Origin of the sequence: Pseudomonas sp. MF6755 (genome assembly GCF_016405635.1) — a bacterium.
In the GTDB taxonomy this organism is placed as follows: domain Bacteria; phylum Pseudomonadota; class Gammaproteobacteria; order Pseudomonadales; family Pseudomonadaceae; genus Aquipseudomonas; species Aquipseudomonas haemolytica.
In genome coordinates, this window is sequence record NZ_JAEKDA010000020.1 from 1 (window position 1) to 111306 (window position 111306).

115 protein-coding genes, 1 tRNA gene and 1 pseudogene (1 of these 117 only partly in view) are annotated in these 111306 nt (G+C 59.1%); 44 read left to right on the plus strand and 73 right to left on the minus strand.

Annotation, left to right across the window (positions count from 1 at the left end):
- Positions 1-115 precede the first annotated feature (115 nt).
- Together JFT66_RS24000 and leuA are read left to right on the plus strand one after the other, a co-directional pair.
- On the plus strand, positions 116-4045 hold the full coding sequence (locus JFT66_RS24000; protein WP_198860319.1) for a dermonecrotic toxin domain-containing protein: 3930 nt from the start codon (positions 116-118) through the stop codon (positions 4043-4045).
- Positions 4046-4452: 407 nt separating this feature from the next.
- Positions 4453-6132 (plus strand): 2-isopropylmalate synthase, encoded by a 1680-nt coding sequence (gene leuA / locus JFT66_RS24005; protein ID WP_198860320.1) that lies wholly within the window; start codon positions 4453-4455, stop codon positions 6130-6132.
- Between the two features lie 161 nt (positions 6133-6293).
- On the opposite strand, the gene JFT66_RS24010 is transcribed toward leuA, so the two are convergent.
- The 21 genes from JFT66_RS24010 to trmJ all read right to left on the minus strand — a co-directional run bounded on the left by JFT66_RS24010 (position 6294) and on the right by trmJ (position 25156).
- The gene (locus JFT66_RS24010) at positions 6294-7085 is read right to left on the minus strand and encodes an amidohydrolase (RefSeq protein ID WP_198860321.1); all 792 of its coding nucleotides are present in this window, start codon (positions 7083-7085) and stop codon (positions 6294-6296) included.
- Complete coding sequence (locus JFT66_RS24015; protein WP_198860322.1) at positions 7073-8221, minus strand: pyridoxal phosphate-dependent aminotransferase; 1149 nt, start codon at positions 8219-8221, stop codon at positions 7073-7075. Before JFT66_RS24015 ends, JFT66_RS24010 begins: the two co-directional genes overlap by 13 nt.
- 135 nt (positions 8222-8356) lie before the next feature.
- Positions 8357-9826, minus strand: a complete 1470-nt coding sequence (gene der / locus JFT66_RS24020) for a ribosome biogenesis GTPase Der (RefSeq protein WP_034115886.1) — start codon at positions 9824-9826, stop codon at positions 8357-8359.
- Between the two features lie 161 nt (positions 9827-9987).
- Entirely contained in the window at positions 9988-11139 is a 1152-nt protein-coding gene (gene bamB, locus JFT66_RS24025) for an outer membrane protein assembly factor BamB (RefSeq protein ID WP_034115887.1), read from the minus strand.
- Positions 11132-11773 carry a YfgM family protein gene (locus tag JFT66_RS24030; protein WP_003194010.1) on the minus strand — a complete coding sequence of 214 codons (642 nt, stop codon included), beginning with the start codon at positions 11771-11773 and terminating at the stop codon, positions 11132-11134. Before JFT66_RS24030 ends, bamB begins: the two co-directional genes overlap by 8 nt.
- Before the next feature lie 41 nt (positions 11774-11814).
- Positions 11815-13104: a histidine--tRNA ligase gene (gene hisS, locus JFT66_RS24035; RefSeq protein ID WP_198860323.1), complete on the minus strand. Its 1290-nt coding sequence runs from the start codon at positions 13102-13104 to the stop codon at positions 11815-11817.
- 23 nt (positions 13105-13127) lie between these two features.
- Positions 13128-14237: a flavodoxin-dependent (E)-4-hydroxy-3-methylbut-2-enyl-diphosphate synthase gene (gene ispG, locus JFT66_RS24040; RefSeq protein ID WP_034115889.1), complete on the minus strand. Its 1110-nt coding sequence runs from the start codon at positions 14235-14237 to the stop codon at positions 13128-13130.
- A gap of 2 nt (positions 14238-14239) precedes the next feature.
- The gene (locus tag JFT66_RS24045) at positions 14240-15232 is read right to left on the minus strand and encodes a RodZ domain-containing protein (protein ID WP_153839138.1); all 993 of its coding nucleotides are present in this window, start codon (positions 15230-15232) and stop codon (positions 14240-14242) included.
- Positions 15232-15990 (minus strand): type IV pilus biogenesis/stability protein PilW, encoded by a 759-nt coding sequence (pilW, locus tag JFT66_RS24050; RefSeq protein WP_153839139.1) that lies wholly within the window; start codon positions 15988-15990, stop codon positions 15232-15234. The genes JFT66_RS24045 and pilW overlap by 1 nt, the downstream gene beginning before the upstream one ends.
- Positions 15991-16002: 12 nt before the next feature.
- A complete protein-coding gene (gene rlmN / locus JFT66_RS24055; protein WP_005791178.1) occupies positions 16003-17151 on the minus strand; it encodes a 23S rRNA (adenine(2503)-C(2))-methyltransferase RlmN in 1149 nt (382 codons plus the stop codon).
- Between the two features lie 29 nt (positions 17152-17180).
- Positions 17181-17606, minus strand: coding sequence for a nucleoside-diphosphate kinase (ndk, locus tag JFT66_RS24060; protein ID WP_003175956.1), 426 nt, complete (start codon positions 17604-17606; stop codon positions 17181-17183).
- Positions 17607-17698: 92 nt separating this feature from the next.
- Complete coding sequence (gene iscX, locus JFT66_RS24065; RefSeq protein ID WP_198860324.1) at positions 17699-17899, minus strand: Fe-S cluster assembly protein IscX; 201 nt, start codon at positions 17897-17899, stop codon at positions 17699-17701.
- 14 nt (positions 17900-17913) lie between these two features.
- On the minus strand, positions 17914-18255 hold the full coding sequence (gene fdx, locus JFT66_RS24070) for an ISC system 2Fe-2S type ferredoxin (RefSeq protein ID WP_034115893.1): 342 nt from the start codon (positions 18253-18255) through the stop codon (positions 17914-17916).
- A 3-nt stretch (positions 18256-18258) separates the two neighbouring features.
- Positions 18259-20121, minus strand: a complete 1863-nt coding sequence (gene hscA / locus JFT66_RS24075) for a Fe-S protein assembly chaperone HscA (protein WP_034115894.1) — start codon at positions 20119-20121, stop codon at positions 18259-18261.
- 51 nt (positions 20122-20172) lie between these two features.
- A complete protein-coding gene (hscB, locus tag JFT66_RS24080; RefSeq protein ID WP_034115895.1) occupies positions 20173-20694 on the minus strand; it encodes a co-chaperone HscB in 522 nt (173 codons plus the stop codon).
- A gap of 8 nt (positions 20695-20702) precedes the next feature.
- Complete coding sequence (gene iscA / locus JFT66_RS24085; RefSeq protein WP_003175963.1) at positions 20703-21026, minus strand: iron-sulfur cluster assembly protein IscA; 324 nt, start codon at positions 21024-21026, stop codon at positions 20703-20705.
- 28 nt (positions 21027-21054) lie between these two features.
- Positions 21055-21441 (minus strand): Fe-S cluster assembly scaffold IscU, encoded by a 387-nt coding sequence (gene iscU / locus JFT66_RS24090; protein WP_003175965.1) that lies wholly within the window; start codon positions 21439-21441, stop codon positions 21055-21057.
- Positions 21442-21540: 99 nt separating this feature from the next.
- Positions 21541-22755 (minus strand): IscS subfamily cysteine desulfurase, encoded by a 1215-nt coding sequence (locus JFT66_RS24095; protein ID WP_034115896.1) that lies wholly within the window; start codon positions 22753-22755, stop codon positions 21541-21543.
- A 50-nt stretch (positions 22756-22805) separates the two neighbouring features.
- Positions 22806-23297 (minus strand): Fe-S cluster assembly transcriptional regulator IscR, encoded by a 492-nt coding sequence (gene iscR, locus JFT66_RS24100; RefSeq protein WP_003194020.1) that lies wholly within the window; start codon positions 23295-23297, stop codon positions 22806-22808.
- A 300-nt stretch (positions 23298-23597) separates the two neighbouring features.
- Positions 23598-24383 carry a serine O-acetyltransferase gene (gene cysE / locus JFT66_RS24105; protein ID WP_034115897.1) on the minus strand — a complete coding sequence of 262 codons (786 nt, stop codon included), beginning with the start codon at positions 24381-24383 and terminating at the stop codon, positions 23598-23600.
- Between the two features lie 2 nt (positions 24384-24385).
- Positions 24386-25156, minus strand: a complete 771-nt coding sequence (trmJ, locus tag JFT66_RS24110) for a tRNA (cytosine(32)/uridine(32)-2'-O)-methyltransferase TrmJ (protein WP_198860325.1) — start codon at positions 25154-25156, stop codon at positions 24386-24388.
- A gap of 145 nt (positions 25157-25301) precedes the next feature.
- On the opposite strand from trmJ, the gene suhB reads away from it, so the two are divergent.
- The gene (suhB, locus tag JFT66_RS24115; RefSeq protein WP_198860326.1) at positions 25302-26117 is read left to right on the plus strand and encodes a type III secretion system regulator SuhB; all 816 of its coding nucleotides are present in this window, start codon (positions 25302-25304) and stop codon (positions 26115-26117) included.
- A 145-nt stretch (positions 26118-26262) separates the two neighbouring features.
- On the opposite strand, the gene JFT66_RS24120 is transcribed toward suhB, so the two are convergent.
- From JFT66_RS24120 to queA, 6 genes are all read right to left on the minus strand, one after another.
- Positions 26263-26805: a glycine zipper 2TM domain-containing protein gene (locus JFT66_RS24120; protein ID WP_034115899.1), complete on the minus strand. Its 543-nt coding sequence runs from the start codon at positions 26803-26805 to the stop codon at positions 26263-26265.
- Positions 26806-26928: 123 nt separating this feature from the next.
- On the minus strand, positions 26929-27843 hold the full coding sequence (gene secF / locus JFT66_RS24125; RefSeq protein ID WP_034115900.1) for a protein translocase subunit SecF: 915 nt from the start codon (positions 27841-27843) through the stop codon (positions 26929-26931).
- Positions 27844-27852: 9 nt separating this feature from the next.
- Complete coding sequence (gene secD / locus JFT66_RS24130; RefSeq protein ID WP_034115901.1) at positions 27853-29721, minus strand: protein translocase subunit SecD; 1869 nt, start codon at positions 29719-29721, stop codon at positions 27853-27855.
- 62 nt (positions 29722-29783) lie between these two features.
- On the minus strand, positions 29784-30122 hold the full coding sequence (gene yajC, locus JFT66_RS24135; protein WP_003175975.1) for a preprotein translocase subunit YajC: 339 nt from the start codon (positions 30120-30122) through the stop codon (positions 29784-29786).
- A gap of 43 nt (positions 30123-30165) precedes the next feature.
- Positions 30166-31281: a tRNA guanosine(34) transglycosylase Tgt gene (gene tgt / locus JFT66_RS24140; protein WP_198860356.1), complete on the minus strand. Its 1116-nt coding sequence runs from the start codon at positions 31279-31281 to the stop codon at positions 30166-30168.
- A gap of 5 nt (positions 31282-31286) precedes the next feature.
- A complete protein-coding gene (gene queA, locus JFT66_RS24145; RefSeq protein WP_153839144.1) occupies positions 31287-32336 on the minus strand; it encodes a tRNA preQ1(34) S-adenosylmethionine ribosyltransferase-isomerase QueA in 1050 nt (349 codons plus the stop codon).
- Positions 32337-32444: 108 nt separating this feature from the next.
- On the opposite strand from queA, the gene JFT66_RS24150 reads away from it, so the two are divergent.
- Both JFT66_RS24150 and JFT66_RS24155 read left to right on the plus strand, forming a co-directional pair.
- Positions 32445-32529, plus strand: a tRNA-Leu gene (locus JFT66_RS24150).
- Between the two features lie 83 nt (positions 32530-32612).
- The gene (locus JFT66_RS24155) at positions 32613-32942 is read left to right on the plus strand and encodes a hypothetical protein (protein ID WP_153839145.1); all 330 of its coding nucleotides are present in this window, start codon (positions 32613-32615) and stop codon (positions 32940-32942) included.
- A 7-nt stretch (positions 32943-32949) separates the two neighbouring features.
- On the opposite strand, the gene JFT66_RS24160 is transcribed toward JFT66_RS24155, so the two are convergent.
- On the minus strand, positions 32950-33585 hold the full coding sequence (locus JFT66_RS24160; protein WP_198860327.1) for a LysE family translocator: 636 nt from the start codon (positions 33583-33585) through the stop codon (positions 32950-32952).
- A 156-nt stretch (positions 33586-33741) separates the two neighbouring features.
- On the opposite strand from JFT66_RS24160, the gene JFT66_RS24165 reads away from it, so the two are divergent.
- On the plus strand, positions 33742-34113 hold the full coding sequence (locus JFT66_RS24165; protein ID WP_034115905.1) for a PH domain-containing protein: 372 nt from the start codon (positions 33742-33744) through the stop codon (positions 34111-34113).
- A 356-nt stretch (positions 34114-34469) separates the two neighbouring features.
- Here JFT66_RS24165 and JFT66_RS24170 read toward each other — a convergent pair whose 3' ends face one another.
- Complete coding sequence (locus JFT66_RS24170; protein WP_153839146.1) at positions 34470-34982, minus strand: type VI secretion system amidase effector protein Tae4; 513 nt, start codon at positions 34980-34982, stop codon at positions 34470-34472.
- A gap of 242 nt (positions 34983-35224) precedes the next feature.
- On the opposite strand from JFT66_RS24170, the gene JFT66_RS24175 reads away from it, so the two are divergent.
- From JFT66_RS24175 to JFT66_RS24190, 4 genes are read left to right on the plus strand one after another with little or no spacing between them, the layout of a single operon-like run.
- Positions 35225-36388, plus strand: a complete 1164-nt coding sequence (locus JFT66_RS24175; protein WP_198860328.1) for an S-type pyocin domain-containing protein — start codon at positions 35225-35227, stop codon at positions 36386-36388.
- A gap of 15 nt (positions 36389-36403) precedes the next feature.
- On the plus strand, positions 36404-36691 hold the full coding sequence (locus JFT66_RS24180; protein WP_034115909.1) for a colicin E3-like toxin immunity protein: 288 nt from the start codon (positions 36404-36406) through the stop codon (positions 36689-36691).
- A 4-nt stretch (positions 36692-36695) separates the two neighbouring features.
- Complete coding sequence (locus tag JFT66_RS24185; RefSeq protein ID WP_152612273.1) at positions 36696-37157, plus strand: hypothetical protein; 462 nt, start codon at positions 36696-36698, stop codon at positions 37155-37157.
- A 30-nt stretch (positions 37158-37187) separates the two neighbouring features.
- A complete protein-coding gene (locus JFT66_RS24190) occupies positions 37188-37472 on the plus strand; it encodes a barstar family protein (RefSeq protein WP_034115910.1) in 285 nt (94 codons plus the stop codon).
- A gap of 88 nt (positions 37473-37560) precedes the next feature.
- On the opposite strand, the gene JFT66_RS24195 is transcribed toward JFT66_RS24190, so the two are convergent.
- The gene (locus JFT66_RS24195) at positions 37561-37935 is read right to left on the minus strand and encodes a c-type cytochrome (protein WP_034115911.1); all 375 of its coding nucleotides are present in this window, start codon (positions 37933-37935) and stop codon (positions 37561-37563) included.
- Between the two features lie 193 nt (positions 37936-38128).
- On the opposite strand from JFT66_RS24195, the gene JFT66_RS24200 reads away from it, so the two are divergent.
- From JFT66_RS24200 to JFT66_RS30060, 7 genes are all read left to right on the plus strand, one after another.
- Positions 38129-38509, plus strand: a complete 381-nt coding sequence (locus tag JFT66_RS24200; RefSeq protein WP_034115912.1) for a response regulator — start codon at positions 38129-38131, stop codon at positions 38507-38509.
- 195 nt (positions 38510-38704) lie between these two features.
- Entirely contained in the window at positions 38705-39319 is a 615-nt protein-coding gene (locus tag JFT66_RS24205; RefSeq protein ID WP_034115913.1) for a biliverdin-producing heme oxygenase, read from the plus strand.
- A complete protein-coding gene (locus tag JFT66_RS24210) occupies positions 39316-41559 on the plus strand; it encodes an ATP-binding protein (protein WP_034115914.1) in 2244 nt (747 codons plus the stop codon). The genes JFT66_RS24205 and JFT66_RS24210 overlap by 4 nt, the downstream gene beginning before the upstream one ends.
- A gap of 277 nt (positions 41560-41836) precedes the next feature.
- Positions 41837-42046 (plus strand): hypothetical protein, encoded by a 210-nt coding sequence (locus JFT66_RS24215; protein WP_034115915.1) that lies wholly within the window; start codon positions 41837-41839, stop codon positions 42044-42046.
- 164 nt (positions 42047-42210) lie between these two features.
- Positions 42211-44109 (plus strand): alkaline phosphatase D family protein, encoded by a 1899-nt coding sequence (locus tag JFT66_RS24220; RefSeq protein ID WP_198860329.1) that lies wholly within the window; start codon positions 42211-42213, stop codon positions 44107-44109.
- Positions 44110-44246: 137 nt separating this feature from the next.
- Complete coding sequence (locus JFT66_RS24225; RefSeq protein WP_034115917.1) at positions 44247-45260, plus strand: diguanylate cyclase domain-containing protein; 1014 nt, start codon at positions 44247-44249, stop codon at positions 45258-45260.
- Positions 45261-45293: 33 nt separating this feature from the next.
- Positions 45294-45419: a hypothetical protein gene (locus JFT66_RS30060; RefSeq protein ID WP_267911023.1), complete on the plus strand. Its 126-nt coding sequence runs from the start codon at positions 45294-45296 to the stop codon at positions 45417-45419.
- Here the strand turns inward: JFT66_RS30060 and JFT66_RS24230 are convergent.
- The gene (locus JFT66_RS24230) at positions 45416-47431 is read right to left on the minus strand and encodes a c-type cytochrome (protein ID WP_034115918.1); all 2016 of its coding nucleotides are present in this window, start codon (positions 47429-47431) and stop codon (positions 45416-45418) included. The genes JFT66_RS30060 and JFT66_RS24230 overlap by 4 nt on opposite strands.
- A gap of 250 nt (positions 47432-47681) precedes the next feature.
- Here JFT66_RS24230 and JFT66_RS24235 point away from each other — a divergent pair, with 250 nt between their 5' ends.
- The gene (locus JFT66_RS24235; RefSeq protein WP_034115920.1) at positions 47682-48398 is read left to right on the plus strand and encodes a hypothetical protein; all 717 of its coding nucleotides are present in this window, start codon (positions 47682-47684) and stop codon (positions 48396-48398) included.
- A 46-nt stretch (positions 48399-48444) separates the two neighbouring features.
- Here JFT66_RS24235 and JFT66_RS24240 read toward each other — a convergent pair whose 3' ends face one another.
- The 3 genes from JFT66_RS24240 to ptaA form a co-directional block, all read right to left on the minus strand.
- A complete protein-coding gene (locus tag JFT66_RS24240) occupies positions 48445-49644 on the minus strand; it encodes an MFS transporter (RefSeq protein ID WP_198860330.1) in 1200 nt (399 codons plus the stop codon).
- A gap of 175 nt (positions 49645-49819) precedes the next feature.
- A complete protein-coding gene (locus tag JFT66_RS24245; protein ID WP_325167997.1) occupies positions 49820-50527 on the minus strand; it encodes a helix-turn-helix transcriptional regulator in 708 nt (235 codons plus the stop codon).
- An 85-nt stretch (positions 50528-50612) separates the two neighbouring features.
- Positions 50613-51704, minus strand: a complete 1092-nt coding sequence (gene ptaA / locus JFT66_RS24250; RefSeq protein ID WP_034115923.1) for a pyoverdine biosynthesis transaminase PtaA — start codon at positions 51702-51704, stop codon at positions 50613-50615.
- Positions 51705-51917: 213 nt separating this feature from the next.
- Between ptaA and JFT66_RS24255 the strand changes: the two genes are divergently transcribed.
- Both JFT66_RS24255 and JFT66_RS24260 read left to right on the plus strand, forming a co-directional pair.
- Positions 51918-52523 (plus strand): helix-turn-helix transcriptional regulator, encoded by a 606-nt coding sequence (locus JFT66_RS24255; protein ID WP_080752845.1) that lies wholly within the window; start codon positions 51918-51920, stop codon positions 52521-52523.
- Positions 52510-53379 carry a queuosine precursor transporter gene (locus tag JFT66_RS24260; RefSeq protein WP_034115924.1) on the plus strand — a complete coding sequence of 290 codons (870 nt, stop codon included), beginning with the start codon at positions 52510-52512 and terminating at the stop codon, positions 53377-53379. The genes JFT66_RS24255 and JFT66_RS24260 overlap by 14 nt, the downstream gene beginning before the upstream one ends.
- A 115-nt stretch (positions 53380-53494) precedes the next feature.
- Here the strand turns inward: JFT66_RS24260 and queC are convergent, their stop codons facing one another.
- From queC to hmpA, 8 genes are all read right to left on the minus strand, one after another.
- On the minus strand, positions 53495-54193 hold the full coding sequence (queC, locus tag JFT66_RS24265) for a 7-cyano-7-deazaguanine synthase QueC (RefSeq protein ID WP_198860331.1): 699 nt from the start codon (positions 54191-54193) through the stop codon (positions 53495-53497).
- 104 nt (positions 54194-54297) lie between these two features.
- Positions 54298-55185 (minus strand): heme o synthase, encoded by an 888-nt coding sequence (gene cyoE, locus JFT66_RS24270; RefSeq protein WP_003176002.1) that lies wholly within the window; start codon positions 55183-55185, stop codon positions 54298-54300.
- 11 nt (positions 55186-55196) lie between these two features.
- A complete protein-coding gene (gene cyoD, locus JFT66_RS24275; RefSeq protein ID WP_034115926.1) occupies positions 55197-55538 on the minus strand; it encodes a cytochrome o ubiquinol oxidase subunit IV in 342 nt (113 codons plus the stop codon).
- Positions 55538-56164: a cytochrome o ubiquinol oxidase subunit III gene (locus JFT66_RS24280; protein ID WP_034115927.1), complete on the minus strand. Its 627-nt coding sequence runs from the start codon at positions 56162-56164 to the stop codon at positions 55538-55540. The genes cyoD and JFT66_RS24280 overlap by 1 nt, the downstream gene beginning before the upstream one ends.
- A 3-nt stretch (positions 56165-56167) precedes the next feature.
- Entirely contained in the window at positions 56168-58186 is a 2019-nt protein-coding gene (cyoB, locus tag JFT66_RS24285) for a cytochrome o ubiquinol oxidase subunit I (protein WP_034115928.1), read from the minus strand.
- A gap of 3 nt (positions 58187-58189) precedes the next feature.
- Positions 58190-59131, minus strand: a complete 942-nt coding sequence (gene cyoA / locus JFT66_RS24290; protein WP_034115929.1) for a ubiquinol oxidase subunit II — start codon at positions 59129-59131, stop codon at positions 58190-58192.
- 794 nt (positions 59132-59925) lie between these two features.
- Positions 59926-60432 (minus strand): disulfide bond formation protein B, encoded by a 507-nt coding sequence (locus tag JFT66_RS24295; RefSeq protein WP_198860332.1) that lies wholly within the window; start codon positions 60430-60432, stop codon positions 59926-59928.
- A gap of 165 nt (positions 60433-60597) precedes the next feature.
- A complete protein-coding gene (hmpA, locus tag JFT66_RS24300; RefSeq protein WP_198860333.1) occupies positions 60598-61779 on the minus strand; it encodes an NO-inducible flavohemoprotein in 1182 nt (393 codons plus the stop codon).
- A gap of 146 nt (positions 61780-61925) precedes the next feature.
- On the opposite strand from hmpA, the gene norR reads away from it, so the two are divergent.
- Positions 61926-63470 carry a nitric oxide reductase transcriptional regulator NorR gene (norR, locus tag JFT66_RS24305; RefSeq protein WP_198860334.1) on the plus strand — a complete coding sequence of 515 codons (1545 nt, stop codon included), beginning with the start codon at positions 61926-61928 and terminating at the stop codon, positions 63468-63470.
- 96 nt (positions 63471-63566) lie between these two features.
- On the opposite strand, the gene JFT66_RS24310 is transcribed toward norR, so the two are convergent.
- Positions 63567-64469 carry a DMT family transporter gene (locus JFT66_RS24310; protein WP_034115933.1) on the minus strand — a complete coding sequence of 301 codons (903 nt, stop codon included), beginning with the start codon at positions 64467-64469 and terminating at the stop codon, positions 63567-63569.
- A gap of 136 nt (positions 64470-64605) precedes the next feature.
- On the opposite strand from JFT66_RS24310, the gene JFT66_RS24315 reads away from it, so the two are divergent.
- A complete protein-coding gene (locus JFT66_RS24315; protein ID WP_153839210.1) occupies positions 64606-65481 on the plus strand; it encodes a helix-turn-helix domain-containing protein in 876 nt (291 codons plus the stop codon).
- A 332-nt stretch (positions 65482-65813) separates the two neighbouring features.
- Here the strand turns inward: JFT66_RS24315 and JFT66_RS24320 are convergent, their stop codons facing one another.
- The 5 genes from JFT66_RS24320 to JFT66_RS24340 form a co-directional block, all read right to left on the minus strand.
- Positions 65814-66725: an SDR family oxidoreductase gene (locus JFT66_RS24320; RefSeq protein WP_034115934.1), complete on the minus strand. Its 912-nt coding sequence runs from the start codon at positions 66723-66725 to the stop codon at positions 65814-65816.
- A 120-nt stretch (positions 66726-66845) separates the two neighbouring features.
- Positions 66846-67748 (minus strand): alpha/beta fold hydrolase, encoded by a 903-nt coding sequence (locus JFT66_RS24325; RefSeq protein WP_153872403.1) that lies wholly within the window; start codon positions 67746-67748, stop codon positions 66846-66848.
- On the minus strand, positions 67748-68530 hold the full coding sequence (locus JFT66_RS24330) for a class II aldolase/adducin family protein (protein ID WP_198809862.1): 783 nt from the start codon (positions 68528-68530) through the stop codon (positions 67748-67750). Before JFT66_RS24330 ends, JFT66_RS24325 begins: the two co-directional genes overlap by 1 nt.
- 138 nt (positions 68531-68668) lie before the next feature.
- Entirely contained in the window at positions 68669-69355 is a 687-nt protein-coding gene (locus JFT66_RS24335; RefSeq protein ID WP_034115937.1) for an LrgB family protein, read from the minus strand.
- Positions 69345-69731, minus strand: a complete 387-nt coding sequence (locus tag JFT66_RS24340) for a CidA/LrgA family protein (RefSeq protein WP_198860335.1) — start codon at positions 69729-69731, stop codon at positions 69345-69347. The genes JFT66_RS24335 and JFT66_RS24340 overlap by 11 nt, the downstream gene beginning before the upstream one ends.
- Before the next feature lie 99 nt (positions 69732-69830).
- Between JFT66_RS24340 and JFT66_RS24345 the strand changes: the two genes are divergently transcribed.
- Positions 69831-70727, plus strand: a complete 897-nt coding sequence (locus JFT66_RS24345) for a LysR family transcriptional regulator (protein ID WP_198860336.1) — start codon at positions 69831-69833, stop codon at positions 70725-70727.
- Here the strand turns inward: JFT66_RS24345 and JFT66_RS24350 are convergent.
- The gene (locus JFT66_RS24350; protein WP_034115940.1) at positions 70708-71163 is read right to left on the minus strand and encodes a flavodoxin; all 456 of its coding nucleotides are present in this window, start codon (positions 71161-71163) and stop codon (positions 70708-70710) included. The genes JFT66_RS24345 and JFT66_RS24350 overlap by 20 nt on opposite strands.
- Positions 71164-71292: 129 nt before the next feature.
- Between JFT66_RS24350 and JFT66_RS24355 the strand changes: the two genes are divergently transcribed.
- Both JFT66_RS24355 and JFT66_RS24360 read left to right on the plus strand, forming a co-directional pair.
- A complete protein-coding gene (locus JFT66_RS24355; RefSeq protein ID WP_034116006.1) occupies positions 71293-71760 on the plus strand; it encodes a PAS domain-containing protein in 468 nt (155 codons plus the stop codon).
- 58 nt (positions 71761-71818) lie between these two features.
- A complete protein-coding gene (locus tag JFT66_RS24360) occupies positions 71819-72424 on the plus strand; it encodes a hypothetical protein (protein WP_198860337.1) in 606 nt (201 codons plus the stop codon).
- A 2-nt stretch (positions 72425-72426) separates the two neighbouring features.
- On the opposite strand, the gene JFT66_RS24365 is transcribed toward JFT66_RS24360, so the two are convergent.
- A complete protein-coding gene (locus JFT66_RS24365) occupies positions 72427-73383 on the minus strand; it encodes a MerR family transcriptional regulator (RefSeq protein WP_198860338.1) in 957 nt (318 codons plus the stop codon).
- A 216-nt stretch (positions 73384-73599) separates the two neighbouring features.
- Here JFT66_RS24365 and JFT66_RS24370 point away from each other — a divergent pair, with 216 nt between their 5' ends.
- Genes JFT66_RS24370 through JFT66_RS24395 form a run of 6 tightly spaced genes read left to right on the plus strand, consistent with a single transcriptional unit; the run spans position 73600 to position 76533 of the window.
- Positions 73600-74157, plus strand: a complete 558-nt coding sequence (locus JFT66_RS24370; RefSeq protein ID WP_034115943.1) for an antibiotic biosynthesis monooxygenase — start codon at positions 73600-73602, stop codon at positions 74155-74157.
- A 56-nt stretch (positions 74158-74213) separates the two neighbouring features.
- On the plus strand, positions 74214-74924 hold the full coding sequence (folM, locus tag JFT66_RS24375; RefSeq protein WP_034115944.1) for a dihydromonapterin reductase: 711 nt from the start codon (positions 74214-74216) through the stop codon (positions 74922-74924).
- 20 nt (positions 74925-74944) lie between these two features.
- On the plus strand, positions 74945-75505 hold the full coding sequence (folE, locus tag JFT66_RS24380; RefSeq protein ID WP_034115945.1) for a GTP cyclohydrolase I FolE: 561 nt from the start codon (positions 74945-74947) through the stop codon (positions 75503-75505).
- Positions 75506-75507: 2 nt separating this feature from the next.
- Positions 75508-75879 (plus strand): dihydroneopterin triphosphate 2'-epimerase, encoded by a 372-nt coding sequence (folX, locus tag JFT66_RS24385; RefSeq protein WP_034115946.1) that lies wholly within the window; start codon positions 75508-75510, stop codon positions 75877-75879.
- 23 nt (positions 75880-75902) lie between these two features.
- Positions 75903-76199 (plus strand): DUF1244 domain-containing protein, encoded by a 297-nt coding sequence (locus tag JFT66_RS24390; protein ID WP_032879544.1) that lies wholly within the window; start codon positions 75903-75905, stop codon positions 76197-76199.
- Positions 76192-76533: a HopJ type III effector protein gene (locus JFT66_RS24395; protein ID WP_034115947.1), complete on the plus strand. Its 342-nt coding sequence runs from the start codon at positions 76192-76194 to the stop codon at positions 76531-76533. The genes JFT66_RS24390 and JFT66_RS24395 overlap by 8 nt, the downstream gene beginning before the upstream one ends.
- Before the next feature lie 183 nt (positions 76534-76716).
- Here the strand turns inward: JFT66_RS24395 and trxB are convergent, their stop codons facing one another.
- Positions 76717-77679, minus strand: a complete 963-nt coding sequence (trxB, locus tag JFT66_RS24400) for a thioredoxin-disulfide reductase (protein ID WP_003194076.1) — start codon at positions 77677-77679, stop codon at positions 76717-76719.
- Positions 77680-77972: 293 nt separating this feature from the next.
- On the opposite strand from trxB, the gene cysZ reads away from it, so the two are divergent.
- The 3 genes from cysZ to JFT66_RS24415 all read left to right on the plus strand — a co-directional run bounded on the left by cysZ (position 77973) and on the right by JFT66_RS24415 (position 80302).
- On the plus strand, positions 77973-78737 hold the full coding sequence (gene cysZ, locus JFT66_RS24405; RefSeq protein WP_198860339.1) for a sulfate transporter CysZ: 765 nt from the start codon (positions 77973-77975) through the stop codon (positions 78735-78737).
- 54 nt (positions 78738-78791) lie between these two features.
- Positions 78792-79970: a glycosyltransferase family 4 protein gene (locus JFT66_RS24410; protein WP_198860340.1), complete on the plus strand. Its 1179-nt coding sequence runs from the start codon at positions 78792-78794 to the stop codon at positions 79968-79970.
- A 152-nt stretch (positions 79971-80122) separates the two neighbouring features.
- On the plus strand, positions 80123-80302 hold the full coding sequence (locus JFT66_RS24415) for a hypothetical protein (protein WP_034115950.1): 180 nt from the start codon (positions 80123-80125) through the stop codon (positions 80300-80302).
- 49 nt (positions 80303-80351) lie between these two features.
- Here JFT66_RS24415 and JFT66_RS24420 read toward each other — a convergent pair whose 3' ends face one another.
- From JFT66_RS24420 to rplU, 7 genes are all read right to left on the minus strand, one after another.
- The gene (locus JFT66_RS24420; protein ID WP_153839168.1) at positions 80352-81455 is read right to left on the minus strand and encodes an NADH:flavin oxidoreductase; all 1104 of its coding nucleotides are present in this window, start codon (positions 81453-81455) and stop codon (positions 80352-80354) included.
- A 219-nt stretch (positions 81456-81674) separates the two neighbouring features.
- Positions 81675-82157, minus strand: a complete 483-nt coding sequence (locus JFT66_RS24425) for a glutathione peroxidase (RefSeq protein WP_034115952.1) — start codon at positions 82155-82157, stop codon at positions 81675-81677.
- A gap of 101 nt (positions 82158-82258) precedes the next feature.
- The gene (locus JFT66_RS24430; protein ID WP_034115953.1) at positions 82259-82723 is read right to left on the minus strand and encodes a CreA family protein; all 465 of its coding nucleotides are present in this window, start codon (positions 82721-82723) and stop codon (positions 82259-82261) included.
- A 16-nt stretch (positions 82724-82739) separates the two neighbouring features.
- Positions 82740-83858 (minus strand): glutamate 5-kinase, encoded by a 1119-nt coding sequence (proB, locus tag JFT66_RS24435; protein WP_034115954.1) that lies wholly within the window; start codon positions 83856-83858, stop codon positions 82740-82742.
- A gap of 111 nt (positions 83859-83969) precedes the next feature.
- Positions 83970-85193: an Obg family GTPase CgtA gene (gene cgtA / locus JFT66_RS24440; protein ID WP_005791308.1), complete on the minus strand. Its 1224-nt coding sequence runs from the start codon at positions 85191-85193 to the stop codon at positions 83970-83972.
- A gap of 193 nt (positions 85194-85386) precedes the next feature.
- Positions 85387-85644, minus strand: a complete 258-nt coding sequence (gene rpmA / locus JFT66_RS24445; RefSeq protein WP_003176049.1) for a 50S ribosomal protein L27 — start codon at positions 85642-85644, stop codon at positions 85387-85389.
- Between the two features lie 34 nt (positions 85645-85678).
- Positions 85679-85993, minus strand: a complete 315-nt coding sequence (gene rplU, locus JFT66_RS24450; protein ID WP_003176051.1) for a 50S ribosomal protein L21 — start codon at positions 85991-85993, stop codon at positions 85679-85681.
- A gap of 239 nt (positions 85994-86232) precedes the next feature.
- Between rplU and JFT66_RS24455 the strand changes: the two genes are divergently transcribed.
- The 3 genes from JFT66_RS24455 to JFT66_RS24465 all read left to right on the plus strand — a co-directional run bounded on the left by JFT66_RS24455 (position 86233) and on the right by JFT66_RS24465 (position 88187).
- Positions 86233-87201 carry a polyprenyl synthetase family protein gene (locus JFT66_RS24455; RefSeq protein WP_034115955.1) on the plus strand — a complete coding sequence of 323 codons (969 nt, stop codon included), beginning with the start codon at positions 86233-86235 and terminating at the stop codon, positions 87199-87201.
- A gap of 227 nt (positions 87202-87428) precedes the next feature.
- On the plus strand, positions 87429-87770 hold the full coding sequence (locus tag JFT66_RS24460; protein WP_034115956.1) for a zinc ribbon domain-containing protein YjdM: 342 nt from the start codon (positions 87429-87431) through the stop codon (positions 87768-87770).
- Between the two features lie 159 nt (positions 87771-87929).
- Positions 87930-88187 (plus strand): PA4570 family protein, encoded by a 258-nt coding sequence (locus JFT66_RS24465; RefSeq protein ID WP_005791321.1) that lies wholly within the window; start codon positions 87930-87932, stop codon positions 88185-88187.
- Between the two features lie 60 nt (positions 88188-88247).
- On the opposite strand, the gene JFT66_RS24470 is transcribed toward JFT66_RS24465, so the two are convergent.
- Entirely contained in the window at positions 88248-88865 is a 618-nt protein-coding gene (locus tag JFT66_RS24470) for an FKBP-type peptidyl-prolyl cis-trans isomerase (RefSeq protein WP_034115957.1), read from the minus strand.
- A 415-nt stretch (positions 88866-89280) separates the two neighbouring features.
- On the opposite strand from JFT66_RS24470, the pseudogene JFT66_RS30300 reads away from it, so the two are divergent.
- Positions 89281-90162: pseudogene (locus JFT66_RS30300) on the plus strand (methyl-accepting chemotaxis protein); the annotation flags it as partial.
- 198 nt (positions 90163-90360) lie between these two features.
- The gene (locus JFT66_RS30305) at positions 90361-91065 is read left to right on the plus strand and encodes a methyl-accepting chemotaxis protein (RefSeq protein ID WP_370874670.1); all 705 of its coding nucleotides are present in this window, start codon (positions 90361-90363) and stop codon (positions 91063-91065) included.
- Positions 91066-91705: 640 nt separating this feature from the next.
- On the opposite strand, the gene JFT66_RS24480 is transcribed toward JFT66_RS30305, so the two are convergent.
- Genes JFT66_RS24480 through JFT66_RS24495 form a run of 4 tightly spaced genes read right to left on the minus strand, consistent with a single transcriptional unit; the run spans position 91706 to position 95805 of the window.
- Entirely contained in the window at positions 91706-92074 is a 369-nt protein-coding gene (locus JFT66_RS24480) for a glyoxalase superfamily protein (RefSeq protein WP_034115959.1), read from the minus strand.
- 29 nt (positions 92075-92103) lie between these two features.
- A complete protein-coding gene (locus JFT66_RS24485) occupies positions 92104-93567 on the minus strand; it encodes an N-acyl-D-amino-acid deacylase family protein (protein ID WP_198860341.1) in 1464 nt (487 codons plus the stop codon).
- Position 93568: 1 nt separating this feature from the next.
- Positions 93569-94429: a MurR/RpiR family transcriptional regulator gene (locus JFT66_RS24490; protein ID WP_034115961.1), complete on the minus strand. Its 861-nt coding sequence runs from the start codon at positions 94427-94429 to the stop codon at positions 93569-93571.
- Positions 94430-94455: 26 nt separating this feature from the next.
- A complete protein-coding gene (locus tag JFT66_RS24495) occupies positions 94456-95805 on the minus strand; it encodes a GntT/GntP/DsdX family permease (protein ID WP_152612274.1) in 1350 nt (449 codons plus the stop codon).
- A gap of 246 nt (positions 95806-96051) precedes the next feature.
- Here JFT66_RS24495 and JFT66_RS24500 point away from each other — a divergent pair, with 246 nt between their 5' ends.
- On the plus strand, positions 96052-96432 hold the full coding sequence (locus JFT66_RS24500) for a lysozyme inhibitor LprI family protein (protein WP_034115963.1): 381 nt from the start codon (positions 96052-96054) through the stop codon (positions 96430-96432).
- A gap of 2 nt (positions 96433-96434) precedes the next feature.
- Here JFT66_RS24500 and JFT66_RS24505 read toward each other — a convergent pair whose 3' ends face one another.
- The 4 genes from JFT66_RS24505 to JFT66_RS24520 all read right to left on the minus strand — a co-directional run bounded on the left by JFT66_RS24505 (position 96435) and on the right by JFT66_RS24520 (position 100798).
- Positions 96435-97880: a SulP family inorganic anion transporter gene (locus tag JFT66_RS24505; RefSeq protein ID WP_034115964.1), complete on the minus strand. Its 1446-nt coding sequence runs from the start codon at positions 97878-97880 to the stop codon at positions 96435-96437.
- A 207-nt stretch (positions 97881-98087) separates the two neighbouring features.
- The gene (locus JFT66_RS24510) at positions 98088-98981 is read right to left on the minus strand and encodes an NAD-dependent epimerase/dehydratase family protein (protein ID WP_034115965.1); all 894 of its coding nucleotides are present in this window, start codon (positions 98979-98981) and stop codon (positions 98088-98090) included.
- 103 nt (positions 98982-99084) lie between these two features.
- Complete coding sequence (locus JFT66_RS24515; protein WP_198860342.1) at positions 99085-99981, minus strand: LysR substrate-binding domain-containing protein; 897 nt, start codon at positions 99979-99981, stop codon at positions 99085-99087.
- A gap of 52 nt (positions 99982-100033) precedes the next feature.
- Positions 100034-100798: a sulfite exporter TauE/SafE family protein gene (locus tag JFT66_RS24520; protein ID WP_198860343.1), complete on the minus strand. Its 765-nt coding sequence runs from the start codon at positions 100796-100798 to the stop codon at positions 100034-100036.
- A 154-nt stretch (positions 100799-100952) separates the two neighbouring features.
- Between JFT66_RS24520 and JFT66_RS24525 the strand changes: the two genes are divergently transcribed.
- Positions 100953-101843, plus strand: coding sequence for a LysR substrate-binding domain-containing protein (locus JFT66_RS24525; RefSeq protein ID WP_153872391.1), 891 nt, complete (start codon positions 100953-100955; stop codon positions 101841-101843).
- Here the strand turns inward: JFT66_RS24525 and JFT66_RS24530 are convergent.
- Positions 101789-103195: an amino acid permease gene (locus JFT66_RS24530; protein WP_198860344.1), complete on the minus strand. Its 1407-nt coding sequence runs from the start codon at positions 103193-103195 to the stop codon at positions 101789-101791. The genes JFT66_RS24525 and JFT66_RS24530 overlap by 55 nt on opposite strands.
- Before the next feature lie 162 nt (positions 103196-103357).
- The gene (gene kynU, locus JFT66_RS24535) at positions 103358-104608 is read right to left on the minus strand and encodes a kynureninase (RefSeq protein WP_198860345.1); all 1251 of its coding nucleotides are present in this window, start codon (positions 104606-104608) and stop codon (positions 103358-103360) included.
- 144 nt (positions 104609-104752) lie between these two features.
- On the opposite strand from kynU, the gene JFT66_RS24540 reads away from it, so the two are divergent.
- Positions 104753-105226, plus strand: coding sequence for an Lrp/AsnC family transcriptional regulator (locus JFT66_RS24540; protein ID WP_003194103.1), 474 nt, complete (start codon positions 104753-104755; stop codon positions 105224-105226).
- 131 nt (positions 105227-105357) lie between these two features.
- On the opposite strand, the gene catA is transcribed toward JFT66_RS24540, so the two are convergent.
- From catA to JFT66_RS24555, 3 genes are read right to left on the minus strand one after another with little or no spacing between them, the layout of a single operon-like run.
- Entirely contained in the window at positions 105358-106287 is a 930-nt protein-coding gene (gene catA, locus JFT66_RS24545; protein WP_198860346.1) for a catechol 1,2-dioxygenase, read from the minus strand.
- Positions 106288-106326: 39 nt separating this feature from the next.
- Positions 106327-106617, minus strand: coding sequence for a muconolactone Delta-isomerase (gene catC, locus JFT66_RS24550; protein WP_034115972.1), 291 nt, complete (start codon positions 106615-106617; stop codon positions 106327-106329).
- Positions 106618-106629: 12 nt separating this feature from the next.
- On the minus strand, positions 106630-107757 hold the full coding sequence (locus JFT66_RS24555; protein ID WP_198860347.1) for a muconate cycloisomerase family protein: 1128 nt from the start codon (positions 107755-107757) through the stop codon (positions 106630-106632).
- A gap of 114 nt (positions 107758-107871) precedes the next feature.
- Here JFT66_RS24555 and JFT66_RS24560 point away from each other — a divergent pair, with 114 nt between their 5' ends.
- Positions 107872-108747: a LysR family transcriptional regulator gene (locus JFT66_RS24560; protein WP_198860348.1), complete on the plus strand. Its 876-nt coding sequence runs from the start codon at positions 107872-107874 to the stop codon at positions 108745-108747.
- A gap of 133 nt (positions 108748-108880) precedes the next feature.
- Here the strand turns inward: JFT66_RS24560 and JFT66_RS24565 are convergent, their stop codons facing one another.
- Entirely contained in the window at positions 108881-109873 is a 993-nt protein-coding gene (locus tag JFT66_RS24565) for an AraC family transcriptional regulator (protein WP_198860349.1), read from the minus strand.
- 311 nt (positions 109874-110184) lie between these two features.
- On the opposite strand from JFT66_RS24565, the gene antA reads away from it, so the two are divergent.
- Positions 110185-111306: the 5' portion of an anthranilate 1,2-dioxygenase large subunit gene (gene antA / locus JFT66_RS24570; RefSeq protein WP_198860350.1), read on the plus strand. It continues 270 nt past the right edge of the window; only the first 1122 of its 1392 coding nucleotides appear in the window; the start codon lies at positions 110185-110187; its stop codon lies beyond the right edge, outside the window.

The following is a 111306-nucleotide window of genomic DNA, read 5'->3' on the forward strand; positions in this document are numbered from 1 at the left end:
ACCTACGCCCCCCATCCTCCTCCAGCAGCCAACCTCCCCCCCGCTAACCGCCGCTCCAAGCTACGCCCCCGACAATCCAGCTGCTCCCACCGCGTTCGGCATCGCCCCCGCCAGAATGCGCTACCAGCAACTTTTGAAGCAATTCAAACCGACCCAACAATTAGCGTTCACCGTTGAACACGCGCTTCTGACTGAAGACATGCAACGCCTGCACAGCCAGCAACCCAGCTTCAAAGCCTTTGTACAGGCGCAACTTGAAGCGGCGTTCCCCGCTATCAGGCCGCTCAATGCCGAACAGATAAGTTTCAATCGATACCGTGTCGACGATGACGGCGAATCGCTGGCGTCTGCAGAACCCTTGATGACCGCGCTGGCGCGGATGATTCGTGATATCCAGGCCAGCCCGAATACGCTGAGACGCCCAGAACGCGGCATACGCACCGAATTCAGTCACGCACAAACGCCGGCCGTCACCGAAGGCTCGTTGCACTCCATTGCCCGCAACATAGCCACGCAATACCCGCAGGCCCTTGAAGAATACTGGAGCACGCAGCAGCCGGTTGAGAATCAACCATCGGTGCAAATGTCGCCGCAAAGCCAATTATTGACCCTGCACAAACAGCAGCTGTCGATCCTGGCGGCACTGCGTGTGAGCGATGGCACCCTGAGTGCGGCCGGCAAAGAGCTGATCGACAATGCGCTGCGCTATCCCACCCTGGAAGCCCGGGAAAAAAAATTCGCCGATGGCGACCGCCTGGGTGTGTATCCCATCACCGTCGATGACAAAACGGAACGCGGCGCCATGCTGCCGGGTGCGTTTCTCATCACTCGTCAAGACGGCTCAAGTGCCACGCCACCCACCTGGCCGAAGGGCCGCACCCTTGAGCTCAACGATAAGAATGGCCCCGTGGTGATCTACACGCCAAGCGAAGGGTTCGAGGAGTTCGCAACGCCCGCACAGGCGCTCCAGGCATTGGCCAATAGCCTGAATCAAGGCGCAACCAGGGCCAAGTTGTTAGTGCAGGCCCTATCACCTCACCTGCAGAACGGACCTGACCCCATCACTGGGCAAGACCTGATGTCCAGTGTCGAACCGTCTTCCGGGGATGTATTGGCAGAAGCCATGTCCTGGATGCTCAGGCGCCAACATGCAGATATCAACACCCACCTGAGCACAGCGCTGAAGCCAGCCGACACCGTAAACCCACTGCTCGACAGCACGTCACTCCAAGGCATCGATAATGCAGCCGATTGGTCGTACCTGCTCGATGGCAGCAATGCCATGCTGGCCCGGGACGCCAAGCTGGTCGACAAAAACCAGCCCGAGTGGTTAAAAAACCTGACCCCCATTCAAGAAGCTGTATTTATGCAGCTGGAGCAAACGCAGGAAAGTAGCCTGGATACGCTGGCGCCATTGCTTGAAAAAATTCCGTCCCTGGGTAGTTTCTCCCGCGACCGTCTGAATGCCGCCATCAAGAAGCGATACCCGAACGCGCAAGTCGATGCAGACAAACTCATGGTGCAGGTTCACACCCGCACCGGTGTACATGGCGGACGGGGAACTGGCCAACCTCTCTATTCCCGACAAGATCCTGTGTCCCTGACCGACCTGGCCTTGAAGAACCCAACGGGTTTTCCAGCCATCGAGAGGGGCACGTTCACTGATATAAAAATGACCCTGGCGCTGGTCGACACGCAAGGCAGGCCCGTCCTGGACCCGAGCGGCGAACCGGTCTCCCTGGACACTGACACCCTTAAACAGCTGGTCAATGCCGCCGATGTCGGGGGTGAATACACCAAGCTGCTGAAACAGGAGATGGACCCCGACGCCGTATCGGGTAGCGCTGCGCAATTGCGCACAGCGTGGAAGGCCAACCTGAGAGATGCCATGGAGCAAGAAGCCTATCTGGCAGAGCTCAACCCGGATGCCTACAAAGAACAAGCCACCGAAAACCCCACCACCAAACGTGCGGCCCTATTGGTTGACGCGGTGCTCAGTAACCCCGACCCTGCCACCCGCTCCCAGGTGGAGGGCAAGACAGTAGTTGCCCACAGCCTTATCCATCGAGGGCTAGCGGTACAGGGCGTGATGGTGATCGGCAATCAGACGGACTCGTCGCTGGCGCTATATACCCCCAAGGCCCCCGATGGCGTCACCTTTCGCGAAGTGGCGGACCATAAAGCGCTTGATGCCCTGCTGGGTAAAGAAGGATGGGCAGCCTATATTGCGAAAAGAAAGTCGCCGGTCAGCAAGGACGATGTGGCTGAGTTCAAGGACGCGATTAAAAGCAACCTTTTCAACCCGATGAAGCTGTTGTCCTCCGAAGTGCTAGTTTCATCGGTCAAGCTACTGGGTGGTGCTACAAGTCTTAAGCCAATAGAGGGAAATGTTCAGGATCACTTGTACAAACAACACGTACAGATGGTGATCGACCGAGCTGATCACCAGTCCGTGAGCAGTGCCGAAGTTGCACGGCAATCGACCCTCAACAAAATCGAGTTCGGCGTTGAAGTGGCCTTGATCTTTGCAGACCTGGTCCCTGTGCTCGGCAAAGGCGTTTCAACCGGTGTTCGCCTGGGCAAAGCCGGCGTTACCGCGCTGCGCGCCAATAGTCGAATCTTGCCGCACCTGATCAAAAAACCTGGCCTGGCACGCGCCGTCTATAGTGATTTCACGCTGGCTGCATCGGGCATCTCCAATGTTCGCGCCGCGCCAATGCGCCCGGTATTCAAATCGTCAACGGTCGGCGCGCTGACACCACGCCCAGGGCCCAGAGCGTTACCGGCGCCTGATAGTCTGCCCCCGGCGATCGCCTCAACCAGTACGGGTGCCAGCGCTGTCGCCACGCCCCGCTTGACCAATCTCACCCCCCCAACCCGCGATCTCAGCGCCTACGCCGTATCCGAAGAAATAATCAGCGGCCAGCCCTTACGGTCGAACGGTACCTATAACGTCGACGGCAATTCGTACATCCGCTTTACCGACAGTACCCTTGTGAGCAGGGTTTATCAGATCGATTCGGCCTTTCACGCACGCAGCGGCTGGGTCAATATCCTGGACCCCACTATCCCGTCGACTGCGCCCAGAAGCAGCAGAATCGTGGCGTCTGTGCAACACGCAGGAAAGGGTGAGTGGCGACTGAATCAACTGCCGGGCGGTATGCCGACACGGGTAGCGGTGCCAGGAGCGCCCTCGGCGGGGGCAGAAGCACCCGCCGGGAAAAGATTACCCGACGCCGAGTATCTCAGCATGAATAACGGTCGGTTGGTCGAGGCTGACTTCACCACGAAAAACTTGCCAGTGGCCAGGGCTTGGTTCAGGCGGGATCTTCATCGTTTTTACCAAAATATGATCACAGGAGGGCAGATGCCGCCACGCCCGCCTCGGCTGGAGATCGCCCCGGGTACATCTCCCGCCGACCTTTTGCGTAGGGCCTATGAAATCAGCGACGTCGTCGTACTGGGCGAGTCCCACAACGAAATCGCCAGTTTCCAGATGATCAAAGAGAACATGCAGGCCCTTAAAGAGGCCGGTGTGACCACGTTCTATATCGAAAACACCGAAACCAACGCCACCGGCCAACTTCGAGATGCCGGCATGGGCGCTTACCGACCATCGGGCGCGTCTCCCACGCTCTCGGAGCTGGTTCAACTCGCCAAGGCCAATGGCATAACCGTCAGGTCCCTTGAACATCGCTATTTGACACGGCACGCAGATATGCCTGACTTCCTCAAGGGTGTCGGCGACAACGACAGGGGCATTACACGCCTGCAGGAAGTCAACTACTACGCAACCCGTATCCTGCAAAACCGCAAGCCAGGCGAAAAAGTACTGGTGCTGGCAGGCAGGGCCCATATGAACACAACTCGAAACGTTCCTGGCCTGGCCGAACTCAATGGTGGCGTTGGGATAGGCGTTTACCCGGACACTGCATTCAACAAGAGTGTTGCCATCAGCGGCCCCTCAGTCCGACGGGATCCCGGCGCAGTCGTAACAGGAAGCCACACGGCAGGGGATTATCAGGTGTTCCAGAAAGTGACTTGAGTGCACCCAGTCGTTCGTTGCTTACGCAATGGTGAGCCAGACACCATTGCGTCCACACTCCCTGAACCTCACTTTAACCCCGGCCAATGAGATTGCGCACCTCACGATACACGCGCAACAATAATCACCAAAAATAGAAAAAACAGCAATAATCGCTCTTAAAACCTGACTTACTCAGAAAATCTATCAATTTTTCCTGAGCTCTTGCCATCTCCCCTGCCCACGGTTAGGGTTGGGCTTATGAAAACCTCTCACACCCTCATTCAGCTTCGCCAGCACCGTAGCCTGTGCCTCGTCAGCGCACGACTGCCAGGCTGAATCGTTCTGCCTCGTCCCTACGCTTTATCCCTAAAAACAGTTCTACGGCAGGCCGCCTTTTCTCGGCCCTTACAACAAAGGATTTCCCGATGAGCATGCTCAAAGACCCGTCTTCGAAGTACCGCGCGTTCCCGACCATCGATATCCCGGACCGCACCTGGCCATCGAAGACCATCACCACCGCGCCGATCTGGTGCAGCTCCGACCTGCGTGATGGCAACCAGTCGCTGATCGAGCCAATGGACGCCGCGAAAAAGCTGCGCTTCTGGAAGACCCTGGTTGCCGTTGGCGTGAAGGAAATCGAAGCCTCGTTCCCGGCCGCGTCGCAGACCGACTTCGACTTCGTGCGCACCCTGATCGAAGACAACCACATCCCCGAGGACACCACCATCCAGGTGCTGACCCAGGGCCGTGAAGACTTGATCGCGCGTACCTTCGAATCCCTGCGCGGTGCCAAGAAAGCCATCGTGCACTTGTACAACGCCACGTCGCCGTCGTTCCGCCGCATCGTGTTCAACCAGGACAAGGACGGCATCAAGGCCATCGCGGTCAACGCGGCCAAGCTGTTCGTCAAATATGCTGCCCAGCAGCCGGAAACCCAGTGGACCTTCGAATACTCCCCGGAGACCTTCAGCGCCACTGAGCTGGAATTCGCCAAGGAAGTCTGCGATGCCGTAATCGAGGTGTGGAACCCGACGCCTGAGCACAAGATGATCCTCAACCTGCCGGCTACGGTTGAATGCGCCACGCCGAACATCTATGCCGACCAGATCGAGTGGTTCGGTCGCCATATCAACCGTCGCGACAGCGTGATCATCAGCCTGCACACCCACAACGACCGTGGCACCGGCGTAGCCGCCACCGAGTTGGGCCTGATGGCCGGCGCCGACCGCGTCGAAGGCTGCCTGTTCGGTAACGGCGAGCGCACCGGTAACGTCGACCTCGTCACTGTGGCGCTGAACATGTACACCCAGGGTCTGGACCCGCAGCTGGATTTCTCCGATATCGACGGCGTGCGCAAAGTTGTCGAAGAGTGCAACCAGATCCAGGTGCACCCACGTCACCCGTATGTGGGCGACCTGGTCCACACGGCGTTCTCCGGCTCTCACCAGGACGCAATCCGCAAGGGCTTTGCCCAGCAGAAAGACGACGCGCTGTGGGAAGTACCCTACTTGCCGATCGACCCGGCCGACATTGGCCGCAGCTACGAAGCGGTGATTCGTGTGAACAGCCAGTCGGGCAAAGGCGGCATCGCCTACCTGCTGGAACAGGAATACGACATCAGCTTGCCGCGTCGCATGCAGATCGAATTCAGCCAAGTGGTACAGGCCGAAACCGACCGCGTCGGCCTGGAGATGACTGCACCGCAGATCTACGCCTTGTTGCAGCGTGAATACCTGCAAGCCAACACGCCGTACGCGCTGGTCAGCCACCGCCTGCAGGAAGAGAACGGCAATAGCTTCGTCGAGGTGGAAGTCTCCGGCAAGGGCCAGGGCGAAACCAACCTGCACTGGAAAGGCAAAGGCAACGGTGCGCTGGAAGCACTGGTGGCGGGCTTGCCGATTGGTGTGGAAATCATGGACTACAACGAGCATGCGATCGGCGCGGGCACCAACGCCAAGGCGGCGGCCTACATCGAACTGCGCGTGAACGGTGAGCGTCCGGTGCATGGCGTGGGCATTGATGAAAACATCACCACCGCCAGCTTCAAAGCACTGTTCAGTGCGCTGAACCGCTCGTTGAGCCAGTTGGAAGCGAAAGCGGCGTAACGTCAGCGCTGAAATGCAAAAGGCCCCTGGATGCGAATCCAGGGGCCTTTTTACTTGGTTTTTGGTGTTGCTGATGCCCTCTTCGCGAGCAAGCCCGCTCCCACATTGATTTGTGAATACGGTCAAAATGTGGGAGCGGGCTTGCTCGCGAAAGCGGTCTATCAGACGAACTGAAAGCTATCGGCATCCAGGTTCGCCGGAAACCTAGTGCGATAAGCAGCCAACTCCGCCGCATCCAGGATCACCTGAAACACCCCGTCCGCCTCCCCGGCACTCAGCAAGGTCTCGCCCTGGAAATCCAGTACCTGACTATCCCCGGTGTAGGCAAAGCCCTTGCCATCCGTGCCCACCCGATTCACCGCCGCCACATAACACAGGTTTTCAATCGCCCGCGCTGGCAGTAAGCGGTTCCAATGCTGACGCCGCGCACCGGGCCAATTGGCGGTGTACAACAGCAGATCGGTGTCCTGGGCGTCACGGCTCCACACCGGAAAGCGCAGGTCGTAGCAAATCAACGGGCGAATACGCCATCCCTTCAACTCAAACTGCACCTGGCGCTCGCCGGGGGTGTAGTGATCGTGTTCGCCGGCCATGCGGAACAGGTGGCGCTTGTCGTAATGCAGCACCTCGCCATCCGGCCTGGCCCACAGCAGGCGGTTGCGATGGCTGCCATCGGCGGCCTGGATAATCACACTTCCAGTGATCACCGCGTTGTATTTCGCCGCCTGCGCCTGGAGCCAATGATGGGTCGGGCCGTTTTCTGGCTCGGCCAGAGAGGCCGATTCCATGGAGAAACCGGTGGTGAACATCTCCGGCAGCACGATCAGGTCGGCGCCGCTGACTTGCTCCAGCAGCAGTTCAAAATGCTCGAAATTGGCCTGGCGATCATGCCACGCCAGGCTGGTCTGGATCAGGGCGATATTCAGGTTCGGTAGTGCACTCAAATCACGCATAGTTTTTCCGCTGCTCGTTGCAGCGTCTCCTCGCGTTTGGCAAAGCACAAGCGCACCAGGCGCTGGCCTTGGGGTGGGTGCTGGTAGAACACCGAGACCGGTATCGTCGCCACGCCGTGCTCGCGGGTCATCCACAGGGACATGGCGACGTCATCCAGGTCCGGGCGAATCTGCGAGTAATCCACCAGTTGGAAGTAAGTACCGCTCACCCGGGTAAAGCTGAAGCGGGACTGCGCCAGCAGGTCGCAGAACAGGTCGCGCTTGGCTTGGTAAAAAGCCGGCAGTTCTTCCACATGCTCCGGGTGTTCGGCCATGAAGTCAGCCAAAGCGTACTGCAAAGGGGTTACGCCGCAGAAGTTGACATATTGATGCACCTTGCGCAGTTCGGCGCTGAGGGCCGGTGGGGCGACCACGTAGCCGGTTTTCCAGCCAGTCACGTGATAGGTCTTGCCGAAGGAGCTGACCACGAACGCGCGCTGATACAGCTCTTCGTGGGCAAGTACGCTGATGTGGGGCACGCCGTCGAATACCAGGTGTTCGTAGACCTCATCGCTGATCAGGTAGATATCGCGGTCGCGGATCAGTTCGGCCAACTGGTCCAGCTCGGCGCGGCTGATCAATGCGCCGGTAGGGTTGTGCGGGGTGTTGAGGATGATCATCCGCGTACGCGGTGAGAGCGCAGCCTTGATATTCTCGAAGTCCAGGGCGAAGCCTTGCAGGCTCAACTGCACATGCACGCAACGGCCACCGGCCAGTTCGACAGAAGGCTCATAGCTGTCGTAACAGGGGTCGAACACGATAACTTCATCGCCGTTGCGAATCACCGCCTGAATGGCGCAGAAGATCGCCTCTGTGGCCCCAGGGGTGATGGTCACTTCGCTGTCGGCATCCGCCGTGGCGCCATAGCTGCGCGCGATCTTCGCCGCCACTTGTTGACGCAGCACCGGCAGGCCCGTCATCGGCGCGTACTGGTTATGACCGAGGGCAATATGCTTGCCCACCGCATCGAGCAAAGCTTGCGGGCCATTGAAGTCGGGAAATCCCTGGGACAGGTTGAGTGCGCCAGTTTCGGCCGCCAGTTGCGACATGGTGGTGAAAATGGTCGTGCCGACGTTCGGCAGCTTACTGGTGATCATGGGAGCCCCCTTCGGCTGAGCTGCAAGTTTTAAGCTGCAAGCTGCAAGCAGGTCAAGCGACAAACTAACGCGCACAAAAAAGGGCTCCAAAGGAGCCCTCTCTTGCAGCGTGTCGCTTACAACTTGAAGCGGCTGCTATTTCTTGTCGCGGCGCTTCTTGTCGGCCTTCTTGTGGTGAGTCATCAAACGACGCTTCTTGTTCACCTGACGGTCAGTCAATGTGTTCTTGTTGCCTTCGTATGGGTTCTCGCCACCCTTGAACTCGATACGGATCGGCGTACCGACCAGTTTCAAGACACGGCGGTAGGTGTTTTCCAGGTAACGCACGTAGGACTTGGGCACCTTCTCGATCTGGTTACCGTGGATCACGATAATCGGCGGGTTGGCACCACCCAAGTGGGCGTAACGCAGCTTGATCCGACGGTTGTTAACCATCGGAGGGGCGTGCTCGCCCACTGCGTCTTCGAGGATCTGGGTCAGGCGGTTGGTTGGCCAGCGGGTGACCGCAGACTTGAACGAGTTCTGTACGGACGCATAGAGGTTGCCTACGCCGGTACCGTGCAGTGCCGAGATAAAGTGGATATCGGCGAACTCAACGAAGAACAACCGACGCTGCAGCTCGATCTTGACGAAATCGCGCTCGCTCGGCGTCATGCCGTCCCACTTGTTGATCGCGATCACCAGGGCCCGGCCAGCTTCCAGGGCAAAGCCCAGCAAGTTGAGGTCGTGGTCTACCACGCCCTCGCGGGCGTCCATCACGAAGATCACCACGTTGGCGTCTTTGATCGCCTGCAGGGTTTTGACCACGGAGAACTTTTCAACTTCTTCGTGGATCTTGCCGCGCTTACGCACACCTGCGGTGTCGATCAGCGTGTACTTCTCGTCGTTACGCTCGAACGGGATGTAGATACTGTCACGGGTGGTACCGGGTTCGTCGTAGACGATAACGCGGTCTTCACCGAGCATACGGTTGACCAGGGTCGACTTGCCGACGTTCGGGCGACCGATGATGGCGATCTTGATACCGTCTTTTTCGCTCGGGCCAGGAATGCGCTTGGCTTCCTCACCTTCGGCAACGATCTCATCGATGCCCTCTTCTTCCTCGACGTCATCCTTGGGGAAGTCGCGCAGGGCGATTTCCAGCATTTGGGTGATGCCACGACCGTGGGCACCGGCGACCGGGATCGCGTCGCCCAGGCCCATCGGGCTGAATTCGGCACGGGCCGCCTCAGGATCGATGTTATCGATCTTGTTGGCAACCAGATAGGAACGCTTGTTGCGCTTGCGCAGGTGCTCGCCAATCATCTGGTCGGCAGCGGTGTAGCCCGCACGGGCGTCTACCAGGAACAACACGACATCAGCTTCTTCAATGGCCAGCAGCGACTGCTCGGCCATCTTTTCGTCCATGCCGTGTTCGTCACCGGAAATACCACCGGTGTCGACAATAATGTAGGAGCGCCCTTGCCACTTTGCCTCACCGTATTGGCGATCACGGGTCAGACCGGACAAGTCGCCGACGATGGCGTCGCGAGTCCTGGTCAGGCGGTTGAACAAGGTGGACTTGCCGACGTTAGGTCGGCCCACCAGGGCGATTACGGGAACCATGCGGCTCTCCACTTCGTTATTTCAGAAAATACAAAAGCCGCTGCAAGGCAGCGGCTGGTGCTCGGGGCGGCATTTGAATGCCACATGCCCTGCTCTGGCGCCTGCAGCAGCAGGCATTGAAACAGGGCCGCCTGGGGGTTACCCCAAGCATAGTCAAAGCTTTACTTGATGGTCAGGGCTTCCAGCGTGCCGCCGTTGCCATACACATAAAGCATGTTACCTACCACCAGCGGACGCGCACGCAGGCCGTCGCTGTCGATACGTTGGCGGCCTACAAAGCGACCGTCCACCTGGCTCAGCAGGTGCAGGTAACCTTCGAAGTCACCTACCGCTACGTAGCTGGAGAAAACTTCCGGTGCCGACAGCTGACGGCGCGCCAGGGAGTCGTTGCTCCACAGTGCCGTGGTGGAACGCTCATCGACGCTTTCAACAGTGCCGGATGCCAGGCTGACATAGACGCTGCCAAACCCTTGGGCGACACCCGCATAGCTGGAAGCATCACGCTGCCAGTTGATGCGACCGCTTTGCAGGTCCAACGCGGCAACACGGCCCTGGTAGGTGGCCACATAGAGGGTTTCACCCGACAGCAGCAAGCCACCGTCGATGTCCACGACGCGATCCAGCTCGGAACGACCTTGCGGGATGGCCACACGGGTTTCCCAGGCCGGCACGCCGTTCTGGGTATTCAGGGCGACCACTTTACCGGTCGACAGGCCAGCAACGGCGAGGTTGTTGGTCACAATCGGACCACTGGTACCACGCAGGGTCAACACCGCAGGGGTGCTGTCGTACAACCAGCGCTGGTTGCCGGTAGAGGCATCCAGGCCAATCACGCGGTCATCCTGGGTTTGCACCACGACGATATCGCCGTTGGTCGCCGGCGCCGAGAGCACTTCACTGGTCACGCGAGCGCGCCATTTCTCTTCACCGTTGCTGGAGTCCAGTGCGACCACGTCACCTTTGAGCGTGCCGATCAGCACCATGCCGTAGCCGACGCCCACACCACCGGAAACCGGCAGCTCGAGGTCTTTCTTCCACTTCACGTCGCCATTCATGCGATCCATGGCAATGACTACGCCAGTGGAGTCGGTGGCCACGATGTTGTCGCCGTCGATTGCCGGCTGCAACAGGTTGTAGAGGTCGCCCTGACCATCACCAACGGAGCGGCTCCACTGCTTTTGCAGGACCACTTCTTCCTTGAAGCTGGTCAGCTCGGCAGGCGGCAGTTCTTTTTTGCTGTTGCTGCTGCAACCCGCGGCCAAAACGGCCAGAGCCAGCAATGCTGCATGTTTCCAACGGATCACGTCACGCATCCCCTTTGGCCAAGTCGTCGAGCTTGATTTGTAAGCCACCGACCGCCGCTTCATCAGACAGCGCCGCCTTGGCTTTTTGGTACGCAGCATGGGCTTCGTCGGTACGACCCAATTGGACCAACAGGTCGCCCTTGAGCTCTTCGCGAGTGGCCACGAATGCCTTGTCAGCATCGCCGTCGAGCAGTTTGAGTGCTTCGTCAGCCTTGTTCTGTGCCGCCAATACCTGCGCCAGGCGCTGACGTGCGATTTCACCCAGGGTCGGGTTGGTCGGCTTGTCGGCGATGGCCTTCAGTTCGGTGGCGGCGTCATCCAGCTTGCCGGTGTCGACCGCGACTTTCGCGACGAACAGGCTGCCGTACTGGGCGTAGGTGCTACCGCCGAATTCGTTCTTCAGCTTGCCGGCCAGGTCTGCAACCTGCGCAGGATCAGGCTTGCCGTCCGGCGTCAGGGTAGTTTCCAGCAATTGCTGATAAACGATCGAGGCGCCTTGGGACTGGTTGGCCTGATACTTGGTCCAGGCTTGCCAGCCGAACACCACCACTAAAGCCAGCAGGCCGCCAGTAACCAGGGGCTTGCCGTTACGCTGCCACCAGTCCTTGAACTCGGCCAGTTGCTCATCATCAGTACTCGACACCCCAATACTCCTTAATCGCTAAATTCGGCTGTTCGACAGCTTCAACCCTGCACGACGCAGGTGGCCAAGTGCGCAGCAAGCGCATCAAAGGCAATGTTCTGTTGTTCGCCCTGGCCACGCAGGGGTTTGAAACCTATCACTCGCTGGGCCAACTCGTCATCGCCGAGGATCAGTGCATACAGCGCACCGCTCTTGTCGGCCTTCTTGAACTGGCTCTTGAAGCTACCGGCGCCGGCATTGATCTGCAGGCGCAGGTTCGGCAACTGGTCGCGCACTTTTTCGCTCAAGGCCAGGGCAGCCAGTTCGGCGGCCTCGCCAAAGGCGCACAGGTACACGTCCACCTGACGAGAAATTTCTTCCGGAACCTGCTCCAGGGTTTCCAGCAGCAGGATCAACCGCTCGATACCCATGGCAAAACCTACGCCCGTGGTCGGCTTGCCACCCATTTGCTCGACCAGGCCGTCGTAACGACCACCGGCACACACGGTGCCCTGGGCACCCAGTTTGTCGGTGACCCACTCGAACACGGTCTTGCTGTAGTAGTCGAGGCCGCGCACCAGTTTCGGGTTGATCACGTACGGAATACCGGCCGCATCCAGGCGAGCCTTAAGGCCCTCGAAGTGCGTGCGCGATTCGTCGTCCAGGTAGTCGGCCATTTTCGGCGCGTCGACCAATACAGCCTGGGTGTCGGCGTTCTTGGTATCAAGGACGCGCAACGGGTTGGTTTTCAGGCGGCGCTGGCTGTCTTCGTCCAACTTGTCCAGGTGGGCAGACAGGTACTCGACCAGGGCTTCGCGGTAGCGGCCCCGGGACTCGCTGGTGCCCAGGCTGTTGAGTTCGAGCTTGACCGCATCGCGGATGCCCAGTTGGCCCCACAGGCGCCAGGTCAGCACGATCAGCTCGGCGTCGATGTCCGGGCCGTCAAGGTTGAAGACTTCGCAACCGATCTGGTGGAATTGGCGGTAACGGCCTTTCTGCGGGCGCTCGTGGCGATACATCGGGCCGATGTACCACATTTTCTGGGTCTGGCCACCACCGGTGATGCCATGTTCCAGAACGGCGCGCACGCATGCGGCAGTGCCTTCCGGACGCAGGGTCAGAGAGTCGCCGTTGCGGTCTTCAAAGGTGTACATCTCTTTTTCGACGATGTCGGTCACTTCACCGATGGAGCGCTTGAACAGCTCGGTGAACTCGACGATCGGCGTGCGGATCTGCTTGTAACCGTAGTTATCACACAGACGCGCGACCGTGCTTTCGAAGTAGCGCCACAGTGGCGTCTGCTCCGGCAGGATGTCGTTCATGCCACGAATGGCTTGCAGAGACTTGCTCACATCAAATCCTTAAATTCGTTCAATCAGCCGCGAGCGATCAGCGCTGCGTCAGCGGCGACCTTCTCGGCCGCTTTCTCGCGGATCAGCTTTTCCAGCTGATCCACCAGATTGTCATTCGTTAGCTTCTGCGACGGCTTGCCGTCGATGTAAATCAGGTTCGGCGTACCGCCAGTCAGGCCCACATGGGCTTCCTTGGCTTCGCCCGGCCCGTTGACCACACAACCGATCACCGCGACATCCAGCGGCACCAGCAGGTCTTCGAGGCGCAACTCCAGGTCGTTCATGGTTTTCACCACGTCGAAGTTCTGCCGCGAGCAGCTCGGGCAGGCAATGAAGTTGATGCCACGGGAACGCAAACGCAGGGATTTGAGAATGTCGTAGCCGACTTTCACTTCCTCTACGGGGTCTGCCGCCAGGGAGATGCGGATAGTATCGCCAATCCCTTCGGCGAGCAGCATACCGAGACCCACGGCAGATTTCACTGTGCCTGAACGCAAACCGCCCGCTTCAGTGATACCCAGGTGCAGCGGTTGCACGATTTCCTTGGCCAACAGGCGGTAGGCCTCTACTGCCATGAACACATCGGAGGCCTTTACGCTGACCTTGAAGTCCTGGAAATTCAGGCGTTCGAGGTGTTCGACGTGGCGCAGGGCCGACTCGACCAACGCCGCCGGCGTCGGCTCACCGTATTTTTTCTGCAGGTCTTTTTCCAGCGAACCGGCGTTGACGCCGATGCGGATCGGGATACCGCGATCACGGGCCGCATCCACCACGGCACGCACACGGTCTTCGCGACCAATGTTGCCCGGGTTGATACGCAAGCAGTCCACACCCAGCTCGGCGACGCGCAACGCGATCTTGTAGTCGAAGTGAATGTCGGCAACCAGCGGCACCTTCACCAACTGTTTGATGCGTCCGAAGGCCTCGGCTGCATCCATATCCGGTACGGAAACCCGCACGATGTCCACGCCGGCCGCTTCCAGACGGTTGATCTGGGCCACGGTGGCGGCCACATCGTTGGTGTCGCTGTTGGTCATGCTTTGCACTGCGATAGGGGCATCGCCACCCACCGGCACCGAGCCGACCCAGATCTTGCGCGATACGCGACGTTTGATTGGAGATTCGCCGTGCATGACTATTGTCCCAACTTGAGGCGAGCAGTCTCGCCACTGGTGAACGGCGCCACGTCTACAGGCTGGCCGTTGTAGGCCACTTGCGCGCCACGGGCAAAGCCCAGACGCAGCGTCAAAGGAGGCTTGCCGCCCTGGTCAAGCGTATCTCCCTTACGCTTCAAACCGCTGAACAGCACTTTGCCGTTGCCATCGGTGACCTGCGTCCAGCAGTCAGCGATGAAGGTAATCTGTACGCGCCCGTCACCGGCGATCAACGCTGGGGTGGTGGGAGGCGACATCGCCGGTGCGGCTGGCGCGGTGGCCGGTGGCGCAGCCGCAGGTGTCGCTGCGGCTGGAGCCTGGGCCACAGGCGCTGTCGTAGTGGCTGGAGCCGCCGGTACCGCTGCAGTCGCAGCCGGTGCCGGTGCCGTGCCGGTTTCTGGCACTGGCTGCTCAGCAGTGGCCGGCGCTTCTGGCGTTGTTTGCCCTTCTGCAACGGCCTGGTCTTCCGGCTCATCCAGCGGATGAATCTGGGTGGTGCCATCGGCGCTTTCGACTTCGACGTGCTCCAGGGCGTTGCTGGTCAGGTCTTTGCTGCGCTGGGAGGCCTGGTCTTGCCACCAGACGAAACCGCCGCCGATCACAGCGATGAGTAGCAACAGGCTGACAATCCGCAAAATCGTGTGGGAAACCCGCGTCGGCTCTTCGATCCGGCCCAGGCCATGGACATTACTGCCCTGGGAGTCGGTACCGGTGAACTGGTCGAACTCCTGCACCAGCACGGTCTGGTCGATACCCAGCAACTTGGCATAGGCGCGAATATAGCCGCGGGCAAACGTGTGCCCAGGCAGCTTGTCGAACGCGCCGGCTTCCAGGTTGGCCAGGGACGTGCTGGTCAAATTGAGCTTGAGGGCCACTTCCGCCAGCGACCAACCATTGCTTTCGCGGGCCTGACGCAAGGTTTCGCCTGGGTTTACGCGATTAGCTGCTACATCTTCCGGGTGCGCGGCTTTCATCATTGCTCCGACAGGTATTGCTGATATTCCGGCGTACCGGGATAGAGTCGTTCGAGTTGCTGGCCAAAACGTGCGGCCGTGTCGTGTTCTTCATGAACCGTCGCCAGGCGCACACCGAGCAATAGACTACGTGCATTTTGCCCACTGAGCAGGCTAAAACGCTCGTAATAGTCTCGTGCAGGCACATAATGCCTGTCTTCGTAAGACAACTCAGCCATTTCGAGCAATGCCCGGGGTTGGCGGTTGTTCAGGTGCAGGGCTTTTTCCAGTTGCTGACGCGCGCTGTTGCGCTGGCCGAGGCGCAGCGAGGTCACCCCGAGGTTCTCGAACACCCGCGAACGCTCTGGGTAGAGGGTATCGGTGGTAGCTTGCTGGAAATAACGCGACGCCAGGTCATAGCGTTTCTGCTCGAACAGGAAACTGCCGTAGTTGTTCAGCAGCCGCGGGTCGGCAGGACGGGAGGCCAGGGCCTTGTGGAAATAACGGTCGGCCAGTTCAGGCTCGGCCTGGGCCTGGAACACGAGGGCCAGTGCGGCATTGGCGTCAGCATCATCGCGGTCCAGCTCAAGGGCTTTTTTCAATGGCACCTTGGCCTGCTCGCTCATGCCTTGGCGCAGGTAACCCAAACCCAGTTGCACATAGGCAACTCGCGCCTCATCACGGCCTTTATCCGTTTGCAAAGGGCTGTCATGGCCCGATGAAACGCAACCGGCCACGAGGCCGGTAACCAGTAAAAGCAGCGCAAGGCGCAAGGGCATAGAGATCCTCTCTCAGATTCGATTCACAGCAATTTGCGGCAAATCTTCAGCGGCGTTAAGTTCGCGCACGGCGATATAACGTTCGCTGCGGCGGGTGCGGTCCATCACCTGCCCTACCAATTGACCACAGGCGGCGTCGATGTCTTCACCACGGGTGGTGCGCACGGTGACGTTGTAGCCGGCCTGGTGCAGTTGATCCTGGAAACGGCGGATGGCGTTGTTGCTCGGCCGCTCGTAGCCAGAATGAGGAAACGGGTTGAACGGAATCAAGTTGATCTTGCACGGGGTGTTCTTGAGCAATTCGATCATCTCGACCGCGTGCTCGACCTTGTCGTTGATGTCCTTGAGCATGGTGTACTCAATGGTCAGCACCCGCTTCTCACCCAGGGTCGCCATGTAGCGCTGGCAAGATTCGAGCAGCATCTTAAGCGGATACTTCTTGTTGATCGGCACCAATTGGTTACGCAATGCGTCATTGGGTGCGTGCAGCGACAACGCCAGGGAGACGTCGATGTGCTTGGCCAGCTCATCGATCATCGGTACCACGCCGGAGGTCGACAGAGTCACACGGCGCTTGGAGATGCCGTAGCCCAGGTCGTCCATCATCAGGTGCATGGCCGCAATCACGTTGTCGAAGTTCAGCAGCGGCTCACCCATGCCCATCATCACCACGTTGGTGATGGCACGGTCGACGGTCGCCGGGACGCTGCCAAAGGATTTGTTGGCAATCCACACCTGGCCGATGACTTCGGCGGCGGTAAGGTTGCTATTGAAGCCTTGCTTGCCGGTGGAGCAGAAACTGCAATCCAGGGCACAGCCTGCCTGGGACGAAACGCACAAGGTGCCGCGTTTGCCCTGGGGAATGTACACGGTCTCGACGCAGCTGCCGGACGCCACGCGCACCACCCACTTACGGGTGCCGTCGCTGGAAATGTCCTCGCTGACAACCTCGGGACCACGTACCTCGGCAATGGCCTTGAGCTTGTCGCGCAGGGCCTTGCTGACGTTCGTCATGGCGTCGAAATCGTCGACGCCAAAGTGGTGAATCCACTTCATTACCTGACCGGCACGGAAACGCTTCTCCCCGATTGAGTCGAAGAATTTCTCCATTTCCGGCTGAGTCAGACCCAGCAGGTTGGTTTTAACAGTCGATGTAGTCATGGATTCACCCTCACTCTTTAAGCCGATGCTTAGCGAGCGGTTACTTCAGTAGCAGCGAAAAAGTACGAGATTTCGCGAGCAGCAGCGGCTTCGGAGTCCGAACCGTGAACAGCGTTGGCGTCGATGGACTCAGCGAAGTCAGCACGGATGGTGCCGGCAGCGGCTTCTTTAGGGTTGGTAGCGCCCATCAGCTCACGGTTCAGAGCGATAGCGTTTTCGCCTTCCAGAACCTGGACAACAACAGGACCGGAGATCATGAAGGCAACCAGGTCGCCGAAGAAGCCACGAGCGCTGTGCTCAGCGTAGAAGCCTTCAGCTTCAGCCTTGGACAGTTGCTTGAGTTTCGAAGCTACAACCTTCAGGCCGGCTTTTTCGAAACGAGTGGTGATCTCGCCGATGACGTTTTTTGCAACTGCGTCAGGCTTGATGATGGAGAAAGTACGTTGAACAGCCATGGTGTAACTCCAGAAACGGTAATTTACGAAAAATTAAACCCGCGAATTATACGCGGGTTATTGGGTATTGCCTAACTGCGTAAAAAGGCGGCTCAGTCTGCTTCTTCGATCCACAGGCCTTGAATCGCCTCCAGAACCTTTTCGCCACCCCGGTCAGGGATGTCGTCGAAGTCCGGCAGTTCCACCACCAGATTGCGCAGCTTGACGAAGTTCACAGTAAGAGGATTGACCTCAGGATGAGCTTCAGCAAGTTGTATAGCGATTTCTTGTACATCAACCCATTTCAGGCTCATGACATTTCCTTGAATCAATGCGGCGCTTCGGCCGCATGGTTGAGCGAATATTTCGGAATTTCGACGGTGAGGTCTTCAGTCCCCACTTTCGCCTGACAACTCAGACGCGACGTCGGCTCCAGGCCCCACGCCCTATCAAGATAGTCTTCTTCCAGATCATCGGCCTCGTTGAGGCTATCGAAACCTTTACGAATGACGCAGTGACACGTGGTGCAGGCATTAACGCCGCCACAGGCACTTTCGATCTCGATGTGGTGGTCATGCGCGACTTCGAGGATGGACTTGCCGGTCTCAGCCTCCACGACCATGCCTTCCGGGCAATGTTCGGCGTGCGGTAGAAAAGTGACCTGCGGCATCAGTTATTCCTCGATTTCATTCAGGTTGCGCCCCGCCAGCGCGGCTTTCACCGTCTGATCCATGCGGCGGGCGGCAAAGGCATCAGTCACTTGCGACAGACGCTTGGTCTGCTGCTCGATGGCATAGCCATCGTTGCCTTTCATCAATTCGGCCAGTTCCTGCATCTGCAGGTCGATGACCATGCGTTCTTCAGCATCGAGCAGACGCTCACCATCGGCTTCAAGGGCGCCCTGCACCGCTTCGAGCAGGCGCTGGGCATCCACTTGCTGTTCACGCAGTACGCGGGCGACCTTGTCGTCACCGGCGTACTGGAACGAATCCTTAAGCATCTTGGCGATTTCACCGTCGGTCAGGCCGTAGGACGGCTTGACCTGAATGCTGGCTTCAACACCCGAAGCCAGCTCACGAGCAGCCACGCTGAGCAGGCCATCGGCATCGACCTGGAAGGTCACGCGAATCTTCGCCGCACCCGCGACCATGGCCGGGATACCGCGCAATTCAAAGCGCGCCAGCGAGCGGCAGTCGCTGATCAGCTCACGCTCGCCTTGCAGCACATGAATCATCATGGCCGTCTGGCCGTCTTTGTAAGTGGTGAAATCCTGGGCGCGGGCGACGGGGATGGTGGTGTTGCGTGGAATCACCTTCTCCATCAAGCCGCCCATGGTTTCCAGCCCCAGGGACAGCGGGATCACGTCGAGCAGCAGCAATTCGCCACCATCGCGCTTGTTGCCGGCCAAGGTATCGGCCTGGATCGCGGCACCGATGGCGACGACTTGATCCGGGTCGATTTCAGTCAGCGGCTGGCGACCAAAGGCTTCGGCCACGGCTTCGCGAACCCGTGGGACGCGGGTCGAACCGCCGACCATGACCACAGCGGCCACGTCTTCCAGCTCGACACCGGAGTCACGCACGGCACGGCGACACGCCTTGAGGCTGCGAGCGACCATGGGCTCGATCAGCGTATCGAAAGCTTCGCGAGTCAGCTGGGCCGACCAGCTACCGTAGGAAACCTCAGCAGAAGCGGCATCGGTAAGTGCTTCTTTGGCCGCACAGGCAGTTTGCAGCAGATTACGCTGCGCGCCCGGGTCCAGGTCGGCAGACAAACCGGCGCTGGTGATGATCCAGCCGGCAATCGCGTGGTCGAAGTCATCGCCGCCCAGGGCAGTATCGCCACCGGTGGCCAGCACTTCGAACACACCGCCGGTCAGGCGCAGAATCGAGATATCAAAGGTGCCACCGCCCAGGTCATAGATAGCAACCAGGCCTTCAGCGTGCTGATCCAAGCCATAGGCCACAGCGGCCGCAGTCGGCTCGTTCAGCAGGCGCAGCACGTTCAGACCGGCGAGTTTCGCCGCATCCTTGGTGGCTTGACGCTGAGCATCGTCGAAATACGCAGGAACAGTGATCACCGCGCCGACCAGTTCACCGCCCAAGGTAGTTTCCGCACGCTGGCGTAGCACCTTGAGGATATCGGCTGACACTTCCACCGGGCTTTTAGGCCCCTGGATGGTGTCGATGAACGGCATATGGGACTCACCGCCCACAAAGCGGTACGGCAGCTGATCGCCCAACTGCTTGACGTCGGACAGACCACGACCCATCAAGCGCTTGACCGATAGCACGGTATTGAGGGGGTCCGAGGACGCTGCCAGCTTGGCCGACTCGCCGACTTCGGTACGATCAGCGTGATAGCGCACAGCAGACGGCAGGATCACCTGGCCATCGGCGTCGGGCAGTGGCTCGGACAGGCCGCTGCGCAAGGCGGCGACCAGGGAATTGGTGGTGCCCAGGTCAATCCCGACCGCCAGGCGACGCTGGTGCGGTTGAGGGCTTTGGCCGGGTTCGGCGATTTGCAGTAGGGCCATGGTAATCAGGTCTTATCTGTCTATCAGGCGTGCATCACGGGCAGCACTGGGTTAATCGTCGAGGCGCTCTTCTAGCTGGCGCACTTCGTAGGTGAGCTTGTCGAGGAACTGCATGCGCCGCATCAGGCGTTCGGCCTGTTCGCGTTGCACAGCATCATCCCAACAGGCTGCGAAGCTTTCGTTGAGCTCATCCTGGGCGTTTTTTAGACGGCGCTTGAAGACCGCGACGCCAGCCACATCGGCTTCGTCCTGCAAATCTTCGAGCTCTTCGCGCCACTGCATCTGCTGCATGAGGAAGTCAGGATCGTGCACCGTGACTTCCAACGGCAACTCACCACCGTTCATCGCGAGCAGGTAGCGCGCGCGTTTCGCAGGGCTTTTGAGCGTCTGATAGGCTTCGTTGAGGCTGGCCGATTGCTCCAGGGCCAGGCGTTGCTCACGCTCGGAAGCGTCAGCGAAGCGGTCCGGATGCACCCCGCGCGCCAATTCTCGGTAGCGCGTGGCAAGCTGCTCGAGGTCCAGCCGAAAGCTCGGCTGCAGCTCGAATAAAGCGAAATGACAAGGAGTACCCACAAGTAGCCTCAGATGTTGAAGCTTTCGCCGCAGCCACATTCACCGCGTACGTTGGGGTTGTTGAACTTGAAGCCTTCGTTCAACCCTTCCTTGACGAAATCGAGTTCGGTGCCGTCCAGGTAGGTCAGGCTCTTAGGGTCGATGATCACTTTTTCGCCGTGACTTTCGAACACCTGGTCTTCCGCAACCACCTCGTCGACAAACTCCAGCACGTAGGCAAGGCCGGAACAGCCTGTGGTGCGAACACCCAGACGAATCCCCTCACCTTTACCGCGCCCATTCAGGGAGCGGCGAATGTGCTGCGCAGCCGCTTCTGTCATGCTGATAGCCATCGTTGACTCCTTACTCGTCGCCAAATGCTTAGATCAAGCCTTTCTTCTGCTTGTAGTCGCGAACGGCCGCCTTGATGGCGTCTTCCGCGAGTACGGAGCAGTGGATTTTCACTGGCGGCAAGGCCAGTTCTTCGGCCAGCTGGGTGTTGCTGATCGTCACAGCCTCATCCAGGGTCTTGCCTTTCATCCACTCGGTAGCGAGGGAGCTTGAGGCAATGGCGGAACCGCAGCCGTAGGTTTTGAATTTGGCGTCTTCGATAACGCCAGCATCGTTGACCTTGATCTGCAGGCGCATAACGTCGCCGCACGCCGGAGCGCCGACCATGCCGGTGCCGACATCAGGGTCTTCCGCGTTCATCTTGCCGACGTTGCGCGGGTTTTCGTAGTGGTCGATGACCTTTTCGCTGTAAGCCATGGTACTGAATCCTCACTCATCAGGGCCGCTCTGGAACCCTGTAAAAACGCCTGCGTTTTCCGCCACGTTCCTACAGAGCTTGGGTGGCGGCTTCTATATTTAGTGTGCCGCCCACTCGATCTTGGAAATATCGACACCATCTTTGTACATGTCCCACAGCGGCGACAGAACGCGCAGCTTGTTGACGGCTTCGCAGACTTTCTGCGCGGCGTAGTCGACTTGCTCTTCGGTGGTGAAGCGGCCAAATGTAAAGCGGATCGAGCTGTGGGCCAGTTCGTCGTTGCGGCCCAGGGCGCGCAGAACGTACGAAGGCTCAAGCGAGGCCGAGGTGCAGGCCGAACCGGAAGAAACCGCCAGGTCCTTGAGCGCCATGATCAGCGACTCGCCTTCGACGTAGTTGAAGCTCAAATTCAGGTTGTGCGGTACACGGGCGGTCATGCTGCCGTTGATGTACAGCTCTTCAAGGTTCTCGACCTGCTTGTAGAAGCGGTCGCTCAGGGCCTTGATACGCACGTTCTCGGCAGCCATGTCTTCCTTGGCTACGCGAAAGGCTTCGCCCATGCCGACAATCTGGTGGGTCGCCAGGGTGCCCGAACGCATGCCGCGCTCGTGACCGCCGCCGTGCATGGTGGCTTCGATACGCACGCGTGGCTTGCGGCTCACGTACAGCGCGCCGATGCCCTTAGGACCGTAGGTCTTGTGGGCAGAGAACGACATCAGGTCGACTTTCAGCTTGGCCAGGTCGATATCAACCTTGCCGGTGGACTGAGCAGCGTCGACGTGCAGCAACACACCTTTGGAGCGGGTCAGCTCGCCGATGGCCGCGATGTCGTTGATGGTGCCGATTTCGTTGTTCACGTGGATCACGGAAACCAAGATGGTGTCTTCACGCATCGCAGCTTCGATCATGGCCGGGGTGACGATACCGTCGGTGGTCGGCTCGAGGTAGGTGACCTCGAAACCCTCACGTTCCAGTTGGCGCATGGTGTCAAGGACAGCCTTGTGCTCGATCTTGGTGGTGATCAGGTGCTTGCCTTTGGTCGCGTAGAAATGCGCCGCGCCCTTGATAGCCAGGTTGTCGGACTCGGTAGCACCGGAGGTCCAGACGATTTCACGGGGGTCGGCATTGACCAGGTCAGCGACCTGACGACGAGCGTTCTCGACCGCTTCCTCGGCTTTCCAGCCGAATACGTGGGAACGGGAGGCCGGGTTGCCAAAGTTTCCGTCAACCAGCAGGCATTCGCTCATCTTTTGCGCGACACGCGGATCAACCGGGGTGGTCGCTGAGTAATCAAGGTAAATCGGCAATTTCATGGACTTTCTCCTAAATCAGGCTGGCTGGCGTGCCGTTAGCTCTGCGGCTGTCACTCGACGGCGGACGCTTCGATCTTGTCCAGGCGCGGCGCCTTGGTGTTGCAACGGCGCTGGTCCTGACGCTGGGCTACTTCTTGCACCTCACGGCGAGTCACAAGATCAGCCAAGCTGATACCACTCAAAAACTCATGGATCTGCAGGCTCAAGTCACACCACAAGTGGTGCGTCAGGCAGGTATCGCCGGCGTGGCAATCACCCAAACCCTGGCATTTGGTGGCATCGACGGATTCGTTGACCGCGTCGATTACCTGGGCTACCTGGATGCCCTGCATATCGCGGGACAATTGATAACCACCACCTGGACCGCGAACGCTGGAAACCAGATTGCTACGGCGCAATTTGGCGAACAGCTGCTCGAGGTAGGACAGGGAAATGCCTTGGCGCTCGGAGATATCGGCCAGGGACACCGGCCCAGTTTGCGCGTGCAAGGCCAAGTCGAGCATGGCGGTTACCGCGTATCGGCCTTTTGTAGTCAGTCTCATGGACAAGTACCAAGGTGTTTCAGAATGGGAGCAAGTATGCGATTCCCGAGTATTTAAGTCAACTATAAGACCTAGTACTTTAGTCAGGATTACCCGTAAAAAGGGCGCGCGAATCATAGCAGGATGGGGTGGGGACGAACAGCAGGAACAGGACCTGGACTTAATCTCAAGACCAATGGAGATCAAATGCAGGAGCTGGCTTGCCTGCGATTACAATGGATCAGCAGCTCAAGGGGTGACCGGCAGACCGCTATCGCAGGCAAGCCAGCCCCCACGGGAGATTGTTATCGGGCTTAAGATCTAGCCAGCCTTGGTGGCAGCACCTTCGCTCTTGATTTCGGCAAAGTCCTCTTCGCGCAGCTCAGGCAGGTCTTTGGCACTGTAGCTGCTGCCCAACTCCTTCAGCGCACCGCACATACCGTCCAGCTTGCCGTCGACAGCTTGCAGATGATCGAGCAACTGGCCGATAGCGCGAGCCACAGGGTCAGGCATGTCCTCGCTGACACCATAGGCATCAAAACCAATTTTCTCAGCCATGGCCTTACGCTTGGCTTCTTGCTCATCGCCAACTTCCGGCTTGACGATGATTCGGCCCGGAATACCCACAACCGTTGCGCCAGGCGGCACAGCCTTGGTCACCACCGCATTGGAGCCAACCTTGGCACCGGCACCAACGGTGAACGGTCCCAGCACCTTGGCGCCCGCCCCTACCACCACGCCATCACCCAGCGTCGGGTGGCGCTTGCCTTTATTCCAGGTGGTTCCGCCCAAGGTCACGCCCTGGTACAGGGTCACATCATCGCCAATTTCAGCTGTCTCACCGATCACAATGCCCATGCCATGATCGATAAAGAACCGACGACCAACCTTGGCCCCCGGATGGATCTCGATCCCGGTCAACCAGCGCCCGAAGTTCGATACCAGCCGCGCCAGCCATTTCCAGCCCATGCCCCACAGGGCACCAGACAGGCGATGAATCCAGATCGCGTGCATACCCGGGTAGCAGGTCAGCACTTCAAAGGCGTTGCGCGCCGCCGGGTCACGGTGGAAAACACTCTGGATATCTTCTCGCAAACGCTCGAACATTTTTAATCCTTCCGCTTTAGAAGCTCACCACGGGCCGCTTTCTGGGTCTCCGTGAGGATGCCACGCAATATATTCATTTCCGCTCGGCTCACCGAGCTTCGGCCGTACAGGCGGCGCAGGCGCGCCATCAAATGCCGTGGTTTTTCAGGATCAAGAAACTCGATGGCTACCAGGGTTTGCTCCAGGTGCTCATAGAACCGCTCCAGCTCGTCCATGGTGGCCAACTCGCCACTCTTGATCGATGCGACCTCATCCTTTTCCATCTTGCTCGGCTGGCCGGCAGCGGCCAGCCAGGCCATGCGCACTTCGTATGTCAGCACCTGCACCGCCGCCCCGAGGTTCAGCGAGCTGAACTCAGGGTCTGATGGAATGTGCACGTGGTAATGACATCGCTGCAGCTCTTCATTGGTCAGACCGGAGTCTTCACGACCGAATACCAAGGCGATTTCAGCGCCGCCGGCAGCCTCTTCCACCACTTTGGTGCCGCACTCGCGCGGATCCAGCAGCGGCCAAGGGATGCGACGGTCACGGGCGCTGGTGCCGAGCACCAGATTGCAGCCGACCAGGGCGTCTTCCAGAGTGGCGACGACCTGAGCGCTTTCAAGCAAGTCATTGGCGCCGGACGCACGGGCATCGGCCTCGTGGTGCGGGAACACCCGCGGCTCTACCAGCACCAGGCGCGTCAGCCCCATGTTTTTCATGGCTCGCGCCACCCCGCCGATATTGCCGGGATGACTGGTATTGACCAAGACGACACGAATGTTTTGCAGCAAGGGAGGCGCTCTCGGACACGGGAAAGGGGAGCAAATCTTACAGAACAGCCTAAGGTTATGCCATGAAAGCTAACGTCATCCTTCACCTGAAGAAAGTTTCTGCTAGAATGCCCGGCTTTCTTTAACAACCTTAGGTGACACATCCATGCAGCCCATGCTGAATATCGCGCTGCGCGCCGCCCGCAGCGCCAGTGAATTGATCTTCCGCTCCATCGAGCGCCTGGATACCATCAAGGTCGACGAAAAAGACGCCAAGGATTATGTATCCGAGGTGGATCGCGCCGCCGAACAGAAGATCATCGACGCCCTGCGCAAGGCCTACCCTACCCACGGCATCCTCGGTGAGGAAACCGGCCTGCACAAAGGTAGCGGCGAAGGCGAAGACTACCTGTGGATCATCGACCCACTGGATGGCACCACCAACTTCCTGCGCGGCATCCCACACTTTGCCGTGAGCATCGCGTGCAAATACCGTGGCCGCCTGGAACACGCTGTCGTACTCGACCCGGTTCGCCAGGAAGAATTCACCGCCAGCCGTGGCCGTGGTGCCCAGCTGAACGGTCGTCGCCTGCGCGTCAGCAGCCGCACCAGCCTGGAAGGCGCCCTGCTGGGCACCGGTTTCCCGTTCCGTGACGACCAGATGGACAACCTGGAAAACTACCTGGGCATGTTCCGCGCCCTGGTTGGCCAGACCGCCGGCATCCGCCGCGCCGGCGCAGCCAGCCTGGACCTGGCGTATGTCGCCGCCGGTCGTTTTGATGCGTTCTGGGAGTCGGGCCTGTCCGAGTGGGACATGGCTGCAGGCGCACTGTTGATCCAGGAAGCAGGCGGCCTGGTGAGCGACTTCACCGGCGGTCATGACTTCCTTGAGAAAGGCCACGTGGTTGCCGGCAACACCAAATGCTTCAAGGCAGTACTGACGGCGATCCAGCCGCACCTGCCGGCTTCGCTGAAGCGTTAAGCGAGCGAGCACAAAAAAGCACCCCAAGGGGTGCTTTTTTTATGCCTGGGATTTAGGAAATACCCAATTCCCACTGACTCAATACAATCCAATGCGGGAGCTGGCTTGGCTGCCCCCACACTAGGATCGAAGCCAGACCTGGGGATTACTGCTGGTTCTGACCCAGGATCAGACGACCCTCTTTGTCGACTGGAATCTGGCCGCCTGGATCACGGTCCATGCGCACCGAACCTTCCTTACCATCCAGGTTGTACCGCACGTCATAGCCGACAACCTTGTCGCTGATGTCGTTGACGGTGTTACAACGAGTTTGTGTGGTGGTGTAGGTATCGCGGTTCTGCATGCCTTCCTGAACCTTGTTACCGGCATAACCGCCACCGACCGCACCGGCCACGGTGGCCAGCTTCTTACCGTTACCGCCACCGACCTGGTTACCCAACAGGCCACCTGCAAGGGCGCCAACCACGGTACCAGCGATTTGATGCTGGTCTTGCACTGGACGCTGCCGGGTTACGGTGACGTCCTTGCAGACCTCACGAGGGGTTTTAATCTGGGTTTTCACCGGCTGCACCGCCAGCACTTGCGCATACTCAGGGCCGCTTTTTACCAGGCTGTAGGTGGCAACAGCGCCCCCGGCAGTCACACCGACAGCACCCAATACCGCACCAACCAGCAACGACTTGTTCACATGAACCTCCTGACCATCACAAGCGGACCGAAACGTCCGCGCTATACCCAGCCTTGGAGCAAAAAAAAAGGCACGAGTTCAATACTCGTGCCTTCTTTGTAACAGCGTATCAACAAGCACCCATCAAGGGCGGTCGTCGACCTCCTTGCCGGTAGCGGCAGGAGGGATCAGGTCTTCGCTGTTGAGGTTCAGCCAGATCAGCACCACGTTGGCGATGTAGATCGACGAGTAGGTACCCGCCAGCACGCCGATGAACAGCGCCAGGGAGAAGCCCCACAGGTTGTCGCCACCGAAGATCATCAGCGCAGCAATCGCCAGCAAGGTGGAGATCGAGGTCGCCATGGTCCGCAGCAGGGTCTGGGTGGTGGAGATGTTGATGTTCTCGATCAACGACGCCTTGCGCAGTACGCGGAAGTTCTCACGAACCCGGTCGAATACCACGATGGTATCGTTGAGGGAGTAACCAATGATCGCCAGCACAGCCGCCAGCACGGTGAGGTCGAAGGTGATCTGGAAGTACGCCAGGATACCCACGGTCACGATCACGTCGTGTATCAGCGACACAATGGCGCCGACACCGAACTTCCACTGAAAGCGGAATGCGAGGTAGATCATGATCCCCGCCAGTGCCATCAGCATGCCGAGGCCGCCCTGATCGCGCAGCTCTTCACCGACTTGCGGGCCGACGAACTCGACGCGCTTGACCGATGCCGGGTTGTCGCCGCCGACCTTCTGCAAGGCCTCGGCTACCTGGTGACCCAGTTGCGGGTCTTCGCCAGGCATACGCACCAACAGGTCGGTGGTGGCACCAAAGCTCTGCACGATGGCTTCGTGATAGCCGGCCTTGACCAGCTCGCCACGCACCAGTGTAACGTCGGCCGGCTTCTCGTAGGTCAGCTCGATGAGCGTACCGCCGGTGAAGTCCAGACCGTAGTTCAGGCCCTTATGGAACCAGCTGAACAGCGCCAGAACGGTAAGGAGCACAGTGGCGCCGAACGCAATATTGCGAACGCCCATGAAGTTGATTGTACGTAACATGGCAGCCCCTTAAATCCACAACTTCTTGAAGTCACGCCCGCCATAGATCAGGTTGACCATTGCGCGGGTCACCATGATGGCCGTGAACATCGAGGTAAAGATACCGAGGGACATGGTCACCGCAAAACCCTTGACCGGGCCGGTGCCCATGGCAAAGAGAATCCCGCCGACCAGCAATGTGGTCAGGTTGGAGTCGAGAATCGCGGTAAATGCCCGGCCGAAGCCTTCGTTGATTGCACGCTGTACGGTCATGCCATTGGCGATCTCTTCACGAATCCGCGAGAAGATCAGCACGTTGGCGTCTACCGCCATACCCATAGTGAGTACGATACCGGCGATACCTGGCAGGGTCAGCGTGGCACCCAGCAGCGACATCAGCGCCAGCAGCATCACCATGTTGCCCGCCAGCGCGACGGTAGCGATGACGCCAAAGAAACGGTAGATGGCGATGATGAACAGCGACACGAACAACATACCCCACAGCGCCGCATCGACGCCCTTGGTGATGTTGTCGGCACCCAGGCTCGGGCCAATGGTACGTTCTTCAGCGAAGTACATCGGAGCCGCGAGGCCGCCGGCACGCAACAGCAGCGCCAGTTCGGAGGACTCGCCCTGGCCGTTCAGGCCAGTGATGCGGAATTGAGCACCCAGTGGCGACTGGATGGTCGCCAGGCTGATGATCTTCTTCTCTTCCTTGAAGGTCTGTACCGGCACGTCTTTCTCGACGCCATTGACCATTTGCTTGGTGTAGGTGGTTACGGGGCGCTGCTCGATGAAGATCACCGCCATGCTGCGACCGACGTTGCTACGCGTGGCGCGGCTCATCAGTTCGCCGCCGTGACCATCCAGACGGATGTTCACTTCAGGCGTGCCGTGCTCGCCGAAACCGGCTTTGGCATCGGTCACCTGGTCACCGGTGATGATCAGGCCACGCTCGATCAACGCTGGAGGACGGTTGCCTTCACGGAACTCGAACTCTTCGGAAGTCGCGCGGGTAGCACCCGGTTCAGCCGCCAGGCGGAACTCCAGGTTGGCCGTCTTGCCGAGAATACGCTTGGCTTCAGCCGTGTCCTGCACGCCCGGCAGCTCAACCACGATGCGGTTGGCGCCTTGGCGCTGCACGATCGGCTCGGCCACACCCAGCTCGTTGACGCGGTTACGTACCGTGGTCAAGTTCTGCTTGATGGAGTATTCGCGGATTTCCGCGATCTTGGCCGGGCTCATCGCCAGACGCAGCACCGCCTGACCATTAAGGTCCGCCGGCACGATATCGAAATCGTTGAAGTTCTTGCGGATCAGCGCACGGGCCTGTTCGCGGGACGCTTCGTCAGCAAAGCCCAGCTGGATGGCACCGTTGAGCTGCGGCAGGCTGCGATAACGCAACTTCTCTTTGCGTAGCAGGCTCTTCACGTCGCCTTCGTAGACTTTCAGCCGCGCGTCGAGGGCCTTGTCCATGTCCACTTCCAGCAGGAAGTGCACACCACCGGACAAGTCCAGACCCAGCTTCATCGGGTGCGCGCCAATGCTGCGCAGCCATTGTGGCGTGGTCTGTGCCAGGTTCAACGCGACAACGTAGTCGTCACCCATGGCCTTGCGCACGACGTCTTTGGCCGGCAATTGGTCTTCTTGCTTGGTCAGGCGCAACAAGCCGCCTTTGGAACCAGCCGCCAAGGTTGCCGCTTTAACCTGGATACCTGCGTCGTTGAGCGCTTTGCTCGCGCGGTCCAGATCAGCCTGATTGACTTGCAGCGAAGTGCTGGCGCCAGAGATCTGGATCGCAGGGTCATCAGGATAGAGATTGGGAGCGGAATAAATAAAACCGATCGCCAGCACCGCCAGGATCAGTACGTATTTCCACAGAGGGTATTTGTTCAGCATCACGCCGCCCGCTTATAACGCGGGGCGCCTTGCGCGCCCCGTCGATTGGTAAAGGTTGTTACTCAGATCGCTTTGAGCGTGCCTTTAGGCAGCGTGGCGGCGATGGCGCCCTTCTGGAACTTCATTTCGACGGTGTCGGAGACTTCCAGTACCACGAAAGCGTCGGAAACCTTGGTGATCTTGCCGGCGATGCCGCCAGTGGTCACGACTTCGTCGCCTTTCTGCAGGCTGCCCAGCAGGTTTTTCTGCTCTTTGGCGCGCTTGGCCTGTGGACGCCAGATCATCAGGTAGAAGATGACCAGGAAGCCGACCAGGAAAATCCACTCGAAACCACCGCCCATAGGGCCGGCAGCAGCAGGCGCAGCGGCGTCAGCCATGGCGTTAGAGATAAAAAAGCTCATTTAGCACTCCAGTTGCAAATAGTGAATCTTAGGGTCGGAAAACTCAGTCCAAGGGCGGCACAGGGAGCCCGCGCTTGGCATAGAAGGCATCGACGAAGGCGGCCAATGTACCCTGTTGAATAGCCTCGCGCAAACCAGCCATCAGGACTTGGTAGTGACGCAAATTGTGGATGGTATTCAACATGCTACCCAGCATTTCCCCACACTTGTCCAGATGGTGCAGGTACGCACGGGAGAAGTTCTGGCAGGTGTAGCAGTCACAGGTGGGATCCAGCGGCGAATCATCATGGCGATGGAACGCGTTACGGATCTTCAGCACGCCTGTATCGATGAACAGATGCCCATTGCGGGCATTACGGGTTGGCATCACGCAATCGAACATGTCCACACCGCGGCGCACACCCTCTACGAGATCTTCCGGTTTGCCAACGCCCATAAGGTAACGAGGTTTGTCAGCGGGCATCAGGCCCGGCAGGTAATCCAGCACCTTGATCATCTCGTGCTTGGGCTCGCCCACCGACAAACCGCCGATAGCCAGGCCGTCGAAGCCGATCTTGTCCAAGCCTTCCAGCGAGCGCTTGCGCAAGCTTTCATGCATGCCGCCCTGAACGATACCGAACAGCGCCGCCGTGTTGTCGCCATGAGCATTCTTCGAACGCTGGGCCCAACGCAGGGACAACTCCATGGAAATCCGCGCGACATCTTCGTCAGCCGGGTACGGCGTGCACTCGTCGAAAATCATCACGATGTCGGAGCCCAGGTCGCGCTGCACCTGCATCGACTCTTCCGGGCCCATGAACACCTTGGAACCGTCCACCGGCGAGGCAAAGGTCACGCCCTCTTCCTTGATCTTGCGCATGGCGCCCAGGCTGAACACCTGGAAACCACCGGAGTCGGTGAGGATCGGGCCTCGCCACTTCATGAAATCATGCAGGTCGCCATGCTTCTTGATCACTTCCGTGCCCGGGCGCAGCCACAGGTGGAAGGTGTTGCCGAGGATGATCTCGGCGCCGGTGGCGACGATATCCCGCGGCAGCATGCCTTTAACGGTGCCGTAAGTACCCACCGGCATGAACGCCGGGGTCTCCACGGTGCCGCGCGGAAAGGTCAGGCGACCACGACGGGCCTTGCCGTCGGTAGCCAGCAGTTCAAACGACATACGACTCATAAAGTCCCCTCTGGGCCGCGTGGCGCCGGGTTACGGGTGATAAACATCGCATCACCGTAGCTGAAAAAACGGTACTCGTTGGCGATGGCGGCTTGATAAGCGGCCATGGTTTCCGGGTAACCGGCAAATGCCGACACCAGCATCAACAGCGTGGATTCCGGCAGATGGAAGTTGGTGACCAGGCAATCGACCACATGGAATGGCCGGCCTGGGTAAATAAAGATATCCGTGTCGCCACTGAATGGCTTGAGCACGCCATCGCGCGCCGCACTCTCAAGCGACCGCACGCTGGTAGTGCCCACCGCCACGACCCGCCCGCCACGCGCCTTGCACGCAGCCACCGCGTCCACCACTTCCTGGCTGACCTCCAGCCATTCGCTGTGCATATGGTGGTCTTCAATGTTATCCACACGCACCGGCTGAAACGTGCCGGCCCCCACGTGCAGGGTCACATAGGCAGTCTCGACGCCCTTGGCGGCAATCGCATCCAACAGCGGCTGGTCGAAATGCAGCCCGGCAGTCGGCGCGGCAACGGCGCCGAGGCGCTGGGAGTACACCGTCTGATAGCGCTCGCGGTCTGAATCTTCGTCGGGGCGGTCTATATAAGGAGGCAACGGCATATGGCCGACACGCTCCAGCAGTGGCAACACTTCCTCGGCAAACTTGAGTTCGAACAAGGCATCGTGGCGCGCCACCATCTCGGCTTCGCCACCGCCATCGATCAAGATGGAAGAACCAGGCTTGGGCGACTTGCTGGAGCGCACATGAGCCAGCACGCGATGGCTGTCCAGCACCCGCTCCACCAGGATTTCCAGCTTGCCGCCGGAAGCTTTCTGGCCAAACAGCCGCGCCGGAATCACCCGGGTATTGTTGAAAACCATCAAATCGCCTGGGCGCAAATGCTCAAGCAAATCAGTGAATTGACGGTGTGCGAGGGCACCGCTCACCCCGTCCAGGGTCAGCAGTCGACTGGCGCGACGCTCGGCCAAAGGGTGGCGAGCGATCAGCGAATCAGGGAGCTCAAAAGTAAAGTCAGCAACGCGCATGATGGGGTTCGTCTAGCAGGGCCGGGAAGTCTAGCGGAAATAGTGAAAATTGACCATGAAACGTGATTGACCAACGGTAATCTCATCTCTATACTTCGCCGCCATTGAGCCCTGATGGCGGAATTGGTAGACGCGGCGGATTCAAAATCCGTTTTCGAAAGGAGTGGGAGTTCGAGTCTCCCTCGGGGCACCATCTTAAAAAAAGACCTTGAAATTCAAGGTCTTTTTTTTCGCCTGTGAAAAAGTGACCGGCATGGCAGTGGAGGTAGCGGGACCATGGAATTGACGCTTGAAGCGGTTGCACTGTTCGCCCTGAAACTGGTGCATGAAACCGAGGACGGCAGCCCGCTGCTGCGCGATGACCCGGTGATGGATGGGTATGAGCGCGAGGTATTTGGGTTGATGGTGCGCCAGGGGGATTTGGCTGGGATTCAGTTGAAGCTTGATCAGTGCCTGACGCTAGCGCTCAACGCCCTGGGCGGCGCCCATACCGTGATGGGGCGCGAGCTGCAGCGGCTTGCGCTGGACGTGCATCAAGCCGCAACACTGGAAGCACTCAATGCCCCGCTCCACGCACTCAAGGATTACCTCAAAGCCATCTTATAGCGCGGACTTATCGCCGCCCCTCCACCACCATACGCACCGCCAACCCCATCAACACCGCCCCCATCACCCATCGCTGCACCACCTGCCAACTCGGCCGGGTGACGAAGAACACTGCGATGGAACCCGCCATGCAGGCAATCACCGCGTTGACGCTCACGCTGATAAAAATCTGCGTGAAGCCCAGCACCAGGGATTGCATCAACACACTGCCATGACCGTTCGGGTCGATGAATTGGGGCAGCAACGACAAATACATCACTGCCACCTTGGGGTTGAGCAGGTTGGTGACTAAGCCCATGGTGAACAGCTTGCGTGGGCTGTCCTTGGGCAAATCCCGCACTTGGAAAGGCGACCGTCCACCCGGCCTGACCGCCTGCCAGGCCAGATACGCCAGATACAGCGCGCCGCCGAGCCGCAACGCGTCGTAGGCAAAGGGCACCGCCATCACCAACGCGGTGATCCCCAATGCTGCACAGACCATATACACCACAAACCCCAGCGCCACCCCGCCAAGGGAAATCAACCCGGCCGTTCGGCCCTGGCAGATCGAGCGGGAAATCAGATAAATCATGTTCGGCCCGGGCGTCAGCACCATGCCAAGTGAAATCAGGCCGTAGGCAAGCAAGCTGGATATATCGGGCATTGTTTCGCTCCTGGGTTTTTACTCTGCCAGCGTGAAATCCTTCGCCAACGCTGTAGTGTTACGCGCCATGCTAGGGCCTTGAAGGCCCGGGCGTTAGATACAGATCCGCGAGCAAAACGTCATACACCGGCGACACCACCGACCCAGGACAGGCACATGATCGACTTCAACAACAAAGGCTTCTTCAAGCTCAAACAAAACAACGAATACGCCGAACGCGTATCGGCCCTATTGCTGGACGGCGAGGAAGTGGTCGACGCTTACAAGGCCTTGCGCGACGGCGTGGTCTTCACCACCAAGCGCATCATCGCGGTGAACGTGCAGGGCATCACCGGCAGCAAGAAGGACTTCACCTCGCTGCCGTATAAAAATATCGTCGCGTATTCGGTGGAAACTTCCGGCACGTTTGACTTGGATTCAGAGCTGGAGATTTACTTTTCGTCGTTGGGGAAGGTGAGGTTTGAATTCACTGGGAAGACTTCGCTTGTGGAAATCTCACGGTTGATTTCCAAGCATTTGCTGGGCTGAACGGCGGATAAAAAAAGACCTTGCCGTTCCAAGGTCTTTTTTACTGCTTACACAATTCAACAGATGTCCCACATCAAAATGCGGGGGCTGAAAAAACTTACTTCACTGGTTCGCAACTGTGAAAACTCATACCCGCCCCCTCCGTAAATATCTGCGATACCAAACCGCTCCCCCCACCATCGCAAACAGCATCACAACCCCATTCCCCACCAACCATATCCCAAAATTCCGATTTTGCTCCGCGTCCCCGTCATAAAACGGCCCAAAGTACGCAGAAACTGCCATCACTATCCCGTTAAAAACCCCAACCGCCACCACAACCACCAAAACCACAAACACTACGCCCTTAAAAACCTTCATATAACCTTCCAAAACCAAACCTCCCTGGACTCGTGGTAATCCGAGAACGTCCCCTCAATCGAAAAACCCAACTGGATACGCGGATAGCTCAGCCAATCCGTCAACCGCCGCCCATTCCAAAGGTCAATGTGGTCACCACTGCGATTGCCAAACGTCTCGTTCCCTCGACGCCAAAAGTCTTTGAAAAAGATAATGCCTTGCTGACCCGCCAACACATCTTCGAAAACTTCAGGTTTTACCTTCTTTACGCGCTGCAAACCGGGGATGTTCGCGTTGCTTAAAGCCTTGGCCATCTCCTCAGCTGCCAACACATGGCCTTCACTTTTGGGATGATGCCAACAATAGCGCACACCTCTCAATCTGCTCAGGTCGGCACCCGATCTGCGCAGTGCTACGCCAAGATTTATAGCGCATTGGTCACTGAAATTCTTGGCGCCGTTGGTTCTGCAAGGCGCTGCATCTCCGAAGATTTCCGGATGGTTTTTCCACAGGGAGTTGAACGTCAGCATTTAGCGTTTCCGTCGCGTATTTTTCACGCGACCGTAGCAAACGCTTTGCAAATAAAGATGAGGTCAGATGGAAATCAGAACAGTCCTACTTACATGCAGGTTGTAACTGCCGGGTAACACACACACTCCAGAGGTCACCACCATAAGCTGACTTTTCCCACGCAGGCCCTAGAACAAAGCCGATATCAGTACCTTAATCCCCCTCGTAGCCTCACTCCCTCGCACAAGGAAGTGAGCCGATCATGTCAGAACGCTTTTATCCACCCACCGAAGCAGAGCTACTCAAACAGCGCATCCTCATCCCGCAGCCGTCACGCGTGCCGTACTCGCCATCTGTTGATTTTTTCGCGCCACCCCCTACTCCAGCTCCTACGCAAGCCAAACCTCCCGGCTGCGTTTTCATCAAGCCCTGCCAACTGCCGGACGGCATCACCCATTACTTCAACCCGGCCGGGTATGTCCCGTTGGAGCTCATCAAAGAGTACGGCCATTTAAGCCTGTTGGGCGGGCGTGAGGTGGATGGCCGAGGCGCGGTTGCCTTGCGCAAGATCAGTGGTAGCGCACTGCCCGCTGGCTTGGGGCAGTTGGCGTTACGCTCGGCGGTTTTGGAGTCGGCAGCCACTGCCGTCGGGTCCGTCGCCGGTGGCCTGTTGGCTGGGTTGGTGGCGCTGGCTTGGCCTTCGGAGCTGGGTGACAGCGCGCTTTATAGCGAGGAGCAGTTGCGCTCGATGCAGCGGGCGCGGTCGCAGATGCGTTTGCATATCGAGCAACGCGAGGACGGCACGCTCACGGGGTATGGGTTTTACACGGGTAACAATGCCGAGTGGCAGATGATTGATGTGGTGCAGTTTCAACGCCGTGGCGATCAGTTCGTGGCGGATCTGGATGAGGGTGTGGAGCTGATCTGGACGCCCGCCGTTGATCGAGGTGACACCTTAGGCATACCGGCATTGGAGGCTGCGCCGCAGGCGCCGGTGATCTGGATTTATCCGCCGACGGAGAAAGCTGCGCAGATTCTGGTGAACCCGATTTATCCGCCGCAGTATCGGGATTTTATTCTGGTGTTTCCGGTGGGGTCGGGGGTTCGGCCGCTGTATGTGGTGGTGAATGAGCCACGCAAGGGCTTGAAGAACCCGGATCATGATTACTTCCCGGCACCCAGGACCGAGGAGATAACGGGCTTTCCAGGTTTGATCCCCCAAAAGCCGTTGACACCGAGACTAGGCGGGGCTGGCTTACGCGAGCGTTGGATAGATGCAAAAAGGAGAAAACTATTTGAATGGGATTCCAAGAAAGGCGAGCTGGAAGTCTATCGAAACAGCGATTTGGAACATCTAGGCGCATTTGATCCTTATACCGCCGAGCGTCGAGGACCGGCGGACCCAAAACGTCGAATTTATAGATAAAGAGGAACTCGGAAAATGGTGATGAACGTCAGATTGCGATGGTACGAAAAGCACAGCAATGACTTGAAGGCGGATGAGTATTCAGCGGATATCGAAGATTCAGACAGTGTTTTTGAAGCGCTGGGTTTAGGCGAGGAGACTGCGATATATGCCGACGTGTTCAACGTGCGCCCTAGCTGGATAAAAATTATTCAGCCATATTTCCAGCACATGATTAAACCCAATGACTTCGACTACCAAATTTCCTTCCGCTACCAAGGCGCCTGGCCCCCACCTCCAAGGCAGCCCCAGAAGGACTCTTGATGCAATGAAACCCGTACTGCAAAAGCCTTTGCTTTATCGCTCAGTCAACACCCGAACCCACGGCGTGTGCCACGGGGGTGGCAACGCCTACAGGTACGAACGACACAGCAAAAACGAAAAGCGCGCGCTATCAACCCGAGGCTCAATGCACAGCCATCAACGACACGGTTTTGATTACACGCCGCTATTCCGGTTTCTGCTTTCCAAGGTTGGCCAGCCATGGGATCAGGTTTACAGCGAAGCCAGCGCACGCTTGGATCGTTCAGAACCGATACTGTGGATGGTTGCGCTACATGAAAAAGACATCAATGAGTATGTGAGAGTGGATGAATCGACTTATTACAGCGGTTTATTCGTCGACGAAGCGGGCCTGCTGAAAAAGGTCAATCCACAGCTAACGCCTGAGCAAATGAAGCCTTTTTGTGACTGCTGCACTCACACCTTCAACGGTGTGGTATTTGCGTAGGCTTTACCTAACTGCATCAACGGTGAATACATGACCAGACCAGCCCTCATCAAAATAGACCTGAGCAGCATCAACAACGCCGAAGAACTCCATTCCACGCTATGCAACTCACTCAATTTCCCCAATTGGTACGGCCGAAACTGGGACGCTTTCTGGGACGCCATCACCGCCTTGGTAGAAATGCCCCAAGCGCTTGAGTTCTCCGGCTGGGACGTCTTTTCAGCACGCATGCCCCACGATGCGAAGATGCTGCAGCAATGCTTGACGGAGCTTGCAAGCAAATTCCCAGAACTTGCGCCGCAGGTTCGCTATTGATGCCCCGCTCGCCTGTCCGGCTGATTGCTTATGCCGGACTCAGCTCAAATGTGGGAGCGGTGCATCAGCTGGATATCTATCCGGCAACTCACTTGGCTTGAAAGGTCTCCAGATATGCCAGGATATTCTCAATCTTCTCCTGATCACTGATGCCCCAGAAAATCATCCGCGTCCCACTCACCACCTTCTTCGGCGCTTCGATATAAGCGGCAAGCTTGTCCCGCGTCCACACCACTCCGGAATTCTTCATCGCATCCGAATACTGATAGTCCGTGGTGGTGCCGGCCGGTCGGCCGATGATGCCGTTAAGCTCCGGGCCAAAACCACCGCGAGCGCCCTCGCCGATGCTGTGGCAACCGCCACAGGTCTTGGTGAAGAGTTTGCCGCCCGCTTCAGCGTCACCGGCGGCGAAGGTCGGGCTGGTGGTGAGCGTCAGGGCGAGGGTGAACAAGGCGTACTTCATCGAGAGCTCCACTTCGGCTATTACCGATAATTATGCCTGTTTAAGCCGGCGTACCCCCAGCGGTTCAATCACGCGCATCCGATGCCCCTAACCTGTGAGTACACGACCACCCATCGCCAAAAAAACATCCAATCGAACCTCTGCGCGCCCCTCCCACTCCACCCTACTGAACCCTGATGGTGGAGTAAGGATCATGGCTCAGCCATCGATTTTGGTATTGGAAGACGACGAGATCATTCGCTCGTTATTGGTTGAGGTACTGGAGGAATTCGGGGCGCATGTGACTTCGTTTCCGTCGGCAGATGCCGGGATGATTTTCCTGGAGCGCGTTGATGAGCAGGTGGACCTGATCGTCAGCGATATCCAAATGCCCGGCCTACTGAACGGCTATGATTTAAGCCGCGTGGTGGCGCATCGTTGGCCGTCCATCCCGGTGTTGCTGACCTCAGGCAACACGGCGCTGGCTTCGCGACTGGGAGGGAACGTCAGGTTTCTACCCAAGCCTTGGAGCACCGAGCGCCTGCTTGAATGCGTACAGTCGGCGTTGAAACACCAGGGCGCACCGATGCATTGATAGCGCCGCGACATCATTCAAACCGAACTTCAACTCCGGCGACGTGGTCATTAACCAGGCAGGCAGCGATATTTCTGATCCACCGGTCAGCCTTTTCGCTTTGAGCGCTCAGCCGACGGCCATGAGTTGTGTAGAATTGTCGCCGACTTTTTCGCGTCATGCATGGCTGAGAAGCCCACAATTCGAGCTCATTGAATGCTTTCACAGGCCCATGACATTGGTGTGCCCTCATTGCTGGAAGCCTTGCGTACAGGCACAGCGTCGCTGCACGTAGCACTGGAAAAGCGCCTGCCGTTTTTCTGCGTACGCCTGGATGCCGATTGGTACCGACGCTTGCTTGAAGCGTATTACGGGTTTTACGCGCCGATAGAAGCGGCGCTTTACGGCAATGGCTTGATCCCCAATGGCTTCGACTGCGTATTGCGTGCGAAAACCCCGACACTGATCCGCGACCTCCACGCCCTCGGCTTGGATGAAAACGCTATACACGCCCTACCGCGTTGCACCCGACTCCCAACCTTTGATAGCCCCGCTGCCTGCCTGGGAGCCCTGTATGTACTGGAAGGCGCCACCCTCGGGGGCCAGGTGTTGCGCAGGGAAATGGCTACACGCCTGGCGCTAGATGGCGACAACGGCGCTTCCTTTCTCAATGTATACGGTGCCGAGACCGGTCGGCGCTGGAAAGATTTTCTCGATTACTTGGGCAGCCTATCGCTGGACATGCCCGCCAAACAGCGCGCGGTGATGGCTGCCCGCTCGACATTCAGCGGCTTTGAGCAATGGCTCGACAGCCAGGAGGTACTGCTGTGAAACCCGAAGATTTTGAAGAGCTGCTTGCCAACTGCGCCGATGAGCCCATCCGCTTTCCGGGGGCGATCCAGCCCCACGGTGTGCTGCTGACCCTGTCGGAACCGGAACTGAAGATCATCCAGGTCAGCGCCAACGTCGGCACATTGTTTGGCCACGCGCCGGAAGCTTTATTGAATCAGCCGCTGCATAAACTGGTCGGCGCCGAGCATGCCCAGGCTGTGCAAGCCATGGCTGAGGACAATACCTTTTTCGACGCGCCATCCCTGCATGTCACCTTCAAAGGTGCACCATTCGAGGGCCTGCTGCATCGCCATCAGGATGTGTTGGTGCTGGAGTTCGAGCCACGGCTAGAGGATTTCAAACCCAGGGCGCGCAATGGCCGCACCAGTGACCTGGGCAAGATGCTGCAACGCTTGCAGTCAGCCAAGACCCTGCAGGCGCTGTACGCCATCAGCGTGAATGAAATCCAGGCCATGACCGGTTATGACCGGGTACTGATCTATCGCTTCGAAGAAGAAGGCCATGGCCAGGTGATCGCCGAAGCGTCGGCACCGTTCATGGAGCTGTTCAACGGCCTGTTCTTCCCGGCGTCCGACATCCCTGAACAAGCCCGCGAGTTGTATCGCACCAACTGGCTACGCATCATCCCGAATGCTTCCTACGAACCGGTGCCGCTGCTGCCTAAATTGCGCCCGGACACCGGCCAACCCCTGGACTTGAGCTTTGCCACACTGCGCAGTGTGTCGCCGATTCACTGCCAGTACATGCAGAACATGGGCGTGTTGTCGTCGATGAGTATTTCGCTGATGAAGGGCGACAAACTCTGGGGCCTGATCAGTTGCGGCAACCGTGAGCCGCTGCTGGTGCCTAACGATTTGCGCATGGCCTGCCAGACCATCGGCCAGGTCCTGTCGCTGCAGATCAGTGCCATGGAAGCCTTGGACCTGAGCCGTCAACGCGAAGAAAAAGTCGAAGCGCTGGCGCTGCTCGACCATGCGATGAAAGCCGCTGAGGACAATGTGTTCGACGGCCTGGCCCAGCAAGGTCAGCTGTTGATGGACCTGACCCTGTCCGGCGGCGTGGCAATCATTGAAGACAAACAAATGCACCGCTACGGCAACTGCCCGGAACCGGCGCAAATCCGCGCGCTGCACAAGTGGCTGCAGGACAGCGGCCAACCGGTATTTTCCAGCCATAACCTGGCCTCGGCTTACCCGCCTGCCGCCGAGTATCAAGCCGTGGCCAGTGGTGTACTCGCCATGAGCCTGCCTAAGCCTGTGGATAACGGGGTGCTATGGTTCCGCCCGGAAGTGAAGGAGAACATCAACTGGAGCGGTGACCCGAACAAGCCGTTGAACCTGGAGACCTCCGACGCCGGCCTGCGCCTTCGCCCACGTACGTCGTTTGAAATCTGGAAAGTGGAAATGGCCGGCATTTCCACCCAGTGGAGCCATGGCGACCTGTTTGCCGCTAACGACTTGCGCCGCTCGGCGCTGGAGAACGACCTGTCCCGCCAAGTGCTGCGCGAACGACAAGCGGTGCGTGCGCGGGATGAATTGGTTGCCGTGGTTTCCCACGATCTGCGTAACCCGATGACCGTCATCTCCATGCTCTGCGGCATGATGCAAAAAGCGTTCAGTTCCGACGGCCCACACACTTCACGACGGATCTCCTCGGCTATCGACACCATGCAACAGGCCGCCGGGCGTATGAATGTACTGCTGGAGGACTTGCTCGACACCTCGAAAATCGAGGCCGGGCGCTATGTGGTCAAGCCGGTGGCGCTGGACGTCAGCCAGCTATTTGAAGAGGCGTATTCACTGCTGGTACCGCTGGCCACGGAAAAAGGTATCGACCTGTCGTTCAATGCCGAGCCTGGCCTGCAGATCAATGCCGACCCGGAGCGTTTGTTCCAGGTGCTGTCGAACCTGATCGGCAACGCGATCAAGTTCACCCCGCGCCAGGGGAACATCGGTATCAGCGCCATGAGCAACGGCGAAGAGATCGTGTTTTCGGTACGCGATTCCGGTGAAGGCATTGCGCCTGACCAGTTGCCCCATGTATTTGATCGCTATTGGACCCAGGCTGAAAACAACCCCACGGGCAGCGGGCTGGGGCTGTATATCACTCAAGGCATCGTCAAGGCGCATGGCGGCAGGATCGATGCACAGAGCCAGTTGGGTCAGGGCAGTGAGTTTCGCTTTACCGTACCGAAGGTGACGGTCGTGGCGAACAGCTGATCCATTGGCCGGCAGGGGCATCCATACGGCCCCTGCTTGTTCATAACCGATAACAGACAACAACCAAATAAACATCAACTAATACACTACTGCATTCCTTTAACCTAGCCTTAACTATTAATCAGCTGGAAAAGCCAATAAGAAACCCTTCCACTCATTACAAGCAGAAACATAGAACGCCTCGCCAAAAATACTAAACCTCACTAACTTAGACTTCGCACTGTTACAGGGAAGAACATGCCATGTAAAACCCAATTATTAATAGTGAGGCATCACCATGTTCAGTCCAATCAGTTTTAACCCCGCCCCCACCTACAGCCCTCTCCTCGATAGTCAAGCCAGCGAGCAGGTCAACTCCCGCTCGAAACGTAGTCTTGATGACATCGCCCCCGATAATTCGATCATTGATAGTGAGCACGGCGCAGACAGTGATCGTAAGCGTAATCGCGGTGGAGTGGACGGTCTCGGCGGCGGCTATCTTCTTTAAATAACCTCTCCCCTTGCATAACTAATAAAGAAGAAGCAGCACTCACTGGGCTGCTTCTTTCTTATTAACAACATGATTTTTTTGCCACCTTAACTCCGTTGACGAAACGCCAACATTCTCTGCGTTATCCTAGGCGCTCGTCTTTATCTTGAGCCGCCTGTTTTATGCCTGAACTGCAGTCACTTCCCCCCGTACTCGCCGGCCCTTTGCTGCGCCGCCTGGAACCCAAGCGTCTGGTGCTCTGGCTGGTGGCGAGCCGGGAACTGAAGCTGACAATACGGCTGCAGCCAGCCCAGGCACAGGCGCTGGATGTCCGCCTGGATGCACATTGTCAGATCGTCCCCGTCGGGCGCCATGCATTTATTCACTTGATCGATGTGCCCCTGACTGACGCCCTGCCTCTGGATGTAAACATCCACTATGACGTGCTTATTGACGGCGACGGGATAGCCCAATGGGCACCCCATCTGCTGTACCCAGGCGCCACGCTGCCCGATTTCGTCGTGCATGGACGCATCCATCAACTGGTCCACGGTTCCTGCCGCAAGCCTCACCATCGCGCTGACGACGGGTTGCTGTGCATTGATCGTCTGTTGGCGCAAGCCCCGACCGTGGCAGAACGCCCTGCCTTGCTGATGATGAGCGGCGACCAAGTCTACGCCGACGATGTCGCGGGGCCGATGCTGCGCGCGATTCATGGGCTGATCGCGCGCCTGGGCCTGTTCGACGAATACCTGGAAGGTGCCGTTGTAGTTGACAGCGCCACCCTCTACGGCCATCACGCCAGTTACTACCACCGGGCAGACCTGCTGCCCGCGCTGGACAGTAACAAGACCTTGCGCGAACGCTTTTTCGGCGGCGCGAAGAAACCAATCTTTACCAGCAGCACCGCCGACAATCACCTGGTGACCTTTGCCGAAGTGATCGCGATGTATCTGCTGGCCTGGTCGCCCACGCCGTGGACGCTGATCACTCCACAACCACCGCAACTGAGCGCGCAGGAACAGCAACGTTATGCCCGCGAGCAGGTGCAGATCGATCAATTTCGCAACGGGCTGCCTGGAGTCGCCCGGGTGTTCGCCCACCTGTCGACGCTGATGATCTTCGACGATCACGACATCACGGACGACTGGAACCTCAGCGCCCAGTGGGAAGAAACCGCCTACGGCCATCCCTTCTCCAAACGCATCATCGGCAATGCGTTGCTGGCGTATCTGCTATGCCAAGGCTGGGGCAACCAGCCGCAGGTGTTTGGTGAACTGGTGAGCCAGACCCAAGCACTTGCCAGGCAGGTACAAGACAACCATCTGGAGGCGACAACGCAGGATGAATTACTCGCCACGCTGCTGAAATTCCAGCACTGGCATTATGTATTGCCTACCACCCCCGCCCTGGTGGTTCTCGACACCCGTACCCGGCGCTGGCGCAGCGAGTTCACCCTCAAACAACCCTCAGGCCTGCTGGACTGGGAAGCCTTGAGCGAACTGCAACACGAGCTGCTCGACCACCCGTCGGCCATCATCGTCTCGCCCGCACCGATTTTTGGCGTGAAGTTGATCGAGACAGTGCAAAAAGTCTTCAGCTGGTGCGGCTTCCCCCTACTGGTCGACGCCGAAAACTGGATGGCTCATCGCGGCAGCGCCCAAGTGATCCTGAATATCTTCCGCCACTCGCGCACGCCGGGTAACTACGTGATCCTCTCCGGCGACGTGCATTACTCGTTCGTCTACCAGGTACTGATCCGCCATCGCAACGGCGGCCCCAGGATCTGGCAAATCACCAGCAGCGGCATCAAGAACGAGTTCCCGCCGCGCCTGCTGGAGTGGTTCGATCGCCTCAACCGCTGGCTCTATTCCCCGCGCTCGCCGCTCAACTGGTTTACCCGTCGTCGCCCCATGCAAGTAGTGCCCTATATTCCAGAACATGCCGAGGCGGGTGAACGGCTGTGGAATTCGGCGGGGATCGGCCAGGTGTTTTTCAATGAGCAGGGCCAACCGGAGGCGATTTACCAGCACAACGCAAATGGCAAGCCGCGGACAAAGATGCTGGCGCCCGATAAATAGCCTATTGCCACTATTCTAAAGCAGCACACCTGCCCTATTCAAAGCACGCGAGCCGCGTTGTACAGTAGCGCCAGCCACGGAGTATCGGCGTCAACAACGACTGGCCATAGAAGCCAGCACTCGCAGGAAGCGCGCTGATGGACGATACATCGGGCAACGAACCACTCCGCAATGACTTTTCCGACCTCAACGCCGACCTGTTGCACGCCATCATGGAACTGGTCAGTGACGGGATCTGGGACTGGAACGCCAATACCGGTTACGTCTACCGTAATCCCGGCTGGTACGAGATGCTCGGTTACACCCGCCACTCCCTGGAAAACAGCGTGTTCACCTGGGAGAACGTGATCCACCCCGAGGACTATCAACACGTGATGGCGCTGTTTGATGACTACATCTGCCAGCGCTCGCCCTATTATCGGGCCGAGTACCGCTGCCGAAAAGAAGACGGCACCTACCTCTGGATCGAAGACCGCGGTTATGTCATTGCCCGTAACCCTGATAATTCCGTGGCGCGCATGGTGGGCGCACACCGCAATATTCATACGCGCAAATGCTCCTTCGAACAGTTACAACGGCGTAACCAGTCCCTTGAGGCCCTGGTTGCGGAACGGACCCTTGAGTTGTCGCGGGTCAATCAACAGTTGCAATTGCAGCTGGACGAAAACCGTTCCCTTGCCGAGAGAGACGCCCTGACGCGCATCGCCAATCGTTATCGCCTGGAGAAGGTGTTGCTGGAGGAGTGCGACCGCGCCGAACGCTTCCGCCTGCCCCTGGCCCTGGTGGCTATGGATATCGATGATTTCAAACCGATCAATGACCGACACGGCCACGGCATCGGCGACCAGACGCTGATACGCGTGGTGGAAAGCCTGGAAGCCTGCGTGCGCACCAGTGACCTGCTTGCGCGCTGGGGTGGTGATGAGTTCATGGTGGTGCTACCCAAAAGCACCTTGGGGACGGCGAAAGAACTGGCCGAACGGATTCGCCAAAAAATCAAGGAAGCGCCCGCGCCAGGCGACTTCACCATTACCCTGAGCCTGGGTGTGGTGGAGCGGCGCATGGGTGAGTCCCCTGCTGCCCTGATGGCGCGGGCCGATGAAGCGTTGTATCGGTCCAAGGCGGCGGGAAAGGATTTTGTGTCGGAATAGGTAGGGCTCTACAAATAACAAGGGCAGAGCTCCTTGCGATTTGAAATTGAATTGGCCCATGCCGATGGCACGCCTGCCGCCAAACAACTGACCATTGAACCTGCGGTGTGGGAGCAAGGCCTGGATATTCTCCAGGCCTGCCTCACACAGCTGGACTAGTAGCGCGCATCCGCCGGTTTGCCACCGTTGGGCCAGTCTTTGATCTTGTCCGGGAAATCCGGGCGAGGTTGCTGGGAGAAATACGCTGCCACGTCCACCGCTTCCTGGTCCGAAAGCCCGCCCTGCCCCAGCGGAAATTGCTCGTGGAAGCCAATTGGCATATTGCGTTTGACGAACGCCGCCGCCGTGTACGTACGGGCCATGCCCGCGCCGACGTTGAACGATTGTTCGCCCCACAGTGGCGGGTAAACCAGCTCGCCGCTGGCTCCTGCCAGGCCCTGGCCATTGTCGCCATGGCACACCGCGCATTGCTTGGCATACACCTGCTTGCCGTTGTCCAGGTCCGGCTTGATCGCAGGATCGACCTTACCCACGCCGCGCCCGGCGACTTTGTCTTCTGGACGCGTGTTGTTTTTCATCCAGTCAAAGTAGGCCACCATCGCCTGCATGTCGGCGGATTGCGGCGGCAATGGCGTGCCGTTCATCGAGCGACGGAAACAGCCGTTGATGCGTTCTTCCAGGGTCACCACCTTGCCGGCACGTGGCGCGTAACTGGGGAAGAATGCCGATACGCCCACAAACGGCGAACCGTCTGCCACGGTACCGGCGTTGAGATGACAACTGGTGCAGTTCAGCGCGTTACCGACATTGTCAGGCAATAGCGCCTTGGTTTGCAGGTGCAGGCGCATCCCGCGTACCACTTGGTCGGCGTTGGGCGCGGCGAGCAGGTCGGCCAGGCGCGGGGTTTCAAAGGCTGACGAATCCGTGGTGACCGGGTTGAGTTGGTCACGCAGTTTCTTCACTTGGGCGGCGCTGATCGGCGTACCCTCATTGCCCCAGCGGGTGCGTACGAAGCTAAGGATCTCGGCGATTTCCTGATCCGCCAGGCGGGCGAAGCCGGGCATGGTGTAGACCCGTGGGTGGGTTGCGGTTTGTGCAGTCTCCCAGCCGGTGAGTGTGATGTGCAGCAACGACGTCGGGTTGCTGGAGGCAATGCTCGGGTTACCCGCCAGGGGCGGGAACAGGCCTTTGACCCCGCCGCCATCGCTGCGGTGGCAGTCGCTGCAAAACTGCATATAGCCCAGGCCGCCACGACTGGTGAACAGGTCGGCAGGTGGCGCGGCGGGTGCAAGGGCCGCAGACGGCATCGGCAGATCGTCTTTACCGGGTGGCAGGGCTTTCAGGTAGCTGGCGATGGCCGTCAGGTCGTCGTCACTGAAATGCTGGGTGCTGTGGTGAATCACATCGGCCATATTGCCGGCCACCATGGCGAAGCGGTTCTGCCCGGTCTTGAGCAATTGCACAGTATCCTCAACCGTCCATAAGTTGCGCAGGCTCAAGGCGCGCCAGTGCTCGACGGTTTCTCCGGCCAGGTAATGCTTGCCGCTGTGGCCCTCATCGCTCATGGCTTTTTCCTGAAAGGCGATACCCCGCGGGGTATGGCAAGAGCCGCAGTGGCCCAGGCCCTGGACCAGGTACGCACCACGGTTAAGTATCTCGTTACGCTCCGGGTCCGCCTGGAACGGACGTTTGTCGAGAAAGGCAAAATTCCACAGCGCCAGGCCCCAGCGTTGATTGAACGGAAAGCCCATGTCCGCGTCCAGGTTGGCTTGCTGCACGGGCTCCACACCTTGCATCAGGTAGGCGTACAAGGCACGCATGTCCTCCGCGCTCATCTTGGCGTAGGACGGATACGGCATCGCCGGGTACAGGTTCATTCCCGCAGGCGTCACGCCTTCACGCATCACCCGGTCGAACTGTTCGAAGGTGTAGGCGCCGATGCCGGTGCCCCGGTCGGGCGTGATATTGCTCGAATAGATCGTGCCCATTGGCGTGCTCAGTTCCAGGCCACCGGCCATGACTTTGCCTTGCTTGGCAGTGTGGCAGGCAATGCAGTCGCCGAGTTGGGCGACGTATTTGCCATGTTCGATATCAGTTGGAGTGGCGTGCAGGGGTAGCGCCAGACAAAGCGTCGCCCCCAGCGAGGCCAGGCGGGACAAGCGAAGAATCATCGCAGCATTCCTTTAATAACCTGGCCTGGAGCGGTCTCCTCGGCGCAGGTCTGCAATTGTTTTTATGCGTCATCAGGCAGATAACGAGGGCACGGTCGTCCCCAGCTTTGTTGTAGCCGAATTGGCGGAGGCTCTCGTTGATATGGATCAGCACAGCCCGTGGGCAGAGTGCCGCCTTGACCTGATCTACCTGCCCGCTGAAAATGCCCGACGTTTTTTGTCTCCCCCGTTTACTACGCAGTGAAATTTAATGCCTGATTCCTACACCGCAGAATCCGCCGAAGAATCCGTAGTCGCCTTGCAATCCAAAGCCGAATACGAAAACGCCATCAATCTTTCACAGCATGTGCCAGCGGCCAAGATCATCAGCGAGATGGTGCTGGATGCGTTTCACACGTCTAAGGAAAGCGACCAGATCCGCGAGTTGCGCATTGCCATCCGCCAGGCCCACGACGCGTTCGACGATGACAAAGCCTATGACCTGATGGGCCAGCTCAAGCAATTGAAGGACGCCGAAGCCGCCGATAATGCCGCCCTGGAAAACCTGAGCAGCCAGTTCTCGATCAGCCGCATCCTGTCCAGCTTCAAGGACGACCCCGAGTTCCAGGAACTGGTGTACGGCCTGGCCCTCAAGGTGTTGAACCAGTCGCACCAGGCCATCAGCAACCCAAGCGCCGGCAAGGGCAAGGCTGCGCGCGCCAAGAAAGAAGCCGAAGTGTTTGTGATCAGCAAGGATGGCATCAGCGTCACCCTGCCGCTGCGCACGCCGCGCTCCAAACTCAATGTGGACCGCGAAGCGCTGGAGTTCCTGGGCTTTACCTTTGTGGGTGAAGGCAGCGAGGCGGAGTTGGAGAGTGAAACCTTCGTCGACAACAGCGGCGTGGAACAGCCGGTCACGCGCAAGAGCATCGTGACCGCACTGCAACAGCAAAGCGCCTTCGACGGTTACGCCATCGCCGCCCAGTAAATCGCAAGCAATATGGCGTGCGCGCAATGCGTGCGCCTGTTGCCCGCTACGCCTGCTCGTTCCACAACAGCGCCGAGCGTTTCATCACGCCCACGGCGATCGCGAACAGCAACAACACACACCCTGCCAGCAACCAGGGCGATGGCAGGGCTGGCCGCGACACCAACATGAACGCCAACGAGGGCGCGACCATCACACCGATGTTGACGCCCGCCGAGTAATAGCCAAGGTTTCGGGCCACGCTATCGCGGCTGGAAATGCTGCTGACGTAGTGGGTGATACCGGGGAACACGATCATCTCGCCCAGGCTCCACAGCACGGTAGCCAACAGCAACAGTGCGCCGATCTGGCCAAAGCCCATCAGGAAGAAACCGCTGCCTGCCAGCAAGAAGCCGACGATCAGCGAGCGACTGCTCGACAGGTGCGCCATGCGCAGGTTGATCGGCACCTCAAACACAATCACCAGCAGGGCATTGATGAAGAAGATGATGCCGACGTAATAGGCCGGTAGCTCGGTGTAGTTGATGATGTACGCCGACAGAAAGGTCGGCGGCAATGCATAGGCCACATGCACCGGCAGCGCCGCCAGCAGGATTACCAGCAGTCGCGAACGCTCATGGGGAGCCTGCTCGGGCAAGCCCTCGTCTTTACCGGCGACAGCCGCGCCAGGGGTTACCGGTAGCGAACGTGCGAACCGCAGGCAAGTGGCGAAGGCCAGCAGGGACAACAGCGCGTTGATATAGAACACCGCGTCGGCATTGCGCAGGAATATCAAGCTGCCCAGCAACGGCCCGATGGCCATGCCGATATTGATCGCCAGGCGGTTGCAGGAAAATGCCACTTTGCGCGTTTCAAGGCTGCTGTGGGCAACCGTCTCAGAAAACGTCGCAGGTGTGAAGGCTTCGTAACAGGCGCCCCAGAGAAACGACAACAGCAAGAGTACTGGCGTGTTGTCGACCGAGGGGATGACCAGCAGCAACGCAGCATTGAGCAGCAATGAACCGAGAATGACCCGGTTAGCCGAAAAGCGCTTGATCACGCCCCCGATGATCAGGTCGGTGCACAGGGCGCCCGCGCCATACACCCCGACCAACAGGCCGGCAGTACCTGGCGCTATGGCATGTTGATGAATCAGGTAGGCCGCGTAAAAAGGAAACGCCAGGGTGCCCGTGCGGAACACCAGGGTGATCATGAACAAGGCTTGCAACCGAGCGTTGAGGCCGCGCAAGGCATGAAGAGTGCCCATCAGTGCGACACGCGGGTACAGGTTGGGAGCAAGGCTACAGAGCGATTCATCAGGCTATCCCTTCGCAATGGCGACGCCGGTGTATCCGACGTCGAACTCAATAGCTGGGGAACGTAATGCAGCACCCGGCGGCGAACAAGCTACCCATTTGGACAGGTAGGCAGTGACTGCGACGTTATGCCGGGAGCCGGATATAGCCCAGTTGCAGGGCCTTGCGGATCGCCGACTTGCCGTTGGTGACCTGCAATTTGCCGAAGACATTCTTCATATGAAACTTGACCGTGTGGGAGGTCATTGCGGTCAGGAGCGCCACTTCTTTATAGGTCTTGCCCACGCTGACCCAGGACAGGACTTCGGTTTCCCGCGGCGTCAGCACCGTGTTCGGGTGGATGGGCACCGCGTGATTTTCCAGGGACTCGTCGTATAGCGAGACCAGCAACATCTGCAGTTCGCTTTGATGGGCCAGCACCGTCTCGCGAAACTGCGCCTCCTCACCGAAGCTGCACAGGTTGAGAACCGAGTAGAACCCGTGGTTGCCATGCACGATAAAACTGGCGCCTTCGCCAACCGGCTTATAGGGGCCCGGCACCGGCACGCTCTCAGCGTCCACCGCCAACAGTTGCTCATCGCTCCAGAAAAACGGTTTGATCCGTTTGCGCGTCAGTGAAACCAGCTCGCCACGCCGGTAGAAATCGTCGGCCGTGTCGGAGGGTTCCATGGCCTCGGGGTAATTGGAAACAATCTGCGCCTGGTCCAGCGTCGGGCCGCACTGGTAGACCTCGAAGTGCCCCAGGCCACGGCGGCTCAGCTCGGCATCGAGCAAGCGCCGCATGTCGTCGGGCAGCATGGGCGCGGTTTTATCGCAATGGTCATTACGTCGCACGGCTATCGTCCTTGATCGTTCAACCTGCACGAGAATGAAGCATGCCCGGCAGGCCTGTCCAGACGGCGAGTGAAAGACCCGGTACTCAGGCGTGCGTTACCTGCGCTGCGAAGACCTGACGAAAGCGCTCCATTTCCTGCTGGTTGCCCACTGTCACCCGCACCCATTGCGGCCAGTTCTGCCACACCCGTCCGACCAGCACATTCTGTGCAGCCAGCCGCTCAACCACCTGCTTTGCCGGTTGCTTCACGTCGATCATGAAGCAGTTGCTCTGAGACGCCGTGCAGGTAAAGCCTTGCTCGCGCAGCCAAGTGATCGTTTCGTCCCGCAACCTGGCATTGAGCGCCTTGCGCTGTGCCAGTAGCGGCGCGTCTTCCAGGCTGGCACGGGCGCCCAGCAAGCTTGGCCCCGCCGGTACATTCTCGCCGCCAAATACAGCCAGCCGTTCCAGCAACGCGGGATGGCCGATTGCCAAGCCCAAGCGCGCGCCAGCCATGCCGTAGATTTTCGAAAAAGTACGCAGCACCAGCAGGTCGTCGTGATCCTTGATCCACCCCACGCAACTGGGGGCGTCGCAGAAGTCGATATAAGCCTCGTCCACGACTAGCACGCTGCCCTTGGGCTTGTTCGCCAGGGCCAGGCGGATAGCCTCGGTCGGGGTCAGGGTGCCGGTCGGGTTATTGGGGTTGCACAGGTACAGCAGGCCGGCCTGTGGATCCGCCGCGAGCATGGCCGGCACATCATGGGCATGGCGCATGTCGAGGTTCACTTCACGCACCGGCGCCTTGTTCGACTCGGCGGCCTGGCGCGGGACTTCGTAGGACGGGGTCGCCATCACCAAGCCGCGTGTTTGGCTGGTGAAGGCCAGCACCGCATAACGCAGGGCTGCCATCGAGCCGGCAAACACCCCTACGTTTTCTTCGGCAATGCCCTGTTGCTGGGCGAACAGCGCCGCCAGTGCGTACATATCCGGGTAGGGATAACGCCCGGACGCTGCAATCGCGCGCTGCATCGCCTCGCGGGCCGCGGCTGAAGGGCCGTAGGGGCTTTCGTTGTAATTGAGCAGCACCTTGTCAGATTGGGTCGGCGGCGGGCTGGCGAGCGCCCAACTCATCTGCCCCATTACGGGCAAGGCCGCCCCCAGGGCAAGAAGGGATCGACGGCTGACACTGACCATGGTGACTACTCCTTGTAGAGGCGCGAGGCATTTGTACGGGTCGTACAGAATAGAATGACGAGCCAGCGCTTGCCGGATTTAACCAACTGGTCGTCTCCCTGCACTCAGCGCTTTATTGTTATGACGGGCACATGCAACACTTCCAATGTGTGAACCTGGAAGGTCTTGGTTCCGCCGAAAATGGACTAATGACTAAATGGAAGTGGTGAGCACTTGATACACAGACGTGAAAAAACCGAGCACTTGAAGAGCAACATCAAGTACTTGATCAAGAGCCGTGGCGAAACCCAGCTTTCGTTGAGCAGTGCCGCCGGCCTGACCAGGACGACCATCTACAACATCCTGGGAGGAAAGGTCGCCAACGTACAACAGTCGACCATTCGCAAGATCTCGGACTTCTTCGGCGTCTCCTACGAAGAAATCGAGACCATCAACTTTGAGGCCAGGGAAGTCATCGAGAACAATGTTTCCCCGCTGGGCAACAAGAACCCCGCAGCGGTTCCGGTGCTCAAGGAAAGCCTGCTCATGCAGAACCTGGGCAAGCGCATCGGCGAACTGGCCACGCTCTATCCACTGACGTTTTACTTCGGCAATTCCTGCAACTTGATTGGCGTGCGCCTGGAGCACGCGATTCCCGGCCTAAATGAGCCGGGGGACTTGCTGATCGTGCAAAAAGGCTCTTCGAGCGACGATAAAGAAAAGCTGGTGTACGACCGCGCCACCAAAAAACTGTTCATCACCCTTGAGCCCTGTGCGAACTCAGACCGCTTGTGTGTCATCGGCGACATTCTTGAGGAGCGCTTCAATGACCACGTCTGAAGGGCCCGTTGAAAACAGTAAATACAAGTTGCTGGGCTTTGAAAATGACAAGCGCCTGGCGGTGATCATGGTGATCGCCACGGGCAAGGTCATCAAGATCAAACTGAGTGAAGTGCTCAACAGCGAAATAATGGACAATTTCAATAAAATGGAAGTCAAGAACGTCTACAAGAAGTTTTATTCGCAGGGTGGCACGCTCACCGCCTATGACATAAACGACCGCAATGAAAACTCCTGGATGATCTACATCATCCTGAACTTGCTGTTGTTCACGTTCTATATCTTCACCAGCATTGCTGCGACCAAGCCGATTTACCTGGAGTCCATGGGCATCATCGTGACGCCGGGCACGTTCCTGTACCCGCTGACCTTTCTGATCGTGGACTTGTTGAACGAAAACTTCGGTTTGCGCCTGGCGCGGCGGGCCATTCTGTTTGCGTTTGCCAGTAACGCGATGATCATCGTCCTGCTGTATGGCTCGACCTTCCTGCCGGGGCTACCGGGCTGGAAACTCGACGGGCCGTATACCGACGTGATCCTGCAAGTGTCGTCGGTGCTGGTGGCCTCTTCGGTGTCGTTCCTGGTTTCGGAGAATATAAACTCCTACCTGCTGTGCAAGATCAAGGAACTGACCAACTCCAAATACCTGTACCTGCGGATTTTCCTCAGTACATTCTTTGCGGTCATTATCGACAGCTTCCTGTTTTGCTTTATTGCCTTCTACGGCGCCATGCAGACCAGCGACATCCTGAGCATGATCTATGTGCAGATCGCGATCAAAGTCGGCTTTGCGTTCTTCAATATCCTGCCTGCCTACGGGGCACGCTCGTTGTTCAAGCGTTACCTGGCGACTTGAACCCATTGCCGTGTAGGAGCGAGCTTGCTCGCGAAAAACGTCAACGATAACGCAGCGCTCCTGGTTGAACGCGGCGCTCTCGGGATTTTCGCGAGCAAGCTCGCTCCTACAAGAGTTATTTCAACTGCAACTTGTGCTTCAGGCTTTGCATGACATCCGCCTTGTTCTGCAGGTATTCATTCAAGCCCCGCGCACGCAGGTTGCACGCGTCGCAATTGCCGCAACCTGTGCCGATGATGCCGTTGTAGCAGGTCAGCGTCTGCTCGCGCACCAGCTCCAGTTGGTTGTGGTAATCCGCCAGTGCCCAGGTTTCGGCTTTGTTCAGCCACATCAACGGAGTGTCCAGGCGCAGCTTGTATTCCATGCCCAGTTCAAGGGCCTTGTTCAGCGCTTTGACAAACTCGTCCCGGCAATCGGGGTAGCCCGAGAAGTCGGTTTCGCACACGCCGGTAATGACGGCCTCGGCTTTCACCTGATAGGCGTAGATCGACGCCAGGGTCAGGAACAGGATATTGCGCCCCGGCACAAAGGTACTCGGCAGGCTTTCGCCTGAGCTGCTTACGGTCGGCACGGGAATGTTGTCACGGGTGAGGCTGCTGATGGCCAGCTCATTGAGCAGGGACACATCCATCACTTTGTGCACCGTGGCCCCCAGTTGCTTGGCGAGCTTCTGGGCCACTTCGATTTCTGCCACATGGCGCTGGCCATAATCAAACGTGATGCAGTGCACTTCGTCATACAGCGGCAGTGCCTGGATCAGGCAGGTCGTCGAATCCTGCCCGCCACTGAACACCATAACGGCTTTTTTACTCATTGCTTTGCTTCCTGCATTCATAGAATTGGGGAATAGTTTAAAGGGCATGCCATAAAAAACCCCGCGCTTCTTGCGAAGGCGGGGCTTTTTACTGCTCATACGACTCAGTGGGCGTAGGTCAGCAACAGCTCTTTCGGCACTTGGAAATCCAGGGACATCATCACGCTGAGCGCGGTGATGGTGAAGATCGAGAACACGAACAGCTTGCGCGCCCAGACGGTGTCATCCACCGCCTTGTAGCCGGTCCAGGCCATGTACAACCAGTACATGCCCATGGCGGCGGCCACGGCGAGGTAGCTCATGCCGGCGTAGCCACTGAAGGTCAACATCAAGGTCGCCACGAGGAAGGCCAGGATGTAGAGCAGGATGTGTTTCTTGGCCACCTGGATGCCACGCTTGACCGGCAATACCGGAATCGACGCAGCCAGGTAGTCATTGAAGCGGAAAATCGCGATGGCGTAGGAATGCGGCATCTGCCACAGGCTGAACATCACCAGCAGCACCAGCGCGGCCATGTCGAAGCTATTGGTTACAGCCACATAACCAATCACCGGCGGCATCGCCCCCGACAGACTGCCCACCAGCGTGCCGTGCACCGACTTGCGCTTGAGGTATAGGCTGTAGAGGCCGACGTAGATGACAAAACCGATCACGGCAAACAACGCCGCCAACGGGTTGGCCACCTTGTACAACAGCACCACACCGGCAACACCCAGGACGGTCGCAAAGATCAGTGCCAGTTTCAGGGAGATAAGCCCCTGGACCAGCACACGATTCTTGGTGCGTTCCATCTTGATATCGATGTCACGGTCGATGCAGTTGTTGAACACGCAACCGGAAGCAACCACCAGGGACGTACCGATCATTGCAGCCAGGAAGATGGCCAGATCGACATGTCCCTTGGAGGCCAGGAAGAAACCGCCCGCCACAGAAAGCACGTTACCGAAAATGATCCCCGGTTTGGTGATTTGGATAAAGTGCTTAAGCGACATCGGGTCTTACCTCACTTCGCCATCATGAACGTATGGATGCTGAACATGATCCATATCGACAGGCCAACCAGCAGCAGGATTACTAAGCCTGCGAACACGAACGCAATCACGTTTTCGCGCTGCTCTTTGGAACGATCCAGGTGCAGGAAGTACACCAGGTGAACCAGCACCTGAATCACCGCGAACGCCAGGACAATCATCAAGGTGATCGACTTCGGCAGGGTCGGGTACATCACCAGACCGAACGGGATGAGCGTCAGGATTACCGACAGGATGAAGCCGATAGCGTAAGACTTAACGCTGCCGTGGCTCGCATCATGGCTGTCATGGTCATGGGAGTGTGCATTAGCCATTACAGAGTCCCCATCAGGTAAACAACGGTGAAGACGCAGATCCAGACCACGTCCAGGAAGTGCCAGAACAGGCTCAGGCAAGTCAGGCGAGTCTTGTTGGTGTTGGTCAGGCCGTGTTTATTGACCTGATACATCATCACCGCCATCCACAGCAGGCCGGCAGTTACGTGCAGACCGTGAGTGCCGACCAGCGTGAAGAACGCCGACAGGAAACCGGAACGGTGCGGGCCGTAGCCTTCGGAGATCAGCAGGTGGAACTCGTTGACCTCCATGCCGATGAAGCCCAGGCCGAGCAGGAAGGTCAGGCCCAGCCAGGTCAGCACGCCTTTTTTGTTGCCCTTGTAGAAGGCCAACATGGCGAAGCCGTAGGTGATCGAACTGAACAACAGCAAGGCGGTTTCGCCGAGCACGTAAGGCAGTTCGAAGATGTCGTGGCCCGACGGGCCACCCGCTACGTTGTTTACCAGTACCGCGTACACCGCAAAGATCGACGCAAACAAGATGCAGTCGGTCATCAGGTAGAGCCAGAAACCGAAGACGGTTATTGGCCCCGAGTCGTGGTGATGGTCATCGTGCCCATGGTCATCGACATGGGCGTGTCCAGCATTGGTCACTAAGTTCGACATGGTTTAAGCCTGTTCCAACGAGGTTTCTACACGGTTGGCCGGAATCTTCTTCTCGGCTACCAGGCGAGCGTGCTGCTCGGCTTCGATGCGTTCGATCGTTTCGACCGGCACCATGTAGCCTTGATCATCACGGGCAGCGTGAATGATGAAGTAACCGATAGTGCCCACCAGGCTCGCGATTGCCAGCCACCAGATGTGCCAGATCATCGCGAAACCGAACACGGTCAACAGTGCGCCCATCACCACGCCAGTGGCGGTGTTGTTTGGCATGTGGATCGGTTCGTAGTGCTTAGGACGCTGGTACGCAGTACCGTCTTCCTTGGCTTCGGTGAACGCATCGATGGTGTTCGCAGTAGGGATCACGGCGAAGTTGTAGAACGGTGGTGGCGACGAGGTCGACCATTCCAGGGTGTGGCCATTCCATGGGTCGCCGGATTCGCAAGCGTTCTGCTTACGGTCACGGATGCTCACGTACAGCTGGATCAACTGGCAGGCGATACCCACAGCGATCATCACCGCACCGAACATGGCAACGTACAGGTACGGTACCCACTCAGGGTTGGTGGTGGCGTTCAGACGACGGGTCATGCCCATGAAGCCCAGTGCATAGAGCGGCATGAATGCGACGAAGAAGCCGGAGATCCAGAACCAGAATGCAGCCTTGCCCCAGCCTTCGTGCAGCTTGAAGCCGAACGCTTTCGGGAAGTAGAAGGCGAAACCAGCGATGTAACCGAATACAGCACCACCGATGATCACGTTGTGGAAGTGCGCGATCACGAACAGGCTGTTGTGCAGTACGAAGTCAGCACCTGGAATGGCCAGCAGTACGCCGGTCATGCCGCCGATGGCGAAGGTCACCATGAAGCCAAGGGTCCACAGGACCTGGCTGGTCATGCGCAGACGACCGTGGTAGATGGTGAACAGCCAGTTGAATAGCTTCACCCCCGTCGGGATCGAAATCAGCATCGTCGCCAGGCCGAAGAAGGCGTTGACGCTGGCCCCCGAACCCATGGTGAAGAAGTGGTGCAGCCAAACCATGAAGCCCAGTACGGAGATTGCGCCCGATGCGTAGACCATCGAGTGGTGACCGAACAGGCGCTTGCCGGTAAAGGTCGAGATCACTTCGGAGAAGATACCGAACGCTGGCAGGATCAGGATGTACACCTCAGGGTGACCCCATGCCCAGAACAGGTTCACGTACATCATTGGATTGCCACCAAGTTCATTGGTGAAAATGTGGAAATCCAGGTAACGGTCAAGCGACAGCAGCGCCATGGTAGCGGCCAGGATCGGGAACGAAGCCACGATCAGCACGTTTGCCCAGGTGCAGGTCCAGGTGAAGATCGGCATGTCCATCAGTTTCATGCCAGGGGCGCGCATTTTCAGGACGGTGGCCAGGAAGTTGACCCCCGTCAATGTCGTCCCGAGTCCTGATAACTGTAGCGCCCAGATGTAGTAGTCCACACCCACGCCCGGACTGTACTGCAAGCCCGACAATGGCGGATACGCAACCCAACCGGTCTTGGCGAATTCGCCGACGCCCAGGGACACGTTGATCAGCACCACGCCGGAAACCAGCAGCCAGAAGCTCAGGGAGTTCAGGAACGGGTAGGCAACGTCACGCGCACCGATCTGCAGCGGCAAGGCCAGGTTCATCAAGCCGGTGAAGAATGGCATCGCCATGAAGATGATCATGATCACACCGTGGGCGGTGAAGATCTGGTCATAGTGTTCAGGCGGCAGGTAGCCAGGCGAACCCTCGGTGGCCATGGCCAACTGGGTACGCATCATGATGGCGTCGGCAAAACCACGCAGCAGCATGACCATGGCAACGATGACGTACATGACGCCGATTTTCTTGTGGTCGACCGACGTCAGCCACTCGGTCCACAGGTAGGTCCACTTCTTGAAATAAGTGATTGCTGCAAACAGTGCCAGACCACCCAGCGCGATCATGGCGATGGTAATCATCACAATCGGCTCGTGGAACGGGACCGCATCCCAACTTAATTTACCAAACATCGTTTACTCCTCTGCCCCAGCAGTTGAATGCGAGCCCGTGTCAGAACCTTCAACCACGGCCACTTCTTTCTTCTCGTGCTTGACCGGCTTGCCTGGCTTCATACCTTCGTACTTGTCGACGATTTTCTGAAACAGGTTCGGCTCATACGTGGAGTACAGGGCGACTGGGTTGTTTTGGCTTGGTTTGGTCAGGGCGTCGTATTCAGCTTGATCAAGCTGTTTAGGTGCGGCCTTGACTTCGGCTACCCAGGCGTTGAAATCTTCCTGGCTCGTCGAGATCGCTTTGAATTTCATGCCGGTGAAGCCAGCGCCGCTGTAGTTCGCGGAGATGCCTTCCATTACAGCTTTTTCGTTGGCGATCAGGTGCAGTCGGGTCTGCATGCCTGCCATCGCATAGATCTGACCGCCCAGGGCTGGGATGAAGAACGAGTTCATCACGGCGTCGGAGGTGATCCGGAAGTTAAGCGGGGTGTTTTCCGGGAACTGGATCTCGTTGACCGTGGCGATACCCAGGTCCGGGTAGATGAACAGCCACTTCCAGTCCAGCGCGACCACTTCAATATTGATCGGCTTGACGTCGGACTCCAGCGGACGGTAAGGGTCCAGTTCGTGGGTCGACTTATAGGTGATGTAACCCAGGGCGATGATGATGAGGATCGGCACCAGCCACACCGCAATTTCAATCTTGGTGGAGTGCGACCACTTGGGCGCGTAGGTCGCCTTGGTGTTCGACGCGCGGTATTTCCAGGCGAAGGCGAACGTCATGATGATCACAGGCACCACGACCAACAGCATCAGCAGGGTGGCGGTGATGATCAGGTTTCGTTGATCCAGACCGATCTGTCCTTTTGGGTCCATCAAGGTCCACTTGCAGCCTCCCAGCATTAACATCATGCCAAGCAGCGGCAAAAAGCCTAGTAATCGGGGGTACCTGTTTTTACTCATCTCACGACCTCTAAAGCAGCTTGCGCAATGCAGTTGGGTTTTGATCGCCAACACTTCACCCTGCCAAGGGTTGGCATTTCTCTTCGATTGAATAAGAGCCTGCCCGACACGTCATAACGGTACGTTTCACGGACCTGCAGTGAGTTCTTATTCGATTTCGTGGCTAAAGGCCTTGTTACAGACCAATTCCATTTGGTGCGGATAGTTGAAAGGCTGCCGGAACCTGGGGTCGCACAGAGCCTTCCATCTGCTCCTCGACCGCTCCAATGCTCAAAGATTGAACAGCACCGGACATTCAGTGCGGGCGATTGTAGTTAGCTAGCGATGTATAAACCATGTCTTATAAAGAAATAATTTTTATCGATTCCAGCAACAATCCTTCACCAAACTTGCAAAGATTCGCGATCTTATCGCGTTCAATTCTCAACAAAAACCACAAAAATTGCCGTGTTATTGGGCAGATTGCCACTTCCCTTACAGCTTGTAAGGGCTTGGTAAAGCTATCCAAGTCCCCATAAAACAAGGCATTCACAGATCCCACGGGCGCTCAGGCCTTACACGCTGCGCGGCGCCACCCGCACCACGAACTGACAGCACAATTTGTGCGCGGGGTGCAAATTTATGGGCCGATTTGGCGGGTCAGAAACGTCCTGCGACAGCGTCCGTGTGACAACATGTCGCACGCTGTGCACACCTAAAGTTGCCCCTCGTCACGGTGCTTTCACAAATCCCTACAAACAAAAACGCTCCGGCCTTCAAACAAGAAGGAACGGAGCGTTTTGCAGGCGCGAGACTCAGGCTTTGGGGTGACGATTACGATAGATGCACAAAGGCACCAGGATCACTGTCAGCACGAACGCCACCAACGCCCATTGGGCCAGGGACAGGCCGAGGATCGGCGGGTAGGGGGTACTGCAGAAACCGTCGACCTGGAAACCCAGGGGGAATACCTTGGCCAGGGGCAGGTCGTCGACGATCGGTTGCAAGACATCGATGCCGCAACTGACCTGGGGAAAGAACTGGGTGTACACATGATGGCCAGCGGCAGCCACCCCACCCAAGGCACTGAGCACTACCAGCCCCTCGAGGAAAGTCACCGCCCTCTCGCTGCGCATAGCGGCGCCGATGAAGGCGAAGAGTGCGATCAGCAACAAGGCGTAGCGTTGCAGGATGCACAAGGGGCACGGTGCCTCGCCCAGCACCACTTGCATGTACAGCGCCCCGCCAATCAGCGCCAGGCAGATGATGCCCAGCAACACCAGAAAGCGCCGCTCCCTGCCTAAACGAATGTCGTCAATCATCCCCGTTTCCCTTTACCTGATTATGGTTGTGCCTGATGGCAACAATTTTACACACAGGCAGTGGTTTAAACAGAGAGGGGTTAACGTGGGATTAATCAGCAGAAATACAGGACAAATGTGGGAGCAAGCCCCCTCCCACATTTTGTACAGCGTGGTGACTGAGGGTTACTCCAAGGCCGCAGCCGGGCCGAAGAACTCATAGCGCGCCTGCTTCTGCGGTACACCCAACGCGTTGAGATAGCGCTTGATCGCCGCCATGAAACCCTTGGGCCCCAGGAAGTACGCATCAATGTCACGCTCCTCGGGCAACCAGGCCGCCAGTTGCTCCTGGCTCAGTATCCCGACCTTGTCCGCCGCCGGGCTGATACCGTCCTCCTCCGCATAGCAATAGAAGCGCTTGAGCTGCGGATGCTGGGTCGCCAGGGTGTCCACCCAGTCACGGAACGCATGCACCCCGCCATTGCGGGCGCAGTGGATAAAGTGCACCGGGCGTTTGGTCGCCAGCGCTGCTTCGAGCATCGGCAGGGTAGGCGTAATGCCCACCCCGCCACTGATCAGCACCAGCGGTTTATCACTGGCTTGCAGGATGAACTCGCCCGAAGGTGGAAACAGGTCGACAGTGGCGCCGACGTGCATCTGGTCATGCAGGTAGTTGGACACCCGCCCACCGGCTTCGCGCTTTACGCTGATGCGGTACATGCCGGTATCGGTGAGGGCCGACAAGGAATAGTTGCGACGCACTTCTTCGCCATCGAGCTCCAGCTTCAGGCCGATGTACTGGCCAGGCTGGGAGGCAAGGATCGGGCCGTTATCCACTGGGGCGAAATAGAAGGAGATGATTTCGTCGCTCTCCTCCACGCGCTTGACCAGCAGGAACGGCCGCGCACCGCGCCAGCCGCCAGGCGCCTGGGCTTTTTCTTCGTAGATGGCCGCTTCGGCACCGATCAAAATATCCGCCAGTTGGCCGTATGCCTTGCCCCAGGCACTGATCACCTCTGGAGTGGCAATCTCGCTGCCCAACACTTCGGAAATAGCCCGTAGCAGGCAGGCACCAACGATAGGGTAATGCTCGGGAAGGATCTGCAAGGCCACATGCTTATTGATGATCTTGGCCACCAGGTCGCCCAATTGATCCAACTGGTCGATATGCCGCGCGTACATCAGCACCCCGTTGGCCAGAGCGCGGGGCTGGTCGCCACTGGACTGGTGAGCCTGATTGAATAGCGGACGTACTTCGGGATATTCAGAAAGCATCATGCGATAGAAATGGGTGATCAACGCTTCGCCGCCGCTTTCCAGCAGGGGCACAGTGGATTTGACGATTGCACGGTCTTGGGCACTTAGCATGGGAGACTCCAGGTCTTTTTACTGATTACCTTTGAGTACTCAGCAATCGTGCCAACTTATAAATTCTTATATTTCAACGACTTAAATATAAAGTAGTCAGTATGACTCCCTACACTTTATAGTCACAAGGACTACAAGGAGTCATTATGACTGCAAAACCACTGCTCACTACCTTACTGCCGCTGGTCGCCGACCTGTCCCGGGAATTGCCCGAAGGCGAGCGCTACCGACGCCTGCTGCAAGCCATGCGCGCCCTGCTGCCCTGTGACGCCGCCGCGCTGCTGCGCCTGGAGGGTGAGTGGCTGGTGCCGCTGGCCGTGGATGGTTTGAGCCCCGACACCTTGGGCCGACGCTTCAAGGTCAGCGAACACCCGCGCTTTGAAATACTGCTGAGCAGCCCCGGCCCTACCCGCTTCGACAGCGACAGCCAATTGCCTGACCCCTATGACGGCCTGGTCGCAGGTTTGCACGGCCATCTGGAAGTCCACGACTGCATGGGCTGCCCGCTGTTTATCGACGATCAACCCTGGGGGCTGTTGACCCTGGATGCCCTCGACACCGAGCGCTTTGAACGGGTAGAACTGGACGCCCTGCAAGCCTTTGCCAGCCTCGCCGCGGCCACGGTCAATGTGGCTGAGCGCATCGAACGCCTTGCCTTGCGGGCTGAAGATGAGCATCAACGCGCCGAAATCTATCGTCAGGCCAGCGGCCAGCAGCACAAGGAAATGATCGGCCAGAGCAAGGCACACAAGCGCCTGGTTGACGAAATCAAACTGGTGGGTGGCAGCGACCTCACCGTGCTGATCACCGGCGAAACCGGGGTCGGCAAGGAACTGGTGGCCCAGGCGATCCACGCGGCGTCCTCCCGCGCCGACAAACCGATGATCAGCCTCAACTGCGCCGCACTGCCCGAAACCCTGGTGGAAAGCGAGCTCTTCGGCCATGTGCGCGGTGCCTTTACCGGCGCGCTGAACGAGCGTCGCGGCAAGTTCGAATTGGCCAATGGCGGCACTTTGTTCCTGGATGAAGTGGGTGAGTTGTCGTTGACCGTGCAGGCCAAGCTGCTGCGCGTGCTGCAAAGCGGCCAGTTGCAGAGACTGGGCTCGGACAAGGAGCACCAGGTGGACGTGCGCCTGATCGCCGCGACCAACCGCGACTTGGCCGAAGAGGTGCGCAATGGCCGCTATCGTGCCGACTTCTACCACCGTTTGAGCGTGTACCCGCTGCAAGTGCCGGCTCTGCGGGAGCGCGGGCGTGATGTGCTGCTATTGGCAGGCTTCTTCCTCGAACAGAACCGTTCGCGCATGGGCCTGGGCAGCCTGCGCCTGACCGGCGACGCCCAGGCGGCGTTGTTGGCCTACAACTGGCCGGGCAACGTGCGCGAGCTGGAACATCTAATCGGCCGCAGTGCATTGAAGGCACTGGGTAACTGTCTCGAACGCCCGAAGATTCTGAGCCTGAGCGCCCACGACCTGGACTTGCCCGACGTCACAGCAGCGGTGATCGAAGTACCGATCGAAACGGTGCCCATGGCCACTGGCGACCTGCGCCAGGCCACCGAGCACTATCAGCGCCAGGTCATCAGCGCCTGCCTGGAACGCCATCAGCACAACTGGGCCGGCGCTGCCCGCGAACTGGGCCTGGACCGCGCCAACCTTGGGCGCATGGCCAAGCGCCTGGGCCTGAAATAGGTCAAATGTGGGAGGGGGCTTGCTCGCGAAGGCGGCGGCCCAGCAAGCATTGAGGTTGACTGACCCACCGCCATCGGGAGCAAGCCCCCTCCCACATTAGATTTGTTTCGCATGGAACACAGGGGTTACCGGCTTGGGCCTACGAAACACCAAGACATTCCCCAACATCACCAGCACCAGCCCCACCAACGCCGGCGCAGTCCACTGGTAGCCCTCGGCGAACGCCGACACATTCAACGCCACCACGGGGAACAAAACGGTGCAATACGCTGCCTTTTCCGGCCCCATGCGGCCGACCAAGGTGAGGTACGCAGTAAAACCAATCACCGAGCCCGGGATCACCAGGTACCACAGCGCACCGATATACCGCGCACTCCAATCCATCTCGAACGGAATACCGCGCACGGCGCAATAGGTCGCCAACATCGCCGCGCCATAGGCCATGCCCCAGGCATTGGTGGTCAACGGCTTGAGCCCGGCCTTTTGTTGCAGGCTCGAGAGCATATTGCCCGCCGAGAAGCACAGGGTTCCCAGCAACGCCAGGCCCAGGCCCAACAACGTCTGCGGGCTGGCGGTATGCCCAACCAGTTCCGGCCAGAACAAAAAGCCCAGGCCCAGCAACCCAAGTGCGCCGCCCATCAACACGTTACGTGCAACCCGCTGGCCGAAGAACACACGGGCATTCAGTGCGTTCCACAAAGTCGCCGTGGAGAACACCACCGCCACCAAGCCGCTGGGTATCCACTGGCTGGCGGTGAGAAAACACATGAAGTTGACGCAGAACAGGCACAGGCCCTGAGCCAGGCAAATCAGATGTCCGCGTCGGTTCATCACCTGTAACTTGCGGCTCAGCAGCAACAGCACGAACAGCACCAGCGCAGCCAAGCCGAAGCGATACACAATCGACACCGGAATTTCTACCACGCCCAACTGCCATTTGAGCGCGATCCAGGTGGTGCCCCAAATCAGCACCGTGAGTAAATACAGGAAAAGGTTCATAGCGGGCTCCATCGATTGAGCCACAGTGTTGCCTTCAACCCTTGAAAGGTTCTTGCATATTCTTGCGCTTTTGTCCGGCGATGGGCTCACAGCGCGAGCCTCGGAGAGTAGGATGCAAGGCGTCGGAGAACACACCATGCCCGAGCTGGAATCCCTGCAAGTCTTTCAATCCCTCAACCGTTCGCCCCACGCACGCCTGGAAGCCTGCGCCGAGCTCGGTGACGGCTTGTCTGCGGCCGTGTGGAGCAACCACCACGACGCCCAGGATTACCAGGCGCCCAGCCATCACACGTTGTCGTGCTATATCGGCGGCGGCACCGGCACCTTTCGCCGTGATCAACCGGGCACCAAGGGCGGCCCCGACAAGCTGTGCATCCTGCCAGCCGAGCATCAGTCGGCCTGGGTGATCAATGGCGAGATTCGCCTGGCCCACGTGTATTTCAGCCCGGAACAATTTGCCCTCGGCTGTATCACCCTGCTCGACCGCGAGCCGCGGGAACTGCAATTGCGCGAGAGCACCTTCCTCGAAGACGCCCGCCAGGCCCGGCGTTTTCACCAATTGGTCGGCCTCAACTGGCACGAGCCCGGCGAGCGCCTGCTGACCAGCAGCCTGGCCCATGAAATGCTCAGCCATACCTTGCTCAGCCAAGTCGGCGCTCGCGAAGGCTTGCGCTGGAAAGGCGGGTTGGCGGCGCACCAGCGGCGGTTGCTCGTGGAGTACATCGACCATCACCTGGAAGACCCCATCAGCCTCGGCCAGTTGGCCGCGATGTGCGCCCTGTCGGAATACCATTTTGCCCGGATGTTCCGGCAAAGCTTCGGCGTGCCGCCCCATCAATACCTGTTGGCACGGCGGCTGGCACGCGCGCAAAGCCTGCTGCGCGGCAGCGCACTGCCGATGGGCGAAGTGGCCTTGATGTGCGGCTTTTCCAGCGCCAGCCATTTCAACCAGCGCTTTCGCCAAGCCATGGGCGCCACGCCTGGCGAATACCGCCAGGCGTTCTACGCCTGACGGGCACTCTGCCCTGAGCAAAAGGCGCGCACCCGACTATTGTCAATTCTGTAACAGTCCTTGTCCTGAATTGCTATTACTCATTTTGTTACAACCGACTATTCTTACTTGGCTTTCAGGGCAAACGGCCCGCTCCCCTTTCGGGAGAAAAGCTGAATTTCAACAGATTGATCCTGTATTCATTCTGTTCCCGGTGTTCACTGACGTTGATTTGTTGCTCCTTGATCCAACGTCTTACTTCGGCCGCTGCCTATGCAGCGGCCTTTTTTATGCCGGCATAAAAACGGAGCGTCATTGTCGCCCCGCGGGATTCACTGTTTTTCTGGCAATGATCAGAGGCTGAACTTCTGCAAGTTGGCCATCATTTCCTTCAATGCCTCGATATTGTCCTTGGGGTGCGCGGCCCCTTCGAAATCGCAGATCTGCTGCCAATGCGCGGCCACATCATCAGGTGAGAAGCCGGCTTCGGGATCAAAACCCACGCCCAGGCTGCGCTCCCAACGGGTCTTGCCGATCCAGCCACCCCCGACTTCAAATAACCCCGATGTTTCCTGGCAAGCATCGCTGCCCAGGTACACCACCAATGGGCTGACCAGTTCCGGCTTGAGCCGCTCGAACACCTGCGGCGGGATCAGCCCTTCGGTCATGCGCGTGCCGCCCGTGGGCGCAATGGCGTTGACCAGGATGTTGTTCTTGCGCCCTTCCAGCGCCAGGGTGCGGGTCAAACCATACAGGCCCAACTTGGCCATGCCGTAGTTGGACTGACCGAAATTGCCGTAGATGCCCGAGGTGGACGCGGTGAAAATCACCCGGCCGTAACCCTGCTCGCGCAGATGGGGCCAGGCGGCGCGGGTTACCTTGTAGGCGCCTTCGACATGCACCCGGTAAACCAGGTCCCAGTCACTGTCGTCCATCTTGTGGAAGGTCTTGTCGCGCAGGATTCCGGCGTTGTTGACGACCACGTCGATGCGGCCGAATGCGTCCAGGGCGTTCTGTACAATCTTGTCGCCGTCGGTGACCGAATCATGATTGGCTTCGGCAAGGCCGCCCGCCGCTCTAATCTCTGCTACCACCCGGTCGGCCGCCGAGGCATTTGCGCCCTCGCCTTGGGTTGAGCCGCCAAGATCATTAACCAATACTTTGGCGCCGTGCTTGGCGAACAGCAGCGCATGGGCCCGGCCCAAGCCACCACCGGCACCGGTGACGATCACGACCTTATCCTGGAACTGCACTGACTCACTCATACCGAACTCCGCTGGCGACTATGGGAATGGGCAGAGTGTCACGCACAGGGCCTTTGGTCACAATAAAGACGGCAAGGGCTGAATGGTGCTCGATAAGGCATCAGGATGATGCCCTGACGCTCAGGAATAGGCCGCCCGCGGGAACGGATGACCGATACGATCACGAAACGCCTGGTAATGCTTGAGCACCTGTACCGGCGCTTCGATCTGCGGGTAATGGCCGATATTAGCCAGCAATACGGTGTCCGCGTGAGGCACCAACTGGCGATAGCGCTCGACCATATGAGCACCAGAAATCGGGTCCACCTCGCCGTCGATCACCCGCAACGGCACATCGGTGCGTTGCATGGCCGCCACCCAGCGCTCACGCAGGCGACGCCGTTGGGGAATGTAAGCGATCAGCTTATGCAGGATGCGCGGGCCGTCATTGCCACTGATCAAGCTCCAGAAATCATCCAGGGCACTTTCACTGGCGCGCGTCTGGGGGCCGAAAATCTGGTTGAAACTGCTGGCCAAGGCACTGCGCCCGAAGGCCCGACCGATCATCCAGCCCACGGGGCTGAGCAACAATTTTTGCACCAGCGTCGGGCGATGGGTTTCCGGGAACAGCCCGCCGTTAAGGAACACGCAGCTGGCCATCTGGAACCGGCCCTCGTAATGCCGGGCCAGTAATTCCTGGGCGACGCTGTCGCCGTAGTCATGGGCCAATACGTGCACCGGCCGCTCCACACGCAGGTGCTCAAGCAGCGCCTGTTGCAGGTCGGCTTGCTCCAGCAGGCAATAGTCATGATTCAGGGGCTTGGCCGAATCACCAAAACCGAGCATGTCGCAGGCGATCACCAAGTTGCGCTGAGCCAAGGGTTGCCACAGGTAATGCCAATCCCAGCTGGCGGTGGGGAAACCATGGATCAACAGCAAAGGCTCGCCCTGCCCGGCTACCCAATAGCGCAGGGCATGGCCACGGAAGACGAAGTCCTGGCCGCGTTTGCGCCAGGCTCTGAGCGGTATCTCGGCGAGTGGCATCAGTTTTTATACCCGGGATCCTGGTTGTCCAGTTTGCGTAGCAGCGCCGGCCAGGCCAGCGCGCCCCCCATACCTTGGGCGCTCTTTGTGACAGCAGCCACCATTGCCTTGGCGCCGGACAGGATGTGCGGATGGATGGCAATCAACTCGGTTGCGCCGTTCTGTGCCAGTACCTGGATATCACAGGCGCGCTGGAAGGTGAACATCATCAGGAAGGTGTCGGCGATGCTATTGGCGCAGGTCAGCAGCCCGTGGTTATGCAGCATCAGGAAGTTGTTCTCGCCCAAGTCGGCCTGCAGGCGAGCCTTTTCCTCGTGGTTCAGCGCTACGCCTTCATAGGCGTGATAGCCAAGGCTGGACAGCACAAACAGCGATTGCTGGCTGATGGGCAACACACCCTGTTTTTGCGCAGAAACCGCCACACCCGCAGCGGTATGGGTGTGCAGCACACACGTCACGTCATGGCGTACTTCGTGGATGGCGCTGTGGATGGTATAGCCCGCAGGGTTGATCTCGTAGGGGCTGTCCATCTGTTTGTTGCCAGCCTGGTCGACCTTGACCAGGCTCGAGGCGGTGATCTCGTGGAACATCAGCCCATAGGGGTTGATCAGGAAATCCTCAGTCCCCGGTACCTTGGCGGAAATATGCGTGAAGATCAGGTCGTCCCAACCGTGCATCGCCACCAGGCGATAACAGGCCGCCAGGTCGACGCGGGTCTGCCATTCGGCAGCACTGACCTGGGCTTTGACATTCTGTGGCGATAAAGCGGGGGCTAGGCTCACGGCAATGACCTCCTGGGCGCACTTCTTATAGTGTCGAAAGTGAGAGCCAGTCTAGTCAGACGCCGAGGCGGAAGTAGTTGCCTTCGCAGCCAGCTTGATGACTGAGCGAGTCAGCCATGAGGATAGTACAAATTCGTGTCAGAGAAGTGCAGTCAATAATGGCGCAGCGAACAGGTTGAGCAGCCCCGTCAGTACCATCACCAAGCCTGCCACCGACCCCTCCTCACCGCCCACTTCCCGCGCCCGGCTGACGCCCGCCCCATGGGCACCCACGCCAAACAAGGCGCCGCGCGCCAAGGGTGTACGCAGCGGCAACCATTTAAGTAGCACGCCGCCGAGCATGGCGCCGAACACCCCGGTGAACATCACGAATACGGCGGTGAGTTCCGGTACGCCTCCCAGGTCGGATGACACCGGCATGGCAAACGGTGTTGTGATCGAGCGCGGCACCAGCGACAGGGTTACCGAACTGTCCAGCGCCAGCGCCTTGGCCAGGCCGAACGAGGTGCCTATGGACGCCACGCTACCCGCCACCATGCCCAGCACTAATGCCGACCAGTGACGCGCCAGCAAGCGCCGCTGTTGCCAGATCGGCACGGCAAATGCCACGGTGACCGGCCCCAGCACCAGCATCAGCCAGTGGGTATCGGCGGCGTATTCGGCGTAGGCAGTGTTCATTGGTACCGCCACCGCCAACAGCAGCGCCGGTACCAGGATCAATGGCGACAACAGATAGCGCCCAGTACGCGCATAGACCCAGCGGCTGAAGAGGTAAGCGCCCAGTGTCAGCACGAGCCAGAACACCGGCATCAGCTCAAGCTTCATGTCGCACCCTCCAGCGGCAGACCATTTCCACAGTGAATGCGGTCACCAGCATCACCGAAAGCGTGCTCAAGCCAATCACCAGCAAGATGCGCCAGCCGTCATTGCGCATCAGGCCGCCGTAATCGAGCAGGCTCATCAAGGCCGGGATAAAGAACAGCAGCATCTCGGCCATCAACACCCCGGCGCCTAATTGCAGGGTGGCCGGCTTGACCAGCCCGCTGGCAAACGCTGCCAGCAACAGGCCCAGGCCCACCACGCCACCGGGGATCGGCCAGGCGAACCCTACCACCAATTGGCAACCAAGTTGATAGATGGCCAGTAGCACGAGCAGTTCGGCCAGCAGGCGGGCCACGTGTTTGAAGGTGAAGTGTTTCATGGGCTTTGGTTCCTCCGCAGGCACTCATTTTAAAGAGGCCGACCCCATACCCCCAGCGAATTGTTAGACTGCAAGCCATTCCAAACTGGAATCACGGATATGGAATTCAAACAGCTGCGCAGCTTCGTCGAGGTCATTCACCGCGGTGGTTTTACCCAAGCCGGTATAACCTTGCACATCAGCCAATCTGCGGTCAGTAAACAGGTGGCGCAGCTGGAGCAGAGCCTCGGCACCCCACTGCTTGAGCGCACCGGATCACAGGTACGCCTGACCGCTGCCGGCGCAGTGGTGCTGCAGCGTGCCGAGGCCATGCTGCGTCTGCAGGGCGAACTGCTCAGCGAGCTGGATGATATGCAGCACCTGGCCCGTGGCGAACTGCGCCTGGGCTTGCCGCTACTGGCAGGCGATACCCTGTTCGCCGGGCTGTTTGCCGAGTACCGCAGGCGCTACCCAAAGGTTACGATCCAGTTGCTCGAAGGCGGCAGTCGCACGATCGAGCAGGCGATTCTCAATGGCGAACTGGACGTGGGTGGCAGCCTGATGCCCAGCGACCCGGCCTTTGCCTGGCAAGCGTTCTGCGATGAACCGCTGGATGCGTTGCTACCGATGGACCATCCCCTGGCGGAAAATGCCCAAGTACGCCTGGAGGAATTGGCCGACACGCCGTTCCTGATGTACCAACGCAGCTTTGTATTGAACGACCGGCTATTGCAAGCCTGTCAGCAAGTGGGCTTCACCCCGAAGGAAATCGGGCGCAGCGGCCAGGCGGACTTTCTCGTCGCCCTGGTGGCCGCCGGCCAAGGCGTGGTGCTGTTGCCCAGCGTCGTCGCCCGGGGGCTGGTGCGACCGGGCGTGGTGCGCCTGACGCTCAAGGCGCCGGACTACCTACGCTGGGACATAGCCTTTATCTGGCGCCAGGGCGCCTATCTGTCGAAGGCCGCCCAGGCCTGGCTGGCATTACTGCGGGAGTTTCCGGTCAACCGCGCAGTGCAGTGACCAACTCGGCCAGCCACGGCTCGGCGTCGGTTTCCGGGGTCACGCTTTCGCTGGCGTCCAGGCGCAGCATCGGCAGCACTTCGCGTACGCCCAACTCAGCGAACAACTCGCGCATCTGCTCGCCACCGCCGCAGAACGTATCGCCGTAGCTGGCGTCGCCCAGGCCGATCACCGCCCCAGGCAGGCCACGCCAGGCGGCAGGCAGTTGGTCGCGAATGTTCGAGTACAGCGCTTGCAGATTGTCGGGCAGCTCGCCCATGCCGGTGGTCGAGGTCACCGCCAGGAAAGCATCAGGGGCAAACGCCTGCACGTCCGCCAAACTGGCGCGAGCGTTATGCCAGGCGTCAAAACCGGCTTCTTTTAGAATTTTTTCAGCGTGGCGAGCGACTTCTTCAGCCGTGCCGTAGACCGAGCCGGAAAGGATGGCGACTTTCATCAATCTGATCCTGTAGTTGAGTGAAAGCCTGGGATATTAGCAGCCTGTGCCAATATTTCAGTGTGCACCGCGCAATATTCAAGACATGCCATAAACTTGCGACATGAAAGAAACGCCATGGACCGCTCAATGATTAACGCCAAGCTGCTGCAAATGGTCGTCAATGCTTCCAACGATGGGATCGTCGTTGCCGAACGCGAAGGCAAGGACAAACCGCTGATCTACGTTAACCCGGCCTTCGAACGGCTGACCGGCTACACCTTGGACGAGATCCTGTATCAGGACTGCCGTTTCCTGCAATCAGGCGATCGCGACCAGCCGGCCCTGATGGCCATTCGTGAAGCCCTCGACAGCGGTGACGCGTGCCAGGAGATCCTGCGCAACTACCGTAAGGACGGCACACCCTTCTGGAACGAGCTATCGCTTTCGACGGTGTACAACGAGGCCGACAAGCAGACGTATTTCGTCGCAGTGCAAAAAGACGTCACCACCCAAGTCAAGGCGCAGCAGCGCGTCGCACAGCTGGAAGCCCAATTAGCCGAGCTTAAAGCCGAACTCGCTGTACTCAAGGCGACGAGTGGAATCAACAAACTGTAAAAAGCGCGGTCTTTAGAGCGATAATGGCTTTTTAATGCCTAAGCCTTGAGCCAGATCAATGCACCGCGACACGCTATTGACGCAGGACGAACTGGATTTTATCCAGGACATGCAGCACAACCCGCAGCTCAACCTGCGGGATGCATGGTCGAGCCTGACGGTTAATGGCGGTGCGCAGATTCGCGATTTGCTCACGCGGCTGGCCGCTCACGACCAGGTCACCATTCAGGCGCAGTTCGACAACCAGCAACTCACTTTCCCCCTGCGCTTGGTGGAAGATGAGTTTCATGCCGTGCATTTGCGCCTGGGCGTGCCGAGCATTTTCGAAGACGGGCCGATGATCCGCCCGTGGCGCCTGGCCCTGGAAACACCGGTTGCGCTGGAAAACGTCAAGGGCTATCCCAGCGCATTTTGGGTACACGAAGTGTCATTCAAAGGTGTGCTGATAGAAGTGCGTGGTCGGGCCAAACCGCCGAAGACCTTTTCCTTGTGGTTCAGCCCTTCGGGCTACGAACGCATTGCGCTGCGCGGCGCGCTGGAGCGGGAAACCGCTCGAGGCCTGTTCGCCTATCGCCTGAGCCAGAGTGATGCCGATGAGATCGAGCGCCTGCGCCAGTTCATCCTGCACCAGCACCGCCTGGTCCATCCCAACGTACATGCCTGAGATCAGGTATCCAGGCCGCCGCTGAGAAACTGCTGCAAGCGGCGTGGCATCAACCGTCCATCATTGCCCAGGCATCCAATCGACGAGCCCGACAGGCTTTGTTCTGCCAGGTCCGATGCATCTCCAGCCAGCAGCAACGGGCAATTGAGCGTGAATGCCAGGCGGTTGAGCCGTGACGGCAGTTCTGCTCCAGGGGAGTGGTTGGAAAACAGGACCAGAGCCTGCGGCCGGGTCCGCTCGCAGATCAGCGTCAATTCATCGAGCGGTTGACCAATACCCAGAACCTTTACTGCGAGCTTGTCGCTCGACATCAATAAGCCTGCAACTAACAGCTCCAACTCGCGGCACTCTCCGGCGATGGCGACCAATAACACCCTTGGCGCCGGCGTGGCACAGGCCAGTTGCAGGCAGCGTGCGATGCGCGAGCGCAGGAAGCTGTCGAAGAAAAGCCACTCGCTGGCCTGGCCAAAGCTACCGTGGTGACGTAACAGTTGTTGCCATAGCGGCATCAAAATGTCTTGAAATACCACTGTCGTTGAGTAGACGCTGAAGATCTGGCCGTAAAGTTGGTCCAGCTCCCGATCATCAAAAGCGCTGATAGCCAGCCGCAATTGCGCCTGCCATTGGCGCCATTCCAGCTCGGTATCGCTGCGTGATGGCGTGGCCAGTGCGCTGGGCAGTTGATCGCGCGCCAGGATCTTGCCCACTTTGCTCACTGCCACCCCGCGTTCGATCCAGTCGAGAATGCGATGCACGGTATCGATATCGGTGCGTGAATACAGGCGATGCCCACTTTCAGTGCGAACGGGCTGGATCAAACCGTAGCGACGCTCCCAGGCACGTAACGTCACCGGGTTTACACCCGTGAGCCTTGCTACTTCACGAATCGGTAACAGCACCTCGGAATCAGCGGGACTGTCGAGTGTCGTTTCACGAAGCGGAGCAATGATTTCAGACATCAGCGGTCAGAAATATCCATATAAATTTGGATCCTATTTAACGCCGATTAGACTGCATGATTCAAGATCCACGGCGATCCATCCGAAGTCTCTGGTGTATTTCGGTAAAACAGGAATAATCCTTGCCTGCTTTTTCTACGTCGCTGCAACACCCCCGCAGCTTCGTTCGTGCGCCGCTTACCCGGCCCAGCGCACCTGATTACTTGGAGATACACGATGTCTACCTCACCCGTAACCTTGATGGTTGCGCGCCGCATGGCCAAAGGTCGTTACGAAGAACTGATGGCCTGGCTGCGCGAAGGCGAGCAATTGGCCACTGACTTCCCTGGGTACCTGGGGTCCGGCGTGTTGGCCCCGCCGCCCCATGACGATGAATTCCAGATCATCTTCCGCTTCGCCGATGAAAAAACCCTGCATGCCTGGGAGTTTTCAGCCTCGCGCAGTGCCTGGCTGAGCCGTGGCAGCGAGCTGTTTGCCGACCCATCCGAGCACCGTGTGAGCGGCATTGATGGCTGGTTTGGTGCCGTGGGTGCACGCCCGCCACGCTGGAAACAGGCAGTGGCGATCTGGCTGGCGTTTTTCCCGGTGTCATTGCTGTTCAACTTCGGCCTGGGGCCGCTGCTCAATGAGCTGGACTTGTTCAGCCGTGTACTGGTCAGTACCGCCGCCCTGACACCCTTGATGGTTTACATCTTTATTCCGCTGTCGACGCACCTGCTGGCGAACTGGCTGCACCCCTCGCCACCTCGCAAGGTCACCGAAGCCGCCGCTTGAGCACAGGGGGCCAGGTCGCTGGTATAGTTTCAGCCTGCCAGCGACTTGAGCCTCCCATGATTGCAACCAACGCACCGATACTGATCACCGGTGCCGGCCAGCGTGTCGGCCTGCATTGCGCCGAGCGCCTGTTGGACGAGGGCCACTCGGTAATTTTCAGCTATCGCAGCGAACGCCCAGGCGTGCAGGCCCTGCGTGATCGGGGGGCCATCGGCGTGTTCGCCGACTTCTCCAGCGAAGCCGGGATTCTTGCCTTCATTGCCGAACTGCACAGCCATACCCAAAGCCTGCGCGCGATCATCCACAACGCCTCGGCCTGGGTCGCGGAAACGCCGGGTGACGAAAGCCGCGCGTTTGTCGACATGTTCAGCGTGCACATGCTTGCGCCGTACCTGATCAACCTGCATTGTTCACCCTTGCTGCAACGCTCGACACCTGCCGACATCGTGCATATCAGCGATGACGTGGTGCGCAAGGGCAGCCGCCAACACATCGCCTACTGCGCCACCAAGGCCGGGCTCGACAGCCTCACGTTGTCGTTTGCCGCGCAGTTCGCGCCGCTGATCAAGGTCAACGGCATCGCTGCAGCGATGGTGATGTTCAATGAGGGCGATGACGCGGCCTATCGCGCCAAGGTGCTGGCCAAGTCGGCGCTGGGCATCGAGCCCGGGCCCGAGGTGATCTACCAGAGCGTGCGTTACCTGCTGGACAACCCCTATGTCACCGGTACCACCCTGACCGTCAACGGCGGGCGGCATATCAAGTAAGCCGTTTGTGAGGATGTTGTATGACCTTATCCCTGCCCCACCACTACCGCGAAATCCTCAAGGGCCTGGGCGAAGACCCGCAGCGCGAGGGCCTGCTCAATACGCCCAAGCGCGCCGCCAAGGCCATGCAGTACCTGTGTCATGGCTACGGGCAGAACCTGGAAGAAATCGTCAACGGCGCGCTGTTCGCTTCCGATAATGACGAAATGGTGATTCTCAAGGACATCGAGCTGTACTCGCTGTGCGAGCACCACTTGCTGCCCTTTATCGGCAAGGCGCATGTAGCCTATATTCCGACCGGCAAGGTGCTGGGCCTGTCGAAACTGGCGCGCATCGTCGACATGTTCGCCCGGCGCCTGCAGATCCAGGAAAACCTCACGCGCCAGATCGCCGACGCCATCCAGGACGTCACCCAGGCTGCGGGCGTAGCCGTGGTGATCGAAGCCAGGCACATGTGCATGATGATGCGCGGCGTGGAAAAACAGAATTCAACCATGAACACCTCAGTGATGCTCGGCGCCTTCCGCGACTCGAACACCACGCGCATGGAGTTCCTGCAACTGATTGGACGGAGCAAGTAACAATGCCACAACTTCAACCAGGCATGGCGCGTATCCGGGTCAAGGACCTGTGCCTGCGCACCTTTATCGGCATCAACGAGGACGAAATCCTCAACAAGCAGGATGTGCTGATCAACCTGACCATCCTGTATGCCGCCCAGGAAGCCGTGCGCGACAACGATATCGACCATGCCCTGAACTACCGCACCATCACCAAGGCGATCATCGCCCATGTGGAAGCCAACCGCTTCGCCCTGCTGGAGCGCCTTACCCAGGAATTGCTCGACCTGGTGATGAGCAACGAATCGGTGCTGTACGCCGAGGTCGAAGTGGATAAGCCCCATGCGCTGCGGTTTGCCGAGTCGGTTTCGATTACCCTGGCCGCCAGCCGCTAACCCCTGAATCTGCAGTGAGCCCTATGAACGATCAACAACGCCTCGAACTCGAAGCCGCCGCCTTCCGCCGCCTGGTAGCCCACCTGGACAGCCGCAAGGATGTGCAGAATATCGACCTGATGAATCTCGCCGGCTTTTGCCGTAACTGCTTGTCCAAGTGGTACAAGGCCGAGGCCGACGAACGCCAGATCGAGGTCAGCCTCGATGATGCCCGTGAAGTGGTGTACGGCATGCCGTACGCCGAATGGAAAGCCCAGTACCAGCAAGAAGCCAATGCCGACCAACAGGCGGCGTTTGCCAAAGGAAAACCCCATGACTGATTTGAATACACTGCGCGCCAGCCTCAACAGCGGCGAACACGTCTTTGCCGATACCCTGGCCTTTATCGCGGCCGGTTACGACTACCAGCCACAGGCTTTCACCAATGGCACGGTGGAAAATGCTGCCGGGCAAAATGAAGGTTCGTGCAAGACGCTGGGATTGGCGTTGCTGGAAGGGTTGAACGACCAGGAAGCGTTGCTGGCGTTTGGTGAGCATTACCGTTCGGTGGTGGCGACGCCTGAGGGCAGTGACCATGGCAATATTCGGGCGCTGATTGCCCATGGGTTGGCAGGGGTGAAATTTGCTGCGCAGCCCCTGAGCCGCCAGTCCTGAGTCAAACACCAATCAAAATGTGGGAGCGGGCTTGCTCGCGAAAGCGGTGTATCAGAGCCAGATTCAGTGCCTGACACTCCGCTTTCGCGAGCAAGCCCGCTCCCACACTTGTATTGCATTGATCATTAAATCCAGTGCATAAAAAACCGGCCTCTCAGCCGGTTTTTTTTCATTTCAACGGGTTCAGAACGAAGCGTCCTTCAACCCATCGAGGTAACGCTCGGCATCCAGGGCCGCCATGCAGCCGGCGCCGGCCGAGGTGATGGCCTGGCGGTAGACGTGGTCAGCCACGTCACCGGCAGCGAAGATCCCTTCGATGTTGGTCGCGGTGGCATTGCCTTCACGGCCGCCTTGCACGACCAGGTAGCCGTCTTTGGCTTCCAGCACGCCTTCGAACAGCGAAGTGTTCGGGGTGTGGCCGATCGCGATGAATACGCCGTCGACTTTCAGCTCGTCGAAGCTGCCGTCGTTGTTTTTCAGGCGAGCACCGGTCACGCCCATGTTGTCGCCCAGGACTTCGTCCAGGGTGGCGTTGAGCTTGAGGATGATCTTGCCTTCAGCCACACGGGCATGCAGCTTGTCGATCAGGATCTTCTCGGCGCGGAAAGTCTCGCGGCGGTGAACCAGGGTCACGGTGCTGGCGATGTTGGCCAGGTACAGCGCCTCTTCCACCGCGGTGTTGCCGCCGCCGACCACGGCGACCGGCTTGTTGCGGTAGAAGAAACCGTCGCAGGTCGCGCAGGCGGAAACGCCTTTGCCCATGAACGCTTCTTCCGACGGCAGGCCCAGGTAACGCGCGCTGGCACCCGTGGCGATGATCAGCGCGTCACAGGTGTACACACCGCTGTCGCCGGTCAGGCTATAAGGCTTTTTCGAGAAATCGACTTTGTTGATATGGTCGAAAACGATCTCGGTTTCAAAGCGCTCGGCGTGCTCTTTCATACGCTCCATCAACACCGGGCCGGTCAGGCCATGAACATCACCCGGCCAGTTGTCGACTTCAGTCGTGGTGGTCAACTGACCGCCCGCCTGCATGCCAGTAATCAGCAGCGGCTTGAGATTGGCCCGGGCAGCGTAGACAGCCGCGCTGTAACCGGCAGGGCCGGAACCGAGAATAATCACTCGGGAATGACGGGTATCAGACATGACTCACTCCTATCGACCGCCCGGACCACAGGGCGGCTGGAATAAAAAAGGACCGCGAAGCACTTGGGGAAGGCTTTAACTCGCCAGGTCCTGAAAAATAATGGGTGCAGCGTATCGAGGGGGGCAAGATTAAGGAAATACGCATTAACAATCCAGCTCATAGGTGAGCTCTATGATTCTGACTAGATTAATCGACGCTTTGTAACCCCGGATGTCGCCTGCCGGCCCGCGCTTTCACATCGTGGGCAAAGTCGGTAAGGTCGGCGCGTTCGCCATCCTGCTCGGAGTTCTCCATGCCTGCCCCTGCTCTTTCCGGCCCGCAATACCTGCGTGAAGGCCTCAAACTGGTGTTGAGCCCTGGCCTGCGTCTGTTTGTATTGCTGCCGCTGGCGATCAACCTGGTGTTGTTCGTCGGGTTGATCTATTTCGCCGGCCATCAGTTCAGCCTGTGGGTCGATAGTTTGATGCCGACGCTGCCCAACTGGCTAGGCTTTTTGAATTACCTGTTGTGGCCACTGTTTGTCGTGCTAGTGGTGCTGATGGTGTTTTTCACCTTCACCATGCTCGCTAACATTATCGCCGCACCGTTCAATGGCTTTCTCGCCGAGAAAGTTGAAGTGGTGGTGCGGGGCACCGATGACTTCCCGCCGTTCAGCTGGAGTGAGCTGGCAGCAATGGTCCCGCGTACCCTGGCCCGGGAAATGCGCAAGCTGGGTTACTTCCTGCCACGCGCCATCGGCCTGTTCATCCTGTCGTTCATCCCGGTGGTCAACCTGATCGCGGCGCCGCTGTGGTTGCTATTTGGCGTATGGATGATGGCGATCCAATACATTGACTACCCGGCGGATAACCACAAGCTGGGCTGGAACGAAATGCTCGCCTGGCTGCGCCAGAAACGCTGGCAGAGCCTGAGCTTCGGCGGCATCGTCTACCTGATGCTGCTGGTGCCGGTGGTCAATCTGTTGATGATGCCGGCGGCAGTGGCCGGGGCGACGCTGTTCTGGGTGCGGGAGCAAGGCGCCGAGGCGATGGCGGGGCAAGCGGTGGCCACGTCATAAATCCATCATCCCACTGACACAATGACGACATGGCCCACGGTGACACTGTGGGTCATGACGAGAGCTTCGCTTCACATCGCCCTGATTACTGAAACCTTCCCGCCGGAAATCAACGGGGTGGCCAATACCCTCGGCCGCCTGTGCGAGGGTTTGCGCTCGCGTGGTCACCAGGTCGAACTGGTGCGCCCCCGCCAGGGCGCTGACCAGAGCCGGTCGAGTGACGATCAATTGCTGCTGTGTCGCGGCTGGCCACTACCGGGTTACCCAGGGCTGCAATGGGGGCAATCGTCGATGCACAAATTACTCAGGCGCTGGGCCCGACAGCGCCCGGATGTGTTGTATATCGCCACGGAAGGCCCCTTGGGCCTATCCGCCCTACGCGCAGCACGACGCCTGGGCATCAGTGTTGTCAGCGGCTTTCACACCAATTTCCAGCAGTATTCGAACCAGTATGGCTTGAGCCTGCTGAGCCGCATGGTCACCCATTACCTGCGCTGGTTTCATAACCGTTCGAGCCTGACCCTGGTGCCAAGCGCCAGTCAGCGCCTGGAGCTGGGGCGCCGGCATTTCGAGCGCCTGGGGATGTTGTCACGGGGCGTCGACAGTCAATTGTTTCACCCTGCCAAACGCGACAACGCGTTGCGGGAAAGCTGGGCATTGAACAATGAACAAATCGCGGTGCTGCATGTAGGGCGGTTGGCCCAGGAAAAGAACCTCGGCCTGCTCAAACGCTGCTTCGAGACGTTGCAGGACCGTTACCCAACGCGCCAGATGAAACTGATCATCGTCGGTGATGGGCCACAACGGGCGATGCTGGAAAAAGAACTCCCCGAAGCGATTTTCTGCGGTGCCTTGCGCGGTGAAGAACTGGCGCGGCACTACGCGTCCGGCGATGTGTTCCTGTTCCCCAGCCTGACAGAAACCTTCGGCAACGTGGTACTGGAAGCCATGGCCTCGGGGCTGGGCGTCGTGGCCTACGACCAGGCGGCTGCAGCCCAGCATATTCGCCATGGCTACAACGGCGTGCTGGCGATGCCTGGGGATGAAGATGCCTTTTGCGACGCCGCCAATTGGCTGCTGGAGGAAACAGAGAGCTTGCGGCGCATGCGCCTGAATGCGCGCCAACATGCCAGTCGCCAAGGCTGGGCAGCGATTATCGAGCAATTCGAGCATCACTTACGCGGTGTATGCGGGGAGAGTTTCGCCCTTCCAGCGCAATCTTACGTGCGCTGAACAATCTGCCAATGATATGAAGCGTGCGGCGAGCCTGTTACAGGCCACTCAAGTTTTGCCTGGTATTTAAAAGGGGAACCATTGGCCGCAGAACGCCAACCATTGATACCTGCTGGCCAAGCAGGCCCTTTTAATAATGGAGATATTGAACAATGCCAACTTATGGAATGGGTGTACGTAATGGCGTCAACATGCCAACCGCGGAATGGACACGCCAGCAGCAATGGCTGGATCAAGCGCGTGCAGAGCCGCCAACCTACGGTCAGCCTGGGCATAAAGACACACTCAAGACCGATCACCACAAAGAGCTGAATAAGCGACCCGAGTATTAACCCCTAAAGCGACAAAACTCCCTGTGATCATCACAGGGAGTCCGGCCCCTTAGACCAGAGTCGTCAACGCCTCACGGCTGAACGGCAAGATGTCGCCCTCGCGCCCCTCGCGCACCTTCACCGCCCAATCCGGGTCAACCAGCAGCGCACGGCCCACCGCCACCAGGTCGAACTCATCATTGTTCAGGCGCTCCAGCAGCTTTTCCAGGCTGGCAGGTTGTGCGACCTTGTCGGTGTTGACCATGAACTGCAGGAACTCGCCATCCAGGCCGACGCTGCCCACGGTGATCGTCGGCTTGCCGGTAAGTTGACGTGTCCAACCGGCCAGGTTGAGGTCGGAGCCTTCAAATTCCGGCTCCCAGAAACGGCGGGTGGAACAGTGGAAAATATCCACGCCGGCGTCAGCCAATGGCTTGAGAAACTCAGCCAATGCCTCCGGGGTTTGCACCAGGCGCGCGGTGTAGTCTTGCTGCTTCCACTGGGAGAAACGCAAGATAATCGGAAACGCCGGGCCGACCGCAGCGCGGGTCGCCTGGATCAGCTCGATGGCAAAGCGCGAACGGTTGGCCAGGCTACCGCCGTATTCGTCGGTGCGCTGGTTGCTGCCTTCCCAGAAGAACTGGTCTACCAGATAACCGTGGGCGCCGTGGATTTCCACGCCGTCCATGCCGATGGCCTGGGCGTCCTTGGCGGCTTGGGCGAAGGCGTTGATCACGTCCTTGATGTCCTGGGCAGTCATACCGTGTACGACCACCTTGCCGTCCTTGAGCTTCTCCATCGGGCCGTAGGCTGGAACGCTGGCATCAGGCTCCGTACCAATACGGCGCACACTGCCCACATGCCACAGCTGCGGAATAATCTTGCCGCCTTCGGCGTGCACGGCGTCGACCACTTTCTTCCAGCCGGCCAGCGCGGCTTCACCGTAGAAATGTGGGACATTGGGGTAGCCATTGGAAGCCTGATGACCGACCACTGTGCCTTCAGTGATGATCAGGCCCACACCGGCAGCCGCACGACGTCGGTAGTACTCGATGACTTGGGAGTTGGGTACGCCACCCGGGGAGAACGAACGGGTCATCGGGGCCATGACGACGCGGGAGGACAATTGCAGTGCACCCAGTTGAAACGGTTTGAACAAGGCTTGGACAGGCATGGAGCACTCCACCGGGAAGGAATTTATGACGAATATAATATGGGGAGTGAGTAGTGCTTGATAGCACTATTGATCTGGGTGATTAAGGGGGTAAATGCAGCCGAATACCTGTAGGAGCGAGCTTGCTCGCGAAGAACTCAAGGACACGCGTCAAACCAGGATAATCGCGTTATCGTTGGCGATCTTCGCGAGCGAGCTCGCTCCTACAGTGGGTATGTTTCAGCTCAGGGCTTTTTCGATGGCCTGGATGATAGTCGGGTCGTCCGGGGACGTACGTGGCGAAAAGCGCGCAAGTACCCGGCCATCCTTACCCAACAGGAATTTCTCGAAGTTCCAGGTGATATCACCCGGAAATTCGGCGCCCTCGCCCGCCAGCAGGCGATACAACTGATGACGATCCGGACCGTTCACCTCCAGCTTGCTGCCCAGGGGGAAGGTCACACCGTAGTTCAGGCTGCAGAACTCGCGGATCTCTTCCTCGCTGCCCGGCTCCTGGCCTGCAAACTGGTTGCACGGTAAACCGAGCACCGTGAACCCCTGGTCCTTGTACTGCTGGTAGAGGTTTTCCAACGCCGCGTATTGCGGGGTCAAACCACATTTGGACGCCACATTGACCACCAGTACAACCTGGCCCTTGAAGGGGGCCAGTGGCAGCTCTTGTCCGTCCAAGGCTTTGAGTTTCAGATCGTGGAAAGCACTCATGACGAACTCCAGATATCCCATGTTCTTTGCATTGCAGCCTTTGGAGCTTACAACCCGCAAGGCTGCAATCATAGACGCCGATGACAAAACGCGCCTGCGGGTTACTGAGCGGTCGGCCACGGCAAAATCGGGATCGCTGTCACCGCGTTCTGCGGGCTGCCTTCGATCAGGCGGTCGCTGTAGACCAGGTACACCAGGGTATTGCGCTTCTTGTCAAGGAAGCGCACCACCTGCATGGTCTTGAACACCAGCGAGGTACGCTCCTTGAATACTTCGTCACCGTCCTTGAGCTCGCCCTTGAAGTGGATCGGGCCAACCTGGCGGCAGGCAATCGACGCTTCAGCGCGGTCTTCGGCCAGGCCCAGGCCACCTTTGACACCACCGGTCTTGGCGCGGGACAGGTAACAGGTCACGCCATCGACCTTGGGGTCGTCAAACGCTTCGACCACAATCCGGTCGTTAGGGCCGACAAACTTGAACACCGTCGAGACCTGGGCGATTTCTTCGGCCGAGGCCAGCAGTGGCATGACCAATAACAGGCCGAGTAATCCCTTCATTACACGCATCGGGTATTCCTTTCGTTTAAACCAGGATGAGGTTATCGCGGTGCACCAGCTCCGGTTCCGCCATATAGCCCAGGAGTCCGACAATGGCGTCAGACGATTGTCCAATAATCTTCTGCGCCTCGAGAGCGCTGTAGTTGGCCAGGCCACGGGCGATCTCACGACCGTCCGGCGCGACGCACACCACCATCTCACCACGGCGAAAGCTGCCCTGCACCAGCTTGACGCCCACCGGCAGCAAGCTCTTGTTGCCTTGGGACAACGCCGACACCGCGCCCTCGTCCAGCACCAGGGTGCCACGGGTTTGCAGGTGTCCGGCCAGCCATTGCTTGCGCGCCGCGAGCATGCCGCGTTCCGGTGATAGCAGCGTACCGATGCGCTCACCGGCCTTGAGGCGATCCAGCACACGCTCCAGGCGCCCGCCCACGATGATGGTGTGGGCGCCGGAACGCGCAGCCAGGCGCGCAGCGCGCAGCTTGGTCTGCATGCCACCACGGCCCAGGGCACCGCCGACACTGCCGGCGACTGCATCCAGCGCCGGGTCATCGGCGCGGGCTTCGTGGATCAACTGGGCGTCGGGGTTGTTGCGCGGGTCAGCGTCGAACATGCCATCGCGGTCGGTGAGAATCACCAGCAGGTCGGCCTCGACCAGGTTGGCCACCAGGGCGGCCAGAGTATCGTTGTCACCGAAACGGATTTCATCGGTGACCACCGTATCGTTTTCGTTGATCACCGGGATGACCTTGAGCTCCACCAGCGCGCGCAAGGTGCTGCGGGCGTTGAGGTAGCGCTTGCGGTCGGACAGGTCGTCGTGAGTCAGCAGGATCTGCGCCGTGTGGCGGCCGTGCTCGGCGAAGCTGGACTCCCAGGCTTGCACAAGGCCCATCTGACCGATGGCGGCGGCGGCTTGCAGTTCGTGCATCGCGCTGGGTCGCGCGGTCCAGCCGAGGCGGCTCATACCGGCGGCAACGGCCCCGGACGACACCAGCACCAACTCGACACCTGCTTCATGCAAGGCCACCATCTGCTCGACCCAGACGCTCATGGCTGCGCGATCCAGACCTTTGCCGTCCGCCGTCAGCAGCGCACTTCCGATCTTTACGACCCAGCGCTGCGCACCTGTCACTTTGCTCCGCATCATCTTCAACCTTAAAGTGAGGGCCGCGCGACCCAGCGCCGCCCATAACGTTATACCCGGATACCAAAACGCCGCTCTATAAGGAGCGGCGTTCAAGTTTATCGCAACGGATCAGTCGCGCACGTAAATGATTTCCGGGCCATCTTCATCATCCACGTCTTCTTCGTCCCAGTCATCGTCGCCGATGTCGTGGACCGATTTCACGCCGCTGCGGCGCAGGGCGCGCTGGTCGTCCAGGGCCTGCAACTGGGCGCGGGCTTCGTCTTCGATCTGCTGGTCGAGCTCGGCGAGCTCGGCCTTGAATACCGGGTCGGCCGCCAGGCGGTCGGCGCGGTCTTCCAGGTAACGCATGATGTCGCGGGTCAGGCGCTCAGTGCCTTCTTTGGCAATGGCCGAAATCACATAGACCGGACCTTCCCACTCCAGGCGATCGACGATTTCCTTGACGCGCTCTTCGTGCTCTTCCTCGAGGATCTGGTCGCACTTGTTCAGTACCAGCCAGCGATCACGCTCGGCCAGGGCCGGGCTGAACTTGGTCAGCTCGCTGACGATCACTTCGGCGGCGTCCGCTGCACTGGTGTCATCCAACGGCGCCATGTCAACGAGGTGCAACAGCAAACGGGTGCGGGACAAGTGCTTGAGGAAGCGAATCCCCAGGCCTGCGCCGTCGGAAGCGCCTTCGATCAGGCCGGGAATGTCGGCGACCACGAAGCTCTTCCAACGGTCGACGCTGACCACGCCCAGGTTTGGCACCAGGGTGGTGAACGGGTAGTCGGCGACTTTCGGCTTGGCGGCCGATACCGAACGGATGAAAGTACTTTTGCCGGCGTTCGGCAGGCCCAGCAGGCCAACGTCTGCCAGTACTTTCATTTCCAGCTTCAGGTCGCGCTGCTCGCCCGGCTTGCCCGGCGTGGTCTGGCGCGGTGCACGGTTGGTACTGGACTTGAATCGGGTGTTACCCAGACCGTGCCAGCCGCCCTGCACAACCATCAGCTTCTGGCCGGCCTTGGTCAGGTCGCCAATCACTTCCTGGGTCGCGGAGTCGATGATCGTGGTGCCGACCGGTACGCGCAGTACCAGGTCTTCACCTTTTTTACCGGTGCAGTCGGTGCTGCCACCGTTGGAGCCACGCTCGGCATCGAAGTGCCGGGTGTAACGGTAGTCGACCAGGGTGTTGAGGTTTTCGTCGGCCATCATGTAGATGGAACCGCCGTCACCGCCGTCACCGCCGTTTGGGCCACCGTTTTCGATGAATTTTTCGCGACGGAAACTCATGCAACCGTTACCGCCATCGCCTGCTTTTACTCGGATGGAAACTTCATCAACAAACTTCATAACAAAACGCCTCTCGCCGCATGGACGAGCTTAAGAAACCAAGACATAAGACTCTTGCAAAAATGAGCGCAGCGACCTCAATCAACGACCGCACAACCAGCGCTTGAGCCCATCACAAACAGCTTTGCAAGAGACTCACCCCACAAACGAAAAAGCCCCGTCGCAAGACAGGGCTTTTCCAGCGATCTCGCAATTAAGCTGCGACAACGCTCACGTAACGGCGGTTGAACGCGCCCTTTACTTCAAACTTGATCACGCCTTCGATTTTCGCGAAGAGGGTGTGATCTTTACCCATGCCTACACCGTAACCGGCGTGGAATTGGGTGCCGCGCTGACGCACGATGATGTTGCCCGGAATGATTTTCTGGCCGCCATACATCTTAACGCCAAGGCGTTTGGCTTCTGAGTCGCGACCGTTACGGGTACTACCACCAGCTTTTTTGTGTGCCATGAGTCAATTCTCCTAGTGAGGAATTAGGCTGAAATTAAGCCTGAATACCGGTGATTTTGATCTCGGTGTACCACTGGCGGTGGCCCATACGCTTCATGTGGTGCTTACGACGACGGAACTTGATGATGCGGACTTTATCGTGACGACCTTGGGAGATCACTTCAGCCACAACGGTAGCGCCAGCAACAACTGGAGCGCCGATGTTCACGTCATCGCCATTGGCGACCAACAGAACGCGATCAAAAGTAACGGATTCGCCGGTAGCGATTTCCAGTTTTTCGATCTTCAGGTATTCACCTGGGGCGACCTTGTATTGCTTGCCACCAGTAACAATTACTGCGTACGACATGGTATTTCTCCGATAATCCTGCTCACCCAGCGCTTTATAAGAAGAGGTATTGGCTGGCATGGCTGCATGGGATGGACGTCCCGAATGCAATTGCGTAAGGCAGGTGCTGCCCAGGAAGTTCAGGGTGCGCGATTGTACGCAAGCCTTTGAAGCGTTGCAAGTAGCCGTCTATCGCGCCTTGACACTAGGGGGCCTGAGTCCTAGCATGCCGCGCAACCCTTCTGGAGCGACTGTCGCTGATGCAACCCCAAGCTTTCTACCGCGCGGTCGCGGACGATTTTAGCGCCGTCGACGGCATCATCAAGCAGCAGCTGACGTCTAAAGTGCCGCTGGTCTCCAAAATTGGCGACTATATTACGTCGGCGGGCGGCAAACGCCTGCGTCCTTTATTAGTACTGCTGTGTGGCAAGGCCCTGGGCCGCGAAGGCGATGACCTGCGCCTGCTGGCCGCCACCATCGAGTTCCTGCACACCGCCACCCTGCTGCATGACGACGTGGTCGACATGTCCGGCATGCGCCGTGGCCGCGAGACCGCCAATGCCATGTGGGGCAACGCACCGAGCGTGTTGGTGGGTGACTTCCTGTATTCGCGCTCGTTCGAAATGATGGTCGAGCTGGGCTCGATGCCGGTGATGAAGATTCTTTCACAGGCCACGCGCATCATCGCCGAAGGCGAAGTGTTGCAGTTGTCCAAAGTCCGCGACGCCAGCACCACCGAAGAAACCTATATGGAAGTGATTCGCGGCAAAACCGCGATGCTCTTCGAAGCCTCTACCCACAGCGCCGCTGCACTGTGTGGCGCCACCGCCGAACAGGCCGAGGCGCTGCGTACCTTTGGTGATCACCTGGGCGTGGCGTTCCAACTGGTGGACGACCTGCTCGACTACAAGGGCGACGCCGAAACCCTGGGCAAGAACGTCGGTGACGACCTGGCCGAGGGCAAGCCGACCTTGCCGCTGATCTACACCATGCGCGAAGGCACGCCGGAACAGGCCGCCCTGGTGCGCAAGGCGATCCAGAAAGGCGGGATCGAAGACCTGGAGGCCATCCGTGCCGCCGTCGAAGCCTCAGGTTCCCTGGAGTACACCGCACAACTGGCGCGTGACTACGTGGCCCGTGCGATCAAGTGCCTGCAAGCACTGCCTGCCAGCGAATACCGGGATGCATTGGTTGAGCTGAGCGAATTCGCGGTGGCGCGTACTCACTGAGCAATATCTGCGAACGCGGGCTAGTGTGGGAGCGGGCTTGCTCGCGAAAGCGTAGTGTCAGTCAATATCTTATAAATTGACCTACCGCTTTCGCGAGCAAGCCCGCTCCCACATTTTGTTTGTATTGCCAATATTTAGAATGTATTGCCACTCTAGGCGGCCCTACCCAGCCACAAACCCCTATATAATGTGCGACTTTTAGCCATCCTGACTTTCAAGGAGCTTTAGTGAGCACGTTGCCACCCTGCCCAAAATGCAATTCCGAATACACCTACGAAGACGGCGCCCAGCTGATCTGCCCGGAATGCGCCCATGAGTGGTCCGCCAATGGCGAGGCCGAAGTGGCCAGCGATGAAACCGTGAAGAAAGATTCTGTGGGTAACGTCCTGCAGGACGGTGACACCATTACCGTGATCAAGGACCTCAAGGTCAAGGGCACGTCCCTGGTGGTCAAGGTCGGCACCAAGGTCAAGAACATTCGCCTGTGCGACGGCGACCACGATATCGACTGCAAGATCGACGGTATCGGCCCGATGAAACTCAAGTCCGAGTTCGTGCGCAAGGTCTGATCCTGCTGTATCCATCCCGCGCCCGCCGCGGGATGGCGTTTTGCCCTCCCCGTTGATCGAACACAATACCCACACAGAAAAACCCAGAAACCGCCAATAGACACTTGCTATTCTACGAATAAGAATTATTCTCATTGAAACCCATCAAGGAGAACGACCATGACTTATTTGATAGATGCCTGGCTGGACCGTCCACACCCTTACCTGCGGATCCTGCATCGGGAAACCGGCGAAGTCTGTGCGGTGCTTGAGGAAGAAGCGCTGAACGAACTGCAGGATCAGGGAGACCTGGACGTCAATGGCCTGAGTTCCAGTGAGCCTGGAGTACTGAAGGAAGTGGTGAGGAACCTGTTTCTGTTCTGCTATGCCCGAGCGTTGCGCCCGGCGACCGACTTGAATGGCAAGTTCCATCCATGAAGAAACTGGCAAATGCCTGTTGGGGCGAACGCGTTCGTCCCAACAGGTAACCAGCAGGTCTTACAGAACGTCGAGCAGCTCGACGTCGAACACCAGAACGCTGTGCGGCGGGATGCTGCCAACGCCTTGAGCGCCGTAAGCCAGTTCGCTCGGCACGTACAGACGCCATTTGCTGCCGGCATTCATCAGTTGCAGGGCTTCGGTCCAGCCGGCGATCACGCCGCCAACCGGGAATTCTGCAGGCTGGCCACGCTCGTAGGAGCTGTCGAACACAGTGCCGTCGATCAGGGTGCCGTGGTAGTGAGTACGCACTTGATCTTCACGGGTCGGCTTGGCGCCGGTGCCGGCAGTCAGCACTTCAAATTGCAGGCCGGAAGCCAGGGTGGTGATGCCATCACGCTTGGCGTTTTCAGCCAGGAATGCCAGGCCTTCGCCTGCTGCGGCTTCAGCCTTGGCAGCGGCTTCGGCTTGCATGATTTCGCGGATCACTTTGAAGCTGGCAGCCATTTGCTCTTGGTCAACACGGCTTGGCTTGCCCGCGAACGCGTCGGTCAGGCCAGCCAGGATCGCGTCCAGGCTAACGCCCGGTGGCGGGTTGTCGCGCAGTTGGTCGCCCAACTGACGGCCGATACCGTAGCTGACGCGGGTTTCGTCGGTGGACAGATTAACTTCGGACATGAAGAGGCTCCGCTGTAGGGCAACACGGTTTCCCGCGTCGCCCAGAACTAAAAGGGCCCGCAGACTAGCACACAAGACCGACCCGTGATCAGCCCCCCTCCCCGGCTACCAGAGCGCCAGGTCGTAGGTCAGGTACAGCCGCAATGGCGCCCCTTCGTCACCCCGCAAGAAAAGTACTTCAGAATCATCCTTTGCCGCCGATACAGCCCTACACATCTTGGCTGGCTCAAACAACAACACACCGTCCAGCAGACAGACATCACTCTTCAAGGAGCTTTCGATGAACAGCTGGTTCGGTAACATCAGCGTCAACCTCAAACTCGGCCTGGGCTTTGGCCTGGTGCTGGCCCTCACCTCGATCCTGGCACTCACCGGCTGGACCAGCCTGGGCGGCCTGATCGACCGTAGCAACTGGATGAGTGACATCACCCAGCTCAACGCCTCGCTGACCAAGCTGCGCATCGTGCGCTTGCAATACATGCTGGCCAACGGCGACGAAGCCGTGGCGCAGAACGTGCAGACCAGCCTCGATGCCTTCGCCGCCCAGCAACAGAAGCTGCTGGACACATTCAAGAGCCCGGAAAACCTCAAGCTGCTCAATGACCAGAAAGCCGTCATTACCGCTTACCGCCAGTCACTGAACAAAATGCGCGAGGCCTACCGTAACGGCAACGCTGCACGCGACGTCATGGGCGCCAAGGCCGACATCGCCAACGCACAAATCAATGCGCTGGAAACCAATGTGCAGCAGTCGCCCGATAGCCCCGAACGCTTCACTCAATTTTTGGCCGTGACCCAAGCCAAGAGCGAGTTCCAGCAAGCTCGCTACGAAGTGCGCGGCTATACCAATAGCCCGAGCGCCGAAACCGAAGCCCGCGCTGCTGCGCAAATCGAAAAAGCCGTCGCCGGTTTGAAAGCTCTCAGTGCCGCGTTCGGCGCTGGCCAGCAAACCGCATTGACCGCACTGGAAACCGCGCTTGGTGACTATCGCAGCGCCGTGCAGAGCTACAAGGCGGCCAACGCCAACATCGTTACCGCCCGCGCCGAAATGACGACACAAGGCGCCGATATCGTCACGATCAGCGACAAGCTGTACGACATCCAGCTGGAACGTCGCGACACTGAAAGCACTCAGGCCCGTAGCCTGCAATTGATCAGCACCTTGCTGGCCCTGCTGGTCGGCATCATCGCTGCCTGGGTGATCACCCGCCAGATCACGCGCCCGATCCAGGACACGCTAGCCGTGGTGGAACGCATCGCTTCCGGCGACCTGAGCCACAACATCCAGGTGACCCGTCGTGATGAGCTGGGCGTGTTGCAACAAGGCATCCAGCGCATGGGCACGACCCTGCGCGAGCTGATCAGCGGCATCCGCGATGGCGTGACTCAGATTGCCAGCGCCGCCGAAGAATTGTCGGCGGTGACTGAACAGACCAGCGCCGGTGTGAACAGTCAGAAGATCGAGACCGATCAGGTCGCCACCGCCATGCATGAAATGACCGCCACCGTGCAGGAAGTGGCGCGCAATGCCGAACAGGCTTCCCAAGCCGCGTCCGACGCCGACGGGCAAGCCCGCGAAGGCGACAAGGTGGTGGCCGAAGCCATTGCCCAGATCGAGCGATTGGCCGCCGAAGTAGCGCGTTCCACCGACGCCATGACGCACCTGCAGCAAGAGAGCAACAAGATCGGCAGCGTCATGGACGTGATCAAGGCCGTGGCCGAACAGACCAACCTGCTGGCCCTCAACGCCGCGATTGAAGCCGCACGTGCCGGTGAAGCCGGCCGTGGCTTTGCCGTGGTCGCCGACGAAGTACGTGGCCTGGCCCAACGTACGCAGAAATCCACCGAGGAAATCGAAGGCCTGGTGGCTGGCTTGCAGAACGGCACCCAGCAAGTGGCCAGCGTGATGAACAACAGCCGCAGCCTCACCGACAGCAGCGTCGAGCTGACGCGCAAGGCAGGCGTATCCCTGGAGAACATCACCCGCACAGTGTCGAACATCCAGTCGATGAACCAGCAGATTGCAGCGGCCGCCGAACAGCAGAGCGCCGTGGCCGAAGAGATCAGCCGCAGTATTGTGAATGTGCGGGATGTGTCCGAGCAGACAGCGACGGCCAGTGACGAGACGGCCAAGTCGAGTGTGGAATTGGCGCGTTTGGGCAGCCAGTTGCAGCAGATGGTCAGTCATTTCCGGGTTTGAAAAACCAAAAAAGCCGCCTCGATTTAAGCCGAGGCGGCTCCACTTCTCAGACCTTACAGGTCATCAAAGCTGTCCCGCAGGAATGTCCACACGTGATAAACACGTAGGGCATTTACTACGAGGTTCCACGTACGTCGTGCAAGCTTAGACATACTCGGCCCTCCTTGAGTTGGGCCTTACCTCCAGCGCACTTACCGGAACACGTGAGCCTTTGGACGCGGGTCAATGCGTCCTTTGAGGTGGCCGGGCTAGTGGTCCTTCCGCATCAATCCGGCACGGATTACTAGCCCGTGGCGGTCGGTCCAGAATTCGCGCGCATACCCGGCCCCCCCCAAAAAGCGACAAACGCAGAACGGGGAAGATCCTAACCAACATTCCCGTCTAAGGTGTGTCCAACAGTGGTCAAATATCCAGTATCGCCCGATAGATTCATTGCAAGCTTTTGCAGTCAAATCAGGCAAGAGAAAGATGCCTAAAGTATCCATGCCGGCCATCGTTCCGTGTTGCGTGACGACGTGACCGGCGGTAGTATCCACCTGCGGGTCAATGCGTCCTTTGAGAGAGCAAACCCCAGCCACTAACTGGGTTTGCAAAAAAACCGCCCTACTAAGGCGGTTTTTTATTGCCTGCCATTTCCCCATCAGCCCTCGCCTTCCTCGACAAACACCAGCCGATTCCCAAACGGATCACTGATGCTCATCTCCCGCGAACCCCAAGGCGTTTCCTCAACCCCGGGCTTGGCATAACGGTAATCTTTGGCCAGCAACTGCTGCTGATACGCGTCCACTTCTGTCGCCTGAATCCGCACCGCCGACCCCGGCGACGCATCGCCATGGTGCTCGGACAAATGCAGCACACACTCGCCCAGTGACACTTGCAGGTACAACGGGAAATTCGCCTCGAAACGATGCTGCCAATCGACCTTGAACCCCAGGAAGTCGACGTAGAATTCCAACGCCTTGGCCTCATCGAAAATCCGCAGGATGGGGGTGACTTTTCCTAAGTGCATGGCGACTGCTCCGTGTGTGAGAACGCCCACTATAGAGACGAAAACCCGCCACGCAAATCCCCACTGCGCGCCAGGAATCGCCCCGGCCGCTGACCATTGGCCTGCCCATCGCGGTAACTCAACACGCCATTGACCCACACGCCATCAATCCCTTCTGCCGCCCGTTGCGGCGCCTTGAAATCGGCCACATCGCGCACCCGCAGCGGGTCGAACAGCACCAGGTCGGCCCAGTACCCTTCACGGATTTCGCCACGCTCGGATAAGCCAAAGCGCGCTGCCGATAAACCGGTCATCTTGTGCACCGCCGTGTGCAACGGGAACAAGCCGACATCCCGGCTGAAGTGCCCCAGCACCCGTGGAAACGCACCCCACAAGCGCGGGTGGGGAAACGGGTCTTCGGGCAACCCATCCGAGCCCACCATCGACAGCGGATGGGCGAGGATGCGCCGCACATCGGCTTCATCCATGCCGTAATAGACCGCGCCAGCCGGTTGCAGGCGACGGGCAGCGTCGAGCAGCGAAACGCCCCACTCGGCAGCGATATCCTGCAAGTCGCGCCCGCCCATTGCCGGGTGCGGCGTCGACCAGGTGATGGTGATGCGAAACGCGTCGGTGACTTGCTTGAGGTCCAGGGTCGAGGAGCTGGCGGCATAGGGATAGCAATCACAGCCCACTGGATGATTTTTTGCCGCGGCTTCAAGCGATGCCAACAACTGCGGACTACGCCCCCAGTTACCGGCACCGGCGCATTTAAGGTGGGAAATGATCACCGGTACCTTGGCATGGCGGCTGATCAGAAACGCCTCCTCCATCGCCTCCAGCACCGGCTCGAATTCGCTGCGCAAATGGGTGGTGTACACCGCACCGTAGGCCGTCAGCTCTTCGGTAAGTTGCAACACTTCATCGGTCTCGGCACTGAACGCGCTGGCGTAGGCCAGGCCTGTGGATAAACCCAGGGCGCCGGCTTCCAGGCTCTCTTGCAACTGCACGCGCATCGCCGTGATTTCACCGGGCGTGGCCGTGCGGTGCAGGTCGTCCATATGGTTGCTGCGCAGGGCTGTGTGGCCGATCAATGCGGCGACGTTCACCGCCGGATGGGCGTCTTGCACTGCGTTGCGATAATCGCTGAACCGCGGATAGCAGAACGCCTCACTGTTGCCCAGCAAGTTCATTGGGTCCGGCGGGGCGCCGCGCAAACTCACCGGCGAGGCACTGATGCCACAGTTACCGACAATCACCGTGGTCACGCCCTGGCTGAGCTTGGGCAGCATCTGCGGCTGGCGGATCACCACCGTGTCATCGTGGGTGTGCACATCGATAAAGCCCGGTGCCAATACGCGGCCATGGGCGTCGATGACCTGTTCGGCCTCGGCTGTGGACAAGTCGCCAATCGTCTTGATACGCCCTTCATGCAATCCCACATCGGCGACATACCCTTCGGTGTTGCTGCCATCAATGATCAGCGCCTGGCGAATCAGCGTGTCGTACTTCATATCAATCTCCAAGCGGCAGGCTGTCGGGGCCGCCGCGGTAATCGTCCAAGGCCAGTTTGATCCGGCGCAGGCGTTCCTGGTTGTCGTCCGGCAGGGCCAGCGCCAACTCAGTGGCGAGCAGGTCGATGGCCAGCAACATGCCGTAGCGGGCCGCGGTGGGTTTGTAGATAAAACTGGTTTCCGCCGGTTGCAGCGGCAGCAACACATCTGCCAACTGCGCCAGGGGTGAATCGGCGAGCGTGATGGCAACGATGCGGGCGTCGTAGTTGCGCGCCAGCTTCACCACATCCAATAGCTCGGGCGTCAGCCCGGTGAGGGAGCAGACGATCAAGGCATGTTCCGGCCCCAGGGTCGCAGCGGTGACACGCATCATCACCGGGTCATGGCTGGCGGCAATCGGGTAGCCCAGCCGCACCAGGCGCACCTGCAATTCATCACTGCACAGGCTCGACGGGCCACCCATGCCGAACGCGTGGATCATGCGCGCCTTGCCCAGCAGGTTGACCGCATCGACGAAACTGCGTTGATTGAAACCCGACAGATGCTGACGCAACGTCGCCTCGATATCGCCCAGGATCTGCCGATGAAATGCCGACTGTTCCGGCAACCCCGCAGGGTCCAGAAAGCGGCTGCCCACACCACTGGCCTGGGCCAATTGCAGGCGCAAATCGCGCAAGTCACGGCAACCGACGCTGCGGGCAAAACGTGACAAGGTCGCGGTACTAACCTCGGCCCGCTGGGACAACGCCTCCAGGCTGGCCGAGGCGGCAAAGCCCACATCCTCAAGCATCAGCTTGGCGATACGCCCTTCGCCGGCGCTGAAAGAGTCCTGGCGGGCGCGGATCTGGTAGAGGATGTCCATGGGGGCTCCGGGTTACAGAATGAGGCTCATAAAACCAGTGACAAGCCGTAGGTGAGACCGAAGGCGACCACCGAAATCAGAGTCTCCAGCACGGTCCAGGTCTTGAAGGTCTGGATCACCGTCATATTGAAGTATTCCTTGATCAGCCAGAAGCCACCGTCGTTGACATGGGAAAAGATCACCGAACCCGCACCGGTCGCCAGCACCAGCAATTCGGGGTGTGGATAACCCAAGCCCAAGGCGACGGGCGCGACCACGCCCGACGCAGTGGTCATGGCTACCGTGGCCGAGCCGGTGGCGATACGCATCAGTGCGGCGAACAGCCAGCCCATCACCAGCGGCGACAAGTGGAACGCATGGGCCAGGCCGAGGATTTCATTCGTCACACCGGCGTCCACCAGGATGCGATTCAACCCGCCGCCCGCACCCACCAGCAAGGTAATGCTGGCGGTCGGCGCCAGGCATTCGTTGGTGAATTTGAGAATCGACTCACGGTTAAAGCCCTGGGCCAGGCCCAAGGTCCAGAAGCTCACCAGGGTCGCCACCAACAGGGCGATCACCGAGTTGCCGATAAACAGCAGGAACTGGTTAAAGCCGGTGCCTGGAGTGGAAATCACGTTGGCCCAGCCGCCGATCATCATCAGCACCACCGGCAACAGGATGGTGCCCATGGTCAGTGCAAAACTGGGCAGGCGGGTACGCGGTTCGCGCTCGATGAACTGGCGCTCCAGCGGGTTTTCCGCCGGCAGGTGAATGTACGGCACGATGAATTTGGCGTAGACCGGGCCGGCGATGATCGCCGTGGGAATACCAATCAAAATCGCATACAGCACGGTCTGCCCGACCGAGGCGTTGTAGGCCAGCACCGCCATCATTGCCGCCGGGTGCGGCGGCACCAGCGCATGCACCACCGACAGGCCGGCGACCATCGGCAGGCCGACCATCAGGATCGACACGCCCACGCGCCGCGCCACCGTAAAGGCAATCGGCACCAGCAGCACAAAACCGACCTCGAAAAACAGCGGCAGCCCCACCAGAAACGCAATGCACACCATCGCCCAGTGGGCGTTGCGCTCACCGAAGCGGTTGATCAGCGTACGCGCCACCTGCTCGGCGCCGCCGGATTCGGCCATCATCTTGCCGAGCATGGTGCCCAGCGCCACCACCAGGGCGATATGCCCCAGGGTTTTACCCACACCAGCCTCATACGACCCCATGATGGTGTCCGCCGGCATCCCGGCCATCAGCGCCAGGCCGATGGACACCAGAGTGATGACGATAAACGGGTTGAGTCGGTAACGTGCAATCAGCACGATCAATGCAATGATGGCGATGGCGGCGTATGCCAATAGCCCGAAGCCCGGTGATGCGGCCATGCGGTACTCCTCGGAAAGGGTCACGTCGAATTGGTTGTGAAACTCATAAATCATTACCGAGGAGTATTTTCAATTTTTATGAAAGTAATTTTCGCCCACAGATAAGCGCTGTCGCTTGGGGATATGTGCAACGCCAGCCTATGAAAATTCGGGGGGTGTTCTTACATGAAGATCAGAGGATGCCGGAAACTCAAGCGCCGCCTTCGAGTCATAGAATGCGCCTCCACTCTGTTCAGGAAACCGCCCATGATTCGCAGCACAATCGCCGCCAGCGCCCTGCTTCTTTCCCTATGCGGCAGCGCCTATGCCGCCGACAACGCCGCATTGAAAAAATGCATGGACAGCGCCAACACCACGGCGGACATGGTCAATTGCAACGCCAGGCAAACCAAGGTGCAGGACGAGCGCCTGAACCGCGCCTACAAAACCGCCCTCGCCGCCCAGGAAGGCGCGCGCAAGCAGCAATTGCAAGACGTGCAGCGCCTGTGGATCAAATACCGCGATGCCAATTGCGCCTTCGCCGGCAGTGCCACCGGCGGCACTATTGATCAGGTCAACGGCTCCGGCTGCGTGCTCGACATGACCCAGACCCGCGCCCAGGAGCTCGAAGACCTGGTCGGGCCGTAATATCAGTCATGCTGAACCTTGGCACGCTTGAGCAGCTTCTTGCAGCGCTCGGATAAATGCAGCACCCGCAGGTGTTTGCCGGCCTTGGTATAGCGCTCGCGCAGGGTCATCAGTGCGGCAATCGCCGAATAGTCGACAAAGCTCAGGTGACGGCAATCCAGCGTGACCTGGGCCGGGTCGTTGGCCGGGTCGAATTGATTCAGGAACGGCGTGGTCGAGGCAAAGAACAAGGTGCCATGCAGACGGTAAAGCTTGCTGCCGTCGGCCTCCAGGTGTTCATCCGCGTACAGCTCCCGCGCCTGTTGCCAGGCAAAGTTAAGCGCGGCGATAACGATGCCGCACAGCACAGCGGTGGCCAGGTCGGTAAACACGGTGATGATCGTCACCGCCATGATCACCAGTACGTCGTTGAGCGGCACCTTGTTGATTACCCGCAGCGACGCCCAGGCGAAGGTCTGCTGCGACACCACGAACATCACGCCTACCAACGCCGCCAGCGGAATCCGCTCGATCAGCGGTGACAGAAACAGAATGAACAACAGGATCATCACCCCGGCAAACACGCCAGAGAAACGCCCGCGCCCGCCGGAGCTGAGGTTGATCACGGTTTGCCCGATCATCGCGCAACCGCCCATGCCACCGAACAGGCCCGAGACCATATTCGCCGCGCCCAGGGCAACGCTTTCGCGGTCGGGGTAGCCACGGGTCTCGGTGATTTCGTCGGTGAGGTTGAGAGTCAGCAGGGTTTCCAGCAGGCCGACCATCGCCATCAGAAACGCGTAGGGCGCGATGATGCCGAGGGTTTCCAGGGTCCAGGGAAGTTGCGGCAGGGCGAAGCTCGGCAAACCGCCGGCGATATGCGCCATATCGCCCAACGTGCGCGTCGGCAGGCCAAGCAGGTACACCGCCAGGCCGACACCCAGAATCGCCACCAACGCGGGCGGCACGGCCCGGGTCAGGCGTGGCAGCAAATAGACAATCGCCATGGTCACCCCAACCAGCCCCGTCATCACATACAACGGCGTGCCACTGAGCCAGCTGTCGCCGCTCTTGAAATGCTCCAATTGCGCCAGCGCGATAATGATCGCCAGGCCGTTGACGAAACCGAGCATCACCGAGTGCGGCACCATGCGCACCAGCTTGCCCAGGCGCAGCAGCCCGAACGCGACCATGATCAACCCGCCCAGCAGCACCGTCGCCAGCAGATACTCCACCCCGTGTTGTACCACCAGCGCGACGATCACCACCGCCATCGAACCGGCCGCGCCCGAGACCATGCCCGGGCGACCGCCGAACAGCGCAGTGAGGGTACAAATGATAAAAGCGCCGTAGAGCCCCATCAGCGGGTTGAGATGGGCGACCAGGGCGAAGGCGATACATTCGGGCAGCAGCGCAAAAGACGTGGTGAGGCCGGCCAGGGCATCGGCGCGCAGACGGGTGAGGTTCATGGAGTACCAGGGAGTTGCGGGGGATAAGGCGAGGAATGGTACGGAATTGCAACGGGATGGGCCAGTAATGTGTAACTACAAGTGAACCGAGTCGCCGCCATCGGGAGCAAGCCCCCTCCCACACTTGAATGCATTCCAAAGTTGGAACTCGGTCAAATGTGGGAGGGGGCTTGCTCCCGATAGCAGCTCCTCGGTCTCAAGCGAACATCACACCATCTCGTTGCGAATCCACTCCACCACCGACGTACGCTTCGGCACCCAGCCCAGCAATTGGCGCGCATGCTTACCGCGCACCCGGCTATTGGAGCCCAGGCCATAGTTGGCCATTTCATAACCCCACTCGGCCTCAGCCTCCGCCAATGGCCAATCCTGCGGCTCGCCCAGGTTCAGCGCTTGGGCAATCGCGGTGGTCATGTCGATAAATGCCGCCTCGCTGCTCTCCACAAAGTAGAACGTACCCGGTAGGTTTTTGGTCAGCGCCAGCAGATACAGAGCGACAACGTCTTCGATATGCACGTTGGACCAGATGTTCTGCCCTGGGCCCACATGGCGCACCACACCACTTTTGCGCGCCTGTTTGAGCAAGCGCGGCAATTGCACGCTGTCACGCTTAACGCCCAAGCTGTGGCCGTAGATCAGCGTGTTGCAGATCACCGCCGAATTCACGCCGTCGGTGGCCGCCGCCAGGATCAGGTTGTCGATCGCCACGCGTGCGGCCTTGTCGACAGTCGGCTCCGGCAGGTTGTCTTCGAAATAGATGACATCGCTGGCCTTACCGCCCGACGCATCACCGACGATGCTCGAACCGCTGGTGTGCAGGAACGGTTTGTTCGAGCCTTTCAACGCGGCCAGCAAGGTTTCTACGGCGGCACGATGATCGCTGCTGGCGGCATTGATCACGGCATCGGCTTTGCGCGCCTGTTCGGTCAATACGGCGCTGTCGTCGAGAGTGCCAATCACCGGGGTGATGCCCAGGGCGGTCATCTCGGCAGCTTGTTCGGCGCTGCGCACCAGGCCGGTGACGTGATGGCCGGCCTTGACCAGGCCGGTGGCAATGGAACCGCCGATAAACCCTGCGGCGCCGGTAACGAATACGTTCATGGAAGTGACTCCTGACTGGGTAAGTGATGGGTCCAGTATCAAGTACCCCTCCCGGCCGAATAAGCCCGTATTGCCCAATTCACTCTTGCGTATAGGTCACGAATCAGCAGGCATACCGCGCCAGCTTGGCTTGAATGAAGTCCAGGAAGCACTGGATGCGCAATGCCAATTGCGAGTTACGGTAGAACACCGCATGGATCGGCTGGCGATAGCCGCTGTTGAACGCCTCCAGCACCGGCACCAGGCGCCCGGCATCGATGTCGTCGACCGTCATGAAGTTCGACAGGCAGCAAATGCCCTGCCCTTCCAGCGCCAACTGCCGCACGGTTTCGCCACTGGACGCACTGACGCTGGGCTGGATCAGCCAGCGGTCACCTTCCACATGGCGCAGCGGCCAGTGGTTGAGGGTGTCGGTGTGGGTGAAGCCAAGCAACGTGTGGGCGGCCAATTCGGTTACCGTCGTCGGCGTGCCGTGCTGCTTGAGGTAGTCGGGGCTGGCGAGGATATGCAGCGGGGTAGAACCCAGGGAACGGGCATGTAAGGTCGAGTCGGCCAGGGCGCCGATACGAATAGCGATGTCGGTACTTTGCTCGAGCAGGTCGATGATCAGGTCATCGCTGTTCAGCTCCAGTTGGATGTCCGGGTAGCGGCTGCGAAATTCGGCGATGTGCGGCACGATCCCATGCAGCATGAACGGCACTGCGGCGTTGATCCGCAGGCGGCCCGCCGGTTTTTTCTGGCGCGACGACAGGCGTTCTTCCAGCTCATCCATCTGCGCCAGGATCACCTTGGCTTGCTCGAAGAAGTACTTGCCCTCCTCGGTCAGGTCCATGCGTCGTGTGGTGCGGTTGATCAGCGTGGTCTCGAGCTTGGCTTCCAGGCGCGACAATGTGCGGCTCACCGCCGACGGTGTCTGCCCAGCCTGCTCCGCAGCGGCAGAAATCGAACCGCACTCAATCACGCTGACAAAAATCTGTAGCTCATCGGACCGGGCTTTCACAAGCGCTCCCTCGTTATCGGTTCAGCGCAGCTTACACCGAGAGGCAGGACACTTAACCACTGATCAACAGATGGCCTCCCAGCAACGCCATGCCGATGAAGAACACACGCTTGAACAGCACCGCGCTGATACGCTGGCGCAGTGCCTGGCCTAGCCACATCCCCAACAGCGCTGGCACCAGGGCCAACAGCGAGGCGCCGATTTCACCGCCACCCAAGGTGCCACGCCACGCCAGTCCCGCGGCCAGCGCCAGCGTCGACACGCTGAACGACAGGCCCAGCGCCTGCACCAACTGATCGCGATTCAAGCCCAAGGCTTGCAAATAGGGCACAGCGGGAATCACGAACACGCCGGTAGCAGAGGTGATAAGGCCGGTGACGACCCCGCACAGCGGCCCCAGCCAACGCTCGGTTGCCGGGTTTACCCGGAACGCCGGCAGGAACAAGCCGCTCAATGCGTACACCAGCAACGCCGCGCCCAACCCTCGCACCACCCAAGGTCCGCCGCCCATGCCCAGCCACAAGGTACCAAGCCCGGTACCGAGGAAAATCAGCAACAGCATGGGCCACAGGCGTTTGAACAAGGCACTCAAATGGCCACCGAACGCCAGTTGCCAGAGGTTGGTGATAGTCGAAGGAATGATCAGCAGAGCCGCTGCCTGCGCCGGTAACATAGCCAGGCTGAGCATGCCCATGGCTACGGTAGGCAGGCCGAGGCCGATGATGCCCTTGACCGTGCCGGCCAGCAGGAAGGTGGTGATGATCAGCCCTGTCAGGGCTGGGCCAAGGTTTTGGTAGAACGCTAGGAAGGTATTCATGGACCTATCTTGGCGCTTTTCAATGATCGGGGAAATTCGCCATATACTGAGGCAGCCTCTTGTTTTTTGTGAGGCTGATGCCCTCTTCGCGAGCAAGCCCGCTCCCACACTTGCTCGCGAAGGGGCCCGCACAGTCACCGGAAAACTTCCCGCCATGCACTTTGACCTGATCGACCTGCGCCTCTACCTGCACATTCTCGACACCGGCAATATCACCGCCGGTGCGGCCCGCAGCCATTTGTCCCTGGCTGCCGCCAGCGCACGCATCCGGGCGATGGAGTCGTCACTGGGCATCGCGTTTCTCGACCGTGGCCGCCGTGGCGTCACCCCAACGCCTGCGGGCAAAGCCCTGGCCCGGCACGCTCGCTTGCTGCTGCAACAGGCCGACCACCTGCAACAAGACCTGGCCGAATACGCCAATGGCGTCAAAGGCCAGGTACGGCTGCTGTGCAACACCACCGCCCTCAGCGAATACCTGCCTGAACTGCTGGCGGATTTTCTGCGCGAACACCCCAACCTCGATATCGACCTGCAAGAGCTGCCCAGCCTGCGCATCACCCACGCATTGCGCCAGGGCACGGCCGACCTGGGGATTATTTCCGATGCAGTGGACACCCACGGCTTGCAGGCCCTGGCGTTTCGCGACGATCCGCTGGTGCTGATCATGCCCCTTGACCACCCGTTGACCACAGCCAGTTTCATCGACAGCTTGCAGTACGACTATGTGGGCCTGGCGGCCGACAGCGCGCTGGCGGTGTACTTGGAGGAACAGGCGTTGCACGCAGGCTTTCGCCTGCAAACGCGCATTCGCGCCGACGGTTTTGATGGGTTGATTCGTATGGTTGCCGGGGGCGCTGGCCTGGGCATCGTGCCTCAGGCCGCCTTGGAACGTTGGCCGTCGCAGCGCCGCTTCAAGGCCCAACCGCTGCAAGAAGAATGGGCCTGTCGCAAGCTGCTGTTATGTGCACGCTCCTTCGAACAACTGCCGGGTTACGCCAAGGCTTTGTTCGACGCCTTGGCCCTGCCCTTGCGGAAAAACCCGTAATACACCGCCGACAGAATCAGCAGAAACGGCACGCCAAACACCAGGGTCATCTTGAACGCCTCGGTGAAATAGGTGGTGATCATCACCGCCCCCATCAGCACCAGCCCCAACAGCGTGCTGTAGGGAAACAGGCGCAGCTGGAACGACAACTTCGCCCCACCGTGACGTTGGCGGTAACGACGGAAGAACAGGTGCGTGAGAAAGATCATGAACCAGGTGAAGATCGCACCAAACATCGAGATCGCCATCATCAGGGTGAACGAGCTTTCCGGGTACACCAGGTTAAGCAAGGTCGCCAGGGCGATGCCCGAGCTGGACAGCAACAAGGCATTCAGCGGGATACCGTTCTTGCTCAAGGCACCCATGGCCTTGGGGGCGAAACCGGCACGGGACAGGCTGAACATCATGCGCGTGGTGATGTAGAGCTGACTGTTCATCGCCGACAGCGCCGCGATCAGGATCACGAAGTTCATCACTCCAGTAGCGCCGGGAATGCCGATGGTCTGCATCACCGTCACGAACGGGCTCTGAGTCTGGCCGGCCTGGTTCCACGGCACGATGGCGAGCATCAGCGCCAGGGTCAGCAGGTAGAACACCACCAACCGCACGATGGTGGCGCGAAAGGCTTTCTTCACGGCCTGCTCCGGGTCGGCAGCTTCACCAGCGGCCACGGCGATCATCTCGACGCTGAGGTAGCTGAAGATCGACACAATCACCGCGATCCACATGCCGCTCAAGCCATGGGGAAAAAAGCCGTCATGGGCCGTGTAGTTCTGCACGCCATAGTCCGGGTTGCCGGAGCCGAACACCACATACACCGCAAGGATGATGAAACCGACGATGGCGCTGATCTTGATCGTCGAGAACCAGTATTCGAAGTTGCCGAAGGTCTTCACGCTGATGGCATTGAGCAGGATCAACACGCTGGAAAACGACACGATCCACACCCATTCCGGCACGTTGGCGAACCAGTACTTCATGTACATCGCCACCGCCGTGACCTCGGCGCCCACCGCCAGCACAATCGCCGCCCAGTAGGCATAGCGCACCAGGAACCCGGCCAGTGGGCTGATGTAGAACTCGGCGTAGGCGCCAAAGGAGCCGGAGGTGGAGTGGGCCACCGTCATCTCCGCCAGGCAGCCCATCAGCAACAAGGTGATCAACGCGCCAATGGCGTAGCTCACCAGCACGCTCGGCCCGGCATAGCCGATGGCATAGGCGCTGCCCATGAACAGCCCTGTGCCGATGGCGCCACCGATGGCGATCATGCTCATCTGGCCGGAGGTGAGCTGGCGCCTCAGGCCCAGTTCGCGGTGGGTAATCTCTGCAAAGCCGTTGTCTGGCGTGGTCACGTGGCGTGCCCCTTTATTATTGTGATTGCACTATTTAACTGATGACACGGGTCTCCTGTGGGAGGGGGCTTGCTCCCGATGGCAGTGTGTCAGTCACTGATATGTCTATTGACACACCGCTATCGGGAGCAAGCCCCCTCCCACATTGATTTTGCGGTGCTCTTAAGTAACGCTGTTGCGAACTTTGAACTGCGGCTGGTCCCAGGCTTTCTGGTCAAGGATTTCACCGAGGATTTCCACGGCGTCCCACACCTCGGTAAAGCGGGTGTACAGCGGCGTGAAACCGAAGCGCATGATCCGTGGTTCGCGGTAATCGCCGATCACGCCGCGGGCGATCAGAGCCTGGATCACTGCATAACCTTCGGGGTGTTCGAAGCTGACGTGGCTACCACGCCGGGCGTGTTCACGCGGGGTGATCAACGTCACGCCATGGGCGGCGCAACGGCTTTCGACCAACGTGATAAACAGGTCGGTCAATGCCAGGGATTTAGTGCGCAGGCTGGCCATATCGGTCTGGGCAAAAATCTCCAGGCCGCATTCCACCATGGCCAACGAGGTAATCGGCTGCGTACCGCACAGGTAGCGCGCAATGCCGGCGCTGGGTGCGTAGTTGGACTCCATCGCGAACTGGCGGGTATGCCCGAACCAACCCGACAACGGCTGGCGCACCAGGTCCACCAACGCCGGGTTGACCCACACAAATGCCTGGGAGCCCGGCCCGCCGTTGAGGTATTTGTAGGTGCAGCCAATCGCATAATCAGCGCCGGCCTGGTGCAGGTCGACAGGTACCGCGCCGGCCGAATGCGCCAGGTCCCAGAGGCTCAGCGCGCCGCACTCATGGCTCAGGGCGGTGAGCGCTTGCATGTCGTACATGTAGCCGGTCTTGTAGTTGACGTGGGTGAGCATCACCACCGCCACGTCCGCGTCGATGGCCTGGGGCAGTTCGTCCGGGCTGTTGACGAGACGAAGGGAATAGCCCTGTTGCAGCAGTTCAGCGAGCCCCTCGGCGATATACAGATCGGTGGGGAAATTACTCGCTTCGCTGACGATCACCTTGCGCGCCGGTGCCCGTTGGCGCTGCACACTCAACGCGGCGCTGAGCACCTTGAACAGGTTGATCGAGGTGGTATCGGTGATCACCACTTCGCCATCGCGCGCACCGATCAGCGGCGCCAGGCGATTGCCCAGGCGCTGGGACAAATCCGCCCAGCCAGCGCTGTTCCAACTGCGGATCAAGCCATTGCCCCACTCCTCGGCGATCACCTGCTGCGCCCGCTCCAGCGCCGCCACCGGGCGAGCGCCGAGGGAATTACCGTCGAGGTAGATCACCCCCTCGGGCAAGGCGAACTGGGCGCGCAGTGGCGCCAATGGATCCTGGGCGTCGAGGGCTTGGCAATGGCTTCGAGTGGTCATGGGTCGTCCTGGTTTTTATAAGTGAATATGGAGCAAATAATGAACGAAGATTTACAGAATTTTCGTGCAAAGTGGTGGGTAACAGGCTAATTAAGCTGTAGGAAATTCGAATTTAACCTCTAAACACGCGGATATATTCTAAGCATGATTCTCGACGCCACCGACCTGCGCCTCCTGCACTTTCTGCAACAGGATGGGCGTATCAGCAACCAGGAACTGGCGGAAAAAGTCGCGCTGTCGCCGTCCGCGTGCCTGCGCCGTTTACGCTTGTTGGAGAGCGAAGGAATCATCAGCGGCTACCGCGCGGTGCTGAATGCCGAGCAGTTGGGGATCGAGCTGGAAGCCATCGTGCACCTGTCGTTGCGCCAGGATGTGGAAGACTGGCATGAGACGTTTATCAAGAAGGTGCAAGGCTGGCCGGAAGTGGCGAGCGCCTACGTGATCACCGGCGCCAGCAACTATGTGCTGCGGGTGCAGGCGCGTAACCTCAAGCATTTTTCCGACTTTATCGTGAACCACCTGAACCGCACGGCGGGGGTGATGGATATCCGGTCGGAGATTGTGTTGCAGAAGATCAAGGATCGGGATGAAGTGTTGGATCTGGTCCTACGCAAATAACACCATCACTACAGATCAATGTGAACTAAATGTGGGAGGGGGCTTGCTCCCGATAGCGGTGGGTCAGTGAGTAAATAGGTGACTGACACTCTGCTATCGGGAGCAAGCCCCCTCCCACATTTTGTCCGCATTCAGTCTTCGAGGGCGCGGACTCGTTGCATGCGTTTTTGCTCCACCGGTGCATCAGCCACCTGCAACTCAAAATCAAAATCAATCTGCGCAAACCGCCCCTCCACACCAAACTCCCGCGCCAACTGTGGATCGTCACTGAAGCGAATCTCGGCAATCAGCTCATCCCGCGTGGCATAGGCAAAGTCATCATGCAGGTACGGGTCATCCGACAGGTTGATCTGCGTGGTCAGGTGCCGGTGCCCGGGCGCGGAGATGAAGAAGTGGATATGCGCCGGCCGCTGCCCATGGCGCCCCAGTTGGTCGAGCAACTGTTGCGTCGGCCCGGTTGGCGGGCAGCCGTAACCCGAAGGCACGATGCTGCGAAAACGGTAGTTGCCCTGGGCGTCGGTCTCGATGCGTCGGCGCAGGTTGAATGCCGACTGGGTCGGGTCGAACCACGAATAGGTACCGCCCGTATTGGCCTGCCACACATCGACAATCGCCCCCGCCAGCGGCTTGCCCGCGGTATCGCGCACTTGCCCGCGCATGAACAACGGCACCGCGTCGTCCTTGCCATCATCCAGCCGTGCTTCGTGCTTGGACAGTGGCGCACCGGCAACGTACAACGGGCCTTCGATGGTGCGCGGTGTGCCGCCGGACTTGCCGGCTTGCTCATCGGCGGCGTCCATCAGCAGGTCCAGGTAATGCTCCAGGCCCAAGCCCGCGGCGAGCAGGCCGGCCTCCTGGTTTTTACCCAACTCATTGAGGTAATTGACCGCCTTCCAGAACTCTTGCGGGGTCACTTCCAGGTCTTCGATGATGTTCACGGTGTCACGCAGGATCCGGTACATCAGCGCCTTGGTGCGTGGGTTGCCAGCGTCATTGAGGTTACCGCTGGCCTCTTCGAGAAACTGTTGGGCATGGGCAGTCTGGGACAGGCGAATGGTCATGGTGCACTCCTCATCTTGTTATTAGCTTTAAAAAGGGGCTCAGCGGTCGTCTGCATGGATCGACGACGGGTGTCGGCACAGGGCATTCACTTCAATAGCCATGTAGGGAAACAGTGGCAGTTGCATCAGCAGGTCATGCAGGTCTTGCACGCTGTCGACATCGAACACGCTGTAGTTGGCGTAGTGCCCGGCGATGCGCCACAGGTGGCGCCATTTGCCCTCTTGTTGCAGGCGCTGGGCCAGGGCCTTCTCTTCGGCCTTGAGGCTGGCGGCGCGCTCGGGGTGCATGTCGACGGGCAGGTTCACGGTCATTTTTACGTGGAACAACATGGCAAGTGCCTCTTAGCGTTTGTCACGATGGAAGAACGCCAGGCGCTCTTCATCGAGCGTCAGGCCCAGGCCCGGCGCAGTGGAAACATGCAGCTGGTAATCGCGATACACCGGTTGTTCGGTGAGAATATCTTCGGTGAGCAACAGCGGCCCGAACAGCTCGGTGTCCCACGCCAGTTTGTTCAGCGTGAGAAACGCATGGGCCGAGGCCAGGGTGCCGATGCCACCTTCAAGCATGGTGCCGCCGTATAGACCGATACCGGCCGCTTCGGCGATCGCTGCCGTGCGCAAGACCGCACGCGGGCCGCCGTTCTTGGCGATCTTTAGGGCGAACACCGTGGCCGCACCTTCGCGGGCCAAGTTGAAGGCGTCCTCGACACACTCGATTGACTCATCGGCCATGATCGGCACCGGGCTCGACAGGTTCAGCCGGGCCATGCCGCTACGGTTATTGCGTGAAATCGGTTGCTCAATCAAGTCGATGCCGTTATCACCCAGCACCTGGCATGCCCGCAGGGCCACGGCTTCATCCCAGGCCTGGTTGACGTCGACGCGCACGCTGGCGCGCTCGCCCAGGGCTTTCTTGATTGCGATCACATGGGCCAGGTCGCGGCTGACCTCACCGGCACCGATCTTCAATTTGAAGATGCGGTGACGGCGCAGGTCGAGCATCTTCTCGGCCTCGCTGATGTCCTGTTCGGTGTTGCCGCTGGCCAGGGTCCAGGCCACTGGCAGCGCATCGCGTACACGCCCGCCGAGCAGTTCGCTGACCGGCAGGCCCAGGCGTTTACCGAGGGCGTCAAGCAAAGCGCTTTCGATGCCGGACTTGGCAAAGGTGTTGCCGCGAATGCTGCGCTCCAGGCGCAACATGGCGGCGTTGATATTGCTCGCGTCCTGGCCGATCAACAGCGGCGCGAAATGGCGGTCGATGTTGATCTTGATGCTGTCGGGGCTTTCATTGCCGTAGCTCAGGCCACCGATGGTGGTGGCTTCACCAATGCCCTCGATGCCGTCAGCGCAACGCAGGCGGATGATCACCAGGGTCTGGTTTTGCAGGGTGTGCATCGCCAGCTTGTGTGGGCGAATGGTGGGGAGGTCGACGATGAGGGTTTCGATCGACTCGATGGCGCAAATCGGCATGGCAATACCCGTTGGGTTCTTTATAGGTTTTGGCCGATTCTGTGCCGTATCTTTGCGGGGTTCCAATATAGAATGGGTCTCAAGCAATACCCTCAAGGTATGAAAGGAGCCGTCATGGAACTGCGTCACCTGCGCTATTTCCAGGTGCTGGGCGAGACCCTCAACTTCACCCGCGCCGCCGAACGCCTGCACATCGCCCAGCCGCCCTTGAGCCGGCAGATCCAGCAACTGGAGGATGAGCTTGGGGTCACTCTGCTGGAACGTAGCCGGCCCTTGCGGCTGACCGAGGCTGGGCGGTTTTTCTATGAGCATGCCAATGTGCTGCTCGAGCAACTGGGCAAGGTCTGCGACAACACTCGGCGCATCGGCCTGGGCGAGAAGACCTGGTTGGGCATCGGCTTTGCGCCCTCGACCTTGTACGGCGTGCTGCCGGAATTGATCCGGCGGCTGCGCAACCATGAGGCCCTGGAGCTGGAGTTGGGTTTGTCGGAGATGACCACCCTGCAGCAGGTCGAAGCACTCAAGGCTGGGCGCATCGATGTGGGTTTCGGGCGGATTCGCATCGACGACCCGGCCATCGTCCAGCGGGTGCTGGTGGAGGATCGCCTGGTGGCCGTGCTGCCCAGCGGCCACCCGTTGCTGGGCGCACCCGCCACCCTCGCCCAGTTGGCCGCCGAGCCCTTTGTGCTCTACCCGGGCAACCCGCGCCCCAGTTATGCCGACCATGTGATCGCGCTGTTCGATGCCCACGGTTTGAGCGTGAAGGTAGCGCAGTGGACCAACGAGTTGCAGACCGCCATCGGCCTGGTGGGCGCGGGTATGGGCGTGACGTTGGTGCCGGCATCGGTGCAGGTGTTGCACCGGGCGGATATTGGCTATACGCCGATTGTGGAAACCACCGCGACCTCTCCGATCATTCTCAGCCGACGGGTGAATGATCAGTCGCCTGGGCTGAATCATTGTTTGCAGTTGGTTGAAGAACTGATCTGAAATCTCCCAGGCACTAAAACAACAGTGTGGGAGGAGGCTTGCTCCCGATGGCAGTGTGTCAGTCGATGCATACGTTGGCTGTTCCACCGCTTTCGGGAGCAAGCCCCCTCCCACAGTTGATCTCCCGTGTTTTTTAGAAAGTGCGCAGGCGCTTGCGCTGCAACGTCTGGCTGGGAGATTCATCGAACAGCTTGCGGTACTCAGCCGAAAACCTGCCCAAATGAGTAAACCCCCAACCCAGGGCGATTTCAGAGATGGTACGGACCGTGCCATGCTCAAGAATCTCCTGGCGCACAGCCCCCAACCGATGCTTCTTCAGATAAGCCATGGGCGACAGCGCGAAGTACTTGCGAAACGCATCGAACAGCTTGAACCGCGACACCCCTGCTGCCACTTCCAGGTCTTCCAGGTGCACCGCCTCACGCGCGTTGTCATGGATGTATTGCCGCGCACGGATCAGGTAATGCGGCAGTTTTACCCCCAGCACGTCACGCAGTTCTTCGGAGTAGTTATTCGGCTGGGCCAGGATCAGCCCCTTGATCAATGAGCTTTCCAGGTCGCGGGTAAACGCCGCCTGTTCGTACAACTCGCTGCTGCATTCCAGCTCGGCGATGAAATAACGCGCCATGCGCCACCACGCGGCCGGGGCGCCGTCCACCGCATCCATCACCGATTCAAAGCGCAGCGGCGCGTCGATGGGCCGTTGCAGCAAACCTTCCAGCGACTCGCTCATCGCCGCGCGAGTGATCACCACCTGCAACTTGCGGCAGTCTCCGGAAATCGCCAGCACCTGATGTTCATTGGGCGAAATGATTACGCCCTGGTCGCGGTTGGAACTGAGGCGTTCACCGTTCTTGCTCAGCTCCTGCTCGCCCACCAGCGGCAGGCTCAGGCTGTAGCTGCTGAAGTGCTCGGCGTCTTCGATGTCGATGGTCACGTCGGTGCCATATTCGATCACGCCCAAGGTGGTGGCGCGGGACTTGAACACATTGGCACTGTGGTGAAAACGCAGGCGCTCGGGCGTCGCCGTTGCCAGGCGATGGGGCCCACAGATGCCGGACATCCAGCTGCGGGCACCCTCCAGGTCGAAGCGTTGAATATGAATATCGCGTGTCTGGCTACTCATCAGGCTGCACCCACGGCGGTTAGGCGTTTGCGCGCTCTGGCGGCGCGTCGTTGAACATCGACAGCAAGTTCCAGGCCACGCCAGCGCGGTTGCCACTGGGTGGATAGCAAAGGCCGACTATGTGGATAAACCCCAGGCTGTTACGACCTTCACCTGCAATCACAGTAGCGCATGCCGTCACCTGCGCGCACCGGCGTGGGTATTTGCTGCCCAACTTTGCGGCTCAGCTTCCCCCATTAAGCGGATAGCCCAGCACCTCGTCGCAGCCTCTTAATGGTTCACCGTTTAGCCATGATCAAAAGGTGCCTCCCATGAGTGGTGCAAGAAGCGTCGAGCAGTGGAAAAGCTTTATCGAAAGCTGCCTGGATTTTCGCCCGACCGATGCGGTGTTTCGCATCGCCCGTGACATGTTCACCGAGCCCGAGTTGTTCGACCTGGAGATGGAACTGATCTTCGAGAAAAACTGGATCTACGCCTGCCACGAAAGCGAACTGGCGAACAACCACGACTTCGTGACGATGCGCGCCGGGCGCCAGCCGATGATCATCACCCGCGATGGCGAGGGCCAACTCAACGCGTTGATCAATGCCTGCCAACATCGCGGCACCACCCTCACCCGCGTGGGCAAGGGCAACCAGTCCACCTTCACCTGCCCGTTCCACGCCTGGTGCTACAAGAGCGACGGCCGGCTGGTGAAGGTCAAGGCACCGGGGGAATATCCAGAGGGTTTCGATAAAGCCACCCGCGGCCTGAAAAAGGCACGCATCGAAAGCTACAAGGGCTTCGTGTTTATCAGCCTGAACGTGCAGGGCACGGACAGCCTGGAAGACTTCCTCGGCGATGCCAAAGTGTTCTTCGACATGATGGTGGCGCAATCCGCCACTGGGGAGTTGGAGGTGCTGCCGGGCAAGTCGGCCTACACCTACGACGGCAACTGGAAACTGCAGAACGAAAACGGCCTGGACGGTTATCACGTCAGCACCGTGCACTACAACTACGTGGCCACGGTGCAGCATCGCCAGCAGGTGAATACCGAGAACGGCACGGGCGCAAGCACGACGCTGGACTACAGCAAGCTTGGCGCCGGTGACGCAAATACCGACGACGGCTGGTTCGCTTTCAACAATGGCCACAGCGTGCTGTTCAGCGACATGCCCAACCCCAGCGTGCGCTCCGGCTACGCCACCATCATGCCGCGCCTGGTGCAAGAGCACGGCCAGCAAAAGGCCGAGTGGATGATGCACCGCCTGCGCAACCTCAACATTTACCCCAGCCTGTTCTTCCTCGACCAGATCAGCTCACAGCTGCGCATCATCCGCCCGGTGGCCTGGAACAAGACCGAGATCATCAGCCAGTGCCTGGGCGTGAAGGGTGAGTCTGACGCGGATCGCGAAAACCGCATTCGTCAGTTCGAAGATTTCTTCAATGTTTCG

Excerpts from the sequence above, each read along its gene's own strand:
- JFT66_RS24000 (WP_198860319.1), top strand. The coding sequence starts at position 116 with ATGCGCTACCAGCAACTTTTGAAGCAATTCAAACCGACCCAACAATTA.
- leuA (WP_198860320.1), top strand. The coding sequence starts at position 4,453 with ATGAGCATGCTCAAAGACCCGTCTTCGAAGTACCGCGCGTTCCCGACC.
- JFT66_RS24010 (WP_198860321.1), bottom strand. The coding sequence starts at position 7,085 with ATGCGTGATTTGAGTGCACTACCGAACCTGAATATCGCCCTGATCCAG.
- JFT66_RS24015 (WP_198860322.1), bottom strand. The coding sequence starts at position 8,221 with ATGATCACCAGTAAGCTGCCGAACGTCGGCACGACCATTTTCACCACC.
- der (WP_034115886.1), bottom strand. The coding sequence starts at position 9,826 with ATGGTTCCCGTAATCGCCCTGGTGGGCCGACCTAACGTCGGCAAGTCC.
- bamB (WP_034115887.1), bottom strand. The coding sequence starts at position 11,139 with ATGCGTGACGTGATCCGTTGGAAACATGCAGCATTGCTGGCTCTGGCC.
- ispG (WP_034115889.1), bottom strand. The coding sequence starts at position 14,237 with ATGCACGGCGAATCTCCAATCAAACGTCGCGTATCGCGCAAGATCTGG.
- JFT66_RS24045 (WP_153839138.1), bottom strand. The coding sequence starts at position 15,232 with ATGAAAGCCGCGCACCCGGAAGATGTAGCAGCTAATCGCGTAAACCCA.
- pilW (WP_153839139.1), bottom strand. The coding sequence starts at position 15,990 with ATGCCCTTGCGCCTTGCGCTGCTTTTACTGGTTACCGGCCTCGTGGCC.
- rlmN (WP_005791178.1), bottom strand. The coding sequence starts at position 17,151 with ATGACTACATCGACTGTTAAAACCAACCTGCTGGGTCTGACTCAGCCG.
- ndk (WP_003175956.1), bottom strand. The coding sequence starts at position 17,606 with ATGGCTGTTCAACGTACTTTCTCCATCATCAAGCCTGACGCAGTTGCA.
- iscX (WP_198860324.1), bottom strand. The coding sequence starts at position 17,899 with ATGAGCCTGAAATGGGTTGATGTACAAGAAATCGCTATACAACTTGCT.
- fdx (WP_034115893.1), bottom strand. The coding sequence starts at position 18,255 with ATGCCGCAGGTCACTTTTCTACCGCACGCCGAACATTGCCCGGAAGGC.
- hscA (WP_034115894.1), bottom strand. The coding sequence starts at position 20,121 with ATGGCCCTACTGCAAATCGCCGAACCCGGCCAAAGCCCTCAACCGCAC.
- iscA (WP_003175963.1), bottom strand. The coding sequence starts at position 21,026 with ATGGCTATCAGCATGACAGAAGCGGCTGCGCAGCACATTCGCCGCTCC.
- iscU (WP_003175965.1), bottom strand. The coding sequence starts at position 21,441 with ATGGCTTACAGCGAAAAGGTCATCGACCACTACGAAAACCCGCGCAAC.
- JFT66_RS24095 (WP_034115896.1), bottom strand. The coding sequence starts at position 22,755 with ATGAAATTGCCGATTTACCTTGATTACTCAGCGACCACCCCGGTTGAT.
- iscR (WP_003194020.1), bottom strand. The coding sequence starts at position 23,297 with ATGAGACTGACTACAAAAGGCCGATACGCGGTAACCGCCATGCTCGAC.
- cysE (WP_034115897.1), bottom strand. The coding sequence starts at position 24,383 with ATGTTCGAGCGTTTGCGAGAAGATATCCAGAGTGTTTTCCACCGTGAC.
- suhB (WP_198860326.1), top strand. The coding sequence starts at position 25,302 with ATGCAGCCCATGCTGAATATCGCGCTGCGCGCCGCCCGCAGCGCCAGT.
- secF (WP_034115900.1), bottom strand. The coding sequence starts at position 27,843 with ATGTTACGTACAATCAACTTCATGGGCGTTCGCAATATTGCGTTCGGC.
- secD (WP_034115901.1), bottom strand. The coding sequence starts at position 29,721 with ATGCTGAACAAATACCCTCTGTGGAAATACGTACTGATCCTGGCGGTG.
- yajC (WP_003175975.1), bottom strand. The coding sequence starts at position 30,122 with ATGAGCTTTTTTATCTCTAACGCCATGGCTGACGCCGCTGCGCCTGCT.
- tgt (WP_198860356.1), bottom strand. The coding sequence starts at position 31,281 with ATGTCGTTTGAACTGCTGGCTACCGACGGCAAGGCCCGTCGTGGTCGC.
- queA (WP_153839144.1), bottom strand. The coding sequence starts at position 32,336 with ATGCGCGTTGCTGACTTTACTTTTGAGCTCCCTGATTCGCTGATCGCT.
- JFT66_RS24155 (WP_153839145.1), top strand. The coding sequence starts at position 32,613 with ATGGAATTGACGCTTGAAGCGGTTGCACTGTTCGCCCTGAAACTGGTG.
- JFT66_RS24160 (WP_198860327.1), bottom strand. The coding sequence starts at position 33,585 with ATGCCCGATATATCCAGCTTGCTTGCCTACGGCCTGATTTCACTTGGC.
- JFT66_RS24165 (WP_034115905.1), top strand. The coding sequence starts at position 33,742 with ATGATCGACTTCAACAACAAAGGCTTCTTCAAGCTCAAACAAAACAAC.
- JFT66_RS24170 (WP_153839146.1), bottom strand. The coding sequence starts at position 34,982 with ATGCTGACGTTCAACTCCCTGTGGAAAAACCATCCGGAAATCTTCGGA.
- JFT66_RS24175 (WP_198860328.1), top strand. The coding sequence starts at position 35,225 with ATGTCAGAACGCTTTTATCCACCCACCGAAGCAGAGCTACTCAAACAG.
- JFT66_RS24180 (WP_034115909.1), top strand. The coding sequence starts at position 36,404 with ATGGTGATGAACGTCAGATTGCGATGGTACGAAAAGCACAGCAATGAC.
- JFT66_RS24185 (WP_152612273.1), top strand. The coding sequence starts at position 36,696 with ATGAAACCCGTACTGCAAAAGCCTTTGCTTTATCGCTCAGTCAACACC.
- JFT66_RS24190 (WP_034115910.1), top strand. The coding sequence starts at position 37,188 with ATGACCAGACCAGCCCTCATCAAAATAGACCTGAGCAGCATCAACAAC.
- JFT66_RS24195 (WP_034115911.1), bottom strand. The coding sequence starts at position 37,935 with ATGAAGTACGCCTTGTTCACCCTCGCCCTGACGCTCACCACCAGCCCG.
- JFT66_RS24200 (WP_034115912.1), top strand. The coding sequence starts at position 38,129 with ATGGCTCAGCCATCGATTTTGGTATTGGAAGACGACGAGATCATTCGC.
- JFT66_RS24205 (WP_034115913.1), top strand. The coding sequence starts at position 38,705 with ATGCTTTCACAGGCCCATGACATTGGTGTGCCCTCATTGCTGGAAGCC.
- JFT66_RS24215 (WP_034115915.1), top strand. The coding sequence starts at position 41,837 with ATGTTCAGTCCAATCAGTTTTAACCCCGCCCCCACCTACAGCCCTCTC.
- JFT66_RS24220 (WP_198860329.1), top strand. The coding sequence starts at position 42,211 with ATGCCTGAACTGCAGTCACTTCCCCCCGTACTCGCCGGCCCTTTGCTG.
- JFT66_RS24225 (WP_034115917.1), top strand. The coding sequence starts at position 44,247 with ATGGACGATACATCGGGCAACGAACCACTCCGCAATGACTTTTCCGAC.
- JFT66_RS24230 (WP_034115918.1), bottom strand. The coding sequence starts at position 47,431 with ATGATTCTTCGCTTGTCCCGCCTGGCCTCGCTGGGGGCGACGCTTTGT.
- JFT66_RS24235 (WP_034115920.1), top strand. The coding sequence starts at position 47,682 with ATGCCTGATTCCTACACCGCAGAATCCGCCGAAGAATCCGTAGTCGCC.
- JFT66_RS24240 (WP_198860330.1), bottom strand. The coding sequence starts at position 49,644 with ATGGGCACTCTTCATGCCTTGCGCGGCCTCAACGCTCGGTTGCAAGCC.
- ptaA (WP_034115923.1), bottom strand. The coding sequence starts at position 51,704 with ATGGTCAGTGTCAGCCGTCGATCCCTTCTTGCCCTGGGGGCGGCCTTG.
- JFT66_RS24260 (WP_034115924.1), top strand. The coding sequence starts at position 52,510 with ATGACCACGTCTGAAGGGCCCGTTGAAAACAGTAAATACAAGTTGCTG.
- queC (WP_198860331.1), bottom strand. The coding sequence starts at position 54,193 with ATGAGTAAAAAAGCCGTTATGGTGTTCAGTGGCGGGCAGGATTCGACG.
- cyoE (WP_003176002.1), bottom strand. The coding sequence starts at position 55,185 with ATGTCGCTTAAGCACTTTATCCAAATCACCAAACCGGGGATCATTTTC.
- cyoD (WP_034115926.1), bottom strand. The coding sequence starts at position 55,538 with ATGGCTAATGCACACTCCCATGACCATGACAGCCATGATGCGAGCCAC.
- JFT66_RS24280 (WP_034115927.1), bottom strand. The coding sequence starts at position 56,164 with ATGTCGAACTTAGTGACCAATGCTGGACACGCCCATGTCGATGACCAT.
- cyoB (WP_034115928.1), bottom strand. The coding sequence starts at position 58,186 with ATGTTTGGTAAATTAAGTTGGGATGCGGTCCCGTTCCACGAGCCGATT.
- cyoA (WP_034115929.1), bottom strand. The coding sequence starts at position 59,131 with ATGAGTAAAAACAGGTACCCCCGATTACTAGGCTTTTTGCCGCTGCTT.
- JFT66_RS24295 (WP_198860332.1), bottom strand. The coding sequence starts at position 60,432 with ATGATTGACGACATTCGTTTAGGCAGGGAGCGGCGCTTTCTGGTGTTG.
- hmpA (WP_198860333.1), bottom strand. The coding sequence starts at position 61,779 with ATGCTAAGTGCCCAAGACCGTGCAATCGTCAAATCCACTGTGCCCCTG.
- norR (WP_198860334.1), top strand. The coding sequence starts at position 61,926 with ATGACTGCAAAACCACTGCTCACTACCTTACTGCCGCTGGTCGCCGAC.
- JFT66_RS24310 (WP_034115933.1), bottom strand. The coding sequence starts at position 64,469 with ATGAACCTTTTCCTGTATTTACTCACGGTGCTGATTTGGGGCACCACC.
- JFT66_RS24315 (WP_153839210.1), top strand. The coding sequence starts at position 64,606 with ATGCCCGAGCTGGAATCCCTGCAAGTCTTTCAATCCCTCAACCGTTCG.
- JFT66_RS24320 (WP_034115934.1), bottom strand. The coding sequence starts at position 66,725 with ATGAGTGAGTCAGTGCAGTTCCAGGATAAGGTCGTGATCGTCACCGGT.
- JFT66_RS24325 (WP_153872403.1), bottom strand. The coding sequence starts at position 67,748 with ATGCCACTCGCCGAGATACCGCTCAGAGCCTGGCGCAAACGCGGCCAG.
- JFT66_RS24335 (WP_034115937.1), bottom strand. The coding sequence starts at position 69,355 with ATGAAGCTTGAGCTGATGCCGGTGTTCTGGCTCGTGCTGACACTGGGC.
- JFT66_RS24340 (WP_198860335.1), bottom strand. The coding sequence starts at position 69,731 with ATGAAACACTTCACCTTCAAACACGTGGCCCGCCTGCTGGCCGAACTG.
- JFT66_RS24345 (WP_198860336.1), top strand. The coding sequence starts at position 69,831 with ATGGAATTCAAACAGCTGCGCAGCTTCGTCGAGGTCATTCACCGCGGT.
- JFT66_RS24350 (WP_034115940.1), bottom strand. The coding sequence starts at position 71,163 with ATGAAAGTCGCCATCCTTTCCGGCTCGGTCTACGGCACGGCTGAAGAA.
- JFT66_RS24355 (WP_034116006.1), top strand. The coding sequence starts at position 71,293 with ATGATTAACGCCAAGCTGCTGCAAATGGTCGTCAATGCTTCCAACGAT.
- JFT66_RS24360 (WP_198860337.1), top strand. The coding sequence starts at position 71,819 with ATGCACCGCGACACGCTATTGACGCAGGACGAACTGGATTTTATCCAG.
- JFT66_RS24365 (WP_198860338.1), bottom strand. The coding sequence starts at position 73,383 with ATGTCTGAAATCATTGCTCCGCTTCGTGAAACGACACTCGACAGTCCC.
- JFT66_RS24370 (WP_034115943.1), top strand. The coding sequence starts at position 73,600 with ATGTCTACCTCACCCGTAACCTTGATGGTTGCGCGCCGCATGGCCAAA.
- folM (WP_034115944.1), top strand. The coding sequence starts at position 74,214 with ATGATTGCAACCAACGCACCGATACTGATCACCGGTGCCGGCCAGCGT.
- folE (WP_034115945.1), top strand. The coding sequence starts at position 74,945 with ATGACCTTATCCCTGCCCCACCACTACCGCGAAATCCTCAAGGGCCTG.
- folX (WP_034115946.1), top strand. The coding sequence starts at position 75,508 with ATGCCACAACTTCAACCAGGCATGGCGCGTATCCGGGTCAAGGACCTG.
- JFT66_RS24390 (WP_032879544.1), top strand. The coding sequence starts at position 75,903 with ATGAACGATCAACAACGCCTCGAACTCGAAGCCGCCGCCTTCCGCCGC.
- JFT66_RS24395 (WP_034115947.1), top strand. The coding sequence starts at position 76,192 with ATGACTGATTTGAATACACTGCGCGCCAGCCTCAACAGCGGCGAACAC.
- trxB (WP_003194076.1), bottom strand. The coding sequence starts at position 77,679 with ATGTCTGATACCCGTCATTCCCGAGTGATTATTCTCGGTTCCGGCCCT.
- cysZ (WP_198860339.1), top strand. The coding sequence starts at position 77,973 with ATGCCTGCCCCTGCTCTTTCCGGCCCGCAATACCTGCGTGAAGGCCTC.
- JFT66_RS24410 (WP_198860340.1), top strand. The coding sequence starts at position 78,792 with ATGACGAGAGCTTCGCTTCACATCGCCCTGATTACTGAAACCTTCCCG.
- JFT66_RS24415 (WP_034115950.1), top strand. The coding sequence starts at position 80,123 with ATGCCAACTTATGGAATGGGTGTACGTAATGGCGTCAACATGCCAACC.
- JFT66_RS24420 (WP_153839168.1), bottom strand. The coding sequence starts at position 81,455 with ATGCCTGTCCAAGCCTTGTTCAAACCGTTTCAACTGGGTGCACTGCAA.
- JFT66_RS24425 (WP_034115952.1), bottom strand. The coding sequence starts at position 82,157 with ATGAGTGCTTTCCACGATCTGAAACTCAAAGCCTTGGACGGACAAGAG.
- JFT66_RS24430 (WP_034115953.1), bottom strand. The coding sequence starts at position 82,723 with ATGCGTGTAATGAAGGGATTACTCGGCCTGTTATTGGTCATGCCACTG.
- proB (WP_034115954.1), bottom strand. The coding sequence starts at position 83,858 with ATGCGGAGCAAAGTGACAGGTGCGCAGCGCTGGGTCGTAAAGATCGGA.
- cgtA (WP_005791308.1), bottom strand. The coding sequence starts at position 85,193 with ATGAAGTTTGTTGATGAAGTTTCCATCCGAGTAAAAGCAGGCGATGGC.
- rpmA (WP_003176049.1), bottom strand. The coding sequence starts at position 85,644 with ATGGCACACAAAAAAGCTGGTGGTAGTACCCGTAACGGTCGCGACTCA.
- rplU (WP_003176051.1), bottom strand. The coding sequence starts at position 85,993 with ATGTCGTACGCAGTAATTGTTACTGGTGGCAAGCAATACAAGGTCGCC.
- JFT66_RS24455 (WP_034115955.1), top strand. The coding sequence starts at position 86,233 with ATGCAACCCCAAGCTTTCTACCGCGCGGTCGCGGACGATTTTAGCGCC.
- JFT66_RS24465 (WP_005791321.1), top strand. The coding sequence starts at position 87,930 with ATGACTTATTTGATAGATGCCTGGCTGGACCGTCCACACCCTTACCTG.
- JFT66_RS24470 (WP_034115957.1), bottom strand. The coding sequence starts at position 88,865 with ATGTCCGAAGTTAATCTGTCCACCGACGAAACCCGCGTCAGCTACGGT.
- JFT66_RS30305 (WP_370874670.1), top strand. The coding sequence starts at position 90,361 with ATGACCGCCACCGTGCAGGAAGTGGCGCGCAATGCCGAACAGGCTTCC.
- JFT66_RS24480 (WP_034115959.1), bottom strand. The coding sequence starts at position 92,074 with ATGCACTTAGGAAAAGTCACCCCCATCCTGCGGATTTTCGATGAGGCC.
- JFT66_RS24485 (WP_198860341.1), bottom strand. The coding sequence starts at position 93,567 with ATGAAGTACGACACGCTGATTCGCCAGGCGCTGATCATTGATGGCAGC.
- JFT66_RS24490 (WP_034115961.1), bottom strand. The coding sequence starts at position 94,429 with ATGGACATCCTCTACCAGATCCGCGCCCGCCAGGACTCTTTCAGCGCC.
- JFT66_RS24495 (WP_152612274.1), bottom strand. The coding sequence starts at position 95,805 with ATGGCCGCATCACCGGGCTTCGGGCTATTGGCATACGCCGCCATCGCC.
- JFT66_RS24500 (WP_034115963.1), top strand. The coding sequence starts at position 96,052 with ATGATTCGCAGCACAATCGCCGCCAGCGCCCTGCTTCTTTCCCTATGC.
- JFT66_RS24505 (WP_034115964.1), bottom strand. The coding sequence starts at position 97,880 with ATGAACCTCACCCGTCTGCGCGCCGATGCCCTGGCCGGCCTCACCACG.
- JFT66_RS24510 (WP_034115965.1), bottom strand. The coding sequence starts at position 98,981 with ATGAACGTATTCGTTACCGGCGCCGCAGGGTTTATCGGCGGTTCCATT.
- JFT66_RS24520 (WP_198860343.1), bottom strand. The coding sequence starts at position 100,798 with ATGAATACCTTCCTAGCGTTCTACCAAAACCTTGGCCCAGCCCTGACA.
- JFT66_RS24525 (WP_153872391.1), top strand. The coding sequence starts at position 100,953 with ATGCACTTTGACCTGATCGACCTGCGCCTCTACCTGCACATTCTCGAC.
- kynU (WP_198860345.1), bottom strand. The coding sequence starts at position 104,608 with ATGACCACTCGAAGCCATTGCCAAGCCCTCGACGCCCAGGATCCATTG.
- JFT66_RS24540 (WP_003194103.1), top strand. The coding sequence starts at position 104,753 with ATGATTCTCGACGCCACCGACCTGCGCCTCCTGCACTTTCTGCAACAG.
- catA (WP_198860346.1), bottom strand. The coding sequence starts at position 106,287 with ATGACCATTCGCCTGTCCCAGACTGCCCATGCCCAACAGTTTCTCGAA.
- catC (WP_034115972.1), bottom strand. The coding sequence starts at position 106,617 with ATGTTGTTCCACGTAAAAATGACCGTGAACCTGCCCGTCGACATGCAC.
- JFT66_RS24555 (WP_198860347.1), bottom strand. The coding sequence starts at position 107,757 with ATGCCGATTTGCGCCATCGAGTCGATCGAAACCCTCATCGTCGACCTC.
- JFT66_RS24560 (WP_198860348.1), top strand. The coding sequence starts at position 107,872 with ATGGAACTGCGTCACCTGCGCTATTTCCAGGTGCTGGGCGAGACCCTC.
- JFT66_RS24565 (WP_198860349.1), bottom strand. The coding sequence starts at position 109,873 with ATGAGTAGCCAGACACGCGATATTCATATTCAACGCTTCGACCTGGAG.